Below are 111,510 nucleotides of genomic sequence, written 5' to 3'. Positions count from 1 at the left end.
AACCGCCGCGCCGCCCGAGGAGCCGCCGCAGGTATGGGCGTGGCTCATCGGATTGAGCGTGCGGCCGAAGAAGGGGCCCTCGGTGAAAGGCTTGTGGCCGAATTCCGGCGTCGTGGTCTTGCCGATCAGAATCGCGCCTGCAGTCCGCGCGCGGGCGACCGCGACCGCATCGGCCTTCGGGACGTTGTCCGCGAACAGGGCCGCGCCCTGCGTCGTCGCGACGCCTTCGGTATTGGTGAGGTCCTTGGCCGAGAACGGGATGCCGTGGAGGGAGCCCAGCGTCTCGCCGCGCATTACCTTGGCTTCGGCGGCCTGCGCCTCGGCGCGCGCCCGCTCGGCCGAGACCGCCATGAAGGCGTTGAGTTCGGCCTTTTCCTCGATACGGGCGAGCGCGGCCTCGACGGCCTCGACCGGCGAGACGGCTTTCGAGCGGATCGCGGCAGCGAGGGCGACGGCGGAAAGATCGGCGATGGCGGTCATGGCTGTCCTCAGATCATCCAGCGGCCGCCGTCGATCAGCAGTGTCTGGCCGGTGACGTAGCGGGCGTCCTCGCTGGCGAGGAAAGCGACGCAGCCGGCGACATCCTCCGGGTCGGCGATGAAACCGGCCGGGGTCGTCGCCTTGATGCGCTCGATCACGGCCGGCGTCAGCCGGTCATGGGCGCGGGTGTGGATGGCGCCCGGCGCGACTGCGTTGACGGTGACGCGATGCGGCGCGAGCTCGCGCGCCAGTGAGCGGGTGAAGCCGATGATGCCCATCTTGGCGGCGGCATAGTCGGTGAGGCCGGCGTCGCCGACGAGGGCTGCATCGCTCGACATGTTGACGATTCGCCCGCCGCGCTCGCGCATTGCCGGCACGACGAGCCGGCTCATCCGCATCGCCGTGAACAAGGAAACCTCCAGCACGAAGCGCCAGACCTCCTCGTCCGACTCGTGGAACTGCGCGGCGCGTTCGCGTCCGCTCTGGCCGACATTGTTGAAGAGGATGTCCACCGGCCCGAAGGCCGCGACGGTGCGGGCGTGGAAATCGGCGAGCACGGCCGCATCGGTGCAGTCGCCGGCCACGGTCAGGAGGCGGTCGGCCGGCTGGCCGGCGAAGCTTTCCGCGAAACCGTCGGCCTCGCGATCGATCACTGCGACACTTGCGCCCTCGGCGAGGAAGCGGCGGGCCGTGGCCGCACCGATGCCATGGGCCGCGCCGGTGATGGCGACGGTCTTGGCCGTGAAGCGTGCGCTCGTCATGGCCGGCTCCCGCCCGTTGCTAGTGAAAAGTCCGGCCGCCATCGACGGCGATGGCGGTACCGGTGACATAGGAGGATTCCGCGCTGGTCAGCCACAGGATCGCCGCGGCGATCTCATCCGGCGAGGCGACGCGCTGGAGCGCGTAGCGGGCGCGCACGGCCTCATAGGCAGCGACGGGGTCGGGCGCGGTGTCGATGCTAGTGCGGAACAGTTCCGTTTCGACCGCGCCAGGGCAGACCGTGTTGACGCGGATGCCGAATTCCGCCGCTTCCAGCGCGAGTGCCTTCGCCGCCATCTGCAGGCCGGCCTTGGAGGCGCAATAGGCGGTGCGGTGCTTCAGCGGCGAGAGCCCGGCGCCGGAGGAGACATTGACGATCGTGCCGCCGCCTGCCGCCTTGAGATAAGGATAGGCCGCCTGCGCCACCAGCATCGGGCCGGTCAAGTTGACCGCGACGATGCGGTTCCAATCGGCCAACGCCATGCGCTCGATATCGGCGATCAGGTCGATGCCGGCCGAGCTGACGACACCGTCGAGCCCGCCGAGCGCGGTGGCGGCACTGGATACGGCCGTCTCGACGGACGCCGGATCCGAGACATCGGCCCTGAAGGGCACGAACGCGCTCGCTCCGAAACGCCCGGCCAGTGCCGCCAGCGTTTCCACATCGCGATCGAGCGCAGCAACGCGCGCGCCCTCCTTGATGAAGCGCTCGACTGTGGCGAGTCCGATGCCCTTGGCTGCACCGGTGATCAGGATGCGCCGGCCGGCCAGCGCGGCGCTCACCGTCTGGCCTCCGCGCGGGCCTTCTCCAGGCCGGGACGCATGCCGTCGACCATCTCGTCGCAGCGGCCGATCCAGACATTCGGATGCTTCAGGGCATGCTCGATCAGCCCCTCCAGCACCTTGATGCGCGAGGGCTGGCCGATCATCTCGGGGTGCATGCCGACCATCATCATCCGGTCCTCGGCATAGAGTACGTCGAACTCGCTCTTCCAGGCTTCGAGCAGGGCCGAGGGCGCCTGCATGGTGCGGCCGGGCAGCACGATCGAGTACTGGAAGAAGGGCGCGTCATCGAGCACCCAGCGGAACGGCAGCTCGACGAGCCTAGTCTCCTGATCTTCGACCGTGTGGAGATAGGGCGAGTCGTCGTCGAAGAAGTTCGAGGAATAGTCGAAGCCGTATTCGACCAGCATCGGCATGGTGATCGGGCTGATCTCGGCGGCCGGCGAGCGCCAGCCGCGGGGCGCGCGGCCGCTGACGCGCTTGATCGACTGGAAGCCCTTCTCCATCTCCTCGCGCTCCTCCTCGGGCGAGAGGTTCAGGATCCAGGTGTGGCTGTAGCTGTGATGTGCGATTTCGTGGCCGCGCTTCAGGATCTCCTCCATCAGCCCTTCGCGCTGGTCGATGATCAGGCCCGGCACGAAGAAGGTCGCCTTGACGCCGTAGCGGTCGAGCAGGTCGAGCACGCGGCCGGTTCCGACCTTCCAGCCATAGGCGCCCTGCGACATCAGGATCGGGCGGTTGGCATAGGCGGGATCGCGGCCGGTCCACATCGTCTCGGCGTCGAGGTCGAAGGTCAGGAAGAGCGGGAAACCCTTGGAGGTCAGCGGCATGTGGCGATGTCCGATGGAGATGGAACGGGATGTCCTGGGAACCTGTTCGTCATGCTCGCCCTTGTGGCGAGCATCCACGTCTTGAACACCGCTCTCGACGCAGGAAGACGTGGATGGTCGGGACAAGCCCGACCATGACGGGTGGGTCGCAGAGGATGACGGAGGCGCCGATCCATCGCCATCACACGAAGCGGTGGAAGCCGAAGCGGCGCTCGGCGAGGAGGAGCACGATGCCGGTGGCGAGGATCAGTAGCGTCGAGACCGCCGCGACGCTGGGGTCGATGCCCATCTCGACCGAGGAGAAGATCAGCACCGGCAGCGTCGTCTGGCTGGCGCTGATCAGGAAGATCGTGACCGGGACGTTGTCGAGCGAGGTGATGAAGGAAAACAGGGCGCCGGCGACCAGCCCCGGCGCGATCAAGGGCAGCGTCACCAGCCTGAAGGCTTCGAAGCCGCTGGCGCCGAGCACGCGCGCCGCTTCCTCGACGGCGAGATCGAGTCCCGACAGGCTCGCCAGCGCGGAGCGCACGACATAGGGCACGGTGATGACGACATGGGCAAGCAGCAGCCCAATGAGCGAGCCGCGCAAGCCCGTCATGCTGTAGAACTGCAGCAGCGCGACGCCGACGACCACGGCCGGCATCACCAGCGGCGCCATCAGGAAGGAGGTCACCGCCTCCGAACCCGGCAGCACCTTGCGGAACAGGGCGTAGGCTGCGGCGACGCCGAGCACCAGCGAGATCAGCGTCGAGCCGCAGGCCAGGATCAGGCTCATGCGGATGGCGGAAAGATAGGTCGGGTCGCTCAGGACCTTGCCGAACCAGGCGAGCGTCAGCCCCTGCGGCGGGATGGTCAGGTAGGAGGTGGTCGAGAACGCCGCCAGCACCACGACGATCACCGGCAATTGCAGGAAAGCGACGACCGTGAAGGCCGTGGCCGTCAGCCCCCAGCCGGGGCGGTTTTCGCTCATGTCGCTCATGCCATGCCCGCCCAGCGCTTGGTCAATCGGCTCGACAGCCAGATGATCGCCACCGCCATTAAGGTCAGCGCGAAGGAGAGCGCCGAGCCGCTCGGCCAGTCGAGAAGCTGCATGTATTCGTCGTAGATCAGCGTCGCCATGACCTGATAGGTCGGCCCGCCCAGCATGCGCGGCGTCACCAGCGCGCTGATCGTCAGCACGAAGACGAGGATCGAGCCGGCGAGAATGCCGGGCGCCGAGAGCGGCAGCGTCACCGCCATGAAGACATGGGCGCGGCTGGAGCCGAGCGTCGCGGCGGCGGATTCGACGTCGCGCGGCACGTTGCGGATCGCTGCGACCAGCATCAGCACCATGAAGGGCAGGTAGATATGGGTGAGCCCGATGAAGAGCCCGACGAAGTTGAACAGCAGCTTCACCGGCGTACCGATCACACCGAGCTGCATCAGCAGGTTGTTGATCAGGCCGCGATTGGCGAGCAGCGCGATCCAGCCGAAGGAGCGCACCACGAGGTTGAGCAGCATCGGGAAAATGACGAGCAGGATCAGCGGCACCCGCCAGTGCTCCGGCCCGCGCGCGATCAGATAGGCGAGCGGGTAGCTGAGCAGCAGGCAGATCAGCGTGACGGAAAAGCCGAGGCCCAGCGTGCGCCAGATCACCTCGCGATAATAGTCGTCGCTGACGATCTGGCTGTAGTTCTTGAGCGACCACGCGCCTTTGATCAGGCCGGTGCCGGGCTCGTAGACGCCGAAGCTCGTCGGCAGCAGCATCAGCACCGGCACGAGGAAGAACCCCGCCAGCACCAGGAGCAGCGGCGCGATCAGCAGCAGCCCCTGCCGCCGCGACATCATGGCTTGGCGCCTTCCGGCGGCATTGCGAAGACGGCGGCGGGGTCGATGGCGAGTCCGACAGGCGCACCGATGGCGAGAGCGGCCTCCGGTCCGTGCGAGGCGGTTTCCGCGACGATCTCGACGCCTTCCGCCAGCCGCACGACATATTGCACGCGGGCGCCGCTGAAGGAGCGCAGCACGACCTCGCCGGCGATCTCGCCGGCCTGAGGTCGGCCGCTGCGGATCGCGACGGCCTCCTGCCGGATCACGATGTCGACCTTGCTGCCGGCCGGCTGCTCGATGCACGCGGCCGGAATGGCGACGCTGCCGACGGCGAGCCGTCCACCCGCTCCTTCCCGGACCTTGACCGCGCCGGTGAGCCGGTTCGGCTTGCCGATGAAACTCGCGACGAAGCCGGTCGCCGGGCGGTGATAGATGTCCTCAGGCGCAGCGAATTGCTGCATCACGCCCTTGGCCATCACACCGACGCGGTCGGACATCGACAGCGCCTCGCCCTGGTCATGGGTGACGAAGAGCGTGGTGATGCCGAGATTGCGCTGCAGGCGCTTCAATTCGATCTGCATCTCGTCGCGCAACTGCGCATCGAGATTGGAGAGCGGTTCGTCGAAGAGCAGCACGCGCGGATGCGGCGCGAGCGCACGCGCAATGGCGACGCGCTGCTGCTGGCCGCCGGAGAGCTGCCGCGGATAGCGCTCGCCGAAGGTGCCGAGCCGGACCATGCCGAGCGCTTCCTTGACGCGTTTGTCGAGCTCGGCGCCGGCGACCTTGCGGCGGCGCAGGCCAAAGGCGACGTTCTCGAACACGGTCATGTGCGGGAATAGGGCATAGGACTGGAAGACGAGGCCGAGACCCCGTTTGTTCGGGGGCAGGGTGGTGACGTCGTCGCGGCCGATCAGGATGCGCCCGCGGCTTGGCTCCACGAGCCCTGCGACCATGCGCAGGATCGTGGTCTTGCCGCAGCCGGAGGGCCCGAGCAGCGAGACGAACTCGCCCTCCGCGATCGTCAGGGAGACATCCCTGACGACTTCGACCTCGCCATAGGACTTGCCCAGCCCTTCGAAGGTCAGCGAGCCCATTGCCAATCCTCTCCCGCTGCCCTGCGCTTCAGCGCGCGACTTCGCGCTGCCAGCGGCGTGTCCAGGTCGCGCTGTTCTTGGCGATCACCTCGGGATCGATGAACCAGGCCTTCTCCAGGCTCTCGCCATTCGGCACGATGCCCTTGAGCTTGTCCGAGAGCTTCACCTTGGTGTTGACCGCACCGATATAGGCGCGCTCCGAGAAGCAGCCCTGGCCCTCGGCCGACAGCACCTGGTCGAGGAACTTGTAGGCGAGCTCCGTCTTGGTCGAGCCCTTCGGCAGGACCACCGCCGGCAGGATGCCGACCGCGCCTTCCTTGGGATAGGCGACGGCGAGCGAAAGGCCCTTGTCCATGGCGACGCCGGCGCGGTCCGGATACCACGGCGCGATCGCGATCTCGCCGCGCTCGAACAGCGACAGGAGCTGGTCGGCCTGGGTGTAGAGCACGGCCGAGCCCTTCGCGATCGGCTTGATCGCCTCGATGCCGGGATCGATATTGTCGAGCGTGCCGCCCTTGAGCTTGTTCAGCGCCAGCAGGAACTGCAGCCCGGAGGTGCCGCTGATGTCGCCGATCGCATATTTGCCGGCATAGTTCGGATCGGCGAGGTCGAGCCAGGAGGTCGGCGGCGCCTTCACCAGCTTGGGGTTGTAGACCAGCGTCGTCGCGCTCACCATCGCGACCACATAGCTGTCGTCCTTGCCCCAGGCGGTCGGGATCACGTCGGCGGCGTTCTTAAGCTTCGCGCGGTCGATCTTGTCGTTGAGCTTCTCATTGGCGGTCTGAGCCGCCAGCGAGTTGTCGATATAGACGATATCCATGTCCGGCTTGCCGGCGGTGGCGCGCAAGGCCGCGGCGAATTGCGAGGAATTGCCGAGCTTCAGCGAGACGGTCGCGCCCGTCGCCTTCTCGAAGGCGGCGACATGGCAGGCCTTGACGTTCTCGGCGAAGGAGCCGCCGAAGGCGCCCACGACAAGCTCCTCGGCCTGGGCGGTGGAGGCGAGAGCGGCGCCGAGGACGGCGGCTGCGGTCGCATGACGAAACATCTGGCGCATGGTTGCTGGTTCCCGTCTGTTGGCCTCAAGGCGCACCGCTGTTGGCGCGGCTTGTCCCTCGGTCGACGGAATCCCCCTCCCATCGGCCGAGGGAGAGCATGACACGGCTCGATTTGTCTTTCAAGAAAGATAAATGAAAGATATCTTGATGCCGAGACGGTGATCATGGGCGCTTGCATCGCGCGCCCCGGCGTGGTCGGAAAGGCCGTCCTGGAGGATTGGAATGCGCAACGAGGCCGCGCGAAACCTGACGTTCGAAACGCCCGATGCGCTCTGGCAGAACGACCGCGTCGGCGCCGGCATGCAGCGCTGGCGGCGCGAGTTTCCGGATGTCGATTGTTCGGGCAAGGCGATCGTCGGCCGGCTGCTTCACCTCAACGAGGTGCTGCAAGTCGCGATCAACCGGACCCTCGCACGGCATAAGCTCAAATATCCGAGCTTCGCGGTGCTCGCGACGCTGCGCGTGCAGGGCGCGCCCTATCGCATGTCGCCGAAAGCGCTGCTCGACACGCTGATCCTGACCTCGGGCGGCCTTTCGAACCTGCTGCGGCGCCTGGAGAAGGCGGGCCATGTCCGCCGCATGGCTGACGAGACCGACGGTCGCGGCGTGATCGTCGAACTCACCGAGAAGGGCCGTCTTCTGGTCGAGCCGGCGATGCGCGACCATGCCGAGACGGAACGGCGCCTCGTCGCCATGCTACCGGCGGCCGAGCAGGCCATGGTCGCCGGTGCGCTCGGCAGGATGATGCTGGCCGGCCGCTGACGAGGGCTGGTTTGCCATGACCAGCCGCAGGCAATGTCGAGAGGGCGGGCGTGCTCCGTCAGATCTCGATCTCGACGCCGACCTCGACGACCCGGGTGGCCGGGATGTGGAAATGGGCGGCGGATCGCTCAGCGTTGCGCTGCATGAAGGCGAAGAGCGATTCGCGCCACACCGCCATTCCCGCGATGTCGTCACGCGGAATGACCGTCTCGCGGCCGATATAGTACGACATTTGGTCGAGATCGATGCCCGGTAGAAGACCACGGTCTGCGCCGCAGCGCAGGCCGTCGGGAATGTGTGGTGTCTCCATGAAGCCGAAATGCAGGATCACACGCGTCACGCCGGGCATGAGGTCGACGACCTCCATGCGATCGTCGTCGGAGACGCGCGGCACCTCCTCCAGCTTGCCGGTGATGAGCAGGATGCGTTCATGCAGTGCGTGGTTGTGGCGGACGAAATGGGAGAGCGAGAGTGGGACGCCCCGTGCAGCTGAGGCGAGGAATGCAGCCGTCCCGGGCAGGCGCATGGGCGGCTTCGTCGCCAGCATGGCCAGAAACTCCTTCTCCGGCTCGCGCTGGCGGCTGCGCGCCGCCTCCACCAGCGCCAGACCGCGCCGCCAGGTCAGCATGATCACCACCAGCACGAGTGCCAGGACAAGCGGATACCAGCCGCCCTCGTGCAGCTTCGGCAGGTTGGCGGAGAAAAAGACGAGGTCGATCAGCAGGAAGAAGCCATTGACCGCGGCGACGAGGATCAGGCTGTAGCCCCATTTGAGAGCGATCAGCGCCGCCAGCCCGGTGGTGATGGCCATGAGCAGGGAGACCGCGATGCCATAGGCGCCGGCCAGGGCTTCGGACGAGCGGAACGCGAAGACCGACGTCAAGGTCGCCAGGCACATCAGCCAGTTGACGATCGGGATGTAGATCTGGCCCTGCTGGTCATGGGCCGTGTGCTTGATGTGGACGGCGGGGAACAGCCCGAGCTGCACGGCCTGGCGTGTCAGCGAGAAGGCGCCGGTGAGGATCGACTGCGAGGCGATGACGGCGGCCGCCGTCGCGAAGGCGATCAGCGGATAATGGGCCCAGTTCGGGGCGAGCTGGTAGAACGGATTCTCGATCGCCGCCGGATGGACCAGCAGCAGCCCGCCCTGGCCGAAATAGTTCAGCATCAGCGCCGGCAGCACGACAGCAAACCAGGCGAGCCGGATCGTCTTCGGGCCGAAATGGCCCATATCCGCATACATCGCCTCACCGCCGGTCACGGCCAGAAAAGTGGCCCCGAGAACGGCGAAGCCGACGACGGGGGAGGTATGGGTGATGAAATACAACGCGTTGAACGGGTTGATCGCGGCCAGGATACCCGGCGCCATCAGGATGCCGCGGATGCCGAGCAGCGCCAGGGCGAGGAACCAGAGCAGCATGATCGGCCCGAACAACCGGCCGATGAAGCCGGTGCCCTTGCTCTGAACCAGGAAGAGGCAGAGCAGGATCGCGGCGGTCAATGGTACCACGGCCGGCGCCAGAAACGGCGCGTCGACCTTGAGGCCTTCGATCGCGCTGAGCACCGAGATCGCCGGCGTGATGGCGCCGTCGCCATAGAGCAGCGCGGCGCCGACGAGGCCGACCACCAGCACATAGGCCCGCGCCGAGCCCGGCTTGGCATGGCGCGCCTTGAGCAGGGCCAGCATCGCCATGATGCCGCCTTCGCCACGATTGTCCGCTCGCATGATCAGCAGCGAGTACTTGATCGAGATGATCAGGATCAGCGCCCACAGGATCATCGAGACGCAGCCGATCACAGCCTCCGGCTGCAAGGCGCCGCCGGCGCTCGCGGCCCGAACCGCTTCCTTGAGCGCATAGAGCGGACTGGTGCCGATGTCGCCATAGACGACGCCGAGCGCGCCGAGCGTCGCAGCTCCGATGGCTTGGCCGTGGCCATCGGGTGCCCCTGCGTCACCGTTGGGCCGTGACCCTCTTGCATGGGACAAGGATGGCCTCCCGATATTTTGTTTGAGAGTAGGGCACACGCGAACGGCAGCCGCAAGGGCTCGCTCGCCCAAGCTCCTGACCTGCTTCGCGAAATCGGGTCAGCCTCGCTGCCTTGCCGGCCCTGGCCCGAGACAGGAAAACGGGCCTCGATGACCGGGAAGGAGCCTGGGCGCCACGCCGGGCGGTGGCGTGGGAAAGGCCTCGCTTCCCGCAAGGCGGGCTGGCGGGACGGAATGCCGGCACAGGACCGCGTGTCGGCGTCGAGCCGCTCCGTCATGAGAGCGAACGCGGCCGCCTCACCGCCGCGCTCACCGATCGCACCGGCACTCAGGCCCTCGCCGACATTCTGAACTCCGTTGGGCTCATGCCGGTCGTCTTCTTGAAGGTCCGCGCGAAATGGGCGGAATCGCTAAACCCGCAGGCGAAGCCGATCGAGGTCAGCGAGGCCGTGCCGCCGAGCAGCATCAGGCTCGCCTGACGTATCTGGGATAGGCGGCGCAGCCCCTGCAGAGACAGGCCGTCATCCGTCAGTCGCCGTTGCAATGTGCGTGGCGAATGGCCGAGCTGCCGTGCCAGCAGCGCCAATGACCAGATCACGAGCAGATCGCTTTCAACCAGCGCGATGATGTCCCGCGTCGGCTTGCTGAGGCGCTGGTCCGGCGGGGCGTAAAGCACGGCGTGGGGTGCCGGAGGTTTCGCACTCGGTCTCCAGTTGAAGCGCCAAAGCCCGGTTTGTGCAGCGACCGGCGGGATACCCTCCATGACGGCGCCGGCTTCGATGACGACCGTCGGCTCCCGATCAGGCCCGATCGTCAGCCGGAGCTCGCTGCAGCCGGCCGCTGCAAGAAGCCCGGCGAACAGCCCCGACAGGAGGTAGTCGACCGCCGGTCCCGGCGGATCATCGGGTTCGCCGCGGTGATCGAGCAATGCCTCGGTCTCGCTGACGGAATGGACGATGACCGGATGTCGGGTATGAACGTAGCGTTCCAGCCGGCGCCAACGCCCGATCAGGTCAGGCCCGCTCCGCGCGGCCAGAAGTGCCGCCCCGAGCGGGTCGAACGCCAGGCGGGACACCGATTGGCCGACTTTCAGAAGGGCGGACGGTCCATGCCTGGCCAGTACGGCTTCGGCCAGAGCCGTCTTCTCGCTGAGCGAAGCATGGGGCGTATTGAGGCGCGGCCTTAGCTCGCCGTCGCCCGGGCTGATCCCCTGTTCGGCAAAGGAGAGCTGCATGAGCCTGACCAAGGCCGCTCCGGTCAGGTCGTCCTTTGCCCGCTTCATCGCGTATCGGTCCTTGGCGCAGCATCGAGCCAGCTCGACGGGGCCTCGCCATGCCGTCGACCAAGCTCGAACAGACCTCGCATTTCGGCCTGTTCGAAATCAAATGGGCTCGCCGCTTCCGGGAACCCGTCCGGAATGCGCTGGAGCCGGAAGGCAGCCCTCTCTGCCTTCGCCAGGGCCGCTGCCCGCTCCACGGCGCCGAAGCTCAGGCTGCGCAGGAGCTGCGAGACGCCGCGGCGGGCGAGCGTGCTGGCGTGGTATCCGGCTGCCCGTGTCGTGGCGGCGGTGCTGACATGGCCGTTGGCGATGACCCAGAGCGTCTGTTTGCGTGCGCCGCGCAGCATGGCCGGATCGACCACGATCGGGCGCATCACCCCGCCGTCGCCGTGCAGGACCGCAATGCCGCTCGTCGGATCAGGCAGCGGGATCGGCTCGACCAGGCCAGGCGGAGCTGCCGAGGCCAGCATGATTTCGATGAAGGCCCGTCGCGCATCGGGCCGCTCGGATGCGGCCAGCCGGCCCATGTCCCAGGTGACCGCCCGGCCATTCGTCAGGTCGGTGGTGGCGATGTAGAGCCTTCGGCCCTCGCGATGAGCGTCGGCGATCTCGGCGATCATGCGATCCGTGATGATGTCGTCGAGCCTGCGGCGCAGCGGATCGGCCTTGTGCAGGCCGGCCTTGACGAGAACGCCGATGCCGTTGCCCTTGAAGATGTCGGCCGTGCGCGTCGTCGTGTAGACCTCCTCGAGCAGGGCATCGTAGCGGGGTCCGAGAAAGGCGAGCGGCGCCTGCAGCGCGCCCGTCGAAACCCCGCTGACCAGATCGAAGATCGGCCGCGAGCCGCTTTTCGTCCAGCCGACCAGCACGCCCGCCCCGAAGGCCCCGTCGGCCCCGCCGCTCGACAGGGCGAGCATATGGCCGACCTCTCCGCGCGGCCGGCGCGTCTCTGTTTGCGGAGCGGCCATGCGCAGGATTTGCGGATCGAGAGCCTGGCCGACGGGCGCGACGGCACAGCCGCCAAGGCTCAGCACGCCGCAGGCGAGAGCCAGGCGGATGATCTGCGCCGGGAAGATCATGCCGCCCGATCGGCCCGCCAGGGCAGGCGCAGAACCGGCTTGCCGGTCATGGCGGCAATGGCGTTGGTGATCGCGGGCGCAGCAGCCACGATGGCCGTTTCAGCGGCGCCGGTCGGGGCCTCGCCTTCGTCGATCAACTCGATGACCATCTCCGGAACGTCGGAGAAGCGCGGCACGGCATAGTCGGCGAAACTCGTCTGCGCGACGGTCCCTTCGGCAAGCGTGAGGTCTTCGAAAAGAGCCATGCCGATGCCCCAGACGAGGTTGCCCTCGACCTGAGCCTGGACCTGGCCCGGGTTCAGCATCAGCCCGCAGTCATGGGCGCACCAGAGCTTCGTGACGCGCATCTGCTCGCCCGCGCGGGTCACTTCGGCGATGACCGCAGCATAGGACATCTCCTTGTAGACACCGCAGGCCATGCCGTAGCCGCGCTCCGGTGTGGATTGCAGCGCGCCCCACCCCGCCAGTGCGGCCACCCGATCGAGCGCCCGGCGGAGGCGGGGCCATTGCGGGGCGATGATCCGCCTGCGGAAGGCGAGGGGGTCCTCACCCCGCAGACGCGCCAGATGATCGACCATCGTCTCCATCGCCCAGATGTTCGGCCCGGCACCCAGCCCGCGCCAAGGGCCGGTGTGGACGGGCAGGCGCACATCCTCGAATTCGACGCGCTGCCGTGCAGCCGTATAGGGCGGGATCGCGCCGCGCAGCACGCCGGGATCGCCGAAAAAGCTCGTGGCGAATTGCAGGACCGGCCCCATCGCGGCGGAGGTGAACATCACATGGCCGGAACGGAACGCGTGATGCCACCCGTCCGGCGTACCGTCCGTGGCGAGGCTCGCCCTGATCCGGTGCGAGGATGGCGGGCGATGGAACGCTTCGCGGAACTCGTCGAGACGGGTCCATTGCACCTTGACCGGGCGCCCGAAGGCCCTGGCCAGCAGAGCCGCCTCCAACTCCACCATGCAGAGCGTCTTTCCGCCGAAGCCGCCGCCGACCCGGCAGCCGATCACGGTGACGAGATCGCGTGACAGCCCCAGTTCCTGGGCCAGCGCCGCGCGGATGAAGGTCACGTCCTGCGTGCCTGTCCAGAGTTCGAGCTTGCCGGCTTCATCGAAGCGCGCGACCGCCGTGCGCGGCTCCATGCAGGCATGGGCCGCCATCGGCACCTCGAGACGCAAGTCGGCGAAGGCCTCGCCGGGTGCGAAATGCGCGTCCCGCGCGATGTGCTCAAGCGCGCCTTTCGACAAGCCATGGTCGACATCGATCAGGGCGGCGATGTCGGCATTATCGGAAAGCCCGCCCGACCATTTCGGCACCAGAGCGGCCAGGGCGCGCTCCAGGGCTCCGCGGCTTTCGGCAGCGACAAGGGCGCGCTCGCCGACCCGGCGCAGGCCGAGATAGCCGGGGAGCGCCCGGGCCTTTGCGTCATCGACCTCCGACAAGACCGCGCCCAGACGCGGCGAACGAAGGACGGCGCCGAAGACCATGCCCGGAAGACGGATATCGTCGGCAAAAAGCGGTGCGTCACCGGTGACGATCGCACGAATGGCGTCGGTCGGCTCCGCGGTACCGACGATGCGCTTCGGCCCGACCTTGAGCGAAACGGGCTTGGCTTCTCGAATGGCGGCGGCATCGATCAGCCGAGGGGCGGTTGCGAGCACGCGAAAGCCCACGGGCGGGGGGGCGCCGTCGACACTCCCGGCGCGTTTCAGAACGACCGCCAGAGCGGCGGCGGCAGAGGCCAACAGCGGCGCGAAATCCCTAACGGAATCCGAACCGACCGTCGCTCGCGCCGGAGGCAGCAGATCGGTGCGCGGTAGGATTGCCCGGATGCGGTCCAGGGGGAAGCCGGTCTCTTCCGCCACGACCTGCCGGAACGATATGGCAATGCCCTGGCCGAGCTCTGCGCGCGGCATCATGATCTCGATGACGCCTTCCGGCGTGAGGCGCAGCCAGGCGGATGCATCCTGCGCGGTCGGCACGCCCCGATAGGGCAGCGCGAGGCGCCGCGAGACGCCATAGCCTCCGCCGGCGGTGACGACCAGGCCGGCCGTCGCCCAGCCGAAACCCTTGAGAAGGGAACGCCGTGAGAGCGCCATTACGTGCGCACCCGCAGCATCTGCTGTGCCAGGTCGATCGCCGCCGCTATGCGCCGTTGCGTGCCGCAGCGGCAGATGACGCTGTCCATGGCTGCGGCGATATCGGCGGACGGCGCCGACGGATTCGCGTTCAGGAGGGCGGCAGCGGTCATGACCTGACCGTTCTGACAATAGCCGCATTGTGGAACCCCCGCATCGATCCAGGCCTGCTGGACCGGATGAAGGCCCCCGGCAGCACGTGAACCAAGGCCCTCCAGGGTCGTCACGTCACGTCCTTCGATGTCTTTTGCCGTCAAAAGACAGGCTCGCTCGGCCACGCCGTCGACATGGATGACGCATGCCCCGCACGCGCCCACGCCGCAGCCATATTTGGGGCCGTTCAATGCAAGATGATCGCGCAGGACCCAAAGGAGGCGATCGTCCGACATGCTCTCGGGGATCGCTGCGGTTCTGCCGTTCAAGACGAAGTGCATTACGTTTCTTCCGCCACGCTGGTTCGAACGACGGGTTAGCACGGCCGGCATCCTTCGAATTGAACGATGGCGCCACAATCCCGATCGACCTATGCCAATTCAAGGACAGAAACATGCCGAAGCGGTACTTCAGTGGCCTGCACCCTGAAGAGTGGCCCTCCTTGAAGTAGGCTTTTTGAGCCTTTGGAGGATGCCGGCGATGCCGCAGAAGAAGCACAAGCCTGAAGAGATCGTCGCGAAGCTGCGGCAGGTCGACGTGCTGTTGTCCCAGGGGCACCCGGTCGCGGAGGCGATCCGGGCCATCAGCGTGATGGCGTTCACGTATTCGGCCGGCGTGTGGGCATCATCGCCCGCATCAGGCAGATCATCGCGGTCTAAACGCCGGACGATGTCGCCGGGGGCGACGCCTCGGCTTCTGCCGAGCAATCTGAGCATGCTCCTGAACCCGAAGCTGGCTGAACCAGGAGGGGGTGTCCTTGAAAACTCAGGGGAGGCTGTTCATAGACCTGCCAAGTCGTTCGGGCGGGCCGCATTCTCGATGAGATCGTCCAGAACCGGTTGCTGCCGTCGCTTCAGGATGCCCCGAATTCCTCGCGTTCAACGTATATCGGCCAGGCTTTGCTCCAGGATATCATGCTAAAAAATGCTCTGCTGAATCAACGCTATGCGGCATTTCTCCTAGCCGTGCTCGCTTTTGTCGCTTCGCTTGTCGGAGGGCTCTTCCACAGCGGGTGGTTGCTCATCCCGACGGCGCTTGCGGGCGCTCTGGTCCTTCTGGGCGTTCATGATATGCGCCAGCGCAAGCATTCGATTCTGCGCAACTACCCCGTGATCGGACATCTGCGCTTCCTGATGGAGAGCATCCGGCCGGAAATCAGGCAATACATCATCGAAAGCGACCATGACGAAGTTCCATTCAGCCGGCAGGACCGCGCACTGGTCTACCGGCGCGCCAAGGGCGATGAGGACAAGCTGCCTTTTGGCACCTCCGAGAATGTCTACGGCTCCGGCTATGCGTGGTTGACTCATTCGGCTTCGCCGACGGCCATCGTCGACACCGATTTTCGCGTCCGGATCGGCGGGCCTGCCTGCAGGCATCCCTACGAGGCCAGCATCTACAACATCTCGGCCATGAGTTTCGGAGCGCTCTCCGCCAATGCCATTCTGGCGCTCAACACCGGCGCGCGGAAGGGCGGCTTCGCACACGATACCGGCGAAGGCAGCATCAGCCGGTATCACCGGCAAGGCGGCGGGGACCTGATTTTCCAAGTGGCGTCGGGCTATTTCGGCTGCCGCAACGAGGATGGCAGCTTCTCTCCCGAGCGATTTGCGGAACTGGCTGCTGATCCGCAGATCAAGATGATCGAAATCAAACTCAGCCAAGGCGCCAAACCGGGCCATGGTGGCATGCTGCCGGCTTCCAAGATCTCACCCGAGATCGCGGAGGCGCGAGGCATTGCGATGGGCGTGGACTGCCTATCGCCCGTGGCCCACAGCACCTTTTCCACCCCGGCCGGGTTGATGCAATTCGTCGGTGAATTGCGGGAGCTTTCCGGCGGCAAGCCGGTCGGCTTCAAGCTTTGCATCGGCCATCGCCGCGAGTTCATGAGCATGGTCAAGGCCATGCTCAACACCGGCGTCGTCCCTGATTTCATCGTCGTCGACGGTGCGGAGGGTGGCACGGGCGCCGCTCCCGTCGAATTCGCCAACCGCGTGGGCATGCCGATGCTGGAAGGGCTGACGTTCGTCCACAACACGCTGCGAGGCGCCGGCATCCGCGAACAGGTCAAGATCGGGGCAGCTGGCAAGATCGTGTCAGCGTTCGACATCGCCCGCACGCTGGCGCTCGGGGCAGACTGGTGCAACGCGGCGCGCGGCTTCATGTTTGCGATCGGTTGCATCCAGGCCCAGTCTTGCCACACCAATCGTTGCCCGGTCGGTATTGCGACACAGGACCAGCGGCGCCAGAGCGCCATCGATATCGGTGACAAGAGTGACCGCGTCGCGCGCTTTCATCGCAACACCATGCACGCGCTCGGCGAAATCGCGGGGGCGGCGGGCCTCAGCCATCCCAGCGACTTCATGCCCTATCACTTCATGTTCAGGCAGAAGGACAACGAATTCCTGGATGGCAACGAGGCTTTCCCCTATCTGCCGGAAGGCTTCCTGTTGGGTGGAAACGAGTTTCCGGAACTCGCCGATTGGTACAGCCGCTGGGATCGGGCCAGTTCCGACAGTTTTGCCCCGCCGGAGATTCCACACGGACCGTTCCAAACGCGTCGGGTCGTGAGGGCGGTGTAGCGCGTCGCTCAATCGCCGCGACGTGCCGCCTGACGGCGATCGACGTCATCGACGTGCTCTCGGACCTGTTCATCCTGCGCGGCGTGCTGGGACATGTTCGGTCAGACAACGTCCTATGTCGGGAAGCAGCTTTGGGCTTTGGCCAACAGGCCTCATCGCGTCGGCAATGCGCCGACGTCGGCATTAAGCTGATCCAGATGGTTTCCACCGTCAACGGGATCGCTCCCAGCCATAGCAAACACAGGATCCAGCGGCATTGATGCGGCCGTGGTCCTCACCGTCCTCAAGACGAGATACGCACCCAGGTGGAAGGCCCGAACATTATCTACAGGGTCGCCTCTGGCGCCCTCACGGCACTTGCAGAGAGGGGTCCTTCCACCTGGCATCCGACCGTTCCAGGAACGGCCGGTATTCTGTTCCCGTCTTGACGACGGCATGCGCTACCCGCGCCATCTTGGCGGTGAGCGCGGTCATCGCCTTGCGACGGCGATCGGCATCGTCCGCGTGACCGGCAACATAGCGGCCGAGCTTGTCGCGGAAGCTGTTGTCGCATTGGCGCGCGGCGACCTGCGCCGCCATCCAGAACGTTCGGCGCAGCCGGGCATTGCCGTACTTCGACAGCTTGGTCCGACCGCGGAAGGTGCCGGATTGGCAGGTGGCGAGGTCGAGGCCGCAGAACTTCAGGAACTGGCGGTGATGGCCGAACCGGCGCAGATCTCCGGCTTCAGCCATGATTGTCAGAGCGTTGATCGGCCCGATTCCCGGGATACGCCGCAGCAACTGGTAATCGTGATGATCGGCCAACGTGACCTGCGCGATCTCCTCGATCCGGTTGCGCTCCCGGATCAGGCCCCGCGCCTGGGCAATGATCATCCGGAACATCGTGATCGCCGCGCTCTCCTCCGGCACGGGCAACGCGATCGATGAGCAAGCCGTCTCGTAGATGTCGTTGATCAGCCGCGCCTTGGAGACTTTGCGGCCGACCAGAGGCCAGGCCTCGGCCGAAAACGCTTCCCGCTCCAGTGCGGTGATGCTGCCGGGGGTGGGGAAGCGCTCGATCAGCGCCAGGAACCAATCCGAGCGGCTATTGCCGGCGAAGCGGCCGATCTCCGGAAAGTACAGCGGCAGATAATGCGTCAGGATGCGGTGCCAGGTCTGCGTCTTGGCCTTCGAGATCGTCTCGTGCGTCTTCGACAGCTCCTGGAGATCGTTGATGCCGGCGGCCAACGGGTCGACATAGGCCTGCGTCGCGCCGATCCGCAGCATGTGCAGGATGACCTGTGCGTCCTTGGGATCGTTCTTGTCCCAACCGTTGTGCAGCGCCTCCCGGGTTCGGGCCAGCGCGACCGAGGAGATCAGCCGCAGCTCGAAGCCTGCCGTCAGAAGCCGGTAAGCGAGCGTGCGATGGTAGTTGCCGGTCGCCTCGAAGCCGACGAGGATCGGTCGTCCGATCGCGGAAAGCTCAGCAGCCAGGCGGTCGTAATCCGGCCTGGTCGCCAACACGGTCATCCGCCGGCGTCGACCGCCTTCAGGTCGTTCGATCAGGACCTCCTGACGGTGCTTGGACATGTCGATCGCTACCAGCACGACGCCGGTGGGAGTAGAAAAGCGCTTGGTCATGGTTGGCCTCGCTCCAAAGTGTTGTCTCGACAACCTCACTTTAGAGACCTGCTGGTCGGCCATGACCGCCGTGGCGGCGCGCTGCGCTACGCAAGGCTTCGCGCGCCGTCAGCCAACGGTTGAGCCCCTTCCCAATGTGCTACGGCCCCGAGTTCGTCGCCAAGGCCGTGCAGGGATGGATCGGCGCGGTCGGCGCCAAGACGGCCTACATCGCGCCCGGCAGTCCTGGGAGAACGGCTTCATCGAGCCGTTCAATGCCCGGTTGCGCGACGAACTCCTCGACGGCGAGATCTTCTACACGCTCGCGGAGGCGAAGATCGTCGTCGAAAGCTGGCGACGGCACTTCAACACGCTGCGCCCGCATGGTTCGCTCGGCAACAAGCCTGCCGCCCCGAAGGTCTTCATCCCCGCCATGACTGCGCGGACAGTTGCGAAACCCGGAAAAGCAACGTGCCCTGCTTGCCAACTCGCCGGACTTAGGCGAGATCAGCAGACGGAAAGCGACGGGCAGTTGGCACGATTGTCGTTGCGGCTCAGCTAGGGCAATTTGTGCCCTGTCATGCAAATCCTTCTTGTCGATGACCATGCCCTTATTCGCGACGCACTTCGCGCCATCCTGGCCGAGATCATGGCGTGTGCTGTCATCGACGAGGCGGACTCCGCCCGTAAGGCCATGGAGCTTGCCGAAAGCAATCCCGAGACCCAGCTCGTCATCCTCGATCTCGGCCTGCCGGACGGCGATGGTCTCCAGCTCCTGAAGACAATCCGCGCGCGCCTCCCGGCGACGGCGGTGGTCGTCCTGTCGAGCAGCACGGAATCCGATGTGATGGCCGCGGCGCTCGATGCCGGCGCCGTCGGCTTCATTCCGAAATCGGCGCCCCGCTCGGTCATGGTCGGTGCGCTCGGCCTCGTTCTGGCCGGCGGTATCTATATCCCGCCGGAAGCCTGGCCGTCCCGGCCGAAGGATGTGCCCCCGGCGGTGTCGGAGCGGTCTCCGACGCCGGCCGAGCTCGGCCTCACGGGGAGGCAACTCGATGTACTGGCGTTGCTGATGCGTGGCCGCAGCAACAAGGCGATCGCCCGCACGCTCTCGATCGCCGAAGTCACGGTGAAACATCATGTCACTGCGCTGATGCGGGCGCTTCAGGTCAGAAATCGCACCGAAGCGGCACTCGCGATCGCCCGCTACGGTTGGCAATTGCCGGATATCGCCTGAGCATGCCGTCTCTTGTCATGACCCGGCCATCACCTTTGTGATGGCGGCGCGCAGGGCAATCGGCAGCACGGGTTTGCGCAACACATCGGCAGCGGCACCGGAATCACGCTGCTGCAGAGCTTCCGGCTGCCCACTGAGCAAGATGATCCGCAAACCGGGCCGCCGTTTCCGCATCGCCGTAATGGCCGCGATCCCGCCGCCTGTGACGATGTCGTCGTGGTCAGCGACGAGGAGATCGATGGGGGTATCGTCCAGTTCGGCCGGCGATACTGCGTTCCAAACCTCGAAGCCCCATGAACGGAGCAGGACAGCGGTCGCGTTCCGCGCGGCCGGATTGTCGCCAAGCACCGCTGCATGACGCCCCTGACCGAAGTAGGCATGGCGCTGGAGATCGGCCATCGGGAAAGGCTCGGCGATCGGCGGGGCCACGGGCACCCGTATCGCGAAGGTAGAGCCTCGACCTGGCGCCGAAACCAGGCTGATCGGGTGGTTCAGCAGGCGCGCGAAGCTTGCGACGATGAAGAGCCCGAGCCCGAGTCCGCGCTCGCCGCTTTGGCCGGTTGTCGGCGCTCGGAAAAACTCTCCGAAGATGTCGGACTGCATCGCTGCGGGAACACCAGGGCCGGTATCCGTGACCGCGATCGACAGCAGGCCGTCGCTTTCGCTGCAAGAAAGCGCGACGCTGCCCTTGTCGGTGTAGCGGATCGCATTCGCCATCAGATTCTGTACGATGCGTTGCAGGAGCAAGGCATCGCTCTCGACCCAGAGCGTGCTGCTGCCGATCTCCAAATCCAGGCCCTTGGCCGCGGCAGCCGGCACGAAGAGCACTCGCAGGCCCTCGCAGAGCGGGGCGACAGGAAAGCGGGACAGGACTGGCTTGATCGCGCCTGCCTCGATCTTCGAGGTATCCAAGATCGCGTCGAACATGCTGTTGAGGCTGCCGACGGCTTCGGCGAGCTTGCCGTTAAGGCGCACCCGCCGGTCTCTTGTCGGAGTGGCATGCAATTCGTCGATGAAGAGGCTCAAGGCATGCAGAGGTTGGCGCAGGTCGTGGCTGGCGCTGGCCAGGAACCGGGACTTGGCCTGATTGGCGCGCGCCAGTTCTTGCGTCCTCTGCGCAACCTTGTGCTCGAGCGTCGCCCGCTCGGCCTGGAGGCTGTCGGCCATCTCGTTGAAGCGCTCGCCGAGCTCCGCGAATTCGTCGGAGCGCGCGATCGCGATCCGGTGGTCGAGGGCTCCTGCGCCGATCCGGGCCGCGCCGGCCGTCAGCGTCTCGATCGGTCGGATCATGTGCCGCGCGATCAGGATGCCGCAGACGACCGCCGCCACGAGCCCACCCAGCAAGGCGACGAGCGACAGGCGGATGGAGGCATAAACGGGCGCCAGCACCTCGGCCCGCGGCAGTTCGGTGATGACGCTCCAGCCGAGCGACGGCAAACGGGCATGCGCCGACAGGATCTCCTGCCCGTCGAGATCGCGGCCCGCGACGAGCACCGTTCCCCCGCCGGATCGCGACGATGCCAATGCCGCCCGGACCTGCGGCAGGGCCGAGACGTCGGCGCGCCGCAGGACGAGACTGATATCGGGATGCGAGATCAGGCGCCCCGCATCGTCCACCAGCAGCATGCGGCCGGCCTCGCCGATGCGGCTTGCCGCGACGATGTCCCAGATCAGCTTGAGATTGACGTCCGCGACCACGCTGCCTTGCCGGGCAGAGGTGCCGCCGAGATAGATAGTGACGTAGGGCTCCGAGCCGTCCTGGAAATAGACCGGGCCGACATGGCGCCCCTCTCTGCGCGCGGCGAGATAGGCATCCGTCCGACCGAGATCGGCACCCGAGGCGACGACATCCGGCCCCAGGCGCGACACGCGCAGCTGCTCCAGGCCTTGCGGATCGAGTAGCCGCAGCGTGCTGACCGGCGCCAGGCCCCGCAAGGTTCGCAGCGCATCAATCCGCCGATCATCCTCGTTCGTGCTCGACCAGGACGGCGCGATCAGCCAGCGCAGATGCGCTTCGAGCTCGTCGACGAAACGCAGGATGCGTTCGGCCGCCGTCGCGGCCTGCAACTGATGCAGCGCTGTCACTGTCCTCATCTGGGCGCCGAGGATAAGCCACAAGCTCATGCCGCCGGCGCAGACGAGCACGAGCGCCGCGACGCCCGCGATCGCTGCGGCGACCTTCATCGACAATCGACGCCCCAACCTCCGGATAAAATGTCCGGGATGAGCCAAGCTGCGCCGACTGGCTGGCCTCACTCGATCACCTCGTCAGCGCGGGCCAGAATCGCGCGCGAAAAGGCTAGGTTGAAGGAGCGTGCTGCCGTCTGGTTCAGGATGAGTTCGAACTGCGTCGGGCGCTCCACCGGCAGGTCGCCTGGCTTGGCGCCGGCGAGGATTCGCGCCACGAAAAACGCGACGCGACGGTAGATCAGTGACAATCGCGGGCCGTAGGTACAGAGCGCGCCGGCCTGGGCGAAGACCGGCCAGCCGGAGATGACGGGAATGCGTTCCTCGTTCGCGACCGCCATGATCGCCTTGCGATGCGCAATGGCGAAACCGTCGGGCAATAGCGAGATCGCGTCCGGCCGAAGACGCGCGAGATCGGCCCGCGCCGCCAGCACCGCGTCGCTGTTCGGCGTGGCGATAAAGTCGATCGCGATCCCGAGGCGATGCCCGGCTTCTTCGGAGGAGGCGCGCTCGATATCCGAGCCCGCGTGACGCGGGTTGCCGAGCACGGCGACGCGATTCAGTTTCGGGATGATCTCCTTCAGCAGTTCCAGCCGCTTCCCGAGCAGTTCGAAAGCCATGAAGGTGACGCCGGTGCAATTGCCGGAAGGCTGGGAGAGGCTTTTCGCGAAGCCGGCGGAGATCGGATCGGCGCTCGTGACGAAAATGATCGGGACGGGTAATCCGAGCTTGAGCACGTCCGGGATCGCGGCACCCTGCACGATCAGGAGCTCGACGCCACTCTCGACGAGCTCACGCGCCAAGGCGGGAACACGCTCCATCCTGTCGTCGCCGTAGCGATAGAGGATTTCGATGCTTTCCCCGGGAACAAGCTTCTGCTCCACGAGCCCCTCGCGCAGTGCGTCGAGATAGGGCGAGAGGCTTGCCGCCAGCTGGGCCGTCAGCCAGCCGATGCGCCTGATCCGGCCTGGCGTCGCCGCGAGGCTGCGAGAGGCAGCTGCACAAGCTGTCATGACCAAAAGTTCGCGTCGATTGCGCATGTCGACCTCCCCCAAGAACGACAAGAATGCCGTAGCGGAGGGCCGATGCCTAGCGGCTGATACCGAAGTGCTGGCACCAGCGTTGCTGCGTCGGTTTGGAAAATTCTCCTGTAAAGACAAATGTTTGCTTGTTGGCCCACGCTCCCGCGAGGAGCTCGCCGGTGGCACCTGCGGATAATGTCGCGGCTCGATGCCGGCGCCTATCGTCCTGGCGATCGGGGCATCTGCTCCAGCAAGCGAGGACGACATCATGAAAATCGGGATCGCAGGCGCTCTCGTCGCAAGCCTCTGGACCGCGATACCGGCCGCCCAGGCGCAGACCTTGGTCAAGGTCGGCATCACGCCAGCCGGCCAGCCGGCATCCGGCCTGAACCAGGAGACCAAGGCGCCAGAGGGGTTCGCCGTCGAGATCATGCAGGCGGTCAGCGCCGATGCCGGCCTCAGCCTGCAGTTCCAGGCGATGCCGTTCGGTGAACTGCAGCAGGCGCTGATCGAGCGGAGGATCGATGCCATTGCGGGATCTTTCGGCATCACGCCCGAGCGTCAGAAGATCGTCGATTTCACGCATCCCTATGGCAGTTATCGCGATGTCCTGATCGTAAAGGCCTCGAACAACGCTGCCTTCAAGTCTGTCACCGACCTCAAGGGGATGAAGATCGCGGCATCGCGCGGCAGCTCCTATGTCAAGCCGCTCGAGGAGGCTGGTGCCGACATCTCACTTTCGGCCACGCCGCCGGAATCGATCGCCAAGCTCCAGGCTGGCAGCGTCGAGGGGATCATCGAGAACGGCTTGCAGGCCAATTTCCTGCTGCGGATGAGCGGGGACACAGGACTGCGGACGGTCGCGAGCTATCAGCCCATCCTCGTCGGTCAACTCGCCTTTGCGGTGCGTAAGGGTGATGCCGACCTGCTGATGAAGATCGACCGCTCGCTGTCCAAGCTGGAGGCGGCCGGCACCGTCGCTGCGATCAAGACGAAATGGGGCCTCGACTGAATTCGAGGCGTCCAATCCTGCCTCCGAACCCGCAACCCCAAGCGCCGAACGGCGCCTGCCGGAGCCTGTCCCATGAAGACGACATCGTTGGTCGCATTCGCTGCATTTTGTCTGCCGATGGCAGCCCATGCGCAAGCGCCTCAAGTTGAAAAGAACGTCTCGATGGCGATGGCGCAGGCCATCATCGTCGGTGCAGTCGAGGAATGCGCCAAGACCTCGTTCCGGGTTTCCGTGGTCGTCGTCGACAAGGCGGGGCAGCTCGCTGCGGCGCTGCGCGGCGACGGTACTGCGCCGCACACCATCGAGTTCGCCCGCATGAAGGCCTACACGGCCCGGACCCGCAACCAGACCTCGCTGGAGTTCGCCGCGGCGACGGCCAGCGGCGATGCCGCGGCGCTGCGCCAGATTCCGGGCGTCATCGCGATCGGCGGTGGCGTGCCGATCAAGGTCGGCACCGAGACGATCGGCGCAGTCGGGGTCTCCGGCGCGCCTGGTGGCGACAAGGACGAAATCTGCGCCAAGGCGGGGATCGCCAGGGTCGCGGCGGCGCTCAACTGATCTTTCCAAGGCCGGCCGACACTACTGCACGAGGCGCAGGCGGCCGGCCATTCCGGCATCAACACCGTCAAGAAGGGAAACGATCATGGTCTCCGCATTAAACGCCCACGGCACGTTTCGGTGCTCCGGAAAAGCCAGCCGCATCGCAACCTGCCTGCTCAGCCTCCTGTCGGCGCCGGACCTCTCTTTCGCACAGGGGGCCCAGGACGTCTGCCCCAGGGGATATTCGATTTTCCAGACGGTCTGCTTGAACGAATCGACGGGCGATGTGGTCAATCAATTCCGCAAAAGCGAGGCCGGAGGAGTTCCATCGCCGGTGCCCAATCCTGACAAGGCGCCAGCTCCGGCCAAATCCGGCGGCTGAGCATCGGTCGCGCGAGACAGGTTCAGGAGGTATGCCATGTCCGCCGCTGCCGATCAGGGTTTCGAGGTGCGCTTCGTGACGCCGCCCGGGGAACAGGCTCAGGTCGATTTCGCCCAGTTCCCGGTCGTCTTCACCGACGAGCCGACGACGCCGAGGATCGTCTGGCTGTTCTCCATGGTGCTCGAGTTCAGTCGATTGATCTGGGCACGCTTCGTCGTCCATCAGGACCTGCCGACGGTGCTGCGCTGCCACGTCGCCGCCTTCGAGGCGTTGGGCGGCTCTCCCAACGAAGTGCTCTACGATCGGATGAAGACCGCCGTGATCGGCAAGGCCGAGATCGGCGGCATCATCTACAATCGCGCCCTCGTCGACATCGCGCGGCATTATGGCTTCCATCCCAGGGCCTGCAACCCCTACCGCGCCAAGACCAAGGATGAGTTCGAGTAGCCCATTTCGACCGGATCGTGCTGGTTTTCCGAGCCCACGGGCGACCACGCGGCGAACGGCAGGGTCTGAGGTTAAAGCCCTGCGGCGCCGCCTGATCATTGTCGCTCCTCGCTTGTGGCGCCTGTGGGGGCCAGGTGTGGCCCTGTTTTTCGCCACCCGGTTGTCATGAGCCGATATGCATTTTCGGCCATTTGAGCCTGGTTGCATTCGTCGCGTTGGCGCTGCGCCTTCTCGTTGAGCTATGGCAGGATGCCGAGCTGGCCGGCGAAGAAAGCAGGATGAATATCGCCAAGATGGGCGGGCGGGGATTTGAGCGGGATGGAGAGCGATGCTTTCTCGCGCCGGGCGTGTCGCATCCCGCGCTCGCGGTGTGGAGTTCTGCGACGGATTAAGCGGCAGTTCTGGAAGAAGACACGTCGTGCAGCAAGAGCTGCTCAATCCGGGGGGCGCTAGACATGAAGCTTGTCGACTTAGGATTGGTGTTGAATTTCAAAGCGGTGGCGGCGTCTGGCGCTGCACCGATGTTGGTACGCGCATCGTCACCGCGATCCGCATGGATCGGGTCGAGAAGGCCAGCAAACAAGGCGACGCGATTGTGAAGGGCGCGCTCAACCGAAACCAGGCGGAAGCCGAGGGGGCAGGGGCTGCCCTATGCCGTGGCAGAAATCGTATTCGACGAAGACGACTTGGAAAGCTGCGAGCCATACCGCTGATCGTACTGGATGGTACTACGGCAATGCCGTATAAGATGACATGCATAGCGTCCTGCTGACTTCGGTGTTCGAGAGGCAGGCCAAGGCGGCAGGGCGTGGGCGAAGACAGGAGGCCAGTGACATGACGAAGTTCGGTGAGGAACTGCTGGAGAGCGCTAATGAGGCGCTGGCGATTGCGCAGGGCAAGGCGAAGCCAATGCGCACGATCACGGTGGACGCGGTTGACGTCGCCGCCATCCGCAAGCGCCTCGGGTTGTCTCAGGACGCCTTCGCGAAGAAGTTCGGCCTCAGCGCCGCAACGCTCCGGGACTGGGAGCAGGGCCGGAGGCAGATGGACCGCACGGCACAGGCGTTTCTCAAGGTGATCGACCGAGCGCCGGATGCGGTGGAGAAAGCCCTGAAGGCGGCGTGACTGCCAGACGGGTACGGGCTTCCGGACAACACCCTGACGATGAGCCCGAGCGAGGCGGAGAGCAGGAAGAGCGCGGCGGAGCGGGCCGTCAACATGCCTCCCGGCCGGGCCTCAACATCATTGTAGATCGATCCGCCGGAGCCGGCAGAGGCGCAGTGCACCGCCATGGCCGCCGCCACCGCACCGTCGATCGAGGCATGGCGCTTGGGCGGCTTGGACCCAGGCTAGAAAGGCGGCTGCCGGGGCAATTTCCTCAGGCTTTCGTCGCGGTCACATTGTCCAGCATCTTGGGCCCGCGCTGGGTGGCTGGCCCGGAGTGATTGTGGGGCGGGCGCCGCGATCGCCGACACCGCGCTGTCGACCGCGCGGCTCGCAATGCGCAGCCAGACGGGAGTTCTGTCCAGACAGTGCTGGAGCCGCGTGTGAGCAAGTGTGGCCGCTACGGCGGCCACACCATTGCGATCAGATTCTTTCGAGCGCGGCCGTAATCCTGTCCTTCAGTGCGAGGCGCTGACGGCGCAGCGTCGCTTCAGCTTCTTCGGAAATGGCGTCGAGACGCGCCTCGGCCCGATGAATTCGGTCATTGACCTCATCGTATTCCGTCAGAATATGCGCAAATTCCGGGCTTTTCGCCTTGAGGGCATGAATAGCGTCCATCTGTTCCGGGAACTCATCGCCAAGCGTATGCGGGGTATTGGACAAGGTTCTGCTCTCCTTTGTACAGCAGCGGTCCGGCGTCAGGGCTTTTCGACGCGCGCGACCTGATAAGTGTGAAACTCGTGTCCCCGCCCGATCGAGACATATTCTCCGAGGCGGAAACATTCCTCGCCCAGGCGGAAACCGGTCTCGGTGTCCCGGTCACCCTCCTCGTAATCAAAATACCATTGGCCGCCGGGCTTGCGCCGCAACCGACCGACCCTGACCGTCTCGCCCTTCTGAAAATACCGGACGCGACAGAATTCCTGGGATTTCTTCCATTCGTGAGGATCGAGGAAGCCTTCCCGGTCGAGCGGCAACAGAAGATCGTAGCCTTCCTCACGGTCTCCGTCCGGATGACCCTGGTCGCGCGCGCAAAGCAGCCGCACATGGCGGAAGGCTGGGGCGAGTTCCCTGGTTTCGACCAAGATCCATGTCCTCCATTTCAGTCTTCCACAGAACCCGGAGGGGTTTCGGCGGATTTTGCGAGAGATCTGTGTCCCTCTTACGCTATTCGTGCTGCATCTTTCTTGATCTAGCGCAACCGGGGTCACGGCAGGCGTCGGTGGATGCTCCTATTCACAGGCGGAACTCCTGATCCTGCCGTGGCACGACACCCGGCCAGCCCAGTTCGCGCTCGATCCGGACGCGGAGCGCCTCGGAGGCTTCCGGTTCCCCGTGGACAATGAACACACGCCGCGGCGCGCGCCTGAATCCCGAAAGCCAACGCATCAGTTCGTTGCTGTCGGCATGGGCCGACAGCATGTCCAACTGTGCAACCTCCGCCTTGATCGGCACCCAATCCCCGTGAATCTTGAGGTCCTTCGCGCCCTGCTGCAGCGTACGCCCGCGTGTTCCGGGAGCCTGGAAACCAGAAAGCAGGATCGTGCATCTCGGATCGGGGCCAAATGTCTTGAGATGGTGCAACACGCGCCCTCCGGTTGCCATGCCGGAGGCAGCGATGACGATCTTCGGATACCTGCTCGCCGTGATCGCCTTCGACGCTTCGACATCGTTGGCGTACTGGGCGATGCCGAAGGCTTCACGGCATGTCGCGTGATCCAGTTTATGGTCGTGCGGATGGCGGCACATCATCTCGGTTGCGTCGGCTGCCATCGGGCTGTCCAGGAAGATCGAGATGGAAGCGAGGCGCCCGGCCAGCTTCAGTCTCCAGAAATAATAGAGAAGCTGCTGTGCCCGGCCGACGGCAAAGGCCGGTATGACGAGCGTGCCGCCGCGTTTCACGGTGCGTTCGGCGATCGCGCCGAGCGCCTCGGCCGGATCCTCCGCCGGATGAACCCGGTCGCCATAGGTGGATTCGATCACGATGTAGTCGGGCTCTCCGCCCGATACGGGATCTGGAAACAACGCATCGTTGTAGCGCCCGATATCGCCTGAAAACACCAGGCTGCGGCCTCCCCAGTGGATCTCCGCATGCGCAGCGCCCAGAATATGGCCGGCGTGGCGGAAACGCAGCGTCAGGCTGCTGGGCAGCGTAATCGTCTTGTCGAATGGCACGGTCGAAATATGTTCAAGAGCCCGCCGTGCATCGTGCACGCCATAGAGGGGTAAAGCGGGGGTGTGCTTCGACAAATGGTGCCGGTTGAGGAACTCGGCATCCTTCTCCTGCAGGAAGGCACTATCCGTCAGGATCAGTTCGGCGACGTCCCGCGTCGACTCTGTCGCGTAGATCCTGCCGCGGAAGCTGTCCCGGACGAGCCGGGGCAGGTATCCGGAGTGATCAAGATGGGCATGCGTCAGGATGACGGCCTCGATCGTCTCCGGTTGGACCGGCAGCTTCTCCCAGTTCAGTTCACGCAGGTTCTTGAGCCCCTGGAACAGGCCGCAGTCGATGAGGACATGATGACCCTCGTAGGTGAGGAGGTGCTTTGATCCTGTGACGGTTCCGGCCGCGCCGAGCGATGTCATCGTAAGCATGTGCGATCTTTCGCGGGTTTCCGTGGCAGGAGAAGATCTGGCGCCCACGCATTCGCTGCCGGGCTGCGTCACGATGCGGTGGGCGATGTTGTCCGCGATGGGAACTCTGGGCGCACTGAGGTCGGAGGATCGGGCTGGCATTGAACGGGTGCACTCCCATCACCACCGCGTATCCCGTCCGACAGGAGGCGCAGACCATTCAGCACGACCAGAACGGTACCGCCCTCATGTCCGATCACCGCGAGCGGAAGCGGCAGATCGAAGAACAGGCCGCCGGTCACCAGCACCAGCATGGCGCCGATCGCGACGACGAGGTTCTGCCGGATGATCGCAGCCGTCCGGCGTGCCAGACGGTGAGCATCGGCCAGCTTCTTCATGTCTTCTGACAGCAGGGCGACGTCGGCGGCCTGCAGTGCGACGTCCGACCCCGCTGCCCCCATCGCGATACCGACATCGGCACGAGCCAATGCGGCGGCATCGTTGACGCCATCGCCGACGAAGGCGACCTTGCCATCACGCGCGAGGTCGCCGACCTGGAGCACCTTGTCCTGCGGCAGCATCTCGGCATGAACCTCATCGGGAGCAAGGCCAAGTTCCGCACCGATGCGCAAGGCCACCGGCCTGCGGTCACCTGTCATCATGACGATGCGGTTGACGCCTCCGGCGCGAAGCGCAGCCAGCGCCGGAGCAGAACTGGCTCTTGCTTCGTCCGCGACGCTGACGGCACCCAGAACAGTCGCGCCGCGCCCGAGGTAAACCACGGTCTGGGAACTGTCGGCGAGTTCACGGAATGCGGGATCATCGACGGAAGCGCCCATCTCGGCGGCGAGGTGGGCGTTCCCGGCCCATATCGGGCCAAACGCGTCGTGGCCAATGATACCGGCGCTCGGGCGGGAGCTGACGTCCACGACCTTCGTCGGCTCGATGCCGTTCGCAACAGCCTGCCGGCGGATGGCCGCCGCGACATGATGCTCCGAATGGGCTTCCAGCCCAGCCAGAAGAGAAAGAAAGCGGCGTTCCTCTCCGTCCAGGGCAACGATGAACGTCACCGCCGCTCGACCATTGGTCAGGGTTCCGGTCTTGTCGAAGGCAAAGGTATCGACCGCGGCGAGGGTTTCGAGCGCGCCGCCCCCTTTGAACAGGACGCCGCCTCGCGCCGCGGCGGAGAGGGCCGACAGGATCGCGGCGGGAACCGATATGACGATCGCGCAGGGGCTGGCCGCGACCAGAAGAGTCGCGGCCCTGTAAAGGGCCTGCTCCCAGTCCCGGCCAAGCCAATAGAAGGCCGCGAAGGCGAGACCGGCTCCCAGCAGGACAGCGATGGTATAACGCTGGCCGAACCATGCGCTGAAGCGCTCGGACGGCGCCTTCGCTTCCTGAGCCTCGGTCACGAGCTGGATCATGCGTGCGATCGTGCTGTCGCCGACCGTCCGGGTGACGGTCACGTCCAGGACCCCGTCGAGATTGACCGTGGCCTCGAAGACCTGTTGCCCCGGTTCCTTGGAGACCGGCATGGACTCGCCGGTGATATTGGCCTCGTCGATGCCGCCGCGGCCGTGCAAGATCACGCCGTCGGTCGGCACGCGTGCGCCCGGGCGCAGCACCACCACATCGCCGACGACCAACTCGGAAGCGGGAACCTCCACCGTGGTCCCATCCTCTCCTTTGCGGAAAGCTGTTTCCGGGCGTAACGCCATCAGGGCCTCGACGGCACGGCGCGCACGCCCCAAAGCCTGGTGTTCAAGCGTGGTCGACACGCTGAAAAGCGTCAGTAGCACGGCGCCCTCGAACGGCGCTCCAACGGCAGCAGCGGCTATGGCTGCGACCACCATCAGCAGGTCTATGTCGAGGACGTGCTCGCGCCACAGCGCGGACAGGGCACTCCAGGCGGCGGGGATACCGCCGGCAGTATAAACCAATACAAGGCCGGGCCATCTCAGAGCGGAGATCCCTTCGGCCGGCGGCCAGGTCCCAATGACCGCCAGGATCATTCCCAGGATCGCCAGGCCGGACATGACAGTCTCGAAATCGAACGACAGACGTTTCATCGTCACACCGCCCGGCCGATGAGAGAGCCGATCATCGCGGTCGAGGCCATCGCGACGGCGCCCCAGAACACCACCCGGACGGTGGGCTTCCAGATGCTGGCGCCGCCAGCTCGGGCACCGACCGCGCCAAGCACCGCAAGGCCGATGAGGCAGGCTATGGATACGGTCCATGCCGCTGTTCCAGCGGGAGCAAGCACGGCGACGATCAGCGGCAGAGCAGCACCCGCCGCGAACGTCACCGCCGAGGTGAATGCGGCCTGGACGGGCATCGCCATCACATGGCTCGCGAGTCCGAGTTCGTCCCGTGCATGCGCTTCGAACGCATTCTTCGCCATCATTTGTTTGGCGACTTGCCGGGCCAGCTCCGGAGCCACTCCGCGCTGCTCATAGATCGCGGCGAGCTCGGCCAGTTCAGCCTCGGGCTGCGTCGCCAGTTCATGACGCTCGCGTGCCATGTCGGCTTCTTCGGTATCGGCCTGCGAGCTGACCGACACATATTCGCCCGCGGCCATCGACATGGCTCCCGCCACGAGCCCAGCCACGCCGGCAACGAGGATTTCATGCGAGGCTGCGGTCGCGGCGGCGACGCCGACGATCAGACTCGAAGTCGAGATCAATCCGTCATTCGCACCCAGCACCGCCGCCCGAAGCCAGCCTATGCGTTCGATGAGATGGTTTTCCTTGTGAAGGGCGCGCATGGGCACAGCTTTCGAACAGGCGTTGCAGGATTGAACGATCATGCTTGGTCGGCGAAGGCGTCGGTTCGATAAAACCCGCCCGTCACCTGACAAGCAGGCGTCGATCAATCAATAAATTGGAATAATTCTAAACTACAGAATGTCTGGTGGATTTGCGCTGTGTCAAGGACCGGGCAGCCTGCTTCAGGACGACACGCCGCTGTCGCAGCTTATCCATCCGAGGCCACCCAGCAGGTTGGCAGGCTTGCGTCGAAGCCTGCCTTCAACGCCTTTGCAGCAGATCGGATCACGTTTGCGGCCATGGCGTCGAAAACATCCGGATCGCAAAAAGCAGCTCGCCTCGTCGGTCGTGTTGCCGCAGAAGATCTGGGACCCGGCTTGCCGAAAGGAACAGGCCTTCTTCGACAAGCCGACCGGGCGGCAGATGCGGGTGGTGTATTGTGTGTATTTGGTCAGCGGCACGGCGATGCAGCCCGCCGACAGATCGACTTCGACCAGCTTGGCGCCGTCATCAGCCTCGCCGCGGGCAGCCAGGGCGTCGCCGACGAACAGGGCGGCGTGGGACCACGTCGACTGCGTCATATACTTGATCACAGTCGATACGCGCTGGTTTCCCTCGATCAGCAAGACGTCGCCCGGTTGCAGGCTCCGTCGTAGTGCCGCGGGGTCGGAGGGCGTGAACGGCGCGTAGGCTTTGGAAGGCTTGGCGATCACCTGCATGATGGCCCGGCCGGTGAGATCACGGATCCGTTCCCGAACGCCCATCTTCGATCTCCAGCACGGCTGGCGGGAGGGCTATCGCCTGTCAGCAGCCGGCGGCGATCATGAGCGCCGCGGCGTCTCCCGCCAACACGCTCCGGACCCATACAACCCGGGATGGACGGCGTGGTTCCGCGGAGATCGCGTGAACGCGCGTCCCGGCCTATCCGAGACCGACACCGATCCGCAGGGCGTCCTCGGCCGCGCTGATACGGCGGGCCAGCGGCATCGCGCTGGTTTCGCTCGGCGGCGGACGCAACGCGCGCAAGGTCAGATCACAGACGCTGTCAGCCAGGTCCGACAGCGAAGCAGCAGCATGAAGAGGCAGGATTGCCAGCGCAGTCTCGACGAAGAGATCGCGCACATCGACGACGTGCTCGGGCGCCAGTTCCGGAAACGCCTCGAACAGCGCCGCCAAGCCGCCGCCATGATCGCCAGTGCGTGCGCCCAGCGCCGCGATGAAATGCGTGAGGTCGTGCTCGAATTCGGCCCAGCGGTTGCCGACGACACGGTCGAGCGGGCGGCGCAGGCGGGGATGCGCACGCAACCGCTCGCTCAGCGTCGCGACGACGTCGTGCAAGCTGTCTTCGTCGAGGCCGAAGGCTTGGTCGAATACCAGTCGCATCTTATGGCCGCTCCTTCCTGCCGCGCGCCACACGGAGCGTTGCCACAACGCCCCGCCTCAAGCCGCCGGCGCGAGGCCGAAATCCACCGGGTTCAGCATCAGATCGGCCAGGGTGTAGCGATCGATCGCGGCGAGGAAGGCGGCCAGCGCCTCATGAAGGACGCCCTGAAGCCGGCAGCGTGACGCGATCACGCAGTCCTTGCCACCGCCGAAGCACTCGACCAGCGCGAAATCCGGCTCCGTCAGGCGCAGGACCTCGCCGATCCAGATCTCGGACGGCGCTTTGGCCAGAGCAAGTCCGCCGGAGCGACCGCGGACAGCTCGGAGGAAACCGGTCCTGGTGAGCTGATGGCAGACCTTCGTCAGATGCGCGCGTGAAATCCGGTAGGTCGCGGCCGTCTCCTCGATCGTGATCAGGCGCTCATCCCGGCTTGCCGCATACATCAGGACCCTGAGTGAATAATCGGAAAATCGCGTCAGTCGCATGAGCCATCCCGCATGTTCCGGCCAATTGCCCCGACAGACCGTTCCATCCCGACGAGACGAGCCCTTCGCCGCAGCCGCCCGCGGAAACCGAGCGATCGCTATACGAAGAGCATGACGAAGGCCATTCCGACAACGACCAGAACAAGTCCCCATATCAGCATCGGCACCAACGTTCTGTCGGTGCCGGTACCCTGCTGCGGACGGCCGGTCATCGGGAGTTTCCTTAAAAGATGTATTCGGGATGTATCTTATGACTTAAAATGAGCATTGTAAATTCCAGTTTTGCGTCGAACAATCATGGCATGGTGCCGCCGCGGCCAATCTCCCAATGGGATTGGGCGGGCGGAGGTGAAGTGCGGCATTGCTCGAACGGGCGTCCGTGGCGGGAGGTTTGAGATAGCGCAACGAACGACGCTGCCGGCGGGACGATAGTCACGTTGGGGGCGTGGAGGTGGCCATGCAGATCGTCGAAGCGGTTCGCCAATGGTGGCGCGTTCAATCCTACCTAAGAAAACTGGAGGCGCTCGGCCCGGCGGCGATGGCCGAACTGGCCCGGGACAACGCCATTCCCGAGGCCGACCTGCGCCAGCTCGTATCTCGTCGCGACTCGGACTCCGCTTTGCTTCCTCGCCTCCTGGAGCGCTTGGGTATCGACCCCGAACAGCTGGCTCGCCGGCAAGCAAGCGTGATGCGGGACATGACGATCGTCTGTGCGGGGTGCGCGATGACGCGCCGGTGCCGCAGCGAGCTCAGCCAGCAAGACGCTCCCCTGCGACACGGCCGGTATTGCCCGAACATGGAAACCGTCAGGGCACTGCGCCAGGATGCTCGGGCGATATCGTAACCGCGCGGGTTCCAGGAGCATCGCGGATTGAGGGCAGTGATTCTGGGGGCTTTGCGCCGGCAAAGAACCGTGGCCAGTTGTCGGCCCCTGGTCCGCACGGCGGCGGAGGGAGGGATTGAATGGAAATGGAGCGGTGCGCGGACGCGATGGGATCGGCCCGGAACTGGGTGGACCGCGCGATTGCCGCGATCGAAGCGGACCAGCGCCGCTCCGCCGATACACATCTCTGGAAGCTTGATGTGCCGGCGCTGGCCGGGATCGACCTGTACCTGAAGGATGAATCGACACATCCGACCGGCAGCCTGAAGCACCGGCTGGCGCGCTCGCTGTTCCTCTATGCGCTGTGCAACGGCTTCATCCGGGAAGGCACGGCGGTGGTCGAGGCCTCGTCAGGCTCGACTGCGGTGTCGGAGGCCTATTTCGCCCGCATGATCGGCGTCCCGTTCTTCGCCGTCATGCCGCGCTTCACCTCGCCGGAGAAGATCGCCGCGATCGAGCATTACGGCGGCCTGTGCCATTTCATCGACGATGGCGAACGGATCTATGCCGAATCCGCCGAATTGGCGGCGCGCCTGTCCGGCCATTTCATGGATCAGTTCACCCATGCCGAGAGGGCGACCGATTGGCGCGGCAACAACAACATCGCCGAGTCGATATTCCAGCAACTGGCGAGCGAGCGCCACCCGATCCCGTCCTGGGTCGTTATGAGCGCGGGAACAGGCGGCACCACCGCGACGATCGGCCACTACATCCGCTACAAGCGCCACGGGACGCGGCTTTCCGTGGCCGATGTCGAGCGCTCCGCCTTCTTCGAGGGTTTCTCCACGCGCAATCTCGGCTGCCGCTGCGATCGCCCCTCGCGCATCGAGGGCATCGGAAGGCCGCGTGTGGAACCCTCCTTTGTGCCGGGTGTGATCGACACCATGCTGCGCGTGCCGGATGCCGTCTCGCTGGCGGCGATGCGGGTGCTCTCGCGTTGGCTCGGGCGGCGCGTCGGCGGTTCGACCGGCACGAACTTCGCCGCGATGTGCTTCCATGCGGCGCGCATGGCGAGTGCGGGCGAGGCGGGGTCGCTGGTGACCCTGATCTGCGACTCCGGCGACCGCTATTCCAACAGCTACTACGACGATGCCTGGCTGGAAGCGAACGGGCTCGATCCCTCGCCGTTCGAGCCCGCCATCGAGGCTTTCCTCCAAGACGGCAGGCTCGACCTCGATCTCGCGGAATGCCAAGGCTGAGCGCGAGGGAGTTACAACGAAATGAGAGCGATATCGCTGGCGACGCGAGAGCCGGATCGGCGACTGCACCGGTGGATCGCGTTATGATGCGCCCTGCGGCGACAGGTCAGGCTGAGGCGTGCCCGCCTGCGACATGACGGTACGGCGTCTGGAGGAACCGTGGGATCCGATCGCAGTCCCGGAGGCTTGACGTCTGTCGGGCAGAAGAACACGATCTCCTCGCCGTACGGGTGATGGGCTGCTTCTGTAGGCGAAGCCCTCCGGGGTCCTGATGTAGGGGATGTCCGTCACCCACGCCTTGTCCTGCGCATCAACATCGAACTGTCGGGCCAGGGTGTTGTCGACCACGACCGACGGCTTGCCGCCATGAGATCCCGGCCGGCGCCGATAGCCGATCTGGGCCTTGATTCCGGCCAACCTTGCCAGGCGGGCGACGCGGTTGGCGCAACTGATCTCGCCCTGATCGAGCAGGTCGTCATGTAGCTTGCAGTAGCCATAGACCCGGCCGCTCTCCTTCCAGGCCTTATCGAGAAGCTCGATCTGGCGCGCATCCTCCTGGGCTCGCCGGCTCAACGGGTTCTTCAGTCAGGCATAGAAACCGCTGGGCAGGATGCGCAGGCAGCGACACATCGCCCGCACCGGGAATTGGCGGCGATGCTCGGCCACAAACGCGTAACTCGCTGCTTCGCGCGGCCCTTCGGGTCACTTTGCATCCTTGGCGAAGTACGCGATGGCTTTTTTTAGGATGTCACGCTCCTCGGTGACCCGCACCAGTTCCGCCTGCAGGCGGCCAGCCCATTGCGCGCGCCTTATGCAGAACCCAGGTGCTCCGGTTTCTGACGCATTGCTGACGTCAAGCGTTGGAAGGCTTCAGCAACGCGTCAGCTTCGCAGCATAGGCTTTTGCATCGACAACCTGAACCGAGGAGCAGGACATGCAAAAGATGTTGGCTATGATCGCCCTTCTTGTGGCGACACCGACAGCAGCAGCCTTGGCTGACGATGGATGCCGGAAGCCGGCAGAGCCAAGACAATCCTTGGCGGCCGTGTCGAAACTCGCAGACGAATTCGGCTGGACCATCTCCAGGGTGAGGATCGGAGACGGATGTTATCGGCTCCAGGTGACGGATGTTAACGGGAACATCCTGCGGGTCAGAATTCACCCGGTGACGCTGGACGTCGTCGGAGGAACGGTCAAGAAGTGGGGGGCGACTTAAACCCCCGCCTCGTTCGCAACGACGCGAGAATACCGTCCGCAGCCATCAAGCGGGAGTTTTCTAGAATTCCGCCCAGCCGGTGGCATGGTGCTTGTCGGCATTGGCGGCCTTTCTGGGTGCTGCGGTGAAAGCCTGCTCGGCAAGCTGCTGAAGGAGCCCAGGCCCGCCGGCCGGTATCAGAGCGGCTGAGCGTTGATGGGGCGTGACAACCGGCGCCGGGACCCGGCGAATGGTCGGGTCTGCGTCGCTGCCGGTCCTGAAAGCTACGACGAGTTCGTTGAGCTGCCGACGAGTGCGGTGCGAATGTAGAAGGAACGCTGAGTCTGCTTGTCCGAGAAAACGTCCAGCCAGCGCCGGCTTCAGTTCACCTGCCGAGGCAATCCATAAACATTCATTAAAGATGCATATTTTGCGATGACGTGGTTTGCGAAGCAAAAGGTCGCAGCCTCCCGGCCGGATCAGGCCAGTCGGCCGATCCGGAGCCGCGCCTCGAAGCCGTCTTCGCGTCCCTCCATCGGGGAGATCAGCTCGAGACTGCTGCCGGTGCCCGTAGCGATCGCCTTCGCGATGGCCAGCCCGAGGCCGGCGCCTTGCGCCCGCGCATGACCGCGCTCGAACGGGTGGAGCAGGCGGGCGAGCAGATCTTGCGGCACGGCCGGCCCCGCATTGGTGACGCGCAGCAGGCCGTCCATCGACAGCGTCACACGGACCGGCTCGGTCTGCGAGCCGTGCTTCAGCGCATTCTCGATCAGGTTCCGCGTCAGGATCGCGAATGCGTCCGGATCGATGCGGGCGAGCACCGGGGCATCGGGCAAGGCCAGCTCGACTCGCCCGGCGCCGCCTACGTTGGCGCCCAGTTCATCCACGATCATCCGGAGGATGGTGCCGGTGTCGACCGGCTCGGCGCCATGGAGGCGGCCTCCTTCTGCCCTTGCCAACTGCATCAGCTTTTCCGAAAGGCCGGAGAGCCGTCGCAAGGCGACTTCAATGTCGCGAGCGCGCTTGCGTACGGCGGCGTCGGTCGTTTCGATGATCAGTCTCTGCGCCTGCGCCAGCGCGGCCGCCACCGGCGTGCGCAATTCATGCGCGGAGTTGGCGGCGAAACTGCGCTCAGCCTCCAGGGCGCGCCTGAGGCGCTCCAGCAACTGGTTCACCGCCTGAGCGACCGGCTGGATTTCCGAGGGCAGGTCGCCGGCGGGGACTGCGGTCAGGTCGCCCGCGCCCCGGCGCTCGATCTCGGAGCGGAAGCGCCGCAGGCTCGTCGTCGACAGGCGCACGACGGCCCATACGCCGATCAGGCTGAGCGGAACGATCAGGGCGAGCGGGCGGGCCAGGCCGACGAGCACCTCCCGTGCGACAGCGCGGCGGCGGGTCTGCGGCTCGGCGACGGTGATTGTGATCGTGCCCTGCAGCGCGGCATCCGAATAGAGACGGTGGGTCGGCGTATCGGAGAAGCCCATGCCGCTGAACGGCGGAAAGATCGCCGGGTCGGCTCTGTGCGAGCGCAGCAGCGTCTGTCCTTCGGCGTTCCGCACGACATAGGTGAAGTGCTCGTCATGCTCGCGCATTGTCGCGACGCTCTGGCTGGCTGAGTCGTCGCTGTCGCGCCCGATGATGTCGCGCACCGCCAGTGGCAGCAGACGCTGACCGGTTTCCGCAAGCTCGCTGTCGAAGACCTCATCCATCTGATGGCGCAGATTCTGGGCCGTCACCGCGGCGGCCACTGCCCAGACCAGCGCGATGCCCAGGCCCAGCGAGAGCGACAGGCGCCATTGCAGGCTCTTCGGCGCGATCATCGTGCGCTTCCCAGCCGATAGCCGATGCCTCGCACCGTGTGGACGACATCGGGGCCAAGCTTCTTGCGCAGGCGGCTGACATGGACCTCGATCGTGTTGCTTTCGACTTCGGCGCCGAAGGCATAGAGCCGGTCTTCCAGCTGGGCCTTGGACATCACCTGGCCGGGGCGCTGGACGAAGGCCTCGAAAAGCGCCCATTCGCGCGCGGTCAGGGCGATGAGTCGCCCGATTTTCATGACCGTCCGCGCCGCTAGGTCGATCTGCAGGCCGCCGATCTCGACGAGCGGATTGGGATTGCCGCTGTAGCGGCGGGCAACCGCGTTGAGCCTTGCGGACAGTTCCGCAAGGTCGAACGGCTTGGTCATGTAATCGTCCGCTCCCGCATTGAGCCCCTCGATGCGGTCGGAGATCTGGTCCAGCGCTGTCAGGATGATGACCGGCGTGACGCAGCCCTTGCGGCGCAGGTCGCGCAGAAACGCGATCCCCCGCCCGTCGGGAAGCATCAGATCCAGCAGGACCAGATCATAGGCTGCGCTGTCGAGATGCTCGGCGGCTCGGTCGAGGCGGCCGACCCAGTCCACTGAATGGTTGTCCCCGAGGATATGGTCGCGCACCGCGGCTCCGAGGATCGTGTCGTCCTCGATCAGAAGAACTCTCATGAAGTCGCAATCCCATCTGTCCGAGACCTGTTGCCTGCGGAACCTGTCAGCTTCCTGAAGGGCCGCGCCCTTCACGCTTCAGCTACGCGTCAGGAAAGACTGCCATCATTTCGGCATGTGAACGCTGATCAGGGACAAATGCCATGGTAAAGCCGTTCGTCGCGGGCCTGCTGCTCCTTGCCATCGCAGGATCAGGAGTTGCGATGGCCGATGACGATTGCGACGTCCCCCTGGGGAGGTGGCAGCCCCGCGAGGCCGTGCAGGCGATGGCGCAGGCACGGGGCTGGCAGGTGGACCGTCTCAGGATCGACGACGGTTGCTACCAGATCAGGGGCACTGACGAAGCCGGGCAACCGTTCAAGGCCAAGATCGATCCCGCGACTCTGGAGATCGTCAAGATCAAGCGCAGGACCCGCAGCGACGGCGGCCACCGTCATGAACGGCGCTCCTCCGCCGCCACCGGCTCGGTCGATCCATCCGGCCCGGCGTCTCCGAAATCCCCGTTCGAACGCGGCGAGCCACCGAAAGCCACGGTGAAATAAGCGGGCTGGGCCTCCCTGTCCCGCACGCTGCACCCTTCTGCCCAATGCTGGAGAAATAGCCATGTCCGTCGCAACCGCGCGCTATTCGAAAACTCTGGTCGTCATTCACTGGGTAACGGCCCTCGCCGTGCTTGGCGCATGGCTGACGGCAGAAGGCGGCCGGGAGGTGGTCCGCAATCCGCCGCTGCTGCATTTCTGGCTGGGCCTTGCGGTCCTGGTTCTGGTCGTTCCCCGGCTGATCCTGCGGCTGGTGGAGCCTGCGCCCGATGGCGGCCCGCAGCATGGCTGGCTCGCCATCGGCGCCAAGATCGGGCACGGGCTGCTCTATCTGCTGCTGATCGCCTTGCCGATCACCGGCTGGTACGCCGCCTCTCGCATGGGCGTATCCGTCTCCTTCCTCGGCCTGCACCTGCCCTCGATCGCGGCGCCTGTGCAGGGACGTCCCGGCGTGATCGCCGAACTTCACGAGAATGGCGGCACCTTCATCCTCATCCTTGCCGGGCTGCACGCCCTGATGGCGATCTGGCACCAGTTCGTCATGCGCGACGGGACGCTGCGGCGGATGAGCCTACGCTGAGAAGGCAGGCGGATCGTTCCTTCCGCCTCTCCGGCCCTTCCCGCATCGGTCCAGGCGGGGAGGGCAGGAGAGGCGTGGCATTTTCCATCCCTTCCAATGCGGGATGGCCGCCGGGCGCAATGCGATCCCGACGTTTCCTGACAGCTGGCTGAAGCTGAAACCGCCACCGCGTCAGGAGGCTGTCAGCAGGTCGTCCCAGGTTGATCGTGCCGGATGGCAGGGCAGTGCCTTTGCCGGTGCGGTTCGATGCTGACCGGCCGGAACATGCCGTTCCCGCTGTCGGGCAAAGGAGGTTCAGCTACCATGAAGAAGATCATGCCGACCATCGCGTTAGCCGCGGCACTCACATTGCCCTGTCTTGCCCAGGCCAGACCGCTCAAGCTCACCACGACGCTGACCAACTATGGCGGCGATGGCGCCTATCTCGCGATCTATCTCACGAATGCCCAGGGGGGCTATGCCGGCAGCCTGTGGATGGCCGGCCGCAAGTCGAAATACTACGCGCATCTGTCGGGCTGGCATCGCGCGACCGGGGGCAACTCCACCGAGATCAACGGCATCACGGGCGCGAGTGTCGGCGCGGGGCGCACACTCGAGATTTCGCTCGATCTCGCTGATGCGCTCTTCGATGCAGGCTATACCCTGCATGTCGATGCTGCCGTGGAGGACATGCGCGACAGTCCGAACGAGGTCGCCGTGCCGCTGACGACCGCCGGCGCGAAAACGCCGGTCGGTGGCCGGCGCTATGTCTCGAGCCTGGCTTATTCGTTCTGAGCGGTGGCCGGCATGATCCGCGTTGTTCATCGCTGGCCGGGTCTTGTGGCCGGCCTTCTGGTGCTGGTGCTCAGTCTGAGCGGTGCGCTCCTCTCGATATTCCCGGTCGTCGAACGCCTCTCCTCGGTCCAGCCGGCCGCGCTTTCGACCGCGGAGCTGGCCGAGCGCATCCAGGCGGTTCATCCCGAGGTCGAGCAGATTAGGCGGAAACCTTCGGGCCGGATTACCGCCTACTGGGCCGAGAACGGCGTGCCGCGGGCGGCGGTCATGGACCCGGCGACAGGGCGGGACATCGCCTCTGCCGATCCGAATCCGTTCGAGCGCTGGTTGACCAGGCTGCATCGCTCGCTCCTTTTCGGTGACGGGGGCCGCATGGCGATGGCGGCCGGTGCCGTCGCCATGCTGGTGCTGGCCGTTTCCGGCGCCATGCTCGTCGCGCGGCGGGCAGGGGGCTGGCGGCGCTGGTTCTCGCCGTTGCGCGGGCCGTTCGCGGCGCGCCTGCATGTCGAGCTCGCGCGCATCGCTGTCGCCGGCCTGCTCCTGTCTTCGGCCACGGCCTTGTGGATGACGGCCTCGACCTTCGACCTCCTGCCCGACGGGCCGTCATCGCCCGTGACGGAGGTCGAGGGAAGCGGCCGGACAGGGATGCCCGTCGCAGACATGGATGTTCTGAAGCGCACATCGGCTTCCGAGCTGCGCAGCCTGTCCTTTCCCGATCCGGCCGATGCGACCGATGTCTTCACGCTCAAGACGGATCGCGGCACCGGCCATCTCGACCAGGGAACCGGTGCGCTGCTGGCCTGGAGCGATCCAAGCGCATGGCAGCGCGTCTCGGAAGCCATCTACATGCTGCACACCGGACGGGGCGCCGCTGTCCTGGGGCTGGTCCTCGGCTTCATGGCGCTCAGCGTACCCGTGATGGTCGGAACGGGCTTCGTCCTGTGGTTCGCAGGCTGGCGTGCTCGTCCGCGCATCCACGGCAATGCTGCCGCCGGGCGCGCCGAGACGATCCTGCTCGTCGGGTCTGAGGGCGGCAGCACATGGGGATTCGCCACGACGCTGCATGCGGCGCTCTCGGCGGCCGGGCAGACCGTTCACGCCGCGCCGATGTCGTCCTTCGAGCCGGCCCGTTACCGGCAGGCGCGGCGCATCCTGATCCTGACCGCGACCTATGGCGACGGCGCTGCGCCTGCCTCGGCGCGCGGATTTCTCGACCGGCTGAAATCCCTGCCTGCGGCCCCGCCGGTCGCGCTGGCGGTTGTCGGCTTCGGCGATCGCAGCTTTCCCGGATACTGCGCTTTTGCACAGGCCGTCGCCGACATGGCGGAGGCGGGGGGCTGGCGCATGCTGGTTCCGTTCATGACGGTGAACCGCCAGTCGCCGCAGGATTTCGCCGGCTGGGGCCGGTCGCTGGGGGCGGCGATGGGCATTGCGCTGGAACTCGTCCACCACCCGGTCCGGCCGGCGGCCTTCCCGCTGACGCTCGTTTCGCGCCGCGATTATGGCGCCGACGTGCAGGCGCCGACCGCCATCCTGCGCTTTGCGCTGCCGAAGCCGCCGTTCTGGCTGCGGCTCACCGGTCGCGGTTTCGGGCGCTTCGTGGCCGGAGATCTCCTCGGCGTCCTGCCGGAACGCTCTGCCATTCCCCGGTTCTACTCGCTGGCGTCCGGGTACCGTGACGGCTTCATCGAGATCGTCGTCAGAAAGCATCCCGCCGGCCTGTGCTCAGGCCAGCTTTTCGAGCTGCAACCTGGCGATAAGGTCAACGCCTTCATGCGGCAGAACCCCGGCTTCCATGCCAGCCGCGACATCGCGCCCCTCATTCTCATCGGAGCGGGGACGGGCATCGGGCCGCTGGCAGGCTTCATCAGGGCAAATGTCCGGCGCCGTCCCATCTGTCTGTTCTTCGGAATGCGGCATCCCGACAGCGATTTTCTCTATGGCGAGGAGCTGAAGGGTTGGCAGCAGAGCGGGCAGCTCCTGCGGCTCGCGACGGCCTGCTCGCGCTCGCGGCAGCCCAGCTATGTGCAGGATGTGCTGCGCGAAGAGGGAGGCGAGATCGCACGCATGGTTCGCAAGGGCGCTCGGGTCATGGTGTGCGGCGGGCGCGACATGGCAGCCGGCATCTCCGCGGCTCTCACCGACATTCTCGCCCCCGTCGGGCTGACGCCGGCTCTGCTCCGGGCGGAGGGACGCTATGTCGAAGATGTCTTCTGATCCGGGCCGCCAGGCGCTGAGCGGGCCCACGATGGGCACGCGCTGGTCCGCGCTGTTCTACACGACTGGAGCCTTCGACCCGACACCGGTTCGCAGCGCGCTTCAGGCTGCGGTGGACGAGGTGGACGAGCAGATGTCCAACTGGAAGCCGCACAGCGACCTGATGCGCCTTAACGCCGGCCCGGTGGGGCAATGGATAGGCGTGCCGGAACAGCTGATGAAGGTTCTGGGGCTCGCGCTGGAAATCGGCCGCTCCTCGGCTGGCGCCTTCGACATCGGCATGGGCGACGCCGTGGGCGCCTGGGGTTTCGGCCCGTCCGGCGCAGATCGGGCCCTGATCCGCAAGGCGCTCGAAGCCCCGCGACAGGCCGCATACGAGGTGCTGGAGCTGAATGTCGAGGGCGGCGAGGCGCGCAAGAGCGCTCCCATCGTCCTCGACCTCAATGGCATCGCCAAGGGCTATGGCGTCGACCGGCTGGCCGAGACGCTGCGCGGATTCGGCATCACCAGCGGGCTGGTCGGCATCGACGGCGAGATGCGGGCCCTTGGCCTGCGCCCCGACGACGAGCCGTGGACGATCGCCGTCGAGAAACCCGACCCAACCTCCCGTGCGCCGCATTCGATGCTTGTTCTGCAGGACGCCGCGGTAGCCACTTCGGGCGACTATCGACACTGGATGGACGTCGGAGGTCGCCGTCTGTCGCATACGATGGACCCGCGCCGCGGCGCGCCCCTGACGAGGTCGCCGGCCTCGGTCACTGTGGTGGCGCGGACCTGCGCCGAAGCCGACGCCTGGGCGACTGCGCTGATGGTCTTCGGTGCCGGGGAGGGGGCGGAGCTCGCGCGGCGGCTCGGGCTCGACGCGTTGTTCCTGATACGCGAGGGCCAAACCATCCGGCCCCGGGCGGTCGGTGCCCTGTTCGCAACTGGACGGTTCGAAGAACCCCGCCCTTTTGGTGTGCAGGCATTTTTGGCACTGCCTGAGGCCGTAGAGGCGACGTGATCCTGGGTGCGCCCGTCAGCCCGGATGCAGGCGCTGGCCCCGTGATCCCGCTGCGGCGGACTACGCTGCGGCGCCCCGCGTGAGCCAGGCCAGCCGGCGGATGTTGTAGGCGAGAATGGCCATGCCGATTTTCGTCTTCGCCCTGGCGATGCCGACGGTGCGCACGAAGAGGCCCATCCTCGCCTTTTGCTCAGCGAAGACATGCTCGACGCGGGAGCGGATTTTCGCTTTCGCGTTGTTGGCCTTCCGCGTCGCTGCCGGTATCGGCCCGCCCATCGCCCTGTCTCGCTCCGGCTCGGTGCCAGAGAATCACAAAACGCCGAAGGCCGCGAGGTTCTTCGAACTGTCCAGCTGGCCCGCTCAACCGAGCCGCGCGCTGATCTTCACGAAGCGGCGCTGCTGCTTCTCCAGGCCGTTGCCGCAGGCGTCTGAGTTCGGCGCACGCTGCTTGGCCGCGTTGTGCGGGCTGGACACCGCAGCGGGAGTGTTCGAGGCCTGCTAGTACGTGCGCTTAGACCTCATAGCTATACGCTATATGAAATCGTATAATGATTGGCGGTGAGAGGGTGCCGACGATGCTGCCGTGAAGATCGCCGACCGGCTGGCGGTCGCCAGCCGCGCTAGCCAGCCGACGAGCGTTGCGCTGGCGGCGGGCCGTCAAATCCACCGACGAAAGTCATCAAGAACGACCCGGACAAATCCCCGCAGCTGCCGGCTTCAAGTCGAAATCTCTCCCTCATGCCCACCATAAACTGTCTCAAAGACGCCGGCAGCGGACGCTTTTCTGTTTTGCCCATGCCCCGCGAGAACGATCAAAAATTCCGCTGAAAGGCTCTCCGTATGCGGCCATAACATTCGCATGCATGGTTCTCGATAATTCCAGGATCCAGCACGGTCAGGTTTCCACGCGCGTACGCGATGGCCCCTTCTTCCATCAACCGCGAGCAGGCCCCGTTGACCGTCGCCCGGCGAAGTCCGAGCGCCTCGGAAATCGCGCTCTGGGTAAGCTGGAAGGAATCGCCGACAACCCGATCACGCGCATCCAAAAGCCAACGTGAAATCCGCTCTTCCGCATTGTGGAGGCTGTTGCAGGCAACCGATTCCAGCAACTGGATGATGAGGCATTTCGCATATCGCAGCATGGCGTTGCGGACGCAGGGAAAGCCGGCAATCGCGTCATCGAGGTCCCCTATGGAAAGCCAGGAGGCATAGCCGGGCACCACGACCGTGGACCTGCTGAGCGCTCCGCCGCCGCCCATCACTAGGGCCATTCCGATGAATCCTTCATAGCCGATCGATGCCTTCTCGACGCTGCGCTTGTCGCGCATCTCGGCTTGCAGAGAAATCACGCCCTCATGGGGAAATACCGCGTGAGTAAAGGATGCCTCGTTATCGTATATGACCTGGCCCGGCGATAGTCGTTTCGTGATCAGGCGAGGCTGCAGATACGCGCATGCTTCAGGGCGCAGGGAGAGCAGTATTCGATTTCGGATCTCGAAATCGCCTTTTAATTTGTCCGCCAAGCAGTTCTCCCGGAAAGGTTGATTTCGGTGCCCTTTGGGCAGCTTATCCCTTTTTTAACTCCGACTATGTACGGTATCGAACAGTGCATGTTCGGTTGCGATCACTCCTCCTCGCGGACCTTGCACGTGACGATGAATGCGACGCCGGAGCCTTTATCTCATGAGTCCGCTTAGGCCGGAAGAGTCCGAAAAGACCCGCAGCCGTGAAGCTGTACGGGGCCCTCCCCTCATCGTTGCGCCCCCCTTTGCACGAGCGCAAGCCGCACCCGACTGCTCCTCCATACTCTCCTGTTCCGGCCCAAAGCCACGCTCGAGGGATATCGCCAAACGGCGCGGCAGTACTGAAATCGCCAGAAAGCGCCACGAATTTCCGGGACGTTGTGCATTTTCAAATCACAAGCCGTCAATCAGGATGATAAATCGAATTCTATTTCAGAAAAAAATATGCATCCACGAATTGAATTCTAAATTCATACAAAATAGCAGCGATACCTTAAATTCAATTATAGAATTATATAATCGCAAGCGTCATTGACTCAAGAATACGCCGAAATCGGCACAGCAATACCTTTCTTCCTCCCCCTAATCGCCAGACAGACTTTCCATGCCGCGTTCAGAGCTCTCAAGGCGCCTAGCGGTTCCCACCGCAGTTGCGCTGCTGATGCTAGGTGTCCCGCTCCTGTGGATCGCGACCGGCCATTACCGCAAATTTACGCAAGGCCAAGCCGTTCAAGAGCATGTCGCGCTCGCCAAGGCGGCCTCAAGCTTCGTTCATGAACTGCAAAAGGAACGCGGCCTTTCTGCCGGCGTTGCGGCATCCCACCGCGACCCGAGCCAGGAGGCGCACCTCAAGGACCAGTTTCCTATCACGGATGCGGCATTCACCGCCTACCAGAAGGCTGCTCGACACGCATTTGGCCCGGATCAGGAGAATGCTCTGGCCGGCCAGCTTGGCGCGATCGATGCGGCGTTCCACCGGCTGTCCCCGTTCCGAGATGTGGTCCAGCATCAAGCCGCAAAGCCTCTTGAGATCGTCGGAGCGTATGGCCAAGCCATCACCCCTCTGTTCGAAGCAATGGCCAAGCTGAGTTCCTTCATTGATGACGCCGAGCTTGTGCAGCATCTGCTGGCCTACCGGGCCTTGATGATCGTGAAGGATACGGCCGGCATCGAGCGTGCGACCGGCGGCGCAATGATCGCGGCGGGGCAGTTTGAGCCGGATCTTCACCAGACCCATGTCCATGCGGTCGCGCGCGCAGCCGCCCAGATGTCGGAATTTGAGGCGGCGACGGGCCCCCATCGGGCCCGATATGCTGCCTATGCGGCCCGCGAAGCGGATAGCCGCGCCATCGAAGAGATGCGGCGCGCTTTCCGGGATCTGCCGCTGACGCGTTCGCTGGAAAGTCTTGATGCCGGCGAATGGTGGGCGAAGACGACGGCGCGGATAGATCGGCTGAAGGTGCTGGAGGACCAATTCGCGGACGATGTCAGCCGGCGTGCGGCAGACCGCCTAAGGACCGCGTGGAATGGCTTCGTGGCAACGATCGCCATCGAGTTTAGCGGCTTTGCCATCCTGTCGTTCCTGGCATTCCGCTATGTGCGCCGCACCACCGCGATCATTGCCGCCGGCGAGGGGCGGCTGCAGCGCCAGGCGCGGCAATACGAGAGCATCGTCAATCAACTTCAGCAGATCGTCATGCAGGTCGACGGGGATGGCCGCATCGTCTTCGTCAACGACGCATGGGAACGCATCCTCGGCCACTCCGTAGAGGCGACGATTGGCCAACCAGCCGCGTCGTTCCTGGAGAGCGGAATCGAATTCAGCGGAGAGGAGCCAGCTCCCAATTCGTCCGCCTCCCCCAGAGAAGCGCCTTATCATGAGATGCGGTGTCTGACGGCGGACGGACATCCGCGCTGGCTGGAGATCAACATTGGTCACGACGACGGCGCAAACCAGGGCGATCATGTCCTCGTCACATTGTCGGACGTCACGGAAAAGCATCAGTCCCGGATCAGGGAGTCGGCCGCCAATCACGAATTGTCGCTACGCCAATATGCCCTCGATCAGGCGGTCATTCTCGCCGTCACCAATATCGATGGAACAATAACTTACGTAAACGACAAATTCTGCAGCATCAGCGGCTACCAGAGATCCGAGCTTCTTGGATTTGATCATAGGGTCGTCAATTCCGGTGCACACTCACCGGTGTTTTTCCACGACATGTATCGGACCATCGCTCGCGGGGCCGTCTGGCGTGGCGAGATCTGCAACCGAGCCAAGGACGGGACCCTGTATTGGGTCGACACGACGATCATCCCCAGGCTCGATGATCGCGGAAAGCCTGCAGCCTATATGGCGATCCGGGTGGACATCACCGCCCGAAAGGCGGCGGAAGCGGCGAGGCTGACGAGTGAACGGCACGCCATGCGGAAATCCGCTCAGCTGGAGGCCATTCTCGCCAACATGAATCAGGGGCTGTGCATGTTCGACTCCGATAGAAGGGTTGTCCTGTGCAACGAAAAATACGCTCGAATGTACGGCCTGCCGCCGGACATCATAAAGGAAGGCATGCCTGTCCAGGAGATCGTCAAACTCCGTGTAGACAGAGGCCTATACGCAGGAAGCGATCCCGCAGTTTACCTTGAAGATCGTGCGGAACCGATCTTCAAGGCGTCCTACGAAGTCGAGGAACTGAACGATGGGCGAGCGATAGCAATCAGCCGTCACCCCATCCCGGGCGGCGGCTGGGTGACGACGCACACCGATATCACGGAGCGCCATCGTATCGAAAAGCAGGTAGCCTACGCCGCCAGCCACGACACCCTGACCAACCTCGCCAATCGCACCCTGTTCACGCAGGATATGAAGCAGGCACTCGCGCGCCTGAGGCAGAGAGGCAAGGGATTTGCCGTCTACATGCTGGACCTCGACAAGTTCAAGGACATCAACGATTCGCTCGGCCATCCGGCGGGCGACAATCTCCTCAAGCAGGTAGCGCAACGGCTTCGGTCCTGCACGCGTCGCTCCGACACGGTCGCGCGGCTGGGTGGCGACGAGTTCGCCATCATCCAGCGGACGGAGCAGGATCAGCAGAAATGTGTAGCTCGCCTGGCGAACAGGATCATCGACGCGATCGGCGCGCCCTATGACATCGACGGAAACAAGGTGACCATCAGGGCGAGCATCGGGATCGCCTTTGTGTTTCGGCGTGCAAGTTTGACCCCATGAGGCGGGGGATCGGCGTCCAACTTTGACCCCCTTGAGCCGGTTTCGGTGAGACTGTCCGTCCTGGTTTCGGATGGGCGGGCGGGGGATGAAGGGCGTGGATACGATTGCGCGGATCCGGCGCGAGTTTTCGATCCGCGGGAAGACGATCAAGGAGATCGCCCGCGAGCTGCACGTCTCTCGGAACACGGTGCGCAAGGTGCTGCGCTCTGGCGCGACGTCGTTCGAGTATGAGCGGAAGGTTCAGCCGCAGCCGAAGATAGGGCCCTGGCGCCCTGAGCTGGATCGGCTTCTGATGGCGAACGACGGCAAGCCGGCCCGCGAGCGCCTGACGCTGATCCGTCTTTTCGAAGAGCTGCGGGATCTCGGCTACGAGGGCGGATACGATGCCGTTCGTCGCTATGCGCGAGGCTGGCGCCGCGAGCAATCCGCCGTCACAGCCGACGCCTATGTGCCTTTGAGCTTCGCGCCCGGCGAGGCCTACCAGTTCGACTGGAGCCACGAGATCGTCGTCATCAATGGCGCCACGACCCAGGTGAAGGTGGCGCATGTCCGGCTTTGTCACTCGCGCATGCTGTTCGTACGGGCCTATCCGCGCGAGAGCCAGGAGATGGTCTTCGACGCCCATGACCGCGCCTTCGCCTTCTTCAAGGGCGCCTGCACGCGCGGCATCTACGACAACATGAAGACCGCTGTGGAGACGATCTTCGTCGGCAAGGAGCGGGCCTATAACCGCCGCTTCCAGCAGATGTGCAGCCACTATCTGGTCGACCCTGTCGCCTGCACGCCAGCCTCGGGCTGGGAGAAGGGGCAGGTCGAGAACCAGGTCGGGCTCGTGCGCGAGCGCTTCTTCGCCCCGCGCCTGCGGGTCAAGAACTACGACGAGTTGAACGCCTGGCTGCTGGATCAGGTGCTTCGCTACGCCAAGGCCCACCGCCATCCGGAGCAACGTGACCGCACAATCTGGGAGATGTTCGAAGCCGAGCGCCCGAGCCTGGTGCCTTACGCGGGGCGGTTCGACGGCTTCCACTCACTGCCAGCCTCGGTGTCGAAGACCTGTCTCGTGCGCTTCGACAACAACAAGTACTCGGTCATCGCGAGTGCGGTCGGGCGCCCCGTCGAGATCCGCGCCTATGCCGATCGGATCGAGCTGCGCCAGGACGGGCGTATCGTCGGCGAGCATCCCCGCTGCTATGGCCGCGACCAGACCATCTACGATCCCTGGCACTATGTCCCGGTACTGGCTCGCAAGCCGGGCGCCCTGCGGAACGGAGCGCCCTTCAAGGACTGGGTCTTGCCCGGTGCGATCGACCGGGTCCGGCGCAAGCTCGCGGCCGTTCAAGACGGCGACCGGCAGATGGTTGAGATCCTCACCGCGGTGCTGAGCGACGGATTGTCCGCCGTCGAAGCCGCCTGCGCGGATGCTCTGCGGCAAGGCGTCCACTCCGCCGACGTGATCATCAACATCCTGGCCCGGCGCCGCGAGCCGGCGGCAGCGATCACGATCATGACGCCCGATGCCTTGCGCCTGCACCATGAGCCTGCCGCCGATTGTGCCCGCTACGACAGCCTCAGGAGAGCCGTGTGATGGAACGCTCGGAGATTCTTGCCACCATGGGCGAGCTCAAGCTCTATGGCATGAAGGCCGCCTACGACGAGATCATCGCCTCGGCGGTGAAGCGCCAGCACGAGCCGCAGCGCGTCGTCGGCGACCTCCTCGCCGCCGAAATCGCCGAGAAGCAGGCTCGTTCGATCAAGTATCAGATCACCATCGCCAAGCTACCGCTCGCCAAGGATGTCGCCGACTTCGCCTTCGACGGAACCCCGATCAACGAGACCCTCGTTCATGATCTCGCCGGCGGCAACTTCCTGGCGCACCAGCGCAATGTTGTCCTCGTCGGCGGGACTGGGACCGGCAAGACCCATCTCGCCATCGCGATCGCCCGGGCATGCATCCGTGCCGGTGCTCGAGGCCGCTTCTTCAACGTCGTCGATCTCGTCAACAAGCTCGAGGCCGAAGCCCGCACCGGCCGCCAGGGCCGCATGGCCGATTATCTCGCACGCATGGACTTCATCGTCCTCGACGAACTCGGCTATCTGCCCTTTGCCCAGTCCGGCGGACAACTGCTCTTCCACCTGGTCAGCAAGCTCTACGAGCAGAGCTCCGTCATCGTCACCACGAACCTCGCCTTCGGCGAATGGCCGTCCGTCTTCGGCGACGCCAAGATGACCACCGCGCTCCTCGACCGGCTCACCCATCACTGCGACATCGTCGAGACCGGCAACGAGAGCTGGCGCTTCAAGAACAGGCTCTGAGTTCCCCGCACACCACCGATCCGGAGTCGGCGCGGCTGCGCAATCCAGACCAGCTCCGCCGCGCCGCCTCCTCGCCGCGAAGCATACTCAAGGGGTCAACATTGGACGCCGATCGGGGGGCAACTTTGCGGGCCGTTTGACAGCCTTGGCGCCGACCGACGGGGGCACGGTCGAGGAGCTCGTGAAGAATGCGGACCTGGCGCTCTACAGGGTCAAGGCGGACGGCCGCAACGCATTTCGGCTGTTCGAGACGAAGATGGAAATCGAGGCGCGTTCCCGCCGTGTCCTCGAATCCGAGTTGCGATCTGCGATCTCCCAAGAGCAGTTCGAGCTCCACTATCAGCCCTTCGTTCATGCCGGGACGCGGCAGATCGCTGGGTTTGAAGCCTTGATCCGTTGGCGCCACCCGCAGCGCGGGCTGATTTCGCCCGCCGAGTTCATTCCGATCGCAGAGGATACCGGCGTAATCACGGAGCTTGGCGCATGGGTTTTGCGCCAGGCCTGCACGGATGCGACCCATTGGCCGCGGGAGATCAAGGTCGCGGTCAACCTCTCTCCGGCGCAGTTCAAGAGCGGCAATCTGGTGGAAACGGTCGCGGATGCTCTCCTGGTGTCCAAGCTTCCGCCGGGGAGGCTGGAGCTCGAGATCACAGAATCCGTTCTTCTCCAAGAAACCACCGAAAATCTCGAGATCCTGAAGCGTCTACGGAGCCTTGGGTCGCGTATCGTTCTCGATGATTTCGGGATCGGATTTTCGTCTCTGAGTTATTTGCAGAAATTCTCGTTCGACAAGATCAAGATAGACAAATCATTCGTCGAGGATATTTCAAGCAAACACTGCAGCATGGCGATAATCAAGACGATAACGAGGCTATCGAGAGAGCTAAATATCACGACCACTGCAGAAGGCGTTGAAAGAGAAGAGCAGGCCACGCTTCTGATGGCCGCAGGCTGCAATTACATGCAAGGCTTCCACTTCGCACGTCCTCGCCCCCAATCCGACTTAAATTTCTCAGGTGGAATAAAATTTAACGATAAACTTGAGGCGGCTTAGATAGCATTAAATAATTGATTTTATCGTATTATACTCAAAGTGGTTGTTTAAAATATTATATAATATTTGTATCTAAGTGATGAGTTTCTGTTATTTTTAATAGATATTTATATATTTTATGGAATTTTTCCAGAATGATTTGATTGATGGGTGCGGATATGAAGAAGCCAATAGTGTTTATTCTACCGTGTGACATGACGATAAAATCGATTGCCGATATATATAGTGGTGTCGTCGTTAGTTTTCGAGATTCGGACAAAATTACTATAGATTGCAGCAAAGTAAGTCATTGCGACATAAGCTCCGTACAATTGCTCGTCGCCGCCCGGAATAGCGCAAGAGCGAAGGGCCTGGATTTCCGCCTCACCGGCGTAGCCGGCGCCTTGAGCGCCGCACTGGTGCGCGCCGGCATCTCGCCCGCGCAGCTTCCCGACAGCATTCTCAACAACGGGGCTTGAACGGCATGGCGTCAATTCTGAGCGTCGATGATTCCCCCAGCATGCGGCAGATGATCAAGCTGGTGCTCGCGCCGTCCGGCCACAACGTCGTCGAGGCGGGCGATGGCTCGGAAGGCCTCGCCAAGGCCAAGGCGGAGCGCTTCGACCTCGTCATCACCGATCTGAACATGCCGGTGATGAACGGGTTGGAGATGATCCGGGGTCTGCGCGCGCTGCCGAGTTTCACCGGCGTTCCCATCGTCTTTCTCACCACCGAATCCGACGACGGCGTCAAGCAGCAGGCCAAGGCCGCCGGTGCGACGGGCTGGATCACCAAACCCTTCAAGCCGGAGCAGTTGCTGGCGGTGGTCTCGAAGCTGGTGCGGACATGATCGAGCTCGATCCGACCGAAACCTTCCGGCAGGAGGCGAGCGACCTGCTCGACAGCCTCGAGGCAGCGCTGCTCGATCTCGGCCAGACCCCGCAGGATGGCGATCTGATCGACGCCGCGTTCCGGGCGCTGCACACCATCAAGGGCTCGGGCGCGATGTTCGGCTTCGACCGTGTCGCCACCTTCACCCATGATTTCGAAACCGCCTTCGACCTGATCCGCAAGGGCAAGATTGCCGCCGAACCCGACATCATCAGCGTCTCGCTGAGCGCGAAGGATTATATCCGCTCGCTGATCGAGGACCCCGACGCGACCGATGCCATCATCGGCGAGGCGATCGTCGAGGAGCTGCAGAGCCTGATCGCCGGCGGGGCCGGCGCAAACCAGGCGCTCGGTGCCCCCTCTGCGACGCACGAGACGGCCCCCGCGCCCACAAGTGCCGAAGGCTGGCTGGTCGAGATCGCCTTCCAGCCGGATGTCCTGCGCAACGGCAGTAATCCCCTGGTCCTGCTTGACGATCTGCGTGCGCTCGGCCCCTGCCAGGTCACCGCCCATCTTGGCGCCGTGCCGGAGCTGGAGGCGCTCGATCCGGAGGCCTGCCTGATCTCCTGGACCGCTGAGCTCCGTGCGGGCTGTTCGCGAGAGGACATCGAGGATGTCTTCATGTTCGTCCGCGACGAGATGAAGCTTGCCATCATGCCGCTCGCACCAGTAGCCTGTGGGGCTGTCCCGCCCCAGTCCGTGCAGGCCGAGGCGGCGACGGAGGTCGTCGTCCCGGCGAGGGGCGCGCCCCAGGCTCTGACGGAACGTGGCAGCGTCGAGAAGGCTGAGTATGTCCGCCGCGCCGAGGACAAGACCTCGACGGTCCGCGTCCAGGCCGAGCGTCTCGACGAATTGATGGACCGCGTCGGCGAGCTCGTCATCGCCCAGGCCAGGCTGAGCCAGCTCGCAAATGCGGGCTCCGACCTCGCGATCAAGTCGATCGCCGAGGACATCGAACGGCTGGCATCGGGCCTGCGCGATTCCACCATGGGTGTGCGCATGGTGCCGATGGGCTCCCTCTTCGGCCGCTTCCGCCGCCTCGTTCACGACCTCTCCCGCGATCTCGGCAAGCCAGTCGACTTCGTCACGGCCGGCGAAGACACCGAGCTCGACAAGACCATGATCGAGCGTCTCGCCGATCCGCTCGTGCACCTGATCCGCAACGCCATCGACCACGGCATCGAGGCGCCCGGGACCCGTGCCGGAACCGTCAAGCCGGCGACGGGGCGCATCGAGCTCGCCGCCCGCTATGTCGGCGCGCAGGTACTGGTGACCGTCCGCGACGATGGTGCTGGACTGGATACGGCCCGCATTCGCGCCAAGGCCGAGGAGCAGGGCCTGGTCGCGCCGGGCGCTGCCCTGAGCGACCACGAGATTCACCAGTTCCTGTTCCATCCGGGCTTCTCGACTGCCAGGACGATTTCCGCCTTGTCGGGCCGGGGCGTCGGCATGGATGTGGTCAAGCGCACCATCGAGGCCATGCGGGGCACGATCGATCTCGTCACGGTGCCGGGCTGTGGCAGCACGGTAACGCTGCGGCTGCCGTTGACGCTCGCTATCATCGAGGGGCTGCTGATCCGCGTCGGGGAGGGCCGCTACATCATCCCGCTCTCGGCGGTCGAGGAATGCGTCGAGCTGACCGCGACCGAGGATGCGCGAGCCCGCGGCCGCAGCTTCCTGAACGTCCGCGGCGATCTGGTGCCCTTCCTGAGGCTGCGCGATCTCTTCGACGCGGAGGGCGAGCCCGACCCGCATCAGAAGATCATCATCACCACGACCGGCGACACCCGTGTCGGTCTGGTGGTCGATCAGATCATCGGCAGCCACCAGACCGTGATCAAATCGCTCTCCAAGCTCCACGCCGACGTCGTGATGTTCTCGGGCGCTACCATTCTCGGCGATGGCACGGCGGCCCTGATCCTCGATGTCACCCAGCTCGTCTCGCTCGGCCAGAACCGCTCCGAGACCGACAAGACGCCGGAGGCGGCATGACGCAGCTCCAGATATCGGACAACGCCGCTCAGGACCCCGCGGCCTCGAGCGGGGCCCGCCTGCAGGCCCTGCTGGTCGGTCTCGGCAACGAGATCTTCGCGATCGAGGCCGACATCGTGCGCGAGATCATCGACCCGGTCCCCGCCACCCGGGTCGCCGGCGCGCGCACCTTCCTGCCGGCGCTGATCAATGTGCGCGGCAACGTCATTCCGTTGGCGGATCTGCGCCTGCGCTTCGGCATGCCCCGGCGCACGGACACCACCGACAGCCGGATCGTCGTCGTCGAGATCGAGATCGACGGCGACTCGGTCGCGCTCGGGATCATGGCCGACAAGGTCTACGAGGTCACGGAGATCTCGACTGCCGAGGTGCAGCAGGTGCCGCGCCTGGGGCTGCATTGGCGGCCCGAATTCATCCGCTCCATCATCAAGTGGAACGACGAGTTCGTCATCGTTCCCGATCTCGAAAAAATCCTGAGTTGAGGCGCTGTCGAGACAGCGCAGGAACCCTTCACGTTGCTTACCGGGGAACGAACATGAGAATGACCATCAAGACCAAGCTGGCAGGCGCCTTCGGCGTGGTTATCGCGCTATCCCTCACGGCCGGCGGCCTCGCCTATCAGAAGCTGACCGAAATGACCAAGGTGCAGGATACTCTCGTCATCTTCAACGAGCGGGTCGGTAAACTTGGAGCGATCGCTATCGCCTTCCAGGATTCCATTCGAGCCGAGAAAAACGCCATCATCTCCGCCTCGGAAAAGGAGGCAAGGGAGTATGCCGCCAGAGCCGCGGAGCGCCGCGCGGTCGCTCTCAAAATCAAGAATGAACTGGTTGCCATTGCGGTGGACGGCGGCAAGCGCAGGTGGGATGCGATGGCACCCACGATCGATCGCTTCGGCGCGGTGCAGGACCAGGTTCTCCAGTATGCCCAGTTGAACTCGAGCCATCGGGCCATCGACATCTGGAATGGCGAGGGCCAGGCTGCCCTCAAGGAGTTCAACCAGACAATCGACCAGGTATTGGCTGCGTTGGGCGCCGCCCAGACGGCAGAGGCAGCCCGGGCATCACAGGCGATTCAGAACGGAAGGGCCGCGCTCGCCGGCTCGCTCGGCCAGCTCACCCAGAGCTTCTCTGCGCAGTCGGTCGACCAGATCGAAGAGCGCCGGAAAGCAATCGTCGCGGGCTTGGAGGTCGTGCGCACGGAGATGGCGAAAGCGGCGTCGACAGCCCCGTCATCCAACGTAGCCACTCCCACGGAAGCGCTGCTTGGCCTGATAAACCGCGTCTCGGGCGTCGTCGGAGAGGCCGGCACCATCAAGGCCATCACCTTGAGCATGGGCGAAGGGCGAACGGTCAGCAACGCTCTCGTGGCAGCGCTGGACGAGTACAAGATCTTCATCGATCAGACCGCGGCGCAGGCCGCCAAGGAAGCCGGTGAGCAGGCTGCCTTTGCCAAGACGCTGCTGATCGCGATCATCCTTGTTTCGCTGCTTGTCGCCATTGGCGCCGCGAGCTGGATCGCGCTGAGCATCAGCCGCGGCCTGTCGCGCGCAGCCGGCCTCGCCAACGCCGTCGCCATCGGCGATCTCAGCCAGACCATCGCCGTCAGGAGCCAGGACGAGATCGGCGATCTCGTGACCTCGCTGAACACGATGACCACCAATCTCAGCGCCACGGCCCGGGTGGCGGACGCCATCTCCAACGGCGACCTCACCGTCGAGGCCAAGCGCCTGTCGGACAAGGACACGCTCGGCATCGCGCTCGAGAACATGGTCGACAAGCTGCGCGATGTAGTCGGGCAGGTGACGAGCGCCGCCGAGAACATGTCCTCGGGCAGCCAGGAGCTGTCGGCCAGCGCTGAGCAGCTCTCTCAGGGCTCGACCGAGCAGGCTGCGTCGACGGAGGAAGCCTCCTCGTCCATGGAAGAGATGGCGGCGAACGTGAAGCAGAACGCGGAGAACGCCAGCCAGACTGAGAAGATGGCCTCCCAGTCCGCCAAGGACGCCGAGACGAGTGGCATCGCCGTCGGCAAGGCGGTCGATGCGATGCAGACCATCGCCGCCAAGATCAACATCGTGCAGGAGATTGCTCGCCAGACCGATCTGTTGGCGCTGAACGCGGCGGTCGAGGCCGCCCGCGCCGGAGAGCACGGCAAGGGCTTCGCGGTGGTGGCCTCGGAAGTGCGCAAGCTCGCCGAGCGCAGCCAGGCGGCAGCGGCCGAGATCGGCACCTTGTCGGCAGACACGGTCAAGGTCGCGCAGGAAGCCGGCTCGATGCTGGCCAGGCTGGTGCCCGACATCAAGAAGACTGCCGAGCTCGTCGAGGAGATCACCTCCGCCAGCCGCGAGCAGGATGTCGGCGCGGCCCAGATCAACCAGGCGATCCAGCAGCTCGACAAGGTGACGCAGCAGAACGCGGCAGCCTCCGAGCAGGTCTCCGCGACCTCCGAGGAGCTCTCGGCCCAGGCAGAGACGCTGCAGGCCACGATCGCCTTCTTCCGCCTCGACGAAGGCGGCCTGCGCCGCAGCGGCCAGCCGGCGACCAGCACCGACAAAGCGGTCGCCCAGCTGCGCGGCAAGGCTGCGGCCATGGCCTCGGCGCTCCAGCCGAAAAAGGCGCCTGCCCCTGCGGCGCGCCCGGCGAAGAAGGTCGCCAATGGCGGCTTCTCCTTCGACATGGAGGACGGCGGAGACCAGCACGACGCCGCCTTCCATCGCAGTTGAGCCAATGCCGGCCTCGCCTTCGGGCGGGGCCGGCCCTGCCGCCCGCACTTAGCCACGCCCTACCGCCGCATCGGGAATCCCCCCATGGCCGAGACCGCCCAATACCTGACCCTAGGCATCGACCAGGAGCTCTTCGGCATCGATATCCGCAATGTCCGCGAGATCCTCGACATGCGCCCGATCTCGAAGCTGCCGCATGCGCCGGCCTTCCTGCTCGGCATGATCGACGTCCGCGGCGCCGGCTATCCGATCGTCGATCTGCGGACCAAGCTCGGACTGCCGCGCGCCGAGCCCACCGAGGCGACCCGCATCATCATCCTGGACGTGCCGGTCAAGGGCCGCACCCGGGGCGTCGGTTTCGTCGCCGATCGCGTCTTCGAGGTCACCGGCCTCGATGCCGACCAGACCGAGGCCGCTCCCGATGTCGGCGGTCGCTGGCAATCGAACTACATCGCCGGGATCGGCCGCAAGGGCGAAGCCTTCATCGTCGTCTTCGATCTCGAGCGTCTCATGGAGGCCGACGACCTGGCCGCGGCCGACCTCGCCATCGACAGGGTCGCGTGAGAGCGGTGACGCCAATGATGTCGGACGCCGCGGACCATCTGGCCGACAGGCATTTCTCGGCCATCGCCGCGATCATCGAGAGCCGCGTCGGCATCAAGCTGCCGGCGGCCAAGCGCACCATGGTCGAGGGGCGGCTGCGCAAGCGCGCCCGTGCCCTCGGATTGTCGAACGTGTCGCACTATGGCGCTCATCTGTTCGAACAGGGCGGACTCGATGACGAGCTAGTCCACCTGATCGACTGCGTCACTACCAACAAGACCGATTTCTTTCGGGAGCCGAGCCATTTCGAATTCCTGCGCAATGTCGCGGTACCGCAGCTGCAGCAGCGCAAGGACACGCGCCCCGCGAGCCTGAAGATCTGGAGCGCGGCCAGCTCGACGGGCGCCGAGGCCTACACGGCCGCAATGGTGCTGCAAGACCTCGCCAATGCCGGGGCGCCGATGCGCTTCTCGATCCTGGGGACCGACATCTCGACGGAGGTACTGCGCGAAGCCGACATGGCGATCTATCCGAGCGCCTTCGTCGCCCCGGTGCCGACGGCGATGCAGCAACGTTACCTCATGAGATCGAAGGATCCGCGGCAGGACCTCGTCAGGGTCGCGCCGGAGCTGCGCCGCAAGGTCCGTTTCGAGCGTCTGAACCTGATGGACGAGAGCTATCCGTTCGACCGGGACATCGACGTCATCTTCTGCCGCAACGTCCTGATCTATTTCGACGGCCCTACCCAGAAGGCGGTGATCCGGCGGCTGGTATCGCATCTGCGTCCCGGCGGATACTTGATGCTCGGCCACTCGGAATCCATGGCCGGCAGCGGCATTCCCGGTATCCAGCAGGTCGTCCCGACCGTGTACCAGGCCTGTCCGGCAGCGCTCAGGAGGTCAGCAGCGTGACCAGCCAGCCGATCCGCGCGCTCATCGTCGACGATTCCGCCTCGGTGCGGCAGGTTCTCAGCGCGATCCTGAACGACGACCCCGGCATCGAGGTGATGGGAACGGCGGCCGACGTCCCGGCAGCGGTGCGCCGCCTGCAGAACGAACTGCCCGATGTCATGATCCTCGACATCGAGATGCCGGGGATGGACGGGCTGACCTTCCTGCGCAAGATCATGGCCCAACGGCCGATACCCGTAATCATCTGCTCGACCTTGACGGAAGCCGGATCGCGAGCGCTGTTCGACGCCCTGGAAGCCGGTGCGGTCGACGTGCTGCCGAAGCCTCGTATTGACACGCGCAACGCCCTGATCGAGACGGCCGACCGTCTGCGGCACTCGGTCAGGGCGGCGGCCCAGGCGCGGCTGCGGCCCAGGCTGGCGCGCCCGCCGATCGAGAAGAAGCTGACGGCCGATGTGATCATGCCGCCACCCGTGCCCGGCCGCGCTCGCGGCGAGACGGACCGCATCGTCTGCATCGGCATCTCGACCGGGGGCACCGAGACCTTGCGGGAAGTGCTCACCGCGCTCCCGATGACCTGCCCGGGCATCGCCGTGGTGCAGCACATGCCCGAAAAGTTCACTGCGGCATTCGCGCGCCGGCTGGACGGCATCTGCGCCGTCGAGGTCAAGGAAGCCGAAGACGGCGATGAACTCAGGACCGGCCGCGTGCTGATCGCGCCGGGAAACCGCCACATGCTGCTGCAGCGCTCGGGTAGTCAGTATCGGGTTGCGATCAAGGATGGCCCGCATGTCTCGCGCCACCGTCCCTCGGTCGACGTGCTGTTCCGCTCGGCGGCCCAATATGCCGGCGCCAACGCGCTCGGCCTGATCATGACTGGCATGGGCGATGATGGGGCCCGCGGCCTGCTCGAGATGCGCAAGGCCGGGGCCTGTACCCTGGCGCAGGACGAGGATAGCTGCGTCGTCTTCGGCATGCCGAAGGAAGCGATCGAACTCGGCGCGGCCCAGCGCATCGTCCGCCTTGCGCGGGTTCCGCATGAGATCATGGCCTGGCCGCAGGCGGTCGGCAATTCCGCGGCGGAGCCGCGCCTGGTGCGTGAGGGGGTGGATCCGCGATGAGTTGCAGCGATTACCCAACATCAGTGCTGACCGACACTCTCGAGACCGGTGCGCGACAGATCGACAGCACCTTTGCCGAGGCGGGCGAGCGGCTCGGCGCGGGCCTGCCCCTGTTCGACAGCCTGAAGGAGCGCTTCTCGACGCTATCGCGCGAGCTGACCGGCGAGGACTTCGGGCGCGCACGGGCGACGCTCGGCGGGTTGGCTTCGGACCTTCGCCGGCTCGGCCAGAACCTCTCGGGGGAAATCGGCAAGTTGCAGGACCTGGCGACGCACGACGCCGTCGTCTCGCAGGCGCTGGAACGCCTGATCAGGCAAATGCGGCTGATCATGATCCTGACCCGCGGTGCGCGCATCGAAGCGGTCTCCATCGCATCGACCGGGAGTGACTTCGGCGCGTTCACCGGCGAGATCCTGACTTTGACGACCGAGGCGCAACGCACCGTCGAGGCTTGCGCCCGCGATCATGACAGGCTGAGCGCGCTGCTGCGCTCCGCTCTCGGGATGCAGCGCGATTTCGAGCGGCGCTACGGATGCGCTCTGTCGGTCCTGGCAGAAAAGCTCGAACTGACCCTCGCCGCGGTAGCGGTTCGCCAGCAGAAGAGCGCGGCACTGACGAGCGATGCCGCGGCCCATTCCGGCAGGATCGCGATGGCGACCGGAGGTGCGATCGTCGCCCTGCAGTCGGGGGACAGCATACGGCAACGGCTCGAGCACGCGATCGCGGGGTTGCGGCTCGTGGACGCGATCGCCGAGGGGACGGGTCCGGGCGCCGGGCTCGGCGATGAGGCGAAGCGAGCCTGCCGCTTCGTCCTGCACCGGCTCCAATCCGGCCAGCTTCGCGACATTGCGGCCACCCTCACCGGGGATGCCGATACGATCGAGACCGCGCTGGCGTTGCTCGCCGGGGATACGACGAAGCTGATCGATCTCATGTGCGCATTCTATGGCGGGCAGGGCACAGAACCCGCCTCCTTCCTCGGAAATCTCGAGGCCGAATTGGCGGAGGCTTCCGAATTGCTTGGCAAATGCGATACCGCGCGAGCCGGCGTCGATCAGGTCACCGATGCGCTGTCGGGCGTGCTCGACACGTGCCAGCGAACCGTCCCGATCCTATCGAAAGCCGTGTCCGACATCGTCCTGATCGGCATGAACGCGGGACTGCGCGCCGCGCGCATCGGCGGGGGCGGCCGCAGCCTGGTCGTCATCGCCCAGGAGCTGAAGCAGGCTGCCGATGCGATCGCGGCAGACACGCGCCGCCTGACGCCGATCTTCGATCGGATGCAGGCCGTTTCAGGTGAATTCAAGCGCTGCGACAGGCTCGATGCGGCCCGCTTCGCGGCGCTCGAACGGGCGATGCGTAGCTCACTCGCCTCTATACGCGGGACCGGAGAGCGGCTCGGCGCCACGCTCGACTGGCTGGCCCAGGAAAGCGACGGCTTCTGCGCGGTGATTGCGCAGGCGCGGCTCTCATTCTCGAATGTCGGCGCCACGGGCGACCTGATCGCGTCGGCGGCCGATCAACTCGCCCGTTCCGCTGCGCAGGAGCCTGGGCCGGACGCGGATGCGTTCGGGTGCGTGCGGGACATCCTGCAGGAGCATGTCTGGTCGAGCTACACCATGGCGGCGGAGCGCACGATTCACCGGAGGATCATGGCAGAATGCGGCATCGATCAGGATGCGGCGCAACCCCAGCCGCATCAGCCGGACGCGGCGCTGGACGAATTCATCTTCTGAGATCAACTGCCCTGTGAGTTTTCTGCTGACGCCGCAAGCGTTGCAAGCCGTTGCGCCAACATCCGCATCTCGGATGTTACCCAGGATTGCGACGGTATCAACGCCAAGCTCGCCATGCGTGAGAAGGCCGCCGCCTATCATACACGATGGACCCGCGCCGCGCGGCACCCAGACGGCGTCGCCGGTCTCGCCACCGTGGTGGCGCGAAGCCGCGCGGACATAGACGTCGGGGCAACTGCGCTGATGGTTCTCCGCCCCGGGAACCGGGTCGAGCTTGCAGGACCGCACCACCTCCGCGCGCTGTTTCTGTGCGCGAGGGCGAAGCCATCCGGCGCTGGACGGTAGGTGTCTTGCTCGCAGATGGCCCACTTACTGGTGCCGGCCATGTTACGCGCTGACAACGAGAGTGCAGTTCCGCCGTGCGTTTCGGATCGCGATCCACGACGGGGATCGTTGCGCTCCGTCAATGTACAACATCCTGAATCAAATATTCATTGATGTCGGGGGGATACGCAATGACCGTCGTGAGTAGCGATAATTGGTTGTTGGCCGCAAGGAGGCCAACCCGGGAGATGTGCGCTAGCCCGGCAGCAGGCGTCGCCGCCATCGCCTCGGCCACGACGTCATCGTGCCTTGGCTCACCTGAACGGCCGCCATGCGGCGCGCATGATCGCTACGGAGCCTGAACGACATGGATGCGCCATCCAACCAGCCGGGTATCATCGGCGGTCTGAACGCGACGAAGCCGAAGCGGACAGGCATCTTCGGCCGCCGAGCCGTCCGGCGTGCCCTTGCGGGCGTTGCGGTCGTCAGTGTGCTTTTGGGCGCCGGCGTCGTCTACAGTAATCGTCCGGTCGAAGTTGAAGCACTCATGCCCGAGCGTGATGTTCCGGTCCGTGTATTCGGACTGGGCACGGTCGAGGCCCGCGTGATGTCCAAAGTCGGCTTCGAGGCTGGAGCTGCGCTAGTGGAACTCCATGCGGATCACGGCGACCATGTCCGCAAGGGGCAGGTCCTGGCCCGGCTCAGCCTGGGCGAGCAGGAGGCCAAGGCGGCAAAGGCACGCGCCGCGCTCCAGATCGCCGAAGTCAATATCGAGCGAGCGGAGGCGAATCTGGAGAAGGCGCGCGCCGTTCTCGCGCAAAGGCAGGTTGCCAACCGGCGTAGGCAGGAGCTCGCCGGACGTAGCGTCGTATCGGAGCAGTCGGCCGAAGAGTCCGCCCGGGACGAGGCCGTTGCCAAGGCGGATGTTACCGTTACCGAAAGCGAGGTCGCGAGCAGCAGGGCGCAACTGGCGGATGCCCGGGCGCAAGTCCAGTTCGAAGAAACGTTGCTGGGACACCGGACATTGACGGCTCCCTACGACGCGATCGTCATTGAACGGCACAAAGAACTGGGCACGGTCGTCAAGGCCGGCGATCCGATCTTCACGCTGATCGCAAACGACAGCTACTGGGGTCTCGCCTATGTCGACGAAGCGCGTGCCGGCTTCATAGCGGAAGGCCAGCGGGTGCAGGCCCGCTTGCGTTCCCGCCCGCAGGACGTCTTCACCGGCAAGGTGGCCCGCATCGGGCTTGAAAGCGATCGCAGCACGGAGGAGCGACGCGTCTTCATCAGGGGCGACAACCCGCCCGCCCGCGTTTTCCTGGGAGAGCAGGTCGAGTTCCTGATCACCGCTGCCACCCTCGCCGAGGCGCTTCTGATTCCAGAGGCAGCCGTCCATGGCTACAACGGCCACGAAGGCACGGTCTGGACGCTCGAGGATGGCCGGCTGAACCGCCGGCTCGTCAGGTTCCGGCATCGCGCGGAAGATTCCCGCCTCGAGATCGTCGGCGGGGTGCCCGAGCGCGCGCGCGTGATAATGCGGGTCACGCCGGACTTGCGGGTCGGGCGCCGTGCGCAGGTCAGCGAGGGCAAGGGACCGTGAACCTCGCCTATCGCGACATAAGGCACGGCTTCGGGCGCTTCATCCTGACCTGCATCGGGCTCGGACTTCTGCTCGGTGTCGTGCTGGCCATGATCGGCATCTATCGCGGACTTGTCGTCGATGCGCTGACCATCGCCCGGGCTCCCGCCGTCGATCTGTGGATCGTCGAGGCCAGCACGCGTGGCCCCTTCGCCGAAGCCTCGCGCATTCCCGGCGACGTCCGCGAGGCCGTCGCGCGCATCGCCGGCGTGGAGTCGGCTGGCGGCATCACCTATCAGACCGTCGAAACTGAGCATATGGGCGCCAAGCTCAGGCTCTATGTCATCGGCTACGAGCCGACGCGGCCAGGAGGGCCGCCGGAGATTCTTGCCGGACGGGGGATCGCCCGCAGCCATTATGAGATGGTGGCCGATCAAAGCACCGGCCTCGCGCTCGGCGATCGCCTCCGCGTCGGCCGGAACACGTTTTCTGTCGTGGGATTGACGCGCCACCAGGTCAGCTCCGGCGGCGATCCGGCCGTGTACATCACCCTGGCGGATGCGCAGAAGCTGCAGTTCGACCTTGCTCCGCCGGCAGTACGCATCCAGCAGGCACGCGGTGTCGTCGGAGGAAGCCGCGACACTGTGAACGCGGTCGTCGCGCGGCTGCAGCCCAATGCTTCTCCTGAAGCGGTAGCAGAAGCCGTCCGCCGCTGGAAACACCAGACTGCGATCACGCAGGAGGCTCAGGAGCAGATCCTGATCCGCTCTCTGGTCGACCGCGCCAGGCGTCAGATCGGGCTCTTCACGTCGCTCTTGCTCGTCGTATCCGCTGTGATCATCGCCCTGATCATCTACACGATGACCATCGAGAAGACCAAGCAGATCGCCACCCTGAAGCTGATCGGCGCCCCGGATCGAACCATCATTGGCATGATCGTTCAGCAGGCGCTGGCGCTCGGGCTCATCGGATTTTCCATCGGCGCCATGCTGATCGCGAGCATCAGCGGCTCCTTTCCGCGCCGCGTGATCCTCGAAGCCGACAACATGTTCGCGCTCGGCCTCGTCGTGGTGGTCGTGTGCCTGATGGCGAGCGGGCTCGGGGTTCGCGCGGCGCTTCGGGTGGATCCCGCGACGGCATTGGGAAGCTGAGAGATGGCAGATCATCCGCTCGTCCGCTGTGAGCGCATCTCCAAGCATTTCGGCGAAGGCGAGACGCGGGTGGACGCACTTCGCGATGTGAGCCTGGACGTCTATCCGCGTCAGGTCGTCGCGTTGCTCGGCCCCTCCGGCTCCGGGAAGACGACACTCCTCAACATCATCGGCTGCATCCTCGATGCGTCCTCTGGCTCGATGGCGCTCGACGGCGAGACGGTGCTGAGCGAGGGGCGATGGCTGAAACCCAATCTCAGGCAGCTCAGGCTTCACAATATTGGCTTCATCTTCCAGTTCCACAATCTCATCCCGTTTCTCGACGCGACCGATAATGTGGCTCTCGTGCTGCAACTGGCCGGGGAGGAAGCGGGCGCGGCCCGGGCCCGAGCGGTCGAGCTGCTCGATTATCTCGAGGTCGGGCACCGCCGAAACGCGATGCCCGCCCAGCTATCGGGTGGCGAGGCGCAGCGCGTTGCCATTGCGCGCGCCCTGGCCAATCGGCCACGTATCATTCTCGCCGACGAGCCGACGGCCGCACTCGATTCGAAACGCGCGGGAATCGTCATGGACCTGCTCCGAAAGGTTGCCGTCGAGCAGGAGGCCGCGATCATCGTCGTCACCCACGATGAGAAGATATTCGACTGGTTCGACCGGAAATTCACCCTGCGCGACGGTCGTCTTGCGTAGGGCCTACGGGCAGACGATGCATCGTCGGGGCCGATCGGACCTCCGCATGCGCCGTGTTTGCCGAGCCTGATCGGCAACGGAGCTGGACATGCCGGCAGTGCTGGCCGGCTTCTCAGGTCTTGCTGGCGCAAAAATGCCCGTAGAGCACCGTCATAATCTCAGTCACGACCGGGTGGCCGATGAAATAATACAGGGTCCGGTGATCGCGGCGGAATTCGACGATACCCTCGGCCTTCAGTCTGGCGAGGTGCTGGGACATCGAGGTCTGCGGTACGCTGGTCGCTGCGATCAGCTCCGTGACGCTCCTTTCGCCCTGGGACAGCGCGCAGAGAATTAGAAGCCGGCTCGGATTGGCCAACCCCTTGAGGAAGTCGGCTACGGCTTCGGCCTTCTCAGGCATGATCTGCATCAAATCCATTGTGACGCCTACTTCACATTTCATGTTCTTCTTATATTATCAAAACATGAAGTGTTAAGCGAGCCGGCTAGGAGTGGGCTTTGAGCAAGGATTATCGCGCCATCACCAGGGATATCTCGGCCTACACCAGCGAGATCCGGAAGCTGCAACCCGATGCTATGCAGGCTTTTTACGCCCTGTCGAAGGCAGCCGGTGCCGACGGTGCCCTCGACAGGAAGACCAAGGAGCTGGTGGCTCTCGCGATCGGCATTACGCAGCGTTGTGACGGCTGCATCGGATTCCACAGCAAGGCATTGGTTGGCCTTGGTGCGACGAGGCAGGAAGTAGCCGAGATCGCTGCGATGTCGGTCTATATGGGCGGTGGCCCGGCGCTGATGTACGCCGCCGACGCCTTGCGGGCCTTCGATCAGTTCAACGAGCCGGTAGTAGGGTAGGTCAAGCGGCTGGAGGGAGTCTTCGGCTCCGCCATCCCCTGCTTATGTCAGATTGGGGGGCGAGAGCGTCGTCTCTCGCGTTGTCGGGACGAAATTCTGCCAAAAAAGGGCAATCCAACTCGAAGCGGCCGCAGGCCAGGGGAGAATGCAACATGACCAGGAATGTCGGGGGGATCGATCGCCTGTTGCGAATCGTCGTTGGGCTGGTCCTGCTATCGCTGATCTTTGTCGTCGAAGGTGCAGCGCGCTGGTGGGGATTGTTCGGGCTCGTCCCGCTGTTGACCGGTCTTTTCCAAACTTGCCCGCTTTATTCGGTGTTTGGCCTCAATACCTGTCCGCTCCGGAACATCCGTAAGTGAGTGGAAGCCGACGCGGGGTAATTGACATCGGATCGTCAACCGCTTCGGCAAGCACAAAGGTAAGGGGCGGGGTCTGCGCGAGGAGATCGAGATGGCGGTTGCCGCGGGCATCCCGACCGTCATCGCGGTCAATCGCCAGTATCTGCGGCAATGGCAGGCTTTCGCCGGCGAGGTCTTCGTCACGCTGCCGCTCGATGCCGGAGAGATCGAGGACTGGTGTCGCAAGGCCCTCGCCGAGGTCAAGGCCTGACATTCGAGGGCATCCCCGCCTCAGCCTTGCCTGCGAAATTCCTCGCTGCCGCCGTTCGCCAGCGCGTCCCTGATGCAGTCCGCCAGCGAATTGTCCTCCAGCGGCTTTTCCAGCACCGCGCGGCAGCCGCACAGCGTCGCCCGACGATGAATCTCGGCGCTGGCCTTCTCCGTGATCAGGATCGCCGGCAGCGCGATGGCGCTCTGCCGGAGGCGACCGATCAGTGTCAGCCCGTCGAGCGAAGGCATGCAGTGGTCGATGACCATGCAGGCGCGCGCCGGCAGCTCCCCTTCGGCGAGCAGTTCCTCGCCGTTGCGAAAGGCCCTGACCTGGAAGCCTTCGAGCGCGAGGGAAAACGTCAGCGACTGCCGGACGGCATCGTCGTCATCGACGATGATCACGCATCCTTCGGGAGACATGGCATGCCTTGCTCCGGGTGATCCGCGGCTCGGATCGCGCCGGGTTGGTATGCCGGCAGTCTGTGTCGGCCCGCCGCGGCATCCAAGTCAGGAATACACCTTACGCGAGCCGCTCCCGATGGTGCGTTGCGATCTCAGGGGGCGTTGTCGCCGACCAACAGGGCAAAGCGAACGAGCTCGGGCAGGCTTGCAGCCCTCATCTTGGTCATGACATTGGCCCGGTAGATCTCGACCGTGCGGGGGCTGATGCCGAGCTCGTGCGCGATCACCTTGTTGGCCTTGCCTTCGACGAGACGGTCGAGCACCTGCTTCTCGCGCTCGCTCAGCGATTTGAGGCGCACCAGGATGTCGATGCCCTGCGCCTCGCGCTGCGTCTTGCGCTGATGCCGGTCGAGGGCCGAGCGCACCGCGGCGAGCAGCCGCTCGTCGTCGAAGGGCTTCTCGATGAAGTCGACCGCTCCCTCCTTCATCGCCTCGACGGCGATCGACACATCCGCATGGCCGGTCATCACGATCACGGGAAGGCTGAAGCCGCGTACGGCAAGGCCGCGGAGGAATTCGATGCCATCGAGCCCCGGCATGCGTACATCGGTGATGATGCAGCCCGTCGGCGCCTCCCTGACGTTGTCGAGAAACTGGCTGGCGGATTCGTGCAACCTGACTGGAAACCCGTCGGAAGCCAGCAGGAAAGAGAGCGATTGCCGGACAGCCAGATCATCATCGACAATATGGACGATGGCATCACCCTGCATGAGCCATCTCCTCCGGATCGACGGCGCGCAGTGAAAAGGTGAAGCAGGTTCCGCGTCCCCGCTCCGACACGGCCGAGATCTTTCCGCCATGCGCCTCGACGATGGTGCGGCAGATCGAGAGCCCGACGCCCATGCCATGCTGCTTGGTCGTGACGAAAGGCTGGAAGAGCTGGTCGACGATCTCGGGAGCCAGGCCCGTGCCGGTATCGCGAACCGAGATCTCCAGCATCTCCTCGCTGATGCGCCGGGTCTCGACGACCAGCTCACGCCGCTCCTCGCCATCCATCGCCTCGATCGCGTTGCGGATGAGGTTCAGCAACACCTGCTGGACCTGGATGCCGTCGGCGAGCGTGAAGGCAGCGCGAGGGTCGAGGAGATAGGCGATGTGAACACCCTGTTCCCGAGCGCCGACCATGGCCAGCGCGCTGGCCTCCTCGATCAGCTTGGCGAGAGGCTCGATCCGGCGCTCGCTTTCGCCGCGCTGCACGAATTCGCGCAGATGCCGGATCACCTGGCCGGCGCGCAGCGCCTGATCGGCCGCTTTCGTGACGCCGTCCTCCAGCAGGCGGGCGGTTTTGCCATCCATGCGCTGGAGAATCCGGCGGCACCCCTTCAGGTAGTTCGTGATGGCCGTCAGCGGCTGGTTGATCTCATGGGCCAGCGTCGATGCCATCTCGCCCAGCGCCGTGAAGCGCGACATGTGGACGAGCTCGGACTGCAGCTCCTGCAGGCGGGTTTCGGTCTTCTGCCGTTCCGTCAGATCGCGGATGAAGCCGGTGAAGTAGCGCCGGCCGCCAGAGTGCATCTCGCCGACGGCGAGTTCCATCGGGAAGGTCGAGCCATCCTTGCGCTGGCCAACAACGATCCGCCCGATGCCGACGATCCTGCGCTCGCCGGTGGCGAGATAGCGCTTGATGTAGCTGTCGTGATGATGCCGGTAGGGGCTGGGCATCAGTATCTTGACGTCCTCGCCGATCACCTCGCTGCGATCGTAGCCGAACTGCCGGACCGCTGCCGCGCTGAAGGACTGGATTCGGCCGTCCTCGTCGATCACAACGATGGCGTCGGGTATCGTTTCGAGGATGGAGTGCAGATGCGCCTCGCGGACGGTGTGGGCCTCCTCGGCCTGGAGCTGTTCGGAGATGTCGCGCAGGACGAACGCATATCCGCCGGGGCTGCCGGACTGCGCCTTCACGGGCGCGATCGAGAGCTGCGCGGTGAACGAGGCCCCGTCCCGTCGCCGGCAGATGCGCTGCGTCTCGGCCCTGCCGGCCTCCTGCGCCGCGGCGAGCAGGGAGGCTGTCACGCCCGGATCCGCGGCGACGAAGAGGCATGCGAGGTCGCCGCCCAGAAACTCGGCCCTACTCCACCCCGTGATCTGTTCGGCGCCGGCGTTCCAGCTTCCGATCCGGCCCGCCTCGTCGACGAATGCCAGGCCGATTCCCGTCACTGCCTCGATGAGAACCGCAGCCAGTTTCGTTTCAGATTCGATCTCACGGGTCAAAGGCAAGTTCTCCTGCCGGTTCGTTCCAACTGGAGGCGATTTGCCGCCAGATGTTGAAAAGACTGCCGATGACGGACGGATTCCACTCCTGTCATTTTCAGGATCACATTCGAAACTATGACGAAGATTGTCGTGCCGGGGGCCGGTTGTCCTTGTTTTGAGACAAAGAGGTGAGGGAATTTTGCGCTTACTCTTCGCTATTCCTCTTGTCTGGGAGCGCGACATGCATCCAAGGCTACAAGGGCAAAAGGCCAGGCGGCGATGGCCAAGGTTCGAAAGGGTACGGCAGCAGGCGGGCTTGTTTCGCGAGATGATCGAGCGGGCGGATGTCGATCCTGGAGCAGCGGCCAGGGACGGCTTTGGCGGCACTTTCGCCATGGCCGCGCGCCTTTGCTTGTCCTGCCCTCACGCCTGCGCTTGCCGTGGCTGGCTCGATAGCGGCGCGTCCGGGGCGGCCCCGGATTTTTGTCGGAACATTGCCTTCCTGCGCCGGGTCAGCGCGGTAGGTTGTGATTGAAAAATGGACCGAGCGATGGACTTACAAGACAGACGCGATGCAGTGGCGACCGATGCGGCCTAGGGTCGGCCAGGTCTCCCAGACACGCACCTACGCCGCGTTTGGACGGCCTGGGCTCGCCGCTGCGATGGCGGGGGAGAGCCGTTCGACGGTTTCACGGATCGTGATGGTGAGTGCGTGCTTGCTGGGGATCATGTCCATGCAGACCCATCAAGGGCGGCTTGTTGGGTAGATCCGGGATGTGTTCGACCTCGGCATTTACGTCGTTGGGAACGCGATGAGTGAAGACACGGTGCGCGTCGTTGACGAAATCGCCAAGGACAAACTTGATCGCGGCCAACTTCAAAATCTTGTCTTCAAGCACCTCGACGCAGTCAAACAGGAGTGTGACAAGGACGACCGGCAGCGGCGCGAAGCTGAACTCGCTGGGAACGGGCACATCCTGAACGGCATGATGAGGCCGCATCGTACGGTGCCCAACAGTCAGGCGAAGCTGTCCGAGGTGGAAGCCGGAAGGGCCTGTGAGCCGCCGCGAGGTTCATTCCATCGAACCACGGTCGGCTTGTTGATGACAGTAATCTAGGAGGCCACGACGAGGGACAGTGCCCGTTCGCCGCTCGTCAAGACTACGATTTCGGCCGTTGATGCTTAGCTCGAACGGCATCACGGTCGCCCTCATGCCGCCATCGCTGTCATGTCCCCTTCTCGGCGATGTGACGCTGAAGTTGTGTGCCGGCGAGCGGAGATCGAGAAGGCGCGGATGAGGTGAACCTTGGGGCAAAGCTGTGGCCTCTGGCCGTTACGCTCCACCAACCTGCCATTCTCTGAAGGCGACGCTTTCGGGCTCCAGGTTGAGTAGCCCGAGTGCGCGCAAGGCGATCTGGTCGACGATCGCTGCGATGTCGGCCGGCTTCAGATAGAAGGCCGGGACGGGCGGGGCGATGATCGCGCCATATTCGGTGACCTGCGCCATCGCCCGCAGATGGCCCAGATGCAGCGGGCTTTCCCGCGCCACCAGCACGAGCCGGCGCCGCTCCTTGAGCTGGACGTCGGCGGCGCGCGTCAGGAGGTCGCCGAGCTGGCCAGGCCCGCCGACTTCACACGCGTCATCGTCGACGCCACGGTGTAGGAGAAGGCGATCGCCCTCCCGACCGACGCCAAGCTGATGCGCACGGCCCGCGAGCGGCTGGTGCGCCTGGCGAAGAAGGTCGGCGTCGACCTGCGCCAGAGCTTGCCGAGCAGGACCTGCCTTCGAGCGGCTGCCTCATTATCGACTATTCCATGCCCGCTCTCGACGGCGTCGAGCTCATCGAGCGCCTGTTGCGGCGACATATCGAACTACCGGCGATCCCGATCGCCGCAAAGGCGACCGGCGAAATCTGCCGGCGGCCGCTCCAAGCCGGCTTCAGTCAGGTCCTTGAAAAGCCGCTCGATGACGGCTCGCTCATTGATTGCATCCGCTGCGCCCTGGCTGCCTGTCCAGCCAGGGGCGCGAAGGATGAGGCGCCCGAGGCCGAAGCCTGACGCGGAGGCGTGGTCATGGCTACCGGCCTCAGGAACTCTCCTTATGGAGAGCCTCTGAATGTTGCGCGGTACTGCCGCCGGGTATTGCTGCACGCACGTCACCATTTGATGAGACGTGAGTTCCCATGCAGACCGTGCTCGCCCTGCCACGATCAGGCCTCTGCTCCGAGGAGGCCATCGCGCAGCCGGCGCATCGTCGCTGCATCGTCGGGCGTGACAGCTCGATCCTCGAGCGCCTCGCAGCTCAGAGGCCCGCATGACCATCCCGCTCAACCCGCAGCCCGCCATGCCCGGCCCGGCCTTTCAGGGCCTGCCCCTCGATACGGCCTGCGCTCAGGCCGCGGCCTTTGCGAACGTCATTCAGGAAACCGAGAGCGTCGCCCTGGCCCAGGCTGTCGGTCGCTGCCTTGCGCAGGATGTCGTCGCCCGACGCGCCTGTCCCGACCGCGATCTCTCGGCCATGGATGGCTACGCCGTCGCGACCGCCTGCAATCTCGGTGCCGGCACGCACCTCAAGATCGAGGGCCGGATCGCGGCGGGCGACGTCGCGGAAAGCCTCGCGGATGGCACGGCGGCCCGCATCTTCACCGGAGCTGCGATCCCGGCCGGAGCCGGAGCCGTCGTCATGCAGGAACATGCCAAGCGGGACGGCGCCTTCGTCATCCTGGAGCGTCCGGTCGCGATGGGCGAGAACATCCGTCGCCGTGCCGAGGATGTCGCTCCGGGTGACCTGCTCCTGCGAGAAGGGCAGCGCCTCAACGCGCGCGGCGTCGCGATCGTCGCGGCCCAGGGCATCGACCGGCTCGTGGTGCGCCGGCCCGTCCGTGTCGCGATCCTCTCGACGGGAAATGAGCTTTGCCATGCCCAGGGAGACTGCGTCCCGGCGACCGGCGCCCTCGACTCGAACCGACCCATGCTGCTGGCGCTGGCGGCCGCACAGGGCCTCACCGCGGCCGACGCAGGCTGCGTGCCCGACGATCCCTCAGCCTTGGCCGATCACCTGCGGCGCCTCGCCGAGCGCTGCGACCTCATCGTGACGACCGGGGGGGCCTCGGTCGGCGAGGAGGACCATTCCGCCACGGCCCTTAGGCTCGCAGGCGGCACCGGCGCCACCCTGAAAATGGCGCTCAAGCCGGGCAAGCCCGCGATCGTCGGGCGGATCGGCGCCGCGACCTATCTCGGCCTGCCCGGCAATCCGCTGGCGGCGCTGGTGTCCTGGTCGCTGCTCGGAAATGCGGTCTTCGCCCGGCTGGAGGGGCGCGCGGTCACAAGGCAGCCGGGCTGTCCCATGCCGATCCGGCTCGCGCTCCGGCGCAAACCGGGAAGGACAGAGTTCATTCCGGCCCGCATCCACGGCGGCCCGGGCGGCCTGGAACTCGAATTGCTGGCAGGAAACTCGGCCCGCCTGCGTCCGCTGCTGGACGCCGATGGCTTCGTTGAACTGCCGGAGACGCTGACCGAAGCCCAGCCGGGACACCGCCTCGCCTTTCATCCCTTCGAGCGGCAGTTCGCCGTCTAGGCTCAGGACCGAAAAGTGGAATCCACTTTTCGGAGAAATCCAATGCCAGGACAACGAGATGGATCGCCATTCCGCGTCCGGAAAGACGCGCGGCGATCGAGCGGCGTCAGGCGCGGGCCGCCTGGGCACTCCGGGCGCACCAGCCCTCGATCTGTTCCGGATCCGCCGCCAGCATGGTTGTGTCTTCTCCGGCAAAGGCCCGCCAAAGTGGTAGCAGAAGCTTGCTGACGGCGATGACGATCGGAATTCCGGCGACCACCACCGCGCCGATCTCTTCGCGCAGGCCCTGGCCCTCGCATTCCCGCTGGCCGAACCGATTGACGAACAGCACATGCGGTCGCGCCTCGACCGCCTCGCGCAGCCAGCTCGCCGCAACGGCAAGCCGGGACGGATCGAGCCGGCAACCGCGGGTCGCCGCGCCACGGTTCTCGAAGATCTGGATCTCCCGCCCTGTTCCGATATCGTCGAGAAACAGGGCAGCGCAGGTCGAGGCGCAACCGGCCTTTCCGTGCTGCAGGAGCCCGCGCGGGGTGAGACCGGCGACCTGCAGCCTCTGCACGGCTTGCGCAAGCGCGGTGTCGGGCCTCTGATCGCGCTCATAGGCCACGACGCCAATTCGCCCCTCGTCCGTCCCGGTCTCCATCATCAGCCTCCCGTCATGCTCATGTGCCGCGGCACGACCGGTCGGTTGCTGCGGTCGATCGCGAAATCATGTCCCTTCGGCTTGTCGGCGATGCCTTCGCCGATGGCGGCATGCAGCAGGTCGTTGCCTTCCGAACCTCGAAGGGCCTGGCCCAGGTCCCGGCCTTTCTCGTGCCCGAGGCAGGTGTAGAACATGCCGGTGCAGGTCACGCGAACGCGGTTGCAGCTCTCGCAGAAGGAATGCGACATCGGGGTGATAAAGCCGAGCCTGCCACCGGTCTCGGCGACGCGAACATAACGCGCCGGCCCGCCCGAACGATAGGGCAGGGGGTGCAGGGTGAAGTGCTGCGCCAGGCGAGCCCTGACGTCGGACATGGGCAGATACTGGTCGCTCCGATAGGCCCCGACATCGCCGAGAGGCATCACCTCGATCAGGGTCAGGTCCATCCCGCGTCCATGCGCGAACCGGACGAGATTCTCGATCTCGTACTCGTTGACGCCCTTCAGCGCCACCGCATTCAGTTTCACCGCGAGTCCGGCCGCCTGCGCCGCGTCGAGGCCGTTCAGCACCTTGCCGAGGTCGCCCCAGCGGGTGATGGCGCGGTAGCGCGCCGGATCGAGCGTATCGAGCGAGATATTGACGCGCCTGACGCCACAATCGGCCAGCGCGACGGCATGGCGGGTGAGCAGGGTGCCGTTGGTGGTCAGCGTCAGCTCGTCGAGCGCGCCGCTGGCAAGATGCCGCGACAGCGTGCGCAGCAGCGAGATCACATCGCGCCGGACCAGAGGCTCGCCGCCGGTGAGGCGGATTTTGCGAACACCGCGCTCGACGAAGGCCGCGCAGAGCCGGTCGAGCTCCTCAAGCGAGAGCAGGTCGCGCCGAGGCAGGAAGGACATCTTCTCGGGCATGCAGTAGACGCAGCGCAGATCACAGCGATCGGTCACCGAGACCCGCAGATAGGTGACGCGCCGCCGATAGGCATCGATCAGCGGGGAGCCGCAGGCGGCAGGACGGGAACAGCTCATTCGGCAGCCTCGTGCGGCTCCCCTTCGCCGGCTTCCGCCGGACAAGCGCAACCTTTGCCGGAATGGCCGCCGAGCAGGCGGATCGCGCTGGCATGGATGTGACCTGACCAGTCATCGACGGGGGTGGGATCGACCATGACCGGTCCGATCTCCGCCTCTTCCGGGCCGCTGCGGGTGACGCCGAGATCGCGCACCAACCCGTCTTTCAGGCCATAGATCCAGCCATGGATCCGCAGCGAGCGGTTTCCGGCCCAGGCGGCCCTGACGATCGGGGTGCGCGCGACCCGGGACACCTGCGCCTCGACATTCAGCTCGCAGAGCAGATTGAGACGCGCCTCCTCGCTGGCGCTGGGATCGAAGCGCTCGCGCTGGCGTTCGTAGACGTCGACGACGGGGGCAAGCCAATGGTCGACCAGCGCACCGGCCTGGCGCTCGAGCGCCCGGCGCACGCCGCCGCAGCCGTAATGGCCGCAGATAATGATATCCTCGACCCTGAGCGCCTCGACTGCGAACTCGATTACCGAAAGCAGGTTGAGGTCGCCGGTATGCATGACGTTCGCGATATTGCGATGGACGAAGAGCTCGCCCGGATCGAGCCCGACGATCTCATTGGCCGGCACGCGCGAATCCGAGCAGCCGATCCACAGGAACCGCGGCTCCTGCAGGGCGGAAAGACGGCGGAAGTAGCCGGGTTCCTGGCGCGTCTTGGCGATGGCCCAGTCGACATTGCGGTCGAACAGCGCCTGGATCGAAACCTCAGCCATGGCCGCGCCCGCTGAGCACGATGCCGCGCCGGGCCGCCATGCGCCGGGCCAGCCCGTCGCGGTCTCCCGCCGTCAGCAGCAGCTCCGCCAGCGGAATCAGCACCGCGTTCTCCACTGTGAGATGGCGGCGCTGGCGGCGCGAGAAGCTGGCGAGGGCTGCGCGGAAACCGGCCTCGTCCCACTCCGCCGTTCCCCGCGCCCGCAGCCCGCCCGCGATGATCCCGGCGAGCCGGTCGTCCTCGGCATGTTCCCGAGAGAGCAGTCCGAGCAGCCGCTCCGCGCCGTCGCGCGGCTTGGCGCGCCGGCGGATCAGCGGAAACAGATCCTCCTCCTCGTCGATGACGTGCAGCGGCAGCTCATGCTCGATGCAGTGCAGGATGGCGTCGGCGGGGATGGTCGCGGAGCCGGGCGCTTCGGCGATGCCGTCGAGCAGCCGGCACAGGTCGCGCAGGCGATGGTGCTCGGCGACGATGAACTCGAGCGGGCGCGCCAGCAGCTCGCTGCGGACCGGTGCCAGTGCGTCGGTCTCGGCGGAAAGCTCAGTGACCGTGGCCGCAGGCATGAACCGCTTCCTTCGGCGGACGAAGGGCAAAGTGCAGGATGTTGCGCAGGCAGGCCTGGCCGGGATCGGTGGTCCGGCCCATGACGCCGATCAGGGAGAGCCAATCCTCGTCGGAAGCCTGGTTGGAGAAGAGGTTGACGGCGCGGGCGGCGAAGCCACCGGCCGTGAGCCCTTCGGCCGCGGCAGCCGTCTCGACCTGGGTCAGCAGCACGAGATCACCCAGCCCCACCAGCGTCTGCATCGCCATGGCTTCGTCGTCGAGGCGGGAGATGATGTCTCCGAGCAGCATGGCAACCGCCTTTCAGTGGACGTTGAGCTCGCCCGGCGACGGCAGCTCGATGCCCTCGACCCGGGCGCGGCCGAGCAGTCGCGCGACATATTGCGCCTGCGCCCGTTGCCGCACAGCCTCGCCGAGATAGGCCGCGATCCGTTCCTGCACGCGCTCGAACGGCAGCAGGCGGCCCGCAATGGCCCTGTCAAGCCGGATGATGTGGAAGCCATAGGGCGTCTCCACGGGCTCGCGGCCGATCGTGCCCGGCTCCATCGCCGCCAGGGCCTTCTCGAACAGCAGCGTCGTCTGGCCGCGGCCGATCTGGCCGAGATTGCCGCCGAGCTCGGCCGAAGGGCAGGCGGAATGCAGGCGGGCGAGCTCGGCGAAGCGACCGGGCTCGCCCGCCAGTTCGGCGATGGCGGCACCGGCCTGCCGCCGCGCGCGCTCATAGCCCTCCGCGTCATCCCCGCGTGCCGCAAACAGGATATGCGACGCCTCGTAGAGATCGGAGCTGCAGAAGCGCCCGGCATTGCGCTCGTAATAGCGCCGGCACTCCTCCTCCGTCGGCTCGGGCACGCTGATGTCGCGCTCGACCAGCGCGCGCATCCGCGCCTCGTCCTCGGTCTCGCGCCGGCCTTCCCCATCCGTCATCGGCTCGGCCTCGATACCGAGCCGGACGACCTCCTGACTCAGGGCCTCGCGGATGACCAGCGCCAGGGCCGCGGCCTTCCAGGCGGCGGCAGGCGACGAGGCCGGGTGGTTCTGGACCTCGCGCGAGATCATCGCCCGCGAGATCACGGCTCCGTTGACCTTGATCGGAGCCTTCGGGGCTGCGGTGACCGGCTGGGCCGAGCAGGACGACATGGCGGATATCCCGGGATGGGTTGCGTGCCGATGCGGATGCGCCGTTCAGCGGCGGGTTGCACGGACCGGGGCGGGAACCGCGCCCTGGCCGGCAAGGGGCCGCTTCTTGGTACGCACGATCTGGTAGCCCGTCCGGCCGAGATACCAGACCGGCGCCGACCAGATGTGGACCAGACGGGTGAACGGAAAGACGAGGAAGATCGTCATGCCGAGCAGGAGATGCGCCTTGAAGATCGGATGCACGTCAGCCACATAGGCCGAGGCGCCCGGCTGCAGGGTGAGCGTCCCCTGAGCCCAGTTCATGAACTTGACCATCTCATGCCCGTCCATATGGCCGAGCGACAGCGGAATGGTGAGAAGGCCGAGAATGAGCTGGGCATAGAGCATCAGCAGCACCGCGATGTCCGAGAAGGACGATGTCTTGCGGATCCGCGGATCGAACAGGCGGCGGTGGAGCAGCAGGCTCAGGCCGAGGAAGCACATCACGCCGGCCAGCCCGCCGACGACGATCGCCAGCCCCTGCTTGAAGCCGTGCGAGATGCCCAGCGCGTCGAAGATGGCGATCGGGGTCAGAAGCCCGCCGGCATGGCCGAGGAAGATCACGAGCACGCCGACATGGAACAGGACGGAGCCGGCGACGAGCTGCCTGCAGCGCAGGAGCTGGCTCGAATCCGCCTTCCAGCTGTATTGCTCACGCTCGAAACGCACCAGCGATCCGAGCAGGAAGACCGTCAGGGCAAAATAGGGATACCAGCCGAACAGGATATGGTTGAGCGTCGCGTTCATGACGGCAGCTCCTCAATCGCGGGGTGACGCATAGGTGAAGCGGGTCTTGGGCCGCCGCACGGTGGCAGCGCCCAGCCCGGGGGCCGGCCGCTTGGCCTGGCGCAGCTTGGCGGCGAGGTTATCGACGCCGCAATCGGCGCCGGCGCCGGGGCCGAAGCGAACTTCCTCGTCTTCCCAGGCCGCATCCAGCGCAGCCAGGTCGTTCGGATCCTGTTCCGTCTCGGGCACGATCGCCTCGAACACCTCCGGCGCGGGCTTCGTCGCCGCGAGCGCGACTAACGCCTCGAACACGACAGCATAGGGCGATTCCCGCTTGCGCAGCCGCTCGCCGAGCACCGTCATGACATGGGCCGGATCGGCCAGCACCGCCCTCGCCTCCTGCTCCGGCAGCAGCGAGCAGTATTCGAGGAAGAGCGGCACGAAATCCGGCAGTTCCGTGCCCTCGATGACGAAGCCGGCAGCCTCGTAGATGCTCTTCAGGTCGACCATGGCCTGGCCGCGGTCGCGGCTTTCGCCATGGACATGCTCGAACAGATGCAGCGACAGGGAGCGCGTCCGGTCGAAGAGCATCACATAGCGCTCCTGCGCATCGTAGACGTCCGTCTCCTCCAGCATGCGCAGCAGCGGCTCCAGCGACGCCGGATCGGCGACGCCCTCTTCGGCCAGCACGGAACGGATCTCCGGAATCGCAGCCATCAGATCCCGGCCCGGATAGTTCAGCAGGGCGGAGAAGGCCTTGAGGGTTTTCATCTGATGTCTCCGGGCGGCTCGCTCGCCGAGCGCTGCCGGTACGTTACCGGCTTGCGAAAGGCGCGACATTGAGCTGCGGCAAACGGGATTCGGGCGAAATCCGCAGCCCGCCTCGAAGGCGGACTGCGAGGGCGAGCAGATTGCGTCAGCCGACTTCCATCGGCGTCTTGGCCGGCTTGGGCGAACCGAACAGGTTGGTGCCGCTCGTGCCGCCGGCGCAGCCATTGCCGAAGGAGAAGCCGCAGGAGCCACGCAGATCATAGGCGTCCTCGATCCCCATCTCACGATGATTGGTCGGGATGACGAAGCGATCCTCGTAATTCGCGATCGCCATGATCCGGTACATCTCCTCGACCTGCGCGGCGGACAGGCCGACGTCCCGCGCCAGCTTTTCGTCGATGACACCGTCGATGGTCTTGGCCCGCATATAGGCCCGCATCGCGAGCATGCGCTCCAGCCCGGATACGATCGGCTGCTCCTTGCCGGCGGTGAGCAGGTTCGCGAGGTACTTGACCGGAATGCGCAGGCTCTTGACGTCCGGCATCTCGCCGTCGATTCCGATCTTGCCGGCCGACGCCGCCGAGGTGATCGGCGAGAGCGGCGGCACGTACCAGACCATCGGCAGTGTCCGGTATTCGGGATGGAGCGGGAAGGCGATCTTCCACTCGATCGCCATCTTGTAGACCGGCGAGCGCCTAGCGGCTTCCAGCCAGGCTTCGGGCACGCCCTCGCGCCGGGCAGCCTCGATCACCGCCGGGTCGCGCGGGTCGAGAAAGATGCCGAGCTGCTCGTCGTAGAGGTCCTGCTCGTTCTCGGTCGAGGCGGCGGCCTCGATCCGATCGGCGTCGTAGAGGATCACGCCGAGATAGCGGATGCGGCCGACGCAGGTCTCGGAACACACCGTCGGCATGCCGGCCTCCAGGCGCGGATAGCAGAGCGTGCACTTCTCCGACTTACCGGAAGACCAGTTGTAGTAGATCTTCTTGTAGGGACAGGCCGAGACGCACATGCGCCAGCCTCGGCACTTGTCCTGGTCGATCAGGACGACACCGTCCTCCTCGCGCTTGTAGATCGCCCCCGAGGGGCAGGCCGAGACGCAAGCCGGGTTGAGGCAGTGCTCGCACAGCCTCGGCAGATACATCATGAAGGTGCTTTCGAACTGGCCGTAGATTTCCTCCTCGACGCCCTCGAAGTTCTTGTCGAGCTTGCGCTTCGAGAACTCGCCGCCGAGGATCTCCTCCCAGTTCGGCCCCCACTCGATCTTCTCCATCCGCTCGCCGGTGATCTTCGAGCGCGGGCGGGCGGTGGGGAAGGTCTGAAGCTCGGGCGCCTTCTGCAGGTGCCCGTAGTCGAAGTCGAACGGCTCGTAATAGTCGTCGATCTCCGGCAGATCGGGGTTGGCGAAGATCTTCGCCAAGACCCGCCATTTCGAGCCAATCCGCGGCTCGATCCGCCCATCCTTGCGGCGGCGCCAGCCGCCGTTCCACTTGTCCTGGTTCTCCCACTGCTTGGGATAGCCGATGCCTGGCTTGGTCTCGACGTTGTTGAACCACGCGTATTCCATGCCTTCGCGATTGGTCCAGACGTTCTTGCAGGTCACCGAGCAGGTGTGGCAGCCGATGCACTTGTCGAGGTTCAGCACCATCGCGATCTGAGCGCGGACTTTCATGTCGATATCCTCTTACTCGGCGGCGTGGAGCTTTGGGCCGCGCCGGGCGCTGCCTTCGTCGAAGGGGCCTTCCAGCCAGTCGACGGAGCCCATCTTGCGGACGACGACGAACTCGTCGCGGTTCGAGCCGACGGTTCCGTAGTAGTTGAAGCCGTAGGAGAGTTGCACGTAGCCGCCAATCATGTGGGTCGGCTTCAGGACGGCGCGAGTGACCGAGTTATGGATGCCGCCGCGCTGCCCGGTGATGCCGGAGCCGGGCGTGTTCACGATCTTCTCCTGCGCATGGTACATCATGCACATGCCGTCCTTGACGCGCTGGGAGACTACCGCCCGCGCCGAGATGGCACCGTTGACGTTGAAGACGTCGATCCAATCGTTGTCGACGATACCGGCCTTCGCCGCATCCCGCTCCGAGATCCAGACCACCGGCCCGCCGCGATTGAGCGTCAGCATCAGCAGGTTGTCGGAATAGGTGGAGTGGATGCCCCATTTCTGGTGCGGCGTGATGAAGTTCAGCACGATCTCCGGATTGCCGTTGGCGACCTTGCCCTGGACCGGCGTGATCGTCTTGAGATCGACCGGCGGGCGGTAGACGCAGAAGCCCTCGCCGAAAGCCCGCATCCAGAGATGGTCCTGGTAGAGCTGCTGGCGCCCGGTCAGCGTCCGCCACGGGATCAGCTCATGGACGTTGGTGTAGCAGGCGTTGTAGCAGACCTTCTCGGATTCCAGCCCCGACCAGATCGGCGAGGAGATGATCTTGCGCGGCTGCGCGACCACGTCGCGGAAGCGGATCTTCTCGTCCTCCTTCGGCAAGGCGAGATGCTCATGGTCGCGTCCGGTCGCCTTGCCGAGGCTTTCCCAGGCCTTGACCGCGACCTCGCCATTGGTCTCGGGCGCCAGCATCAGCAGGACCTCGCAGGCGTCGATCGCGGTGTCGATCCGCGCCAACCCCTTGGTCGGTCCCTCCTCGGCGACGACGCCGTTGAGTTCCTTGAGCAACTCGACCTCGTGCTCGGTGTTCCAGGCCATGCCCTTGCCGCCATTGCCGATCTTGGACATTAGCGGGCCGAGAGAGGTGAAGCGCTTGTAGAGATTGGGATAATCGCGCTCGACCACGGTGATGCTCGGCATGGTCTTGCCGGGAACCGGATCGATTTCACCCTTCTTCCAATCCTTGACGTCGAAGGGCTGAGCGATCTCGGCCGGCGTGTCGTGCATGATCGGGCTCAGCACCACATCCTGCTCGACGCCGAGCACCTCGGGCGCCACCTTCGAGAAGCTGGCGGCGATGCCCTTGTAGATCTCCCAGTCCGAGCGCGACTCCCAGACCGGGTCCACCGCCGCCGTCAGCGGATGGATGAAGGGGTGCATGTCGGAGGTGTTGAGGTCGTCCTTCTCGTACCAGGTGGCCGTCGGCAGGACGATGTCCGAGTAGACGCAGGTGGTCGACATGCGGAAGTCGAGCGTGACCAGCAGGTCGAGTTTCCCTTCGGGCGCCTCGTCGTGCCAGACGACCTCCTTCGCCTTCTGCCGCCCCTCCTCGCCAAGGTCCTTGCCAAGCACGCCGTGGCTGGTGCCGAGCAGGTGCTTGAGGAAATACTCATGCCCCTTGCCCGAGGAACCGAGCAGGTTCGAGCGCCAGACGAAGAGGTTGCGCGGCCAGTTCTTCGGATTGTCCGGGTCCTCGCAGGACATCCTGAGCTCGCCCGATTTCAGGCCGCCGGCGACATAGTCCTTCGGCTCCAGCCCGGCGGCCTTCGCCTTGGCGGCGATGCCCAGCGGGTTCTGCTCGAGCTGCGGCGCAGACGGCAGCCAGCCCATCCGCTCGGCCCGAATGTTGTAGTCGATGATCGCGCCGTCCCAAGGGCCGGCCGGTGCGGTGGGCGAGAGGATCTCCTTCACGTCCAGCGTCTCGTAGCGCCACTGGTCGGTATGGGCGTAGAAACAGGAGGTCGAGTTCTGCTGCCGGCTGGGGCGGCCCCAGTCGAGCGCGAAGGCGAGCGGGGCCCAGCCCGATTGCGGCCTGAGCTTCTCCTGGCCCACATAATGCGACCAGCCGCCCCCCGACTGCCCGACGCAGCCACACATGACGAGCATGTTGATGGCGCCGCGGTAGTTCATGTCCATGTGATACCAATGGTTCATCGCCGCGCCGATGATGATCATCGAGCGCCCATTGGTCTTTTCGGCGTTGCGGGCGAATTCGCGTGCGACCGTGATGATCTGGTCGCGCGGCACGCCGGTGATCTTCTCGGCCCAGGCTGGGGTATAGGGCACGTCGTCGTCATAGGAGTTGGCGACGTTGTCGCCGCCGAAGCGGTCGACGCCGTAATTGGCCAGGAACAGGTCGTAGACGGTGGCAACCAGCGCCTCGCCTTCGGCGAGCTTCAGCTTCTTCACCGGGATGCGGCGCTCCAGCACGCTCGCATGATCCGTCCCGGTGAAGTGATCGTGCTCGATATTGCCGAAATAGGGGAAGGCAACGTTCTCGAAGCCGTCGGCGACATCGTAGAGCGAGAGGCGCAGATCGACGGGGGCGCCGTCCGAGCGCTTGGCCTCGAGGTTCCATTTGCCCTTCTCGCCCCAGCGGAAGCCGACGGAACCGAGCGGCGCCACGAGCTCGCCGCTCGCCGCATCGAAGGACAGCGTCTTCCATTCCGGATTGTTGGCCTCGCCGAGGCCGCCGTCGAGATCGCTCGCACGCAGGAAGCGCTCGGGCACCAGCTTGCCGTCCTGCTCCACCAGCCGGACCAGCATCGGCATGTCAGTGTAGCGCTTGGCGTAGTCGGTGAAGTACGGCACCTGCCGGTCGACATGGAACTCGCGCAGGATGACATGGCCCATCGCCATGCCGAGCGCGGCATCCGTGCCCTGCTTCACCGAGACCCACAGATCGGCGAATTTCGAGGCTTCCGAATAGTCGGGGCAGATCACCACGCTCTTGGCGCCGCGATAGCGCGCCTCGGTGTAGAAATGGGCGTCGGGCGTGCGGGTCTGGGGCACGTTCGAGCCCCACAGGATCAGGAAGCCGGAATTGTACCAGTCGGCCGATTCCGGCACGTCCGTCTGCTCGCCCCAGGTCTGCGGGGAAGCGGGCGGCAGGTCGCAATACCAGTCGTAGAACGACATGCAGACGCCGCCGAGCAGCGAGAGATAGCGCGCGCCGGCTGCGTAGGAGACCATCGACATCGCCGGGATCGGCGAGAAGCCGAAGACGCGGTCGGGGCCGTAGGTCTTCGTCGTATAGGCGTTGGCCGCCCCGATGATCTCGTTGACCTCGTCCCAGCTTGCCCGCACGAGGCCGCCATGGCCGCGCCTGGTGGTGTAGGCCGCGCGCTTCTGCGGGTTCTCGACGATGGAGGCCCAGGCCGCGACCGGCGTCATCAGCACGCGCGCCTCGCGCCAGAGCTTGAGCAGCCGCGAGCGGATCAGCGGATATTTCACCCGGTTGGCCGAGTAGAGATACCAGGAATAGGAGGCGCCGCGGGCGCAGCCGCGCGGTTCATGGTTGGGCAGTTCGGGCCGGGTGCGCGGATAGTCGGTCTGCTGCGTCTCCCAGGTGACGATCCCGCCCTTGACGTAGACCTTCCACGAGCAGGAGCCGGTGCAGTTCACGCCATGGGTCGAGCGCACGATCTTGTCGTGCTGCCAGCGTTTCCGGTAGCCGTCCTCCCAGCGCCGGTCCTCGTTGGTAGTGATGCCGTGGCCGTCCGAGAAATCGTCGACGACCCGGTTGAAGAAGGTCAGTCGGTCGAGAAAGTGGCTCATCTCAAGTCCTTTCGGCCTCAGCGCGAAGCCGTCCTCTGGAGCGAGGGAACACTGGTTCTGGTGGTAGCCGGGCGGGGCGCCGGGGCCCATCTAGAGTTTTTCCTAAGTAGTCTTGCGGAGGTCCTGGCCTGGCTGCGACCCGGACCTTCACGGGGTTCAGCCGGCCGGCTGGGCCGCGACCGCGCTGGCGGAGCGGACGCGCTCGACATCCCAGAGCAGGCCGCCGCGGCGCGTGTAGACCGCCCAGGTCAAGAGCACGCAGGTGACGTAGAAGCCGAGGAAGCCGTAGAGCGCCGCCTCGATCCCCCCGGTCGCCGCGATCGAGGAGCCATAGGCCTTGGGGATGAAGAAGGCGCCATAGGCTGCTACCGCCGAAGTGAAGCCGATGATCGCCGCCGATTCCTTCTCGGCCTGCTTGACCTGCTCGCCAGGGGCGAGCAGTGGCTCGAGCCGCGGGATCTCCTTGCGCATGATCGACGGGATCATCTGGAAGGTCGAGGCGTTACCGACGCCGGTCGCGAAGAACAGCACCAGGAAGCTCGAGAAGAACACTGGGAAGCTATGCTGCGCCAAGCCGAAGAGCACGCCGCCGACGCCGGCCATCATCAGGACGAAGACCCACAGCGTCACCCGCCCGCCGCCGAAGCGATCGGCGACCCAGCCGGTGAAGGAGCGCGAGAGCGCGCCGACCAGCGGGCCGAGGAAGGCCAGCTGCAGGGCGTTGACCTCCGGGAACTGCGTCTTCGCGACGAGCGGGAAGGCCGCCGAATAACCGATGAAGGAGCCGAAGGTGCCGGTATAGAGCCAGCACATCACCCAGTTGTGCTGGCGTCTGAAGATCACCGCCTGCTCCGCGAAGGAGGCCTTCATCGAGGCGATGTCATTCATGCCGAACCAGGCGGCAAAGGCCGATGCCGCGATGAAGGGCACCCAGATGAAGCCGGCGTTCTGCAGCCAGAGCTGGCTCGTCCGGCCCGCCTCGGTCGAGAGCTGCGGCTCGCCGCCGAGCGAGCCGAACACACCGGCGGTGATCACGAGCGGGATGACGAACTGAACCACGCTGACGCCGAGATTGCCGAGCCCGGCATTGAGCGCGAGCGCGTTGCCCTTCTCGGACTTGGGGAAGAAGAACGAGATGTTGGCCATGGAGGAGGCGAAGTTGCCGCCGCCCAGGCCGCAAAGTAGTGCGAGTCCAAGGAACACCACGTAGGGCGTGCTAGGGTCGCGCACCGCATAGCCGATGCCCACCGCCGGCAGCATCAGCGACCAGGTTGCGACCGTGGTCCACAGCCGCCCGCCGAAGATCGGCGGCATGAAGGCGTAGAACACCCGCAGCGTCGCGCCGGACAGTCCGGGCAGCGCCGCCAGCCAGAAAAGCTGATCCGTGCTGAACTTGAAGCCCACGGTCGGCAGCTTCGCCACGACGACCGACCACACCATCCAGACCGCGAAGGAGAGCAGCAGGCTGGGGATCGAGATGTAGAGATTGCGGCGGGCGATGGCGCGCCCGTTCCGCGCCCAGAACTGCGGGTCTTCCGGGCGCCAGTCCTGCAGCGTCTTGCCCGTCAGCGCGTCGGCAAGTTCGGGCGAATGGATCGGTTGCATCTCCGGCAGCTGCGGCAGCTTGGCCAGCTCCTTGCCGGCGACGCCTTCCTCCATGGTGCGGACGGCCATGTGCATCCAGACAAGGGAGACCGTCACGATCAGGAAGAGCAGCATGAAGCAGCTCGTCCAGATCCCGGTCAGGTCGTTGAGCACGCCGAAGGCGATCGGCAGGATGAAGCCGCCGAGGCCACCGATCATGCCGACGAGGCCACCGACCGCGCCGACATTCTGCGGATAATAGACCGGGATGTGCTTGAACACGGCCGCCTTGCCGAGGCTCATGAAGAAGCCGAGCACGAAGACGAGGCCGATGAAGACCGGCAGGCTGACCTCGGTGTGGAAGGCGATCGGCCCGGCGATGCCCTTCACGACATAATCCGTCGGCGGATAACTCAGGAGGAAGGTGCAGCCGATCGAGACCAGGAAGGTCCAGTACATGACGCGCCTTGCGCCGTACTTGTCCGAGAGATGGCCGCCATAGGCGCGGAAAATCGAGGCCGGAACCGAATAGAAGGCGGCGATCATGCCGGCAGCCTTGATGTCGAGCCCGTAGACGCCGATCAGATATTGCGGCAGCCACAGCGACAGCGCGACGAAAGCGCCGAAGACGAAGAAGTAGTAGAGCGAAAAGCGCCAGACCTGGGCGTTCTTGAGCGGTTCAAGCTCGAGCCAGGCGCTTTTCGGCCGCTCGCCCGTGCGCCGCCGCTCGACGATAACGGGGTCATCCGCGGTTCCGAACCAGAACAGTACGGCCATCACCACGAGCCCGGCCGCCCAGATCTGCGCCACGCTCTGCCAGCCATAGGCAACGAGCACGAAGGGCGCGACGAACTTGGTCACGGCCGCTCCGACATTGCCCGCCCCGAAGATGCCGAGAGCCGTCCCCTGCTTGCCGGCGGGATACCAGCGCGAGACATAGGCGACGCCGACCGCGAAGGAACCACCGGCGATGCCGACACCGAGTGCGGCGAGCAGCATCTGCGGGTAGGTTTGTGCGTAGGACAGCAGGAAGGTCGCCCCTGCACCAGCGAGCATGACCAGCGAGAAGATCCGCCGCCCGCCATAGTAGTCGGTCCAGATGCCCAGCACGACGCGGATGAGCGAACCCGTCAGGATCGGCGTTCCGACGAGCAGGCCGAACTGGGTCTCGCTCAGCCCAAGCTCCTGTTTGATCCGGACGCCGATGATCGAGAAGATCGTCCAGACCGCGAAGCAAGCGGTGAAGGCGATGGTCGAGAGCCACAAGGCCCGCCCCTGTTCGCCCTTGGACACGGGAATATGGGTTTCCATGATCGCAGCCTCATTCGGCAACATGCGTGATTGCCGCGAGCCAACACTGGAATCTTCTGTGTCGTACTTGATCCAAATCAAGCAGAGTCGGGAATTGGCGGGGTCTCGTGTTCGCGCTTAAGGGAAAGCACGGAGAGAGCTGCGCGAACGTCTATGTCCGCTGCCGGCCGAGTTTCATGCTTCGATGACGTACTTATCAACTAAATCGACGGTCTGGACCTTGACTTCAGCCCATTCGCACGGAGGCGTATTTCTTTCCGCCTTGGCGCCACGCAAGGCGAGATAGAGGCGTTTCCCTGCGGCATCGCCGACCGCGAACCGGCCGCAATTTTCACGGCGTGCCGCGATTTTGCGCTCCTGCTCCCGATTGCGTGCGCGGCATGGATGCCTTCGCGCACAGCCTCCGAGTACGCGAGGAACGGGATGGCGCTATCGCAGTTCAGGCTGGCCTACATGCGTTCCAGAACGTATTGCGCTTTGGTTATCGCTTCCAGCTTGCTCAAGGTCCGGGAGAAGCCACCGAAGTCAAATTGCCGCGGAAAGATCGGAGGGAACTGCGCCGGTCCCGCCGCCGTTCCGCGGCTCATCCGGCAATCGTGCGTCCTGCTAAAATCGCGGCGTAGACTCCAAGCGCGAAAGCGGAACCGCGTGGCAACAAGGTCCTTGATCTGTTTCGGAACGCTACGCCCAACACCCCTCCGGCGATGATCCAAACGGATTCAACCAGCGGCGTTATGACGGCCAAGGTCAGCAAGATCGGAAGCGCGACCTGCGTTTCGCTCGCCCATCCCACGGGCAGCAATACGAATGCGATCAGCAGGTTTTTCGGATTGAGAAAAGTCGTGACGGCAACATCTCTTGCGGTGACGACGCGCCTTCCAGGCGGCGTTCGCCGAGGCTCCCACAGGCGCGCTGCCATATAGGCCAGATAGCCACATCCGAAAATCTGGACAGCCGCTCGGATCGCCGGAAACGCATCGACGAGCGGGCGAAACAGGACGCCAAGTAGCAATGTTGCACCTAAATATGCGGCGATCGCTGCCCAGATGAGACGAAGCGCGGAGCGAATTCCCATCGTAGCGCCTGCGAGGGCGAGCAAGGTATTTGTCTGCCCCGGTGTAGCCACGACGAGGACAAGAGCGAAAACATAGCCGCTGAAGGACATGGTTCGCAGGTAAACGGGCTGGATAGCTTGCACTTTGCGCTGAAGCAAACGGTGAAACTCTTTCGCAAACGAGGTATCCGAATAGGATCGGTGCCGTTCTCGACGAGGTCGTGTTCCAGCTTGTGGTGTAGCTGTCGGTAGGAACCGTCGATCGCCGACTTTGGTCGGGCTGGTCAGGCCGCCGCGGCTGGCAGGCTGACGAGGGGATCATCGCTCATGGGCGTGATGCTTTCCAGCGTGATGTAACGGGCGCGCTGGACGGCCCATTCGTCATTCTGTTCGAGCAGGATCGCGTCGACGAGCCTGGTCTCGTCGGAACCGCCGAGGAACACCGCGTAGCCCAGCGTGTCGGCCCTAGCTTGGGCGACCTCACCGACACGAGCCCCGGTGTAGGCACAAAGCCAGGGCACCCACCGCTTGGCGGCGGAGGTCTTCGGCTGTTCATTACCCTGCCGATGAGCGTCGGCGGCCTCCAGCAGCGCCTTGGCCTCCTCGTCGGTGAACCCCTTCGGTCGGGTCACCCTGCGTTTGCCGAGCTTGATCGTGATGCCAGTCGCAGGGTTGTTGGTCAGGCGGTGATTGCTGACGGCCCACCCGAAGAGGGTCTTGAGGGCGGATAAGTCGCTGTCCTTTACCGTCTTCGCGGAGATGGGCTTCTTGGTTCTCGGGTTGATTGAGGACAGCCGGTGATCCTTGAAGCCGACGACGTGTTCGGGGGTGACCTGTGTTGCATCGTCGTGCCCGAGGAAAAGGCGACAAAGCCGTCCACGGTGTTGCCGTAACTCTCATGGGTGCTCGGTTTGCGACCCGTTGCCTGGGCCTCCTTCCACCAGTCCGCGAGGATGCCGGTCAGGCTGGTCTTGCCGCTGGTCGGCTGGAGGTCCTTGGGCGCGTCCCTCGGCTTCCACTCAGGGAACCGCGAGGCAGCAGGGTCCGGGCTGTAGTCGCCAGCCGCGTTTTTCTTGAGGTGCTCCCCAGCCCGTCGAGCGGCGGCGCTGATGGCCTCCAGAAGCCGGGCGCGGGACGGCTGGTCGATATGTAGGCCTCGCTGGCGTAAGAGCCTATCGACCGCCTCTCCGTACCAGTGCTCCAGCTTGCCGGCCTCGCGGGCCTCCTGATCCAGTCGGAGCCAGTGCTGCCAGGCCGTCTCATTGCCGGGCTCGTCGGCCATCTGCTTCGTGAGTTCGGAGTAGAAGATGCCGGCGAGGGCGGTCACCTCACGGTTACTGAGGACCTGGGCCGGGGAGCGCAGCGCCTTCCAGTGGCTTCCACCTCGGCGGCCACTGAGGCGTGTGCCTCGCGGGCCTTGGCGGGGTCCTTCGTCCGCAGCGTACGGACCTCTTCGCGCTTCCCGAGGGCGGCTCGAAGGTCCTTCGGAACGGCCTTGCGGAACCAGTAAACGCCGGTCTTGGGATGCTTATGCGGACGTGTCATACTCAGGACTATATGGATCACCCGATTGTATCACTCGGGCGTCCATAAGTCGTTGATTTCCGCTAAGTACTTGAGGTTGGTAGTCCTCAAGAAATGTTGGTGCCCAGGAGAGGACTCGAACCTCCACGCCCTTGCGAGCGCCAGCACCTGAAGCTGGTGCGTCTACCAATTCCGCCACCTGGGCAACGGCGGTTCGTTTACGGGGGGCGAGTCGTCCTGTCAACGGCCCTGTCGCGACGAAATGAATTTGTTTTCGCGGCCCTGTGGAAACCGCTTTCGTGGGCCTGGCGGATTTTGGGGCGTCTCGGCTCAAAAAAACGGCTGAACGGCGCCGAACGGGCGCAGTGCCTTCTCTCCGATAGGGCGGAACGCCGCAGGGCCGGGATATCGGAGCCGCCGGCCGCAAAAGGCATTTCCACTTTGGCGGAACATGATCTAGGAGGGCAGAAGCATTCTAAACGGAGCTTTCGCGATGGCTTCCCAGGCCCCGGCCCAGCAACTCGTCACGGTCTTCGGCGGCTCCGGTTTCGTCGGCCGCCATGTCGTGCGTGCGCTCGTCAAGCGCGGCTACCGGGTGCGCGTCGCCGTGCGCCGGCCGGATCTCGCCAATTTCCTTCAGCCGATCGGTACCGTCGGCCAGATCCACGCCGTACAGGCGAATCTGCGTTATCCCGCCTCGGTCGCTGCCGCGGTGAAGGGTGCTGACGCCGTCGTCAATCTCGTCGGCATCATGCAGGAGCAGGGCCGCCAGAGCTTCCCGGCCGTGCAGGCGAACGGTGCGCGTGCCATCGCCCAGGCTTGCGCAGCTGCCGGCATTGCGCGGCTGGTGCATGTCTCGGCGCTCGGCGCATCCACCGAATCGGCTTCGGCCTATGCCCGCTCCAAGGCCGAGGGCGAGGCAGCCATGTTCGCCTCCGTGCCGGGTGCCGTCGTGCTGCAGCCGTCGGTGATGTTCGGCCCCGAGGATACCTTCTTCAACCGCTTCGCCTCGCTCGCCCGCATGCTGCCCGTCCTGCCGCTGGTCGGCGCCGGCGCGACGAAGTTCCAGCCGGCCTTCGTCGGGGACGTCGCCGAGATCGTCGCCCGCGCCGTCGACGGCACCGTTCAGGGCGGCCGCATCTATGAGCTCGGCGGGCCGGAGGTGCAGAGCCTGCGCGAGATCGTCGAGGAGGTCTGCAAGGTGACCGGCCGCAAGCGCTTGCTCGCGCCGCTGCCTTTCCCGCTGGCGCGGATCATGGGCAGCGTCCTGCAGATCGTCGATTCCCTGACGCTCGGCCTGATTCCGGACGAGCTGGTGATGACACGCGATCAGGTCACTCTGCTCGAGAGCGACAACGTCGTCTCGGCGGAAGCCAAGGCCGAGGGCCGCGACTTCGCCGGGCTTGGCCTTGCGCCGACCTCGTCGGAGGCGGTCGTTTCCTCCTATCTCTGGCGTTTCCGCAAGACCGGCCAGTTCGACACGCTTCAGGCCCGCTGAGCGGCAGGCGGAGCAGGGGCGTGTCGTTCGATCTCGTCATCTATGATTGCGACGGCACGCTGATCGATACCGAGACGCTCTATGGCGAGGTCAGCCTCGCCATGTGCCATGAAGTCGGGCTCGGCCACTGGACGCTCGACCATTATGTCGATCAGCTCGTCGGCATCCCCTGGGCCGACGGCATGAAGATCATCGAGGCGGCGCTGGGTAAGCCTCTGCCGGATGATTTCGAGACGCGCATCGAGGATGCGGTCGCTCTCCGCCTGGAGATCGAACTGCGCGCGCTTCCCGGCGTGCGGGAGGCGCTGACGCTGATGGCGGGGCGCCGTTGCGTCGCCTCCTCGACGGTACTGGGGCCGCTCAGGCGCAATCTCGGGCTCGCAGGCCTGATCGATCTGTTCGATCCGCATGTCTTCTCGGCCTCGCAGGTCACGCGTGGCAAGCCGGCGCCGGATGTCTTCCTGTTCGCGGCGTCGCAGATGGGTGCGCGGGCCGGACGCTGCCTCGTGCTGGAGGATTCGGTGCCGGGCGTGCTGGCGGCGAAGGCGGCCGGCATGCAGGTTGCCGGCTTCACGGGCGTTGCCCATGACAAGGGGCGCATGCGCGAGCGCCTGCTGGCCGCCGGTGCGGCTGGTGTCATCGACGATTTCAGGGAATGGCCGGCGGAAGCGGCGCGCATTGCGGGAATGCGTGCCCCCTGAGCTGCCGGGCTGAGTGCCTGCCGGATAACTCGTGGTCTCAACCACCCTTGTCATTCCGGCTCTTCGCTGCACGAAGCCCCGGAATGACAGCGGGGTGAGAAACGTGCTCCTCAGAGCATGCTCGGCAGCACGCGGTCCGGCGGCTTGTGGCCGTCCATGAAGGTCTTGATGTTGACGATGACCTTCTCGCCCATGTCGGCGCGGCCCTCATGCGTGGCCGAGCCCATATGCGGGAGGACCACGACCTTGTGCTGGCGCGCGAGCTTGAGCAGGCGCGGGTTGACCGCCGGCTCGCTCTCGAACACGTCGAGGCCGGCCCCGGCGAGCTCGCCGGCTTCCAGCATGCGGGCGAGCGCGGTCTCGTCGACGACCTCGCCGCGGGCGGTGTTCACCAGGATCGCGTCCGGCTTCATCAGCTTGAGGCGGCGGGCCGAGAGCAGGTGATAGGTCGCCGGCGTATGCGGGCAGTTGACCGAGACGATGTCCATCCGCGCCAGCATCTGGTCGAGCGAATCCCAATAGGTCGCGTCGAGCTGCTCCTCGATGCGCGGATCGACCCGGCGGCGGTTATGATAGTGGATCGACAGGCCGAAGGCCGCGGCCCGCTTCGCCAGCGCCTGGCCGATCCGGCCCATGCCGACGATGCCGAGGCGCTTGCCGGTGATGCGCCGGCCGAGCATCCAGGTCGGCGACCAGCCGGCCCAGTCGTCGTCGGGAATGACGCGCGCGCCCTCGGCGATCCGGCGGGCGACGGCGAGGATCAGCGCGATCGTCATGTCGGCGGTATCGTCGGTCAGCACGCCCGGCGTATTGGTGACGGTGATGCCGCGCTGCACGGCGCTGGCGACGTCGATATTGTCGACGCCGTTGCCGAAATTGGCGATCAGGCGCAACTGGTCGCCGGCCTGCGCGATGATGGCGGCGTCGATCTTGTCGGTCACGGTCGGGACGAGCACGTCGGCGGTCTTCACGGCCTCGACCAGCGCCGCCTGCGACATCGGCTTGTCGTCGATATTGAGCCGTGCGTCGAACAGTTCGCGCATCCGGGTTTCGACTACGGCGGGCAGCTTGCGCGTCACCACCACCAAGGGCTTCTTCTTCGACATGGCGGTCACCCCTCCGTCATTGGCCGCATCGGCCTGATATCCTCAACCCGCCATTAACCCTGGTGTCCCAGGAATGGGAATTGTTGCGCGGCACCATATGCGTGTCTAGGCGGCGGCGCGGCTGATGACAACTTGCCCCTTCGCCGGGGGGAGCGGGATGCGAAGGAGAATGGCGCGATGAAGGTCCCGTCGATGCGATGCCTGGCCCTGACGGCACTGGCCCTCGTCGGCTTGCCAGCGATCGCGCCGGCTCAGGACATGCAGGCCGGCTCGGTCACCGGGTTGCCGGTACCGCGCTATGTCAGCCTCAAGACGGACCGGGTGAACCTGCGCGAAGGCCCCTCGAAGGAGCATCGCACGCGTTGGGTCTATCAGCGCGCCGGCCTGCCGATGGAGGTCACCGCGGAGTTCGAGACCTGGCGCCGTGTGCGCGATGCCGACGGCACCGAGGGCTGGGTGCTGCACAGTCTGCTCTCCGGCCGCCGGACGGCGCTCGTCGCGCCCTGGTCGAAGAAGAAGGACGAGAATTTCCCGATGCGCAGCGCAGCGAACGAGGAAGCCGCCGTCGTTGCCAGGCTTCAGCCCGGCGTCGTCGCCAATGTCGCATCCTGCGCCAATACCTGGTGCCGCGTCAGCATCGGCAACATCAACGGCTTCATCCGCCAGGAGCGGCTCTGGGGCGTCTATCCCAACGAGAAGGTCGACTGACCGATGGTCACTGCCGCGCCAGCGTCATCACCGCCCGGCCGCGGCTGTCGAGCAGCGCGAGCAGGCCGGAGCCGCGATGGATATCCCAGCGGCGGACCTTGGCGAGCCCGTCAAGGAAGCTGCGCTCCTGCGCCATCACGTCCGACACGCAGGCCATCATCGTCGAAACCATGCGCGAGAACCGGATCACCCGACCCTGAATAGTCGCGGTGCCACCAAAGCCGTTGCAGCCGCCGCGGCCCGACACCTTGCCGTCCGCCGCGATCTCCAGGGTCGTGTTGATCGAGGCCGGGACATCCTTGCCGCCGAGGCTGGCGAGACGCCAGCTTCCGATCGGGGAGGGGGCTGTGGCGGGCGGCCGATCATCGCCCGAGACGCGCTGGACCCGGATATCGGTATTGTCCGGCCCGCCCGTGAAGACGCTGTGCCGTTCCGTGGTGATGAAGAGCAGTTGCCCGCGCTGGGTGATGCGCGCCTGCAGCGCGTAGCTGTGCCGGGGCTCGATCTGCCGAGTGTCGAAGCGCAAGGTCCATGGCGCCGGGATGCGCCGGCCGGAGACGCGGGTCTCGGCGATCGTGCGGCTGGGAGCGTCGGCCAGCGAGACGTCGAGCAACTTCACCTCGACGATGGCGCCGGGCGGCAATGCCATGCGCTCGCGATAGGAGACGGTGCCGCGCAAGCTGCGCGGCGCGGCCAGTGCCGGCGCGGCCGGAAGGGCGGTCGCGAGCAGAAGCGCTGCCAGCGCGCGGCGCGAGACCGGCGAATCGGTGAAATGCATGCCCATCGTCTCCGGAACGGGCAGAGCTTATGTCAGATCTCGACCTTCCGCAGCCGCACCACGACATCGACCCGCGCGATCTCGTAGCCTGCCGGCGGCACAGGGAGGCTCGCGACATCGATCTCGTCGGCGGGGATGTCGATCACCCGGTTCTCGCCGTCGACGACGAAATGGTGATGCTCATGATCGGCCGTGTCGAAATAGGCCTTGGCGCCGTCGAGCGTGAGTTCCCGCAGCAGGCCGGCCTCGGTGAACTGGCGCAGCGTGTTGTAGATCGTCGCGAGCGAGACCGGGATGCGCTCCTTCATCGCCTCTTCGAACAGCATCTCGGCGCTGACATGGCGCTGGCCCTTGGCGAAGAGCACCCAGCCGAGCGAGACGCGCTGGCGGGTGGGGCGCAAGCCCACGCGTCGGAGCTTCTGGCGGATGTCGTGGAAGGGGCAGCCCTGCCGTACCGGCGTCCCGTAGCCCTGGTCCTGGGAGGTCAGGTCGCTCATGCCCAGCTCGTGCACCCTCTTATGAAACGGATGTCCTGAAGGCTCCGTCTGTTGGAAGAATTCCAATTTGAAATGTAGGGCGTCGGCCACCCGGTCGCAAGCGTTGGACCGTCTTATAGGTTCCTGCGAAGCGTGGCTGCATTGATCTGGCGCAGTCTCGCTGTGGTTTTTGACGCTGCGATGCGGGTCTTGGGACGTGCCGCCCTTTCGTTTCCTGCTCCCGCCGTGTTAGGCACGGCAGGCGAGACACCAGCCGAATCCGGCCGGTGCCAGGGAGCCTCACGGGAATGCAGCGTCAGTCGTCTTTCAGCTACGAGGAGATCCTCGCCTGCGGTCGTGGGGAACTGTTCGGGCCGGGCAATGCGCAACTGCCGCTGCCGCCGATGCTGATGTTCGACCGGATCGTCGAGATCGCCGAAGAGGGTGGCGAGCACGGCAAGGGCATGGTCCGCGCCGAGTTCGACATCAAGCCTGACCTCTGGTTCTTCGATTGCCATTTCAAGGGCGATCCGGTGATGCCGGGCTGCCTCGGCCTCGATGCGCTCTGGCAGCTCACCGGCTTCTTCCTGGGCTGGCTCGGCCTGCCGGGTCGCGGCCGTGCGCTCGGCGTCGGCGAGGTCAAGTTCGCCGACCAGGTTCTGCCTTCGGTCAAGAAGGTCGTCTACGGCGTCGACTTCAAGCGCGTCTTCAAGTCGAAGCTCGTCCTCGGCATTGCCGATGGCTGGCTGGAGGCTGACGGCAAGCGCATCTATACCGTCAGCGACATGCGCGTCGGCTTGTTCAAGCCGGAAGCGGCCTGAGGAAAAACGTAAGCCGACCTTGCGCCTAGCTGCCGCTCGGTCCATTTGCGCGATATGAATCCAGAAGCGGCTGGGCCTGTCCCGCCGCGTGCTGACAGCTGGAGTAAGCGAGCATGAGACGCGTCGTCGTCACAGGGATGGGCATCGTCTCGTCCATCGGCAACAACACGCAGGAGGTCCTGGCCTCGCTGCATGCGGCGAAATCGGGCATCTCCCATGTCGCCGAATTCGCCGAGCACGGCTTCCGCAGCCAGGTCGCGGGCGTGCCGACGCTCGACCCCGCGACGGTGCTCGACCGGCGCGCCATGCGCTTCCATGGCGGCGGTTCGGCCTGGAACCAGGTCGCGATGGAGCAGGCGATCGTCGATGCCGGACTTGAGCCGGCCGAGATCAGCAATGAGCGCACCGGCATCATCATGGGCTCCGGCGGTCCCTCGACCCGCGCCCTGATCGACGCCTATGACAAGGCCCGCGAGAGCGGCTCCTCGAAGAAGGTCGGCCCCTTCGCCGTGCCCAAGGGCATGTCCTCGACCGCTTCGGCGACGCTGGCGACCTGGTTCAAGATCAAGGGCGTCAACTATTCGATCTCCTCGGCCTGCGCGACCTCAAACCACTGCATCGGCAATGCCTATGAGCTGATCCAGTGGGGCAAGCAGGACGTCATCTTCGCCGGCGGCTGCGAGGAGCTGGACTGGACGCTCTCCGTCCTCTTCGACGCCATGGGCGCGATGTCCTCGGACTTCAACGGCACGCCGGCCCGCGCCTCGCGCGCCTATGACGTCGCCCGCGACGGCTTCGTCATCGCCGGCGGTGCCGGCGTCGTCGTGCTGGAAGAGCTGGAGCACGCTAAGGCGCGCGGCGCCAAGATCTATGGCGAGATCGTCGGCTATGGCGCGACCTCGGACGGCTACGACATGGTCGCTCCGTCGGGCGAGGGCGCGGTGCGCTGCATGCGCATGGCGCTTGAAGGCGTGAAGAGCAAGGTCGACTACATCAACCCGCACGGCACCTCGACCCCGGTCGGCGACGGCAAGGAGATCGAGGCGATCCGCGAGGTCTTCGGTGCCGGCGACAAGGCGCCGCCGATCTCGGCGACGAAGTCGCTGACCGGCCATTCGCTCGGCGCCACCGGCGTGCAGGAGGCGATCTACTCGCTACTGATGCTCAACAATGACTTCATCTGCGAGAGCGCCCATATCGACGAGCTCGATCCGGCGTTCGCCGACATGCCGATCGTGCGCAAGCGCATCGACAATGCGGGCCTCGGCACCGTGCTCTCGAATTCCTTCGGTTTCGGCGGCACCAACGCCACCATCGTGATGAAGCGCCTGGAGGTCTGAGAGCGCCATGCTCTTCATGGTGATCGAGCATTTCGATCAGGCCCGCGTGAAGGATGTCTACGCCCGCTTCCAGCATAGCGGGCGGATGGCTCCGGCAGGCGTACGCTATGTCGAGAGCTGGGTCTCGGCCGATCTCGGCCGCTGCTTCCAGGTCATGGAATGCGATGACGTCGCCCTGCTGCAGGAATGGGTCCTGCAATGGAACGACCTCGTGCGTTTCGAGATCGTGCCGGTCTCGACTTCGAAGGCCGCCGCTGCCGCGATCACCAAGACCGACTAGTCCAAGACCTGCCGGTGCCGGCAACGGCCCGGCGATGATGATACGCCGTTCAAAGTTCGACCGACCTGCCCCGCCGACTTTCCTCCGTTTCCCGTCTTCGGACCAGTTCCTGAAGCCCCTTCCGAGTTTGCCATGCTCCCGCTGATGCACAACAAGCGCGGCCTCATCATGGGCGTCGCCAATCAGAATTCGATTGCCTGGGGCATTGCCCGCACCCTTCACGCCCATGGCGCCGAGATCGCCTTCACCTATCAGGGCGACGCGCTCGGCAAGCGCGTCCGGCCGCTCGCGGAGAGCATCGGCTCGACGCTGGTCGTGCCCTGCGATGTCGAGGACACCGCCTCGGCCGATGCCGCCTTCGCGACGCTGGACGAGGCCTGGGGCGGCGATCCCGAGCGCAATACGCTCGACTTCATCGTCCATGCCATCGGCTTCTCCGACAAGAACGAGCTCAAGGGGCTCTATGCCGACACCAGCCGCGAGAATTTCTCGCGAACCATGGTGATCTCCTGCTTCTCCTTCACCGAGATCGCCAGGCGTGCGGCGGACCGCATGCCGAACGGCGGCAGCATGATCACGCTGACCTATGGCGGCTCGACCCGGATCATGCCGAACTACAACGTGATGGGTGTCGCCAAGGCGGCGCTGGAGGCGAGCGTGCGCTATCTGGCCGGCGATTACGGCCCGCGCGGCATCCGCGTGAACGCGCTTTCGCCCGGGCCGGTGCGGACCCTGGCCGGCGCCGGCATCTCCGATGCGCGCGCCATGCTGTCCTGGCAGCGTGCCAATTCGCCGCTGCGCAAGTCGGTTTCGCTTGAAGAGATCGGCGGCTCGGCGCTCTATTACCTCTCGGATCTCTCCGGCGGTGTCACCGGCGACATCCACCATGTCGACGCCGGCTATCACATCACCTCGATGCCGGTGCTGGATTCGCTGCGCGCGGCCGATAGCGGTAACGGCGACTAGCCGGAACCCCATGGCCGGGGCGCGGTTTCCTTCGAGCGAAAGGAGGACGCGCGATGGTCATGGTCAAATACGAAGTGGTCGAGCACGATGGTGGCTGGGCCTACAGGGCAGGCGGGGCCTTGTCGGAAACCTTTCCGACACATGACGCGGCGCTGAAGGCGGCAACCCGCGCCGCCGCCCGTCAGACAGTGGCGGGGGCCACCGACGGGATCGTCTATCAGGACCAGAACGGCCGCTGGCACGAGGAGCTGGCGGATGGCCACGATCGACCCGCGACCCGGGTCGTCGACAGCGGCTGAGGGCGCCTTCGCTTCGATGATGGGCTATAGGGCCGCCACGCGGCCCTTTCGCTTGCTCACGGGCTTCAGCGCGCGGTGAAGAAGGTCAGCAGCACCTTGTTCTTGTCGCCGAGCAGGCAGAGGAAGCGGCGCGGCTTGTCCGAGCGGTCGGTTCGCAGATAGGCCTCGCTCATGACGATGCGCGTGACCGGGATGTCCTCGATCTTCGATTCCGACACCGCGACCGTGGCACCGTCTTCGTCGATATAGATATCCTTGATCTCCGGCTCCCTGGCATGGAGCGTCTGCAGCGCGGCCGCTTTGCAGGTCGCGATCTCGGGCGTCGCCGGCTTCTCGCTTTTCGGTGGGACTTCCTGGGCAAGCGCCGCGACGGGCGCGCAGAGGGCGGCGGAGATCAGGGCGGGGGCGAGGAAGCGAAGCATGCTGGGAGCACTCAGGTTGATCGGTGAGTGCTGAACGCGCGAGCGCGTCGCCGGTTCATGAAGCGGCGCTTTTGAAGTGTGTCATCCCGTGCGCGCTGCGGCGCGAAGTGCCGCTGCGCAGACACGGGACCGTGTGCCGGGTAGGGTGCCGTCTCGCGCTCACCGCGAGGCCTGCATGACCACCCGCATCTACGCCGTCTACATCCTCGCGGCACGCAAAGACGGTCCGCTCTACATCGGCATCACCAACGACCTCGAGCGCCGGATCGCCGAGCACAAAGCCCACGCGCTCAAGGGCCATGCGGCCAGGTACAACATCGACCGGCTGGTCTACGTCGAGACCTTCGACGAGCCGAACCAGGCGATCGAGAGGGAGAAGGTTCTGAAGAAGTGGCGACGCGTCTGGAAGATTGCGCTCATCGAAAAGGAAAACCCGGCGTGGTCTGACCTCGCCGGGTGATAGGAGTTCTTATCGGGGGACGATCCCGCATCTGCGCCGCAGCACTTCGTGCTGCAACGCGTGCGGGATGACACGCGGGGCTGTGCAGCAGGGCGCTAGGCGTCCCGCGGTATCGGGCCTCAGAGCCCCAGCTTCTTCTTCCGCTGGCCGAGCGTACGCAGGCGCAGCGCGTTGAGCTTGATGAAGCCCGCCGCGTCGCGATGGTCGTAGGCAACCGCGCCTTCCTCGAAGGTGACGAGGTCCTGGTCGTAGAGCGAGTAGTCGCTCGACCGGCCGATGACATGGACACCGCCCTTGTAGAGCTTGAGGCGCACGTCGCCGGTGACGAACTCCTGGCTCTTGTCGATCAGGGCCTGCAGCATCTCGCGCTCCGGCGAGAACCAGAAGCCGTTATAGATCAGCTCGGCATATTGCGGCATGATCTGATCCTTGAGATGCGCCGCGCCGCGGTCGAGCGTGATCGACTCGATGGCGCGATGGGCCGCATGCAGGATCGTGCCGCCGGGCGTCTCGTACATGCCGCGCGACTTCATGCCGACGAAGCGGTTCTCGACGAGGTCGAGCCGGCCGATGCCGTTGTCGCGGCCGAGGTCGTTGAGCTTGGCGAGCAGCGTCGCAGGCGAGAGCTTCTCGCCGTCGATCGCGACCGCGTCGCCCTTCTCGAAGGAGACCGTGACGATGGTCGGCTTGTCCGGCGCGTCTTCCGGCGAGATCGTGCGCGAATAGACGTAATCGGGCACCTCGACCGCCGGGTCCTCCAGAACGCGGCCCTCCGAGGAGGCATGCAGCAGGTTGGCGTCGACGGAGAAGGGCGCCTCGCCGCGCTTGTTTTTGGCGATCGGGATCTGGTGCTGCTCGGCGAAGGCGATGAGCTGCTCGCGCGAGCGCAGGTCCCATTCGCGCCAGGGCGCGATCACCACGACGTCGGGCTTCAGCGCATAGGCGGTCAGCTCGAAACGGACCTGGTCGTTGCCCTTGCCGGTCGCGCCATGGGAGACGGCGTCGGCACCGGTCTTCTCGGCGATCTCGATCAGCTTCTTGGCGATCAGCGGGCGCGCGATCGAGGTACCCAGCAGGTAGACGCCCTCATAGGCGGCATTCGCGCGGAACATCGGGAAGACGTAGTCGCGCACGAATTCCTCGCGCAGGTCCTCGATGAAGATGTTCTCCGGCTTGATGCCGAGCAGCAGCGCCTTGTCGCGCGCCGGTCCCAATTCCTCGCCCTGGCCGAGATCGGCGGTGAAGGTCACGACCTCGCATCGATAGGTGGTCTGCAGCCATTTGAGGATGATCGAGGTGTCGAGACCGCCGGAATAGGCGAGGACGACCTTTTTCACGCTGCTGTCAGCCATCTGTTCAATTTCCTTCTGGCAGCCCCCATGGGCCGCGTTTCGGACGCAATGGCGCACTATCCCAGCGCTCGGGGCGAAGCAATCGGAACCTTCTGATCGATCCCGCGTCGTCCGCTGATGGATGGGCGCGGGTGAACGCGTCGTCCCTCCATTCCACAGGCGCCGATCCGCGGCGCTTGCGGTCGCGTTACGAAGAGCGCAGGCTCGATCGGGCGCGACACGACATGACGACCTGTTCGGAGGCTGAATGCCGAATCGTCCCGTTCTGGACTTCTGGTATGAGTTCGCGTCGCCCTATTCCTGCCTGAGTGCCCTCAGAATCGAGAAGCTGGCCGAGGACGCCGGCGTCGCCCTGCGCTGGCGCCCCTTCCTGCTCGGGCCGATCTTCGCGGCTCAGGGCTGGAACACCTCGCCCTTCGCGCTCTATCCCAGCAAGGGCCGCTACATGTGGCGCGACACGGCGCGGCGCGGGCGGCGGCAGGGCGTCGCGATCGTCAAGCCCGATAATTTTCCCCAGAATTCGCTGGCGGCCGCCCGGCTGGCACTGGCTGGTCGCGACGGCGGCTGGACTCCGGCTTTCTCGAAGGCGCTGTTCCGGGCGCATTTCTGCGAGGGCCGCAACATGGCGGAAGAGGCGGTGCTGAGCGCCGCGTTGAAGGAAGCGGGCAGCGATCCCAATGTCGCGCTGCCGCTCTCGCGCAGCGAGGAGGTCAAGGGCCGCCTCAAGGCCGAGATCGAGTACGCCAAGTCGATCGGCATCTTCGGCGCACCGTTCTTCGTGGCGGGCGACGGCGAACTCTTCTGGGGCGACGATCGCCTGGAAGAAGCGCTGGAATGGGCGACGGACGGACGTTGAAGCCATGATCCTGAACCGGCGCCGTATGCTGATGGCGGGAGCCGGCTTGTGTCTGGCCTCGGCCGCGCGGGCGCGCCCCGCCTTGCCCGGCGAGGCGCCGGCCTATGACAGCCGCGAATTGACCGCGGTGCCGAACGCTGCGGCGATCGGCCGCCGCTACTGGTCACCCGGTCTCAACGAGGGCTATGTCCCGCAGGGCCTCACCGTCTTCGGCGACGAAATCCTCATCGCCGCCTACCGCAGCACCGAGCGCGAGCAGGACAATGGCCCGGCGCGGGTGTTCCGGCTCGCGCGGGCGGGCGGGCGTCTGCTCGGCAGCTTCGCGCTGCCGGCGACCTACGGCCATCCCGGCGGCCTCGCCAATCTCCGCGGCACATTGTTTGTCGCCAATTCCGGCCGGCTGCTCGCGCTCGATTTCAAGGAATCTTGCCGCACCGGCGAATGCGTTCCGCTCAAGGAGACACGCGTCGACAAGGCGATGGGTCCGTCCTTCCTGACGGCCTCTGGCGATGCGCTCTGGTTCGGCCCCTATCGCCGTGAAGGCGCGCCGAACCTGCATGCGGTCCCGATCGATCGCATTCTGGCCAGCAGTGAGGCGCCGATCGGGCTCGCCGACAGCCGGGCCACCCTGCCGCTGCCGCTCTTCGCGCAAGGCGCGACCTTCGACAAAGCGGGCAAGATCTGGATTGCGCAGAGCTCCGGCAACCGGCCGGCCTTCCTGTCGCAGCTGGATCCCGCAACGGGAGCCGCGCTTGCGCGCTATCCTGCTCCCGGCGGCATCGAGGATCTCGGCCTCGCACCGGACGGCAAGCTCTGGGCGGTCGGCGAAGCCGGCACGCAGCGCTGGAACCGCTGGGCCACCTTCTATCCGTTGGTCTTCGAGATCGATCCGGCGAAGCTCGTCACGTGATCAGCCTTGACCGGGCGCTTGCGGCGGCCGTGCCCAAGGCCCACGCGCCGCGGTCTCCTCGACCATCGTCGGCAGGTCCTGCCGCTCGCCGATCTTCGGCGGGTGGGGCGGCATGGCCGGCATGCGCCCGCCGGCGGTCTCGATCAGCGCCTGCACGCGTTTGGTGACGGAAGGGTGGGTCGAGAACAGGTCGGCGAAATCGTCCGGATCGTTCTCGAAGCACATGTCCATCACGCCGGACGGCACGCCCTCGATATCGGCCCGGCCGGAGATCTTGAGCAGGGCGGAGATCATCGCATCCGGGTTCTTGGTCAGTTCGACGGCGCCGGCATCGGCGAGATATTCGCGCGAGCGCGACAGCGACAGCCGGATCAGCACCGCCAGGAACCAGGAGATCGCGATCACCGCGATGCCGACGATGATGGCGAGCCCGTTGCCCTTCTTGGCATCATCGGACGAGACTCTGACCCGGCTGCGGCCGAAGCCGCGGAAGACAATCTCGCCGACGAAAGAGACGATGCCGGCGATCACTACCGCGATCACCATCAGGCGGACGTCGCCGTTGCGGATATGGGTCAGTTCATGGGCCAGAACGGCCTCGACCTCGGCATCGTTGAGCTGGGCCAGGAGGCCGGTGGTGACGCTGACCGTGAACTGCTGGTCGTTGACGCCACTGGCGAAGGCGTTCAGCGCCTCGCTCTCGACGATGGCGAGCTTCGGCATCGGCAAGCCGCGCGAGATGCAGAGGTTTTCCAGCATCCGGTAGAGCTTGGGATTGTCCTCGCGCGCCAGGCCTTTCGACCCCGTGACCGCGTTGATCATCGCGACATTCATGCGGAAGCCGATGAAGACCCAGAGCATCGCCGCCGCAGTGATGAAGGGGAACCAGGAGCGGAAGACACGGGCCGCCTCGCCGAAGGCGGTGCGCCCGCGCGGCACGCCGCCATAGCCGAAGGCGACGAGCAGCAGGCCCCAGGCGGTGAGATAGACCAGCAGGAAGAGCCCGGCGATCAGGAGATTCGACCTGATCCGGTTGTTGCGCTGGTGGGTGTAGAGCCCGAAGGCCTCGGCCATTGCAGCCGCTCCGCCTGCTTGGCATCGGGCCGAAAAGTGGATGCCACTTTTCGGAAGGACCTGATGCAAAAGTAAAAGCTAGAATGCTCTTCTGCCGTCAGAACTTCACGCTGGGTGCGACTTCGATCTGGGCGCGCGTCTGCTCGCCGACATCGAAGAATTCCCGCTGGGTGAAGCCCATCTGCGGTGCGAATAGCACGGCCGGGAAGGCCTGGATCGCGGCGTTGAACTCGCCGACCGCATTGTTGAAGAAGCGCCGCGCCGCCGCGAGCTTGTCCTCGACATTGCCGAGATCGACCTGGAGCTGCTGGAAATTGGCGCTGGCCTTGAGATCGGGATAGGCCTCGCCCAGCGCCAGAAGCCGGCCGACCGCGCCGGAAAGCTGCTGCTCGGCCGCGGCCTTGTCATGGACACCGGTCGCGCCCTGCGCCGCATTGCGGGCGGCGATCACCGCGTCGAGCGTCGATTTCTCGTGCGTTGCATAGCCCTTCACCGTCTCGACGAGATTCGGGATCAGGTCGTGGCGCTGCTTGAGCTGGACGTCGATATCCGCGAAGGCCTGGTTCACGCGCTGCCGCATCGCGACGAGCCCGTTATAGGTCATGATCAGATAGACGACGAGGACGACGATCAGCCCCAGAATGGCCCAGCCCATGGCACCCCTCCCAAAACGTGGACAAAATCCGGCCGCAGCCTTGCACGAAGCGCGAAGTCGGGGAAGCTACGCGATGTCGGCCGGCGTCGGCTCCCTCGAATAGAGGATGCCCGTGGCGTACGACGTCCTTGGGGGCAGGGAAAAGAGGCGGTATCGGCGTCCCTGTCAGGGCTTCGGCCTTGCCCTGATGGCCCGTTTGCATTACATCGCCCCTGTCCGAAGGGCCGTGATCGATCATGCGCCGGGGGCGGTCTTCAAGGCCCGCTCCCGTTTCGTGTTGGAAGCGCGCCCGCCGGATACGGATCGAGCCGCTGGTCCTGGCGCCTCCGCTGGCCCCGTCTGACGGGGAGGCGGATACCTCCGAGAGGAGGTGCCGACGGCCGCGATCCGGAACGCAGCACCAACCACGGCGCCTATAGCCGGACATCCGCGGGATACGCGGCCGGCTCCCAGGAGATTACATGTCTGCAGTTGAAAGCTACAGCGCGGGTCGCGAGGATTTCGCCGCCCTGCTCGAAGAGTCCTTCACCCGGAACGAGGCCCTCGAAGGCTCCGTCATCAAGGGCAAGGTCGTCGCCATCGAGAAGGATATGGCGATCATCGACGTCGGTCTGAAGACCGAAGGTCGCGTTGCGCTCAAGGAATTCACCGGCCCCGGCCGTGAGCAGGAACTGAATGTCGGCGACGAGGTCGAGGTCTATCTGGACCGGATCGAGAACGCGCTCGGCGAAGCCGTCATCTCGCGCGACAAGGCTCGCCGCGAAGAGAGCTGGGTCAAGCTCGAGAAGGCCTTCGAAGCCCGCGAGAAGGTCACCGGCATGATCTTCAACACCGTCAAGGGCGGCTACACCGTCGATCTCGACGGCGCCGTGGCCTTCCTGCCGCGCTCGCAGGTCGACATCCGCCCGATCCGCGACGTCGGCCCGCTGATGGGCCAGCCGCAGCCCTTCGAGATCCTCAAGATGGATCGCCGCCGCGGCAACATCGTCGTGTCGCGCCGCACCGTCCTCGAAGAGACCCGCGCCGAGGCTCGTTCCGAGCTGGTCGCCTCGCTCGAAGAGGGCCAGGTCATCGACGGCGTCGTCAAGAACATCACCGAATACGGTGCGTTCGTTGACCTCGGCGGCATCGACGGCCTGCTGCACGTCACCGACATGGCGTGGCGCCGCGTGAACCACCCGTCCGAGGTCGTGACCATCGGCCAGACGGTCAAGGTCAAGATCATCAAGATCAACCAGGACACGCACCGCATCTCGCTCGGCATCAAGCAGCTGCTGGCCGATCCGTGGGATGGCATCGCCGAGCGTTACCCGGTCGGCACCCGTCTCAAGGGCCGCGTGACCAACATCACGGATTACGGCGCGTTCGTCGAAGTGGAGCCGGGCATCGAAGGCCTGATCCACGTCTCCGAGATGTCCTGGACCAAGAAGAACGTCCATCCCGGCAAGATCGTCTCGACCTCGCAGGAAGTCGATGTCGCGATCCTCGAGGTCGATCCGGTCAAGCGCCGCATCTCGCTCGGCCTCAAGCAGACCCTGCGCAACCCGTGGGAGCTCTTCGCGGAGCAGCACCCGTCGGGCTCGACGGTCGAGGGCGAGGTCAAGAACAAGACCGAGTTCGGCCTGTTCCTGGGTCTCGAAGGCGATATCGACGGCATGATCCATCTCTCGGATCTCGACTGGAACCGTCCGGGCGAGCAGGTCATCGAGGAATACAAGAAGGGCGACGTCCTGCAGGCCGTCGTTCTCGATGTGGACGTCGAGAAGGAGCGCATCTCGCTCGGCCTGAAGCAGCTCGGCGGCGATCCCTTCGTGGATGCCGGCGAGTTCAAGAAGGGTCAGATCGTCACCTGTGAGGTGGTCGAGGTGAAGGAGTCGGGTCTCGACGTGAAGATCGCCGACACCGACATGATGACCTTCATCAAGCGCGCCGAGCTGGCTCGCGATCGCTCCGAGCAGCGCCCCGAGCGCTTCGCGGCCGGCGAGCGCATCGACGCCCGCGTCGTGCTCTTCGACAAGAAGGCCCGCAAGATCCAGGTCTCGGTCAAGGCTCTCGAGATGGCCGAGGAGAAGGAAGCGATGGCTCAGTACGGCTCCGCCGATTCCGGTGCCTCGCTCGGCGACATCCTGGGCGCTGCGCTCAAGAAGGCCACCGACAAGAAGTGAGATTTCGGCCGCGAAAGCGGCCGGACATCCAAGCCAGCCCGCGCGGAGCGATCCGCGCGGGCTTTTGTTTCGAAACCACGTTGTCATTCCGGGTTCTTCGCTGACGCGAAGCCCCGGAATGACAATTTGGACATGACGCACCAGAGGAGCTCGCCATGACCCCCGCCGCCATCGGCATCGACTTCGGCACCACCAACAGCGTCGTCGCGCTGGCGGGGCCGGACGGATCGGTCATGACGCGCTCCTTCGCCACGAAGCAGGGCGCGGTCGATGCCTATCGCTCGGCGCTGATGTTCTGGCGCGAGGGGCGTCCCCCTGAGACCCGTATCACCCATGTCAGCGGTCCCGATGCGCTCGACATGGCCTTAGGCATGACGACTGAGCACCGCTTCCTGCAATCGCTCAAGACCCATCTTTCCAGCCGCGCCTTCCAGGAGACCCGGCTTTTCGGCAAGCTCTTCCAGCTTGAGGACCTGATCGGCGTCTTCTTGTCCGATCTCACGGCGGACCTGCCCGGCCATGACGCCTTGCCGCTGGTCTCCGGCCGTCCGGTCGTCTTCGCCGGCGAACGCCCTGACGAGGAGCTGGCGGTCGGCCGCCTGAAGGGCTCGTATGGCAAGGCCGGCATGAAGCAGGTCGATTTCGCCTATGAGCCGCTCGGCGCCGCCTACTGGTACGCGCGCGACCTGAAGACGCCGCAGACCATGCTGGTCGCCGATTTCGGCGGCGGCACCAGCGACTTCTCGGTGATGCGCTTCGAGCCCGGCAGCAATGGCGGGCTGGAGGCGATCCCGCTGTCCCATGCCGGTGTCGGCGTCGCCGGTGACACCTTCGACTACCGCATCATCGAACATGCCGTTTCGCCGGCGCTCGGCAAGGGCACGGATTACCGCTCCTTCGGCAAGCTGCTGCCGGTGCCCGCCCATTACCACGCCGCCTTCGCGCAATGGCACAAGCTCTCGCTGATGAAGAGCCGCGAGACCATGGCCGAGCTCAACGCTCTGATCCGCGAGGCTGTCGAGCCGGGCAAGCTCGAGGACCTGCTCACGGTCATCGAATACGATCTCGGCTACGAGCTCTATCGTGCCGTCTCCGCCGCCAAGGTCGCGCTCTCCGGCAAGGAGGAGACGACGCTGAGCTTCAGCCAGATGGGCGTCATCATCGAGAAGCCGATCCGCCGCGCCGATTTCGAGCGCTGGATCGCCGACGATGTCGGCGCCATCGAAGCCGCGCTCGATCGTGCTCTGGCCGAGGCCGGGCTCGGTGGCGAGCGCATCGAGGCGGTCTTCATGACCGGCGGCACGTCTTACGTCCCGGCCGTGCGCAGCCTGTTCGACCGTCGCTTCGGCGCCGGCAAGGTGCATATCGGCGACGCGTTCCGCTCGGTCGCCAGCGGCCTTGCGCTTCTCGCGCTCGACCGGGCGCGCGCCTCGGTCGCGGCCTGATCGAGGTCGCACGCCTTGCCCGCCCGGCGCGGCGGGTCTACATCACGGACCTGGAGCCACGCCGATCGGATTGCATTGCTGTCCGATCGGGTCACGCGTTCTCCATCAATATGTTAGAGACGGATTCACCGATCAGGTTGTGCCAACCTGATCGGATCCGGCTCTAGCCGCAGGAGCCTCCCGATGTCGTCCGATGCCGATCTGCTAGCAGACCGCCGCAGCCTGCGCCGCAAGCTGACGCTCTGGCGCGTGCTCGCCGTGCTCGGCGTGATCGTCGCGGCGGTGATCGGCGGCTTCGCCTGGAAGGGCGATGGCTCGGCCACCCTGTTGAGCGCCCATATCGCGCGCATCACCATTTCGGGCTTCATCTCCGGCGATCGCCGCACGCTCGATCTGATCAAGTCGGTCGAGGACAGCAAGGCCGTCTCCGCCGTCGTGCTTCGCGTCGACAGCCCCGGCGGTACCACCTCGGGCTCCGAGGCGCTGCATACCGCGCTGCGCAAGCTCGCCGCGAAGAAGCCGATGGTCGCGGTCGTCGATGGTGTCGCGGCCTCCGGCGGTTACATCGCCGCGATGGGCGCCGACCGCATCGTCGCCCGCCAGACCTCGCTCGTCGGCTCGATCGGCGTGCTCTTCCAGTTCCCGAACGTCTCGAACCTGCTCGACACCGTCGGCGTCAAGGTCGAGTCGATCAAGTCGAGCCCGCTGAAGGCCGCGCCGAGCGGCTTCGAGCCGACCTCGCCCGAGGCGCGCGAGGCGCTCCAGCGCGTCGTCAACGACAACTACACCTGGTTCAAGGACATGGTGCGCGATCGCCGCCATCTCGCCGAGGGCGAGGTCGCCACGGTCTCGGACGGCCGTGTCCATTCCGGCCGCCAGGCCGTCGGCCTGAAGCTCGTTGACCAGATCGGCGGCGAGCCGGAGGCGATCGCCTGGATGGAGCGGGAGAAGAGCGTCGCCAAGGATTTGAAGGTCCGCGACTGGCGCCGGCGCAGCGAATCCTCGTCCTACGGCCTGTGGAGCTTCGCCGAGGCGATGGCGCGCGGCGCCGGCCTCGATGCGCTCGCGGCGACGATCGCGCGCGCTGCGGATCAGCCGGTCGGCTTGCGGCTTGACGCGCCCTTGGCGCTCTGGCAGCCTGCCGCTGAAAAGTGATTTCGATACAAATGGTTATGCCCCAGCGATGATTAAATCCGAACTCGTTCAGCGGATCGCCGACCGCAACACCCATCTCTACCAGCGCGATATCGAGAACATCGTCTCGGCCATTCTGGACGAGGTCGTGAAAGCTCTGGCGCGGGGCGACCGGGTGGAGCTGCGCGGCTTCGGTGCCTTCTCGCGCAAGGGCCGCTCGGCCCGCATCGGCCGCAACCCCCGCACAGGTGATGCGGTGGAGGTCGAGGAGAAGTTCGTCCCCGTCTTCAAGACGGGCAAGGAGCTGCGGCTGCGCCTTAACGGCAAGGATTGACCGCAGGTCCCGCAGCCGCACGGAGATTGTGATGAAGGCCTTCTTCAAGGCGCTGGTGCTGGTTCCCGTCGCGCTGGTGATCGTATTGTTCTCGGTCGCCAATCGCGGTGCGGTGCGCGTTTCGCTCGACCCGTTCAGCCGCGACTTGCCCATGTTCTCCATCGAGCTGCCGCTCTTCGCGGTGGTGCTGGCGGCGATCGCCGTCGGCGTGCTCGTCGGCGGCCTGGCCTCGTGGATCGCGCAGGGCAAGCACCGCAAGGCGGCGCGCCGCAACCGCCGCGAGGTGGAGGCGCTGCGCTCCGAAACCCAGGCGCTGCGCTCGGCCGTGCCGGACTCCGCGTTGCCGGCACTGACCAACGGACGGAATTGATGCGACTTTTCGACGTGGCCGAGATCGATGCGGCCCTGAGCTATCCCGGCCTGATCGACATCCTCGACGACGCCTTCCGCAGCGAAGTGATTGCGCCCAAGCGCGGCCAGTACGCGATCCAGCGTCCGGACGAGACCGACGCCATCCTGCTGACCATGCCGGCCTGGAGTGGGCCGGACGTCGCCAATCCCTATATCGGCACCAAGATCGTCTCGGTCTTCTTCGGCAACGGCAAGCGCAACCTGCCGGGCGTGATGGGCGCCTATCTGCTGATGGACGGCGCGACCGGCAAGCCGCTCGCGGTGATGGACGGCAACCGGCTGACGACCTGGCGCACCGCGGCGGCCTCCGCGCTGGCCTCGCGCTACATGTCGAACCCTGAATCCAGCCGCATGCTGATGGTCGGGGCCGGCGCGCTCGCGCCCTTCATCATCAAGGCGCATCGCTCCGTCCGCCCGCTGACCGAGATCGCGGTCTGGGCGCGGCGGCCTGAAGCCGCGGAGGCGACCGTCGCCGAGCTGGCGAAGGATGGCATCGAGGCCCGTGCCACCACCGATCTCGAAGGCGAGGCCCGCACGGCCGATATCATCTCCTGCGCGACCAACGCGACCGAGCCGCTGATCCACGGTCACTGGCTGAAGCGCGAGGCCCATCTCGACCTGATCGGCGGCTTCACCATGCAGATGCGCGAGGCCGATGCCGACGCGCTGCACCGGGCCCGCGTGATCGTCGATTCCAGCAAGGCGATCGACGAGGGCGGCGATGTCGCCGTCGCCATCGCCGAGGGTAGCTACAGTGCCGACAAGGTGGCGGGCACGCTCGCCGATCTCTGCCATGGCCGGATCGCCGGGCCGGTCGAGGGCGGCGGCAT

General features: G+C 65.4%; 109 protein-coding genes, 1 tRNA gene and 9 pseudogenes (2 of these 119 only partly in view). 61 read left to right on the top strand and 58 right to left on the bottom strand.

Annotated elements, in window-relative coordinates; genetic code table 11:
- The 8 genes from AC6RIC_RS22775 to AC6RIC_RS22740 all read right to left on the bottom strand — a co-directional run.
- Nucleotides 1-480: the start of an amidase gene (locus AC6RIC_RS22775; protein ID WP_499734019.1), read on the bottom strand. 909 nt of this gene lie to the left of the window's left edge; 480 of the gene's 1,389 nt are visible here — the first part of the coding sequence; it begins with the start codon at nt 478-480; its stop codon lies off the left edge, out of view.
- 8 nt (nt 481-488) lie between these two features.
- Nucleotides 489-1,241 (bottom strand): SDR family NAD(P)-dependent oxidoreductase, encoded by a 753-nt coding sequence (locus AC6RIC_RS22770; protein WP_499734018.1) that lies wholly within the window; start codon nt 1,239-1,241, stop codon nt 489-491.
- 19 nt (nt 1,242-1,260) lie between these two features.
- Entirely contained in the window at nt 1,261-2,022 is a 762-nt protein-coding gene (locus AC6RIC_RS22765; RefSeq protein WP_499734017.1) for an SDR family NAD(P)-dependent oxidoreductase, read from the bottom strand.
- The gene (locus AC6RIC_RS22760) at nt 2,019-2,852 is read right to left on the bottom strand and encodes a polysaccharide deacetylase family protein (protein WP_499734016.1); all 834 of its coding nucleotides are present in this window, start codon (nt 2,850-2,852) and stop codon (nt 2,019-2,021) included. The genes AC6RIC_RS22765 and AC6RIC_RS22760 overlap by 4 nt, the downstream gene beginning before the upstream one ends.
- A 181-nt stretch (nt 2,853-3,033) precedes the next feature.
- Nucleotides 3,034-3,822: an ABC transporter permease gene (locus tag AC6RIC_RS22755; protein ID WP_499734015.1), complete on the bottom strand. Its 789-nt coding sequence runs from the start codon at nt 3,820-3,822 to the stop codon at nt 3,034-3,036.
- A 5-nt stretch (nt 3,823-3,827) separates the two neighbouring features.
- Nucleotides 3,828-4,679 carry an ABC transporter permease gene (locus AC6RIC_RS22750; RefSeq protein WP_499734014.1) on the bottom strand — a complete coding sequence of 284 codons (852 nt, stop codon included), beginning with the start codon at nt 4,677-4,679 and terminating at the stop codon, nt 3,828-3,830.
- A complete protein-coding gene (locus AC6RIC_RS22745; RefSeq protein WP_499734013.1) occupies nt 4,676-5,755 on the bottom strand; it encodes an ABC transporter ATP-binding protein in 1,080 nt (359 codons plus the stop codon). Before AC6RIC_RS22745 ends, AC6RIC_RS22750 begins: the two co-directional genes overlap by 4 nt.
- Nucleotides 5,756-5,783: 28 nt before the next feature.
- Complete coding sequence (locus AC6RIC_RS22740; RefSeq protein WP_499734012.1) at nt 5,784-6,809, bottom strand: ABC transporter substrate-binding protein; 1,026 nt, start codon at nt 6,807-6,809, stop codon at nt 5,784-5,786.
- Nucleotides 6,810-7,032: 223 nt separating this feature from the next.
- Here AC6RIC_RS22740 and AC6RIC_RS22735 point away from each other — a divergent pair, with 223 nt between their 5' ends.
- Complete coding sequence (locus AC6RIC_RS22735) at nt 7,033-7,572, top strand: MarR family winged helix-turn-helix transcriptional regulator (protein WP_499734011.1); 540 nt, start codon at nt 7,033-7,035, stop codon at nt 7,570-7,572.
- Nucleotides 7,573-7,630: 58 nt separating this feature from the next.
- Here the strand turns inward: AC6RIC_RS22735 and AC6RIC_RS22730 are convergent, their stop codons facing one another.
- The 5 genes from AC6RIC_RS22730 to AC6RIC_RS22710 all read right to left on the bottom strand — a co-directional run bounded on the left by AC6RIC_RS22730 (nt 7,631) and on the right by AC6RIC_RS22710 (nt 14,489).
- The gene (locus tag AC6RIC_RS22730) at nt 7,631-9,493 is read right to left on the bottom strand and encodes a potassium transporter Kup (protein WP_499736648.1); all 1,863 of its coding nucleotides are present in this window, start codon (nt 9,491-9,493) and stop codon (nt 7,631-7,633) included.
- A gap of 394 nt (nt 9,494-9,887) precedes the next feature.
- Nucleotides 9,888-10,841: a helix-turn-helix transcriptional regulator gene (locus tag AC6RIC_RS22725; protein ID WP_499734010.1), complete on the bottom strand. Its 954-nt coding sequence runs from the start codon at nt 10,839-10,841 to the stop codon at nt 9,888-9,890.
- On the bottom strand, nt 10,838-11,917 hold the full coding sequence (locus AC6RIC_RS22720) for a patatin-like phospholipase family protein (RefSeq protein ID WP_499734009.1): 1,080 nt from the start codon (nt 11,915-11,917) through the stop codon (nt 10,838-10,840). The genes AC6RIC_RS22725 and AC6RIC_RS22720 overlap by 4 nt, the downstream gene beginning before the upstream one ends.
- Nucleotides 11,914-14,016, bottom strand: a complete 2,103-nt coding sequence (locus AC6RIC_RS22715) for a xanthine dehydrogenase family protein molybdopterin-binding subunit (RefSeq protein WP_499734008.1) — start codon at nt 14,014-14,016, stop codon at nt 11,914-11,916. Before AC6RIC_RS22715 ends, AC6RIC_RS22720 begins: the two co-directional genes overlap by 4 nt.
- Nucleotides 14,016-14,489 carry a (2Fe-2S)-binding protein gene (locus AC6RIC_RS22710; protein ID WP_499734007.1) on the bottom strand — a complete coding sequence of 158 codons (474 nt, stop codon included), beginning with the start codon at nt 14,487-14,489 and terminating at the stop codon, nt 14,016-14,018. The genes AC6RIC_RS22715 and AC6RIC_RS22710 overlap by 1 nt, the downstream gene beginning before the upstream one ends.
- 199 nt (nt 14,490-14,688) lie before the next feature.
- Between AC6RIC_RS22710 and AC6RIC_RS22705 the strand changes: the two are divergent.
- Both AC6RIC_RS22705 and AC6RIC_RS22700 read left to right on the top strand, forming a co-directional pair.
- Nucleotides 14,689-14,814 (top strand): annotated as a pseudogene (locus AC6RIC_RS22705) (IS3 family transposase); the annotation flags it as partial.
- 308 nt (nt 14,815-15,122) lie between these two features.
- Nucleotides 15,123-16,790 carry an FMN-binding glutamate synthase family protein gene (locus tag AC6RIC_RS22700; RefSeq protein WP_499734006.1) on the top strand — a complete coding sequence of 556 codons (1,668 nt, stop codon included), beginning with the start codon at nt 15,123-15,125 and terminating at the stop codon, nt 16,788-16,790.
- Nucleotides 16,791-17,146: 356 nt separating this feature from the next.
- Here the strand turns inward: AC6RIC_RS22700 and AC6RIC_RS22695 are convergent.
- Nucleotides 17,147-18,410: pseudogene (locus tag AC6RIC_RS22695) on the bottom strand (IS110 family RNA-guided transposase); the annotation flags it as partial.
- Between the two features lie 143 nt (nt 18,411-18,553).
- Here AC6RIC_RS22695 and AC6RIC_RS22690 point away from each other — a divergent pair.
- Nucleotides 18,554-18,951, top strand: a pseudogene (locus AC6RIC_RS22690) (integrase core domain-containing protein); the annotation flags it as partial.
- Nucleotides 18,952-18,969: 18 nt separating this feature from the next.
- On the top strand, nt 18,970-19,626 hold the full coding sequence (locus tag AC6RIC_RS22685; protein WP_454658258.1) for a response regulator: 657 nt from the start codon (nt 18,970-18,972) through the stop codon (nt 19,624-19,626).
- Nucleotides 19,627-19,641: 15 nt separating this feature from the next.
- Here AC6RIC_RS22685 and AC6RIC_RS22680 read toward each other — a convergent pair whose 3' ends face one another.
- Together AC6RIC_RS22680 and AC6RIC_RS22675 are read right to left on the bottom strand one after the other, a co-directional pair.
- Nucleotides 19,642-21,810, bottom strand: coding sequence for a sensor histidine kinase (locus AC6RIC_RS22680; protein WP_499734005.1), 2,169 nt, complete (start codon nt 21,808-21,810; stop codon nt 19,642-19,644).
- A 68-nt stretch (nt 21,811-21,878) separates the two neighbouring features.
- Nucleotides 21,879-22,853 carry an ABC transporter substrate-binding protein gene (locus AC6RIC_RS22675; protein ID WP_499734004.1) on the bottom strand — a complete coding sequence of 325 codons (975 nt, stop codon included), beginning with the start codon at nt 22,851-22,853 and terminating at the stop codon, nt 21,879-21,881.
- Nucleotides 22,854-23,103: 250 nt separating this feature from the next.
- Here AC6RIC_RS22675 and AC6RIC_RS22670 point away from each other — a divergent pair, with 250 nt between their 5' ends.
- From AC6RIC_RS22670 to AC6RIC_RS22645, 6 genes and pseudogenes are all read left to right on the top strand, one after another.
- Nucleotides 23,104-23,847: a substrate-binding periplasmic protein gene (locus tag AC6RIC_RS22670; protein WP_499734003.1), complete on the top strand. Its 744-nt coding sequence runs from the start codon at nt 23,104-23,106 to the stop codon at nt 23,845-23,847.
- Nucleotides 23,848-23,919: 72 nt separating this feature from the next.
- Nucleotides 23,920-24,405, top strand: coding sequence for a GlcG/HbpS family heme-binding protein (locus AC6RIC_RS22665; protein ID WP_488847248.1), 486 nt, complete (start codon nt 23,920-23,922; stop codon nt 24,403-24,405).
- A gap of 85 nt (nt 24,406-24,490) precedes the next feature.
- Nucleotides 24,491-24,769, top strand: a complete 279-nt coding sequence (locus tag AC6RIC_RS22660) for a hypothetical protein (RefSeq protein WP_499734002.1) — start codon at nt 24,491-24,493, stop codon at nt 24,767-24,769.
- 54 nt (nt 24,770-24,823) lie between these two features.
- A pseudogene (locus AC6RIC_RS22655) lies at nt 24,824-25,213 on the top strand (DDE-type integrase/transposase/recombinase); the annotation flags it as partial.
- A 194-nt stretch (nt 25,214-25,407) separates the two neighbouring features.
- Complete coding sequence (locus AC6RIC_RS22650) at nt 25,408-25,608, top strand: hypothetical protein (protein WP_499734001.1); 201 nt, start codon at nt 25,408-25,410, stop codon at nt 25,606-25,608.
- Nucleotides 25,609-26,050: 442 nt separating this feature from the next.
- Nucleotides 26,051-26,341 (top strand): helix-turn-helix domain-containing protein, encoded by a 291-nt coding sequence (locus tag AC6RIC_RS22645; RefSeq protein ID WP_499734000.1) that lies wholly within the window; start codon nt 26,051-26,053, stop codon nt 26,339-26,341.
- 462 nt (nt 26,342-26,803) lie between these two features.
- Here AC6RIC_RS22645 and AC6RIC_RS22640 read toward each other — a convergent pair whose 3' ends face one another.
- From AC6RIC_RS22640 to AC6RIC_RS22605, 8 genes are all read right to left on the bottom strand, one after another.
- On the bottom strand, nt 26,804-27,043 hold the full coding sequence (locus tag AC6RIC_RS22640) for an HP1242/YdcH family protein (RefSeq protein WP_499733999.1): 240 nt from the start codon (nt 27,041-27,043) through the stop codon (nt 26,804-26,806).
- A gap of 35 nt (nt 27,044-27,078) precedes the next feature.
- The gene (locus AC6RIC_RS22635) at nt 27,079-27,465 is read right to left on the bottom strand and encodes a hypothetical protein (protein WP_499733998.1); all 387 of its coding nucleotides are present in this window, start codon (nt 27,463-27,465) and stop codon (nt 27,079-27,081) included.
- A gap of 151 nt (nt 27,466-27,616) precedes the next feature.
- Nucleotides 27,617-28,975: an MBL fold metallo-hydrolase RNA specificity domain-containing protein gene (locus AC6RIC_RS22630; protein ID WP_499733997.1), complete on the bottom strand. Its 1,359-nt coding sequence runs from the start codon at nt 28,973-28,975 to the stop codon at nt 27,617-27,619.
- A gap of 68 nt (nt 28,976-29,043) precedes the next feature.
- A complete protein-coding gene (locus tag AC6RIC_RS22625) occupies nt 29,044-31,023 on the bottom strand; it encodes a heavy metal translocating P-type ATPase (protein WP_499733996.1) in 1,980 nt (659 codons plus the stop codon).
- Nucleotides 31,024-31,025: 2 nt separating this feature from the next.
- Nucleotides 31,026-31,721 (bottom strand): VIT1/CCC1 transporter family protein, encoded by a 696-nt coding sequence (locus AC6RIC_RS22620; RefSeq protein WP_499736647.1) that lies wholly within the window; start codon nt 31,719-31,721, stop codon nt 31,026-31,028.
- A 183-nt stretch (nt 31,722-31,904) separates the two neighbouring features.
- Entirely contained in the window at nt 31,905-32,486 is a 582-nt protein-coding gene (locus tag AC6RIC_RS22615; RefSeq protein WP_499733995.1) for a hypothetical protein, read from the bottom strand.
- Nucleotides 32,487-32,643: 157 nt separating this feature from the next.
- On the bottom strand, nt 32,644-33,105 hold the full coding sequence (locus AC6RIC_RS22610; RefSeq protein ID WP_454658246.1) for a globin family protein: 462 nt from the start codon (nt 33,103-33,105) through the stop codon (nt 32,644-32,646).
- A gap of 57 nt (nt 33,106-33,162) precedes the next feature.
- Complete coding sequence (locus tag AC6RIC_RS22605; protein WP_499733994.1) at nt 33,163-33,591, bottom strand: RrF2 family transcriptional regulator; 429 nt, start codon at nt 33,589-33,591, stop codon at nt 33,163-33,165.
- Between the two features lie 457 nt (nt 33,592-34,048).
- Between AC6RIC_RS22605 and AC6RIC_RS22600 the strand changes: the two genes are divergently transcribed.
- The gene (locus tag AC6RIC_RS22600) at nt 34,049-34,435 is read left to right on the top strand and encodes a DUF6455 family protein (RefSeq protein WP_499733993.1); all 387 of its coding nucleotides are present in this window, start codon (nt 34,049-34,051) and stop codon (nt 34,433-34,435) included.
- A 119-nt stretch (nt 34,436-34,554) separates the two neighbouring features.
- Nucleotides 34,555-35,673 (top strand): PLP-dependent cysteine synthase family protein, encoded by a 1,119-nt coding sequence (locus AC6RIC_RS22595; RefSeq protein ID WP_499733992.1) that lies wholly within the window; start codon nt 34,555-34,557, stop codon nt 35,671-35,673.
- 246 nt (nt 35,674-35,919) lie between these two features.
- Here AC6RIC_RS22595 and AC6RIC_RS22590 read toward each other — a convergent pair.
- A pseudogene (locus AC6RIC_RS22590) lies at nt 35,920-36,462 on the bottom strand (IS3 family transposase); the annotation flags it as partial.
- Nucleotides 36,463-36,607: 145 nt separating this feature from the next.
- Between AC6RIC_RS22590 and AC6RIC_RS22585 the strand changes: the two are divergent.
- Nucleotides 36,608-36,889 carry a PepSY domain-containing protein gene (locus AC6RIC_RS22585; protein ID WP_499733991.1) on the top strand — a complete coding sequence of 94 codons (282 nt, stop codon included), beginning with the start codon at nt 36,608-36,610 and terminating at the stop codon, nt 36,887-36,889.
- 458 nt (nt 36,890-37,347) lie between these two features.
- Here the strand turns inward: AC6RIC_RS22585 and AC6RIC_RS22580 are convergent, their stop codons facing one another.
- Nucleotides 37,348-38,685: a sensor histidine kinase gene (locus tag AC6RIC_RS22580; protein WP_499733990.1), complete on the bottom strand. Its 1,338-nt coding sequence runs from the start codon at nt 38,683-38,685 to the stop codon at nt 37,348-37,350.
- The gene (locus AC6RIC_RS22575; RefSeq protein WP_454658240.1) at nt 38,682-39,344 is read right to left on the bottom strand and encodes a response regulator transcription factor; all 663 of its coding nucleotides are present in this window, start codon (nt 39,342-39,344) and stop codon (nt 38,682-38,684) included. Before AC6RIC_RS22575 ends, AC6RIC_RS22580 begins: the two co-directional genes overlap by 4 nt.
- 203 nt (nt 39,345-39,547) lie before the next feature.
- Between AC6RIC_RS22575 and AC6RIC_RS22570 the strand changes: the two genes are divergently transcribed.
- From AC6RIC_RS22570 to AC6RIC_RS22550, 5 genes are all read left to right on the top strand, one after another.
- Nucleotides 39,548-39,886 carry a PepSY domain-containing protein gene (locus AC6RIC_RS22570; RefSeq protein WP_499733989.1) on the top strand — a complete coding sequence of 113 codons (339 nt, stop codon included), beginning with the start codon at nt 39,548-39,550 and terminating at the stop codon, nt 39,884-39,886.
- A gap of 61 nt (nt 39,887-39,947) precedes the next feature.
- Nucleotides 39,948-40,463, top strand: a complete 516-nt coding sequence (locus tag AC6RIC_RS22565; protein ID WP_499733988.1) for a cytochrome b — start codon at nt 39,948-39,950, stop codon at nt 40,461-40,463.
- A gap of 303 nt (nt 40,464-40,766) precedes the next feature.
- On the top strand, nt 40,767-41,237 hold the full coding sequence (locus AC6RIC_RS22560; RefSeq protein WP_454658237.1) for a DUF2271 domain-containing protein: 471 nt from the start codon (nt 40,767-40,769) through the stop codon (nt 41,235-41,237).
- A 12-nt stretch (nt 41,238-41,249) separates the two neighbouring features.
- Nucleotides 41,250-43,454 (top strand): PepSY domain-containing protein, encoded by a 2,205-nt coding sequence (locus AC6RIC_RS22555; protein WP_499733987.1) that lies wholly within the window; start codon nt 41,250-41,252, stop codon nt 43,452-43,454.
- Nucleotides 43,435-44,457 (top strand): FAD:protein FMN transferase, encoded by a 1,023-nt coding sequence (locus AC6RIC_RS22550; protein ID WP_454658235.1) that lies wholly within the window; start codon nt 43,435-43,437, stop codon nt 44,455-44,457. Before AC6RIC_RS22555 ends, AC6RIC_RS22550 begins: the two co-directional genes overlap by 20 nt.
- 60 nt (nt 44,458-44,517) lie before the next feature.
- Here the strand turns inward: AC6RIC_RS22550 and AC6RIC_RS22545 are convergent.
- Nucleotides 44,518-44,676, bottom strand: a pseudogene (locus AC6RIC_RS22545) (IS5/IS1182 family transposase); the annotation flags it as partial.
- 593 nt (nt 44,677-45,269) lie between these two features.
- The gene (locus tag AC6RIC_RS22540) at nt 45,270-45,980 is read right to left on the bottom strand and encodes a Crp/Fnr family transcriptional regulator (RefSeq protein WP_499733986.1); all 711 of its coding nucleotides are present in this window, start codon (nt 45,978-45,980) and stop codon (nt 45,270-45,272) included.
- Nucleotides 45,981-46,584: 604 nt separating this feature from the next.
- Here AC6RIC_RS22540 and AC6RIC_RS22535 point away from each other — a divergent pair.
- The 13 genes from AC6RIC_RS22535 (at nt 46,585) to AC6RIC_RS22475 (ending at nt 62,471) form a co-directional block, all read left to right on the top strand.
- A complete protein-coding gene (locus tag AC6RIC_RS22535; RefSeq protein WP_499733985.1) occupies nt 46,585-49,209 on the top strand; it encodes a nitrate- and nitrite sensing domain-containing protein in 2,625 nt (874 codons plus the stop codon).
- An 85-nt stretch (nt 49,210-49,294) separates the two neighbouring features.
- Nucleotides 49,295-50,794 (top strand): IS21 family transposase, encoded by a 1,500-nt coding sequence (istA, locus tag AC6RIC_RS22530; RefSeq protein ID WP_499732769.1) that lies wholly within the window; start codon nt 49,295-49,297, stop codon nt 50,792-50,794.
- The gene (gene istB / locus AC6RIC_RS22525; RefSeq protein ID WP_499732768.1) at nt 50,794-51,522 is read left to right on the top strand and encodes an IS21-like element helper ATPase IstB; all 729 of its coding nucleotides are present in this window, start codon (nt 50,794-50,796) and stop codon (nt 51,520-51,522) included. Before istA ends, istB begins: the two co-directional genes overlap by 1 nt.
- A 145-nt stretch (nt 51,523-51,667) precedes the next feature.
- Nucleotides 51,668-52,576, top strand: coding sequence for a putative bifunctional diguanylate cyclase/phosphodiesterase (locus AC6RIC_RS22520; protein WP_499733984.1), 909 nt, complete (start codon nt 51,668-51,670; stop codon nt 52,574-52,576).
- 146 nt (nt 52,577-52,722) lie between these two features.
- The gene (locus AC6RIC_RS22515; RefSeq protein ID WP_499733983.1) at nt 52,723-53,034 is read left to right on the top strand and encodes an STAS domain-containing protein; all 312 of its coding nucleotides are present in this window, start codon (nt 52,723-52,725) and stop codon (nt 53,032-53,034) included.
- A 5-nt stretch (nt 53,035-53,039) separates the two neighbouring features.
- Nucleotides 53,040-53,405 carry a response regulator gene (locus tag AC6RIC_RS22510; RefSeq protein WP_454658231.1) on the top strand — a complete coding sequence of 122 codons (366 nt, stop codon included), beginning with the start codon at nt 53,040-53,042 and terminating at the stop codon, nt 53,403-53,405.
- Complete coding sequence (locus AC6RIC_RS22505; protein ID WP_499733982.1) at nt 53,402-55,438, top strand: chemotaxis protein CheA; 2,037 nt, start codon at nt 53,402-53,404, stop codon at nt 55,436-55,438. The genes AC6RIC_RS22510 and AC6RIC_RS22505 overlap by 4 nt, the downstream gene beginning before the upstream one ends.
- Nucleotides 55,435-55,920, top strand: a complete 486-nt coding sequence (locus tag AC6RIC_RS22500; RefSeq protein ID WP_454658229.1) for a chemotaxis protein CheW — start codon at nt 55,435-55,437, stop codon at nt 55,918-55,920. The genes AC6RIC_RS22505 and AC6RIC_RS22500 overlap by 4 nt, the downstream gene beginning before the upstream one ends.
- A gap of 53 nt (nt 55,921-55,973) precedes the next feature.
- The gene (locus AC6RIC_RS22495) at nt 55,974-58,160 is read left to right on the top strand and encodes a HAMP domain-containing methyl-accepting chemotaxis protein (RefSeq protein WP_499733981.1); all 2,187 of its coding nucleotides are present in this window, start codon (nt 55,974-55,976) and stop codon (nt 58,158-58,160) included.
- Nucleotides 58,161-58,244: 84 nt separating this feature from the next.
- Complete coding sequence (locus AC6RIC_RS22490) at nt 58,245-58,724, top strand: chemotaxis protein CheW (protein WP_499733980.1); 480 nt, start codon at nt 58,245-58,247, stop codon at nt 58,722-58,724.
- 17 nt (nt 58,725-58,741) lie between these two features.
- Nucleotides 58,742-59,614 carry a CheR family methyltransferase gene (locus AC6RIC_RS22485; RefSeq protein ID WP_454658226.1) on the top strand — a complete coding sequence of 291 codons (873 nt, stop codon included), beginning with the start codon at nt 58,742-58,744 and terminating at the stop codon, nt 59,612-59,614.
- Nucleotides 59,611-60,735: a protein-glutamate methylesterase/protein-glutamine glutaminase gene (locus tag AC6RIC_RS22480; protein WP_499733979.1), complete on the top strand. Its 1,125-nt coding sequence runs from the start codon at nt 59,611-59,613 to the stop codon at nt 60,733-60,735. The genes AC6RIC_RS22485 and AC6RIC_RS22480 overlap by 4 nt, the downstream gene beginning before the upstream one ends.
- Nucleotides 60,736-60,758: 23 nt before the next feature.
- Nucleotides 60,759-62,471: a hypothetical protein gene (locus tag AC6RIC_RS22475; RefSeq protein WP_499733978.1), complete on the top strand. Its 1,713-nt coding sequence runs from the start codon at nt 60,759-60,761 to the stop codon at nt 62,469-62,471.
- 463 nt (nt 62,472-62,934) lie between these two features.
- On the opposite strand, the gene AC6RIC_RS22470 is transcribed toward AC6RIC_RS22475, so the two are convergent.
- Nucleotides 62,935-63,090, bottom strand: a complete 156-nt coding sequence (locus tag AC6RIC_RS22470) for a hypothetical protein (RefSeq protein WP_499733977.1) — start codon at nt 63,088-63,090, stop codon at nt 62,935-62,937.
- A 72-nt stretch (nt 63,091-63,162) separates the two neighbouring features.
- Between AC6RIC_RS22470 and AC6RIC_RS22465 the strand changes: the two genes are divergently transcribed.
- The 3 genes from AC6RIC_RS22465 (at nt 63,163) to AC6RIC_RS22455 (ending at nt 66,218) form a co-directional block, all read left to right on the top strand.
- Entirely contained in the window at nt 63,163-64,398 is a 1,236-nt protein-coding gene (locus tag AC6RIC_RS22465; protein WP_499733976.1) for an efflux RND transporter periplasmic adaptor subunit, read from the top strand.
- A gap of 89 nt (nt 64,399-64,487) precedes the next feature.
- Nucleotides 64,488-65,528, top strand: coding sequence for an ABC transporter permease (locus AC6RIC_RS22460; RefSeq protein WP_499733975.1), 1,041 nt, complete (start codon nt 64,488-64,490; stop codon nt 65,526-65,528).
- A gap of 87 nt (nt 65,529-65,615) precedes the next feature.
- Nucleotides 65,616-66,218 (top strand): ABC transporter ATP-binding protein, encoded by a 603-nt coding sequence (locus AC6RIC_RS22455; RefSeq protein WP_499733974.1) that lies wholly within the window; start codon nt 65,616-65,618, stop codon nt 66,216-66,218.
- 112 nt (nt 66,219-66,330) lie between these two features.
- On the opposite strand, the gene AC6RIC_RS22450 is transcribed toward AC6RIC_RS22455, so the two are convergent.
- The gene (locus tag AC6RIC_RS22450) at nt 66,331-66,636 is read right to left on the bottom strand and encodes an ArsR/SmtB family transcription factor (RefSeq protein WP_499733973.1); all 306 of its coding nucleotides are present in this window, start codon (nt 66,634-66,636) and stop codon (nt 66,331-66,333) included.
- Nucleotides 66,637-66,716: 80 nt separating this feature from the next.
- Here AC6RIC_RS22450 and AC6RIC_RS22445 point away from each other — a divergent pair, with 80 nt between their 5' ends.
- The 3 genes from AC6RIC_RS22445 to AC6RIC_RS22435 all read left to right on the top strand — a co-directional run bounded on the left by AC6RIC_RS22445 (nt 66,717) and on the right by AC6RIC_RS22435 (nt 67,679).
- Nucleotides 66,717-67,070, top strand: coding sequence for a carboxymuconolactone decarboxylase family protein (locus tag AC6RIC_RS22445; protein WP_454658219.1), 354 nt, complete (start codon nt 66,717-66,719; stop codon nt 67,068-67,070).
- Nucleotides 67,071-67,222: 152 nt separating this feature from the next.
- Nucleotides 67,223-67,429, top strand: coding sequence for a YgaP family membrane protein (locus tag AC6RIC_RS22440; protein WP_454658218.1), 207 nt, complete (start codon nt 67,223-67,225; stop codon nt 67,427-67,429).
- Between the two features lie 91 nt (nt 67,430-67,520).
- Nucleotides 67,521-67,679 (top strand): DUF2478 domain-containing protein, encoded by a 159-nt coding sequence (locus AC6RIC_RS22435; protein WP_499733972.1) that lies wholly within the window; start codon nt 67,521-67,523, stop codon nt 67,677-67,679.
- Nucleotides 67,680-67,699: 20 nt separating this feature from the next.
- Here the strand turns inward: AC6RIC_RS22435 and AC6RIC_RS22430 are convergent, their stop codons facing one another.
- From AC6RIC_RS22430 to AC6RIC_RS22420, 3 genes are all read right to left on the bottom strand, one after another.
- Nucleotides 67,700-68,098, bottom strand: a complete 399-nt coding sequence (locus AC6RIC_RS22430) for a response regulator transcription factor (protein ID WP_499733971.1) — start codon at nt 68,096-68,098, stop codon at nt 67,700-67,702.
- 134 nt (nt 68,099-68,232) lie between these two features.
- A complete protein-coding gene (fixJ, locus tag AC6RIC_RS22425) occupies nt 68,233-68,850 on the bottom strand; it encodes a response regulator FixJ (protein ID WP_454658216.1) in 618 nt (205 codons plus the stop codon).
- The gene (locus AC6RIC_RS22420; protein ID WP_499733970.1) at nt 68,840-70,732 is read right to left on the bottom strand and encodes a PAS domain-containing sensor histidine kinase; all 1,893 of its coding nucleotides are present in this window, start codon (nt 70,730-70,732) and stop codon (nt 68,840-68,842) included. The genes fixJ and AC6RIC_RS22420 overlap by 11 nt, the downstream gene beginning before the upstream one ends.
- On the opposite strand from AC6RIC_RS22420, the gene AC6RIC_RS22415 reads away from it, so the two are divergent.
- Together AC6RIC_RS22415 and AC6RIC_RS22410 are read left to right on the top strand one after the other, a co-directional pair.
- Nucleotides 70,665-70,871: a DUF6455 family protein gene (locus tag AC6RIC_RS22415; protein ID WP_499733969.1), complete on the top strand. Its 207-nt coding sequence runs from the start codon at nt 70,665-70,667 to the stop codon at nt 70,869-70,871. The two genes, AC6RIC_RS22420 and AC6RIC_RS22415, sit on opposite strands and share 68 nt — an antisense overlap.
- A 241-nt stretch (nt 70,872-71,112) precedes the next feature.
- Complete coding sequence (locus AC6RIC_RS22410) at nt 71,113-71,454, top strand: hypothetical protein (protein WP_499733968.1); 342 nt, start codon at nt 71,113-71,115, stop codon at nt 71,452-71,454.
- 216 nt (nt 71,455-71,670) lie between these two features.
- Here the strand turns inward: AC6RIC_RS22410 and AC6RIC_RS22405 are convergent, their stop codons facing one another.
- Nucleotides 71,671-71,892, bottom strand: a complete 222-nt coding sequence (locus AC6RIC_RS22405) for a hypothetical protein (protein WP_488847292.1) — start codon at nt 71,890-71,892, stop codon at nt 71,671-71,673.
- 66 nt (nt 71,893-71,958) lie between these two features.
- Here AC6RIC_RS22405 and AC6RIC_RS22400 point away from each other — a divergent pair.
- The 4 genes and pseudogenes from AC6RIC_RS22400 to AC6RIC_RS22385 all read left to right on the top strand — a co-directional run.
- Nucleotides 71,959-72,102 (top strand): annotated as a pseudogene (locus AC6RIC_RS22400) (IS5/IS1182 family transposase); the annotation flags it as partial.
- Nucleotides 72,103-72,152: 50 nt separating this feature from the next.
- Nucleotides 72,153-72,395 (top strand): response regulator transcription factor, encoded by a 243-nt coding sequence (locus tag AC6RIC_RS22395; protein ID WP_499733967.1) that lies wholly within the window; start codon nt 72,153-72,155, stop codon nt 72,393-72,395.
- A gap of 125 nt (nt 72,396-72,520) precedes the next feature.
- Nucleotides 72,521-72,655 (top strand): hypothetical protein, encoded by a 135-nt coding sequence (locus tag AC6RIC_RS22390; protein WP_499733966.1) that lies wholly within the window; start codon nt 72,521-72,523, stop codon nt 72,653-72,655.
- The gene (locus AC6RIC_RS22385; protein ID WP_499733965.1) at nt 72,652-73,914 is read left to right on the top strand and encodes a molybdopterin molybdotransferase MoeA; all 1,263 of its coding nucleotides are present in this window, start codon (nt 72,652-72,654) and stop codon (nt 73,912-73,914) included. Before AC6RIC_RS22390 ends, AC6RIC_RS22385 begins: the two co-directional genes overlap by 4 nt.
- A 106-nt stretch (nt 73,915-74,020) precedes the next feature.
- Here the strand turns inward: AC6RIC_RS22385 and AC6RIC_RS22380 are convergent, their stop codons facing one another.
- The 16 genes and pseudogenes from AC6RIC_RS22380 to AC6RIC_RS22305 form a co-directional block, all read right to left on the bottom strand.
- Nucleotides 74,021-74,560 (bottom strand): DUF2478 domain-containing protein, encoded by a 540-nt coding sequence (locus tag AC6RIC_RS22380; protein ID WP_499733964.1) that lies wholly within the window; start codon nt 74,558-74,560, stop codon nt 74,021-74,023.
- Nucleotides 74,560-75,582, bottom strand: coding sequence for a GTP 3',8-cyclase MoaA (gene moaA / locus AC6RIC_RS22375; RefSeq protein WP_499733963.1), 1,023 nt, complete (start codon nt 75,580-75,582; stop codon nt 74,560-74,562). Before moaA ends, AC6RIC_RS22380 begins: the two co-directional genes overlap by 1 nt.
- A 179-nt stretch (nt 75,583-75,761) precedes the next feature.
- A pseudogene (locus tag AC6RIC_RS22370) lies at nt 75,762-76,346 on the bottom strand (carbonic anhydrase); the annotation flags it as partial.
- Nucleotides 76,339-76,908, bottom strand: a complete 570-nt coding sequence (locus tag AC6RIC_RS22365; protein WP_454658208.1) for a hemerythrin domain-containing protein — start codon at nt 76,906-76,908, stop codon at nt 76,339-76,341. The gene AC6RIC_RS22365 and the pseudogene AC6RIC_RS22370, both read right to left, overlap by 8 nt.
- On the bottom strand, nt 76,886-77,197 hold the full coding sequence (locus tag AC6RIC_RS22360) for a hypothetical protein (RefSeq protein WP_499733962.1): 312 nt from the start codon (nt 77,195-77,197) through the stop codon (nt 76,886-76,888). The genes AC6RIC_RS22365 and AC6RIC_RS22360 overlap by 23 nt, the downstream gene beginning before the upstream one ends.
- Before the next feature lie 12 nt (nt 77,198-77,209).
- Nucleotides 77,210-78,043 (bottom strand): peptidylprolyl isomerase, encoded by an 834-nt coding sequence (locus tag AC6RIC_RS22355; protein WP_499733961.1) that lies wholly within the window; start codon nt 78,041-78,043, stop codon nt 77,210-77,212.
- Between the two features lie 45 nt (nt 78,044-78,088).
- Nucleotides 78,089-78,829: a respiratory nitrate reductase subunit gamma gene (gene narI / locus AC6RIC_RS22350; protein WP_499733960.1), complete on the bottom strand. Its 741-nt coding sequence runs from the start codon at nt 78,827-78,829 to the stop codon at nt 78,089-78,091.
- Between the two features lie 12 nt (nt 78,830-78,841).
- Nucleotides 78,842-79,579 (bottom strand): nitrate reductase molybdenum cofactor assembly chaperone, encoded by a 738-nt coding sequence (gene narJ, locus AC6RIC_RS22345; protein WP_499733959.1) that lies wholly within the window; start codon nt 79,577-79,579, stop codon nt 78,842-78,844.
- A gap of 145 nt (nt 79,580-79,724) precedes the next feature.
- A complete protein-coding gene (gene narH, locus AC6RIC_RS22340; protein WP_499733958.1) occupies nt 79,725-81,248 on the bottom strand; it encodes a nitrate reductase subunit beta in 1,524 nt (507 codons plus the stop codon).
- Between the two features lie 12 nt (nt 81,249-81,260).
- Complete coding sequence (locus tag AC6RIC_RS22335; RefSeq protein ID WP_499733957.1) at nt 81,261-85,016, bottom strand: nitrate reductase subunit alpha; 3,756 nt, start codon at nt 85,014-85,016, stop codon at nt 81,261-81,263.
- Between the two features lie 156 nt (nt 85,017-85,172).
- A complete protein-coding gene (locus AC6RIC_RS22330) occupies nt 85,173-87,911 on the bottom strand; it encodes a nitrate/nitrite transporter (protein WP_499733956.1) in 2,739 nt (912 codons plus the stop codon).
- 583 nt (nt 87,912-88,494) lie between these two features.
- Entirely contained in the window at nt 88,495-89,124 is a 630-nt protein-coding gene (locus AC6RIC_RS22325) for a LysE family translocator (protein WP_499733955.1), read from the bottom strand.
- A 125-nt stretch (nt 89,125-89,249) separates the two neighbouring features.
- Nucleotides 89,250-89,387, bottom strand: a pseudogene (locus AC6RIC_RS22320) (IS256 family transposase); the annotation flags it as partial.
- Nucleotides 89,388-89,707: 320 nt separating this feature from the next.
- Nucleotides 89,708-90,292 (bottom strand): hypothetical protein, encoded by a 585-nt coding sequence (locus AC6RIC_RS22315; RefSeq protein ID WP_499733954.1) that lies wholly within the window; start codon nt 90,290-90,292, stop codon nt 89,708-89,710.
- A complete protein-coding gene (locus AC6RIC_RS22310; protein ID WP_499733953.1) occupies nt 90,289-90,510 on the bottom strand; it encodes a DUF6538 domain-containing protein in 222 nt (73 codons plus the stop codon). The genes AC6RIC_RS22315 and AC6RIC_RS22310 overlap by 4 nt, the downstream gene beginning before the upstream one ends.
- A 97-nt stretch (nt 90,511-90,607) precedes the next feature.
- Nucleotides 90,608-90,694 (bottom strand) — tRNA-Leu (locus tag AC6RIC_RS22305).
- 288 nt (nt 90,695-90,982) lie between these two features.
- Here AC6RIC_RS22305 and AC6RIC_RS22300 point away from each other — a divergent pair.
- Both AC6RIC_RS22300 and AC6RIC_RS22295 read left to right on the top strand, forming a co-directional pair.
- The gene (locus tag AC6RIC_RS22300) at nt 90,983-91,987 is read left to right on the top strand and encodes a complex I NDUFA9 subunit family protein (protein WP_499733952.1); all 1,005 of its coding nucleotides are present in this window, start codon (nt 90,983-90,985) and stop codon (nt 91,985-91,987) included.
- A gap of 20 nt (nt 91,988-92,007) precedes the next feature.
- The gene (locus tag AC6RIC_RS22295; protein ID WP_499733951.1) at nt 92,008-92,688 is read left to right on the top strand and encodes an HAD family hydrolase; all 681 of its coding nucleotides are present in this window, start codon (nt 92,008-92,010) and stop codon (nt 92,686-92,688) included.
- A gap of 110 nt (nt 92,689-92,798) precedes the next feature.
- On the opposite strand, the gene AC6RIC_RS22290 is transcribed toward AC6RIC_RS22295, so the two are convergent.
- Nucleotides 92,799-93,794: a 2-hydroxyacid dehydrogenase gene (locus tag AC6RIC_RS22290; protein ID WP_454658197.1), complete on the bottom strand. Its 996-nt coding sequence runs from the start codon at nt 93,792-93,794 to the stop codon at nt 92,799-92,801.
- A 177-nt stretch (nt 93,795-93,971) separates the two neighbouring features.
- On the opposite strand from AC6RIC_RS22290, the gene AC6RIC_RS22285 reads away from it, so the two are divergent.
- Nucleotides 93,972-94,502 (top strand): SH3 domain-containing protein, encoded by a 531-nt coding sequence (locus AC6RIC_RS22285; protein WP_499733950.1) that lies wholly within the window; start codon nt 93,972-93,974, stop codon nt 94,500-94,502.
- 7 nt (nt 94,503-94,509) lie between these two features.
- On the opposite strand, the gene AC6RIC_RS22280 is transcribed toward AC6RIC_RS22285, so the two are convergent.
- Together AC6RIC_RS22280 and irr are read right to left on the bottom strand one after the other, a co-directional pair.
- Complete coding sequence (locus AC6RIC_RS22280) at nt 94,510-95,280, bottom strand: YbaY family lipoprotein (protein WP_499733949.1); 771 nt, start codon at nt 95,278-95,280, stop codon at nt 94,510-94,512.
- 32 nt (nt 95,281-95,312) lie between these two features.
- Nucleotides 95,313-95,777, bottom strand: coding sequence for a Fur family transcriptional regulator Irr (gene irr / locus AC6RIC_RS22275; protein ID WP_454658194.1), 465 nt, complete (start codon nt 95,775-95,777; stop codon nt 95,313-95,315).
- A 287-nt stretch (nt 95,778-96,064) separates the two neighbouring features.
- Here irr and fabA point away from each other — a divergent pair, with 287 nt between their 5' ends.
- The 5 genes from fabA (at nt 96,065) to AC6RIC_RS22250 (ending at nt 99,462) form a co-directional block, all read left to right on the top strand.
- The gene (gene fabA / locus AC6RIC_RS22270) at nt 96,065-96,577 is read left to right on the top strand and encodes a 3-hydroxyacyl-[acyl-carrier-protein] dehydratase FabA (RefSeq protein WP_061968412.1); all 513 of its coding nucleotides are present in this window, start codon (nt 96,065-96,067) and stop codon (nt 96,575-96,577) included.
- A 113-nt stretch (nt 96,578-96,690) separates the two neighbouring features.
- Nucleotides 96,691-97,917 carry a beta-ketoacyl-ACP synthase I gene (gene fabB / locus AC6RIC_RS22265; RefSeq protein WP_499733948.1) on the top strand — a complete coding sequence of 409 codons (1,227 nt, stop codon included), beginning with the start codon at nt 96,691-96,693 and terminating at the stop codon, nt 97,915-97,917.
- A gap of 7 nt (nt 97,918-97,924) precedes the next feature.
- Nucleotides 97,925-98,197 (top strand): DUF3303 domain-containing protein, encoded by a 273-nt coding sequence (locus AC6RIC_RS22260; RefSeq protein WP_499733947.1) that lies wholly within the window; start codon nt 97,925-97,927, stop codon nt 98,195-98,197.
- Between the two features lie 132 nt (nt 98,198-98,329).
- Nucleotides 98,330-99,163 (top strand): enoyl-ACP reductase FabI, encoded by an 834-nt coding sequence (fabI, locus tag AC6RIC_RS22255; RefSeq protein ID WP_499733946.1) that lies wholly within the window; start codon nt 98,330-98,332, stop codon nt 99,161-99,163.
- 53 nt (nt 99,164-99,216) lie between these two features.
- Nucleotides 99,217-99,462, top strand: coding sequence for a DUF2188 domain-containing protein (locus tag AC6RIC_RS22250; protein ID WP_454658190.1), 246 nt, complete (start codon nt 99,217-99,219; stop codon nt 99,460-99,462).
- A gap of 65 nt (nt 99,463-99,527) precedes the next feature.
- On the opposite strand, the gene AC6RIC_RS22245 is transcribed toward AC6RIC_RS22250, so the two are convergent.
- Nucleotides 99,528-99,884: a hypothetical protein gene (locus AC6RIC_RS22245; protein WP_454658189.1), complete on the bottom strand. Its 357-nt coding sequence runs from the start codon at nt 99,882-99,884 to the stop codon at nt 99,528-99,530.
- 175 nt (nt 99,885-100,059) lie between these two features.
- On the opposite strand from AC6RIC_RS22245, the gene AC6RIC_RS22240 reads away from it, so the two are divergent.
- Nucleotides 100,060-100,344, top strand: a complete 285-nt coding sequence (locus AC6RIC_RS22240) for a GIY-YIG nuclease family protein (protein WP_499733945.1) — start codon at nt 100,060-100,062, stop codon at nt 100,342-100,344.
- A gap of 119 nt (nt 100,345-100,463) precedes the next feature.
- On the opposite strand, the gene AC6RIC_RS22235 is transcribed toward AC6RIC_RS22240, so the two are convergent.
- On the bottom strand, nt 100,464-101,696 hold the full coding sequence (locus tag AC6RIC_RS22235; RefSeq protein ID WP_454658187.1) for an argininosuccinate synthase: 1,233 nt from the start codon (nt 101,694-101,696) through the stop codon (nt 100,464-100,466).
- A gap of 247 nt (nt 101,697-101,943) precedes the next feature.
- Between AC6RIC_RS22235 and AC6RIC_RS22230 the strand changes: the two genes are divergently transcribed.
- Both AC6RIC_RS22230 and AC6RIC_RS22225 read left to right on the top strand, forming a co-directional pair.
- Entirely contained in the window at nt 101,944-102,552 is a 609-nt protein-coding gene (locus AC6RIC_RS22230) for a 2-hydroxychromene-2-carboxylate isomerase (protein ID WP_454658186.1), read from the top strand.
- 4 nt (nt 102,553-102,556) lie between these two features.
- Nucleotides 102,557-103,462 (top strand): NHL repeat-containing protein, encoded by a 906-nt coding sequence (locus AC6RIC_RS22225; protein WP_499733944.1) that lies wholly within the window; start codon nt 102,557-102,559, stop codon nt 103,460-103,462.
- On the opposite strand, the gene AC6RIC_RS22220 is transcribed toward AC6RIC_RS22225, so the two are convergent.
- Together AC6RIC_RS22220 and AC6RIC_RS22215 are read right to left on the bottom strand one after the other, a co-directional pair.
- Entirely contained in the window at nt 103,463-104,536 is a 1,074-nt protein-coding gene (locus AC6RIC_RS22220; protein WP_499733943.1) for a M48 family metallopeptidase, read from the bottom strand.
- Nucleotides 104,537-104,633: 97 nt separating this feature from the next.
- Complete coding sequence (locus tag AC6RIC_RS22215) at nt 104,634-105,191, bottom strand: LemA family protein (RefSeq protein ID WP_492284553.1); 558 nt, start codon at nt 105,189-105,191, stop codon at nt 104,634-104,636.
- A 461-nt stretch (nt 105,192-105,652) separates the two neighbouring features.
- On the opposite strand from AC6RIC_RS22215, the gene rpsA reads away from it, so the two are divergent.
- The 6 genes from rpsA to lhpI form a co-directional block, all read left to right on the top strand.
- Nucleotides 105,653-107,356: a 30S ribosomal protein S1 gene (gene rpsA, locus AC6RIC_RS22210; protein WP_454658182.1), complete on the top strand. Its 1,704-nt coding sequence runs from the start codon at nt 105,653-105,655 to the stop codon at nt 107,354-107,356.
- Between the two features lie 155 nt (nt 107,357-107,511).
- Nucleotides 107,512-108,801, top strand: coding sequence for an Hsp70 family protein (locus tag AC6RIC_RS22205; protein WP_499733942.1), 1,290 nt, complete (start codon nt 107,512-107,514; stop codon nt 108,799-108,801).
- Between the two features lie 183 nt (nt 108,802-108,984).
- Nucleotides 108,985-109,956, top strand: a complete 972-nt coding sequence (sppA, locus tag AC6RIC_RS22200) for a signal peptide peptidase SppA (protein ID WP_499733941.1) — start codon at nt 108,985-108,987, stop codon at nt 109,954-109,956.
- Between the two features lie 28 nt (nt 109,957-109,984).
- Complete coding sequence (gene ihfB, locus AC6RIC_RS22195; RefSeq protein WP_047576935.1) at nt 109,985-110,269, top strand: integration host factor subunit beta; 285 nt, start codon at nt 109,985-109,987, stop codon at nt 110,267-110,269.
- Nucleotides 110,270-110,300: 31 nt separating this feature from the next.
- Nucleotides 110,301-110,639: a LapA family protein gene (locus AC6RIC_RS22190; protein WP_454658179.1), complete on the top strand. Its 339-nt coding sequence runs from the start codon at nt 110,301-110,303 to the stop codon at nt 110,637-110,639.
- On the top strand, nt 110,639-111,510 hold the 5' portion of the coding sequence (lhpI, locus tag AC6RIC_RS22185; RefSeq protein ID WP_454658178.1) for a bifunctional Delta(1)-pyrroline-2-carboxylate/Delta(1)-piperideine-2-carboxylate reductase. Its footprint extends 76 nt past the window's final position; the window shows 872 of its 948 coding nt (coding positions 1-872); it begins with the start codon at nt 110,639-110,641; its stop codon lies off the right edge, out of view. The genes AC6RIC_RS22190 and lhpI overlap by 1 nt, the downstream gene beginning before the upstream one ends.

This window comes from Allobosea sp. TBD101 (assembly GCF_059817965.1).
The sequence above is the reverse complement of the archived record's forward strand: the minus strand, read 5'-3'. Positions and strand labels throughout refer to the sequence as shown.

Coding starts and splice junctions, on each gene's coding strand:
- AC6RIC_RS22355 (WP_499733961.1), bottom strand. CDS start 78,043: ATGTCGTCCTGCTCGGCCCAGCCGGTCACCGCAGCCCCGAAGGCTCCG.
- AC6RIC_RS22620 (WP_499736647.1), bottom strand. CDS start 31,721: ATGCGCGCCCTTCACAAGGAAAACCATCTCATCGAACGCATAGGCTGG.
- AC6RIC_RS22290 (WP_454658197.1), bottom strand. CDS start 93,794: ATGTCGAAGAAGAAGCCCTTGGTGGTGGTGACGCGCAAGCTGCCCGCC.
- AC6RIC_RS22580 (WP_499733990.1), bottom strand. CDS start 38,685: ATGATCGCGCCGAAGAGCCTGCAATGGCGCCTGTCGCTCTCGCTGGGC.
- AC6RIC_RS22665 (WP_488847248.1), top strand. CDS start 23,920: ATGAAGACGACATCGTTGGTCGCATTCGCTGCATTTTGTCTGCCGATG.
- AC6RIC_RS22760 (WP_499734016.1), bottom strand. CDS start 2,852: ATGCCGCTGACCTCCAAGGGTTTCCCGCTCTTCCTGACCTTCGACCTC.
- AC6RIC_RS22235 (WP_454658187.1), bottom strand. CDS start 101,696: ATGGCTGACAGCAGCGTGAAAAAGGTCGTCCTCGCCTATTCCGGCGGT.
- AC6RIC_RS22440 (WP_454658218.1), top strand. CDS start 67,223: ATGACCAGGAATGTCGGGGGGATCGATCGCCTGTTGCGAATCGTCGTT.
- AC6RIC_RS22385 (WP_499733965.1), top strand. CDS start 72,652: ATGACCATCCCGCTCAACCCGCAGCCCGCCATGCCCGGCCCGGCCTTT.
- AC6RIC_RS22420 (WP_499733970.1), bottom strand. CDS start 70,732: ATGGCGAAAGTGCCGCCAAAGCCGTCCCTGGCCGCTGCTCCAGGATCG.
- AC6RIC_RS22365 (WP_454658208.1), bottom strand. CDS start 76,908: ATGCCTGCGGCCACGGTCACTGAGCTTTCCGCCGAGACCGACGCACTG.
- AC6RIC_RS22685 (WP_454658258.1), top strand. CDS start 18,970: ATGCAAATCCTTCTTGTCGATGACCATGCCCTTATTCGCGACGCACTT.
- AC6RIC_RS22515 (WP_499733983.1), top strand. CDS start 52,723: ATGGGTGCGGATATGAAGAAGCCAATAGTGTTTATTCTACCGTGTGAC.
- narI (WP_499733960.1), bottom strand. CDS start 78,829: ATGAACGCGACGCTCAACCATATCCTGTTCGGCTGGTATCCCTATTTT.
- fabB (WP_499733948.1), top strand. CDS start 96,691: ATGAGACGCGTCGTCGTCACAGGGATGGGCATCGTCTCGTCCATCGGC.
- AC6RIC_RS22735 (WP_499734011.1), top strand. CDS start 7,033: ATGCGCAACGAGGCCGCGCGAAACCTGACGTTCGAAACGCCCGATGCG.
- AC6RIC_RS22510 (WP_454658231.1), top strand. CDS start 53,040: ATGGCGTCAATTCTGAGCGTCGATGATTCCCCCAGCATGCGGCAGATG.
- AC6RIC_RS22550 (WP_454658235.1), top strand. CDS start 43,435: ATGTCGAAGATGTCTTCTGATCCGGGCCGCCAGGCGCTGAGCGGGCCC.
- AC6RIC_RS22330 (WP_499733956.1), bottom strand. CDS start 87,911: ATGGAAACCCATATTCCCGTGTCCAAGGGCGAACAGGGGCGGGCCTTG.
- AC6RIC_RS22280 (WP_499733949.1), bottom strand. CDS start 95,280: ATGCATTTCACCGATTCGCCGGTCTCGCGCCGCGCGCTGGCAGCGCTT.
- AC6RIC_RS22300 (WP_499733952.1), top strand. CDS start 90,983: ATGGCTTCCCAGGCCCCGGCCCAGCAACTCGTCACGGTCTTCGGCGGC.
- AC6RIC_RS22490 (WP_499733980.1), top strand. CDS start 58,245: ATGGCCGAGACCGCCCAATACCTGACCCTAGGCATCGACCAGGAGCTC.
- AC6RIC_RS22565 (WP_499733988.1), top strand. CDS start 39,948: ATGTCCGTCGCAACCGCGCGCTATTCGAAAACTCTGGTCGTCATTCAC.
- AC6RIC_RS22710 (WP_499734007.1), bottom strand. CDS start 14,489: ATGCACTTCGTCTTGAACGGCAGAACCGCAGCGATCCCCGAGAGCATG.
- narH (WP_499733958.1), bottom strand. CDS start 81,248: ATGAAAGTCCGCGCTCAGATCGCGATGGTGCTGAACCTCGACAAGTGC.
- ihfB (WP_047576935.1), top strand. CDS start 109,985: ATGATTAAATCCGAACTCGTTCAGCGGATCGCCGACCGCAACACCCAT.
- AC6RIC_RS22380 (WP_499733964.1), bottom strand. CDS start 74,560: ATGATGGAGACCGGGACGGACGAGGGGCGAATTGGCGTCGTGGCCTAT.
- sppA (WP_499733941.1), top strand. CDS start 108,985: ATGTCGTCCGATGCCGATCTGCTAGCAGACCGCCGCAGCCTGCGCCGC.
- AC6RIC_RS22630 (WP_499733997.1), bottom strand. CDS start 28,975: ATGCTTACGATGACATCGCTCGGCGCGGCCGGAACCGTCACAGGATCA.
- AC6RIC_RS22205 (WP_499733942.1), top strand. CDS start 107,512: ATGACCCCCGCCGCCATCGGCATCGACTTCGGCACCACCAACAGCGTC.
- AC6RIC_RS22770 (WP_499734018.1), bottom strand. CDS start 1,241: ATGACGAGCGCACGCTTCACGGCCAAGACCGTCGCCATCACCGGCGCG.
- AC6RIC_RS22755 (WP_499734015.1), bottom strand. CDS start 3,822: ATGAGCGAAAACCGCCCCGGCTGGGGGCTGACGGCCACGGCCTTCACG.
- AC6RIC_RS22250 (WP_454658190.1), top strand. CDS start 99,217: ATGGTCATGGTCAAATACGAAGTGGTCGAGCACGATGGTGGCTGGGCC.
- AC6RIC_RS22485 (WP_454658226.1), top strand. CDS start 58,742: ATGTCGGACGCCGCGGACCATCTGGCCGACAGGCATTTCTCGGCCATC.
- AC6RIC_RS22215 (WP_492284553.1), bottom strand. CDS start 105,191: ATGGGCTGGGCCATTCTGGGGCTGATCGTCGTCCTCGTCGTCTATCTG.
- AC6RIC_RS22645 (WP_499734000.1), top strand. CDS start 26,051: ATGACGAAGTTCGGTGAGGAACTGCTGGAGAGCGCTAATGAGGCGCTG.
- AC6RIC_RS22190 (WP_454658179.1), top strand. CDS start 110,301: ATGAAGGCCTTCTTCAAGGCGCTGGTGCTGGTTCCCGTCGCGCTGGTG.
- irr (WP_454658194.1), bottom strand. CDS start 95,777: ATGAGCGACCTGACCTCCCAGGACCAGGGCTACGGGACGCCGGTACGG.
- AC6RIC_RS22750 (WP_499734014.1), bottom strand. CDS start 4,679: ATGATGTCGCGGCGGCAGGGGCTGCTGCTGATCGCGCCGCTGCTCCTG.
- narJ (WP_499733959.1), bottom strand. CDS start 79,579: ATGAAAACCCTCAAGGCCTTCTCCGCCCTGCTGAACTATCCGGGCCGG.
- AC6RIC_RS22220 (WP_499733943.1), bottom strand. CDS start 104,536: ATGGCCGAGGCCTTCGGGCTCTACACCCACCAGCGCAACAACCGGATC.
- AC6RIC_RS22600 (WP_499733993.1), top strand. CDS start 34,049: ATGCAGATCGTCGAAGCGGTTCGCCAATGGTGGCGCGTTCAATCCTAC.
- AC6RIC_RS22460 (WP_499733975.1), top strand. CDS start 64,488: ATGATCGGCATCTATCGCGGACTTGTCGTCGATGCGCTGACCATCGCC.
- AC6RIC_RS22605 (WP_499733994.1), bottom strand. CDS start 33,591: ATGCGACTGACGCGATTTTCCGATTATTCACTCAGGGTCCTGATGTAT.
- AC6RIC_RS22360 (WP_499733962.1), bottom strand. CDS start 77,197: ATGCTGCTCGGAGACATCATCTCCCGCCTCGACGACGAAGCCATGGCG.
- AC6RIC_RS22675 (WP_499734004.1), bottom strand. CDS start 22,853: ATGCGCAATCGACGCGAACTTTTGGTCATGACAGCTTGTGCAGCTGCC.
- AC6RIC_RS22240 (WP_499733945.1), top strand. CDS start 100,060: ATGACCACCCGCATCTACGCCGTCTACATCCTCGCGGCACGCAAAGAC.
- AC6RIC_RS22495 (WP_499733981.1), top strand. CDS start 55,974: ATGAGAATGACCATCAAGACCAAGCTGGCAGGCGCCTTCGGCGTGGTT.
- istB (WP_499732768.1), top strand. CDS start 50,794: ATGGAACGCTCGGAGATTCTTGCCACCATGGGCGAGCTCAAGCTCTAT.
- AC6RIC_RS22415 (WP_499733969.1), top strand. CDS start 70,665: ATGATCGAGCGGGCGGATGTCGATCCTGGAGCAGCGGCCAGGGACGGC.
- AC6RIC_RS22615 (WP_499733995.1), bottom strand. CDS start 32,486: ATGGGCGTTCGGGAACGGATCCGTGATCTCACCGGCCGGGCCATCATG.
- fixJ (WP_454658216.1), bottom strand. CDS start 68,850: ATGCAGGGTGATGCCATCGTCCATATTGTCGATGATGATCTGGCTGTC.
- AC6RIC_RS22700 (WP_499734006.1), top strand. CDS start 15,123: ATGCTAAAAAATGCTCTGCTGAATCAACGCTATGCGGCATTTCTCCTA.
- AC6RIC_RS22555 (WP_499733987.1), top strand. CDS start 41,250: ATGATCCGCGTTGTTCATCGCTGGCCGGGTCTTGTGGCCGGCCTTCTG.
- AC6RIC_RS22575 (WP_454658240.1), bottom strand. CDS start 39,344: ATGAGAGTTCTTCTGATCGAGGACGACACGATCCTCGGAGCCGCGGTG.
- AC6RIC_RS22505 (WP_499733982.1), top strand. CDS start 53,402: ATGATCGAGCTCGATCCGACCGAAACCTTCCGGCAGGAGGCGAGCGAC.
- AC6RIC_RS22610 (WP_454658246.1), bottom strand. CDS start 33,105: ATGCGACTGGTATTCGACCAAGCCTTCGGCCTCGACGAAGACAGCTTG.
- AC6RIC_RS22450 (WP_499733973.1), bottom strand. CDS start 66,636: ATGGATTTGATGCAGATCATGCCTGAGAAGGCCGAAGCCGTAGCCGAC.
- AC6RIC_RS22625 (WP_499733996.1), bottom strand. CDS start 31,023: ATGAAACGTCTGTCGTTCGATTTCGAGACTGTCATGTCCGGCCTGGCG.
- AC6RIC_RS22230 (WP_454658186.1), top strand. CDS start 101,944: ATGCCGAATCGTCCCGTTCTGGACTTCTGGTATGAGTTCGCGTCGCCC.
- AC6RIC_RS22225 (WP_499733944.1), top strand. CDS start 102,557: ATGATCCTGAACCGGCGCCGTATGCTGATGGCGGGAGCCGGCTTGTGT.
- AC6RIC_RS22595 (WP_499733992.1), top strand. CDS start 34,555: ATGGAAATGGAGCGGTGCGCGGACGCGATGGGATCGGCCCGGAACTGG.
- rpsA (WP_454658182.1), top strand. CDS start 105,653: ATGTCTGCAGTTGAAAGCTACAGCGCGGGTCGCGAGGATTTCGCCGCC.
- AC6RIC_RS22585 (WP_499733991.1), top strand. CDS start 36,608: ATGCAAAAGATGTTGGCTATGATCGCCCTTCTTGTGGCGACACCGACA.
- AC6RIC_RS22560 (WP_454658237.1), top strand. CDS start 40,767: ATGAAGAAGATCATGCCGACCATCGCGTTAGCCGCGGCACTCACATTG.
- istA (WP_499732769.1), top strand. CDS start 49,295: ATGAAGGGCGTGGATACGATTGCGCGGATCCGGCGCGAGTTTTCGATC.
- AC6RIC_RS22500 (WP_454658229.1), top strand. CDS start 55,435: ATGACGCAGCTCCAGATATCGGACAACGCCGCTCAGGACCCCGCGGCC.
- AC6RIC_RS22335 (WP_499733957.1), bottom strand. CDS start 85,016: ATGAGCCACTTTCTCGACCGACTGACCTTCTTCAACCGGGTCGTCGAC.
- AC6RIC_RS22680 (WP_499734005.1), bottom strand. CDS start 21,810: ATGAAGGTCGCCGCAGCGATCGCGGGCGTCGCGGCGCTCGTGCTCGTC.
- AC6RIC_RS22390 (WP_499733966.1), top strand. CDS start 72,521: ATGCAGACCGTGCTCGCCCTGCCACGATCAGGCCTCTGCTCCGAGGAG.
- AC6RIC_RS22720 (WP_499734009.1), bottom strand. CDS start 11,917: ATGATCTTCCCGGCGCAGATCATCCGCCTGGCTCTCGCCTGCGGCGTG.
- AC6RIC_RS22310 (WP_499733953.1), bottom strand. CDS start 90,510: ATGACACGTCCGCATAAGCATCCCAAGACCGGCGTTTACTGGTTCCGC.
- AC6RIC_RS22570 (WP_499733989.1), top strand. CDS start 39,548: ATGGCCGATGACGATTGCGACGTCCCCCTGGGGAGGTGGCAGCCCCGC.
- AC6RIC_RS22745 (WP_499734013.1), bottom strand. CDS start 5,755: ATGGGCTCGCTGACCTTCGAAGGGCTGGGCAAGTCCTATGGCGAGGTC.
- AC6RIC_RS22260 (WP_499733947.1), top strand. CDS start 97,925: ATGCTCTTCATGGTGATCGAGCATTTCGATCAGGCCCGCGTGAAGGAT.
- fabA (WP_061968412.1), top strand. CDS start 96,065: ATGCAGCGTCAGTCGTCTTTCAGCTACGAGGAGATCCTCGCCTGCGGT.
- AC6RIC_RS22395 (WP_499733967.1), top strand. CDS start 72,153: ATGCCCGCTCTCGACGGCGTCGAGCTCATCGAGCGCCTGTTGCGGCGA.
- AC6RIC_RS22245 (WP_454658189.1), bottom strand. CDS start 99,884: ATGCTTCGCTTCCTCGCCCCCGCCCTGATCTCCGCCGCCCTCTGCGCG.
- AC6RIC_RS22435 (WP_499733972.1), top strand. CDS start 67,521: ATGGCGGTTGCCGCGGGCATCCCGACCGTCATCGCGGTCAATCGCCAG.
- AC6RIC_RS22670 (WP_499734003.1), top strand. CDS start 23,104: ATGAAAATCGGGATCGCAGGCGCTCTCGTCGCAAGCCTCTGGACCGCG.
- moaA (WP_499733963.1), bottom strand. CDS start 75,582: ATGAGCTGTTCCCGTCCTGCCGCCTGCGGCTCCCCGCTGATCGATGCC.
- AC6RIC_RS22465 (WP_499733976.1), top strand. CDS start 63,163: ATGGATGCGCCATCCAACCAGCCGGGTATCATCGGCGGTCTGAACGCG.
- AC6RIC_RS22740 (WP_499734012.1), bottom strand. CDS start 6,809: ATGCGCCAGATGTTTCGTCATGCGACCGCAGCCGCCGTCCTCGGCGCC.
- AC6RIC_RS22715 (WP_499734008.1), bottom strand. CDS start 14,016: ATGGCGCTCTCACGGCGTTCCCTTCTCAAGGGTTTCGGCTGGGCGACG.
- AC6RIC_RS22535 (WP_499733985.1), top strand. CDS start 46,585: ATGCCGCGTTCAGAGCTCTCAAGGCGCCTAGCGGTTCCCACCGCAGTT.
- AC6RIC_RS22660 (WP_499734002.1), top strand. CDS start 24,491: ATGGTCTCCGCATTAAACGCCCACGGCACGTTTCGGTGCTCCGGAAAA.
- AC6RIC_RS22430 (WP_499733971.1), bottom strand. CDS start 68,098: ATGTCTCCCGAAGGATGCGTGATCATCGTCGATGACGACGATGCCGTC.
- AC6RIC_RS22725 (WP_499734010.1), bottom strand. CDS start 10,841: ATGAAGCGGGCAAAGGACGACCTGACCGGAGCGGCCTTGGTCAGGCTC.
- fabI (WP_499733946.1), top strand. CDS start 98,330: ATGCTCCCGCTGATGCACAACAAGCGCGGCCTCATCATGGGCGTCGCC.
- AC6RIC_RS22285 (WP_499733950.1), top strand. CDS start 93,972: ATGAAGGTCCCGTCGATGCGATGCCTGGCCCTGACGGCACTGGCCCTC.